Source organism: Paenibacillus sp. FSL H8-0280, from assembly GCF_045040665.1.
Taxonomy (GTDB): Bacteria; Bacillota; Bacilli; order Paenibacillales; family Paenibacillaceae; genus Paenibacillus; species Paenibacillus xylanexedens_A.
Genome location: NZ_CP150296.1, coordinates 3,402,613 through 3,517,955 on the forward strand (window position 1 = coordinate 3,402,613; position 115,343 = coordinate 3,517,955).

General features: G+C 43.3%; 97 protein-coding genes (2 of these 97 only partly in view). 68 read left to right on the top strand and 29 right to left on the bottom strand.

The genetic code is table 11. The annotated features are described in order from the left end of the window. Nucleotides 1–2,595 carry the 3' portion of an ABC transporter permease gene (locus tag MHI12_RS15110; RefSeq protein WP_405172848.1) on the top strand. Its footprint begins 63 nt before the window's first position, so only the last 2,595 of its 2,658 coding nucleotides appear in the window; the start codon falls outside the window, past its left edge; it ends in the stop codon at nucleotides 2,593–2,595. 93 nt (nucleotides 2,596–2,688) lie between these two features. On the opposite strand, the gene MHI12_RS15115 is transcribed toward MHI12_RS15110, so the two are convergent. Then, nucleotides 2,689–2,964 (bottom strand): hypothetical protein, encoded by a 276-nt coding sequence (locus MHI12_RS15115; protein WP_405172849.1) that lies wholly within the window; start codon nucleotides 2,962–2,964, stop codon nucleotides 2,689–2,691. Between the two features lie 187 nt (nucleotides 2,965–3,151). On the opposite strand from MHI12_RS15115, the gene MHI12_RS15120 reads away from it, so the two are divergent. After that, nucleotides 3,152–4,768: a helix-turn-helix domain-containing protein gene (locus MHI12_RS15120; protein WP_405172850.1), complete on the top strand. Its 1,617-nt coding sequence runs from the start codon at nucleotides 3,152–3,154 to the stop codon at nucleotides 4,766–4,768. 28 nt (nucleotides 4,769–4,796) lie between these two features. Continuing rightward, nucleotides 4,797–6,542 (top strand): sensor histidine kinase, encoded by a 1,746-nt coding sequence (locus tag MHI12_RS15125; protein WP_405172851.1) that lies wholly within the window; start codon nucleotides 4,797–4,799, stop codon nucleotides 6,540–6,542. Nucleotides 6,543–6,647: 105 nt separating this feature from the next. Here MHI12_RS15125 and MHI12_RS15130 read toward each other — a convergent pair whose 3' ends face one another. From MHI12_RS15130 to MHI12_RS15145, 4 genes are all read right to left on the bottom strand, one after another. After that, the gene (locus MHI12_RS15130; protein WP_124114740.1) at nucleotides 6,648–7,538 is read right to left on the bottom strand and encodes a carbohydrate ABC transporter permease; all 891 of its coding nucleotides are present in this window, start codon (nucleotides 7,536–7,538) and stop codon (nucleotides 6,648–6,650) included. An 18-nt stretch (nucleotides 7,539–7,556) separates the two neighbouring features. Next, a complete protein-coding gene (locus tag MHI12_RS15135) occupies nucleotides 7,557–8,447 on the bottom strand; it encodes an ABC transporter permease (RefSeq protein WP_405172852.1) in 891 nt (296 codons plus the stop codon). Nucleotides 8,448–8,537: 90 nt separating this feature from the next. Further along, a complete protein-coding gene (locus tag MHI12_RS15140) occupies nucleotides 8,538–10,142 on the bottom strand; it encodes a hypothetical protein (protein WP_341007489.1) in 1,605 nt (534 codons plus the stop codon). A 186-nt stretch (nucleotides 10,143–10,328) separates the two neighbouring features. After that, complete coding sequence (locus MHI12_RS15145) at nucleotides 10,329–11,339, bottom strand: alpha/beta fold hydrolase (protein ID WP_310335427.1); 1,011 nt, start codon at nucleotides 11,337–11,339, stop codon at nucleotides 10,329–10,331. Between the two features lie 124 nt (nucleotides 11,340–11,463). On the opposite strand from MHI12_RS15145, the gene MHI12_RS15150 reads away from it, so the two are divergent. Beyond that, nucleotides 11,464–12,348 (top strand): LysR family transcriptional regulator, encoded by an 885-nt coding sequence (locus MHI12_RS15150; protein WP_405172853.1) that lies wholly within the window; start codon nucleotides 11,464–11,466, stop codon nucleotides 12,346–12,348. Between the two features lie 111 nt (nucleotides 12,349–12,459). Continuing rightward, nucleotides 12,460–12,924 carry an NUDIX domain-containing protein gene (locus MHI12_RS15155; RefSeq protein ID WP_405172854.1) on the top strand — a complete coding sequence of 155 codons (465 nt, stop codon included), beginning with the start codon at nucleotides 12,460–12,462 and terminating at the stop codon, nucleotides 12,922–12,924. A 163-nt stretch (nucleotides 12,925–13,087) separates the two neighbouring features. On the opposite strand, the gene MHI12_RS15160 is transcribed toward MHI12_RS15155, so the two are convergent. After that, nucleotides 13,088–13,435 carry a winged helix-turn-helix transcriptional regulator gene (locus MHI12_RS15160; protein ID WP_405172855.1) on the bottom strand — a complete coding sequence of 116 codons (348 nt, stop codon included), beginning with the start codon at nucleotides 13,433–13,435 and terminating at the stop codon, nucleotides 13,088–13,090. Between the two features lie 133 nt (nucleotides 13,436–13,568). On the opposite strand from MHI12_RS15160, the gene MHI12_RS15165 reads away from it, so the two are divergent. After that, nucleotides 13,569–14,483 (top strand): DsbA family protein, encoded by a 915-nt coding sequence (locus MHI12_RS15165; protein ID WP_405172856.1) that lies wholly within the window; start codon nucleotides 13,569–13,571, stop codon nucleotides 14,481–14,483. A gap of 116 nt (nucleotides 14,484–14,599) precedes the next feature. Next, complete coding sequence (locus tag MHI12_RS15170) at nucleotides 14,600–15,172, top strand: hypothetical protein (RefSeq protein ID WP_405172857.1); 573 nt, start codon at nucleotides 14,600–14,602, stop codon at nucleotides 15,170–15,172. Between the two features lie 605 nt (nucleotides 15,173–15,777). On the opposite strand, the gene MHI12_RS15175 is transcribed toward MHI12_RS15170, so the two are convergent. Beyond that, on the bottom strand, nucleotides 15,778–17,286 hold the full coding sequence (locus MHI12_RS15175) for an alpha-N-arabinofuranosidase (protein WP_405172858.1): 1,509 nt from the start codon (nucleotides 17,284–17,286) through the stop codon (nucleotides 15,778–15,780). Between the two features lie 209 nt (nucleotides 17,287–17,495). Here MHI12_RS15175 and MHI12_RS15180 point away from each other — a divergent pair, with 209 nt between their 5' ends. From MHI12_RS15180 to MHI12_RS15200, 5 genes are all read left to right on the top strand, one after another. After that, nucleotides 17,496–18,428, top strand: a complete 933-nt coding sequence (locus MHI12_RS15180) for an ArsR family transcriptional regulator (protein WP_341007495.1) — start codon at nucleotides 17,496–17,498, stop codon at nucleotides 18,426–18,428. A 232-nt stretch (nucleotides 18,429–18,660) separates the two neighbouring features. After that, nucleotides 18,661–19,509, top strand: a complete 849-nt coding sequence (gene licT, locus MHI12_RS15185; RefSeq protein WP_341007496.1) for a BglG family transcription antiterminator LicT — start codon at nucleotides 18,661–18,663, stop codon at nucleotides 19,507–19,509. Between the two features lie 158 nt (nucleotides 19,510–19,667). Continuing rightward, entirely contained in the window at nucleotides 19,668–21,605 is a 1,938-nt protein-coding gene (locus MHI12_RS15190) for a beta-glucoside-specific PTS transporter subunit IIABC (protein WP_405172859.1), read from the top strand. 43 nt (nucleotides 21,606–21,648) lie between these two features. Continuing rightward, nucleotides 21,649–23,115, top strand: a complete 1,467-nt coding sequence (locus MHI12_RS15195) for a glycoside hydrolase family 1 protein (protein WP_405172860.1) — start codon at nucleotides 21,649–21,651, stop codon at nucleotides 23,113–23,115. Between the two features lie 173 nt (nucleotides 23,116–23,288). Beyond that, nucleotides 23,289–24,413: a phosphotransferase enzyme family protein gene (locus tag MHI12_RS15200; RefSeq protein WP_405172861.1), complete on the top strand. Its 1,125-nt coding sequence runs from the start codon at nucleotides 23,289–23,291 to the stop codon at nucleotides 24,411–24,413. 98 nt (nucleotides 24,414–24,511) lie between these two features. On the opposite strand, the gene MHI12_RS15205 is transcribed toward MHI12_RS15200, so the two are convergent. After that, a complete protein-coding gene (locus tag MHI12_RS15205; RefSeq protein ID WP_341007500.1) occupies nucleotides 24,512–25,363 on the bottom strand; it encodes an AraC family transcriptional regulator in 852 nt (283 codons plus the stop codon). Between the two features lie 176 nt (nucleotides 25,364–25,539). Between MHI12_RS15205 and MHI12_RS15210 the strand changes: the two genes are divergently transcribed. Beyond that, entirely contained in the window at nucleotides 25,540–26,946 is a 1,407-nt protein-coding gene (locus tag MHI12_RS15210) for a glycoside hydrolase family 4 (protein WP_341007501.1), read from the top strand. Nucleotides 26,947–27,034: 88 nt separating this feature from the next. Here the strand turns inward: MHI12_RS15210 and MHI12_RS15215 are convergent, their stop codons facing one another. Continuing rightward, entirely contained in the window at nucleotides 27,035–27,922 is an 888-nt protein-coding gene (locus tag MHI12_RS15215) for a LysR family transcriptional regulator (protein ID WP_341007502.1), read from the bottom strand. Between the two features lie 383 nt (nucleotides 27,923–28,305). Here MHI12_RS15215 and MHI12_RS15220 point away from each other — a divergent pair, with 383 nt between their 5' ends. From MHI12_RS15220 to MHI12_RS15230, 3 genes are all read left to right on the top strand, one after another. After that, nucleotides 28,306–29,052, top strand: a complete 747-nt coding sequence (locus MHI12_RS15220; protein ID WP_082704226.1) for an acetoacetate decarboxylase — start codon at nucleotides 28,306–28,308, stop codon at nucleotides 29,050–29,052. A gap of 14 nt (nucleotides 29,053–29,066) precedes the next feature. Further along, the gene (locus MHI12_RS15225) at nucleotides 29,067–30,098 is read left to right on the top strand and encodes a ketopantoate reductase family protein (RefSeq protein ID WP_405172862.1); all 1,032 of its coding nucleotides are present in this window, start codon (nucleotides 29,067–29,069) and stop codon (nucleotides 30,096–30,098) included. Between the two features lie 195 nt (nucleotides 30,099–30,293). Then, entirely contained in the window at nucleotides 30,294–30,944 is a 651-nt protein-coding gene (locus MHI12_RS15230) for a hypothetical protein (RefSeq protein ID WP_405172863.1), read from the top strand. 42 nt (nucleotides 30,945–30,986) lie between these two features. Here the strand turns inward: MHI12_RS15230 and MHI12_RS15235 are convergent, their stop codons facing one another. After that, nucleotides 30,987–32,705 carry a helix-turn-helix domain-containing protein gene (locus tag MHI12_RS15235; RefSeq protein WP_405172864.1) on the bottom strand — a complete coding sequence of 573 codons (1,719 nt, stop codon included), beginning with the start codon at nucleotides 32,703–32,705 and terminating at the stop codon, nucleotides 30,987–30,989. Nucleotides 32,706–32,879: 174 nt separating this feature from the next. Then, entirely contained in the window at nucleotides 32,880–33,704 is an 825-nt protein-coding gene (locus MHI12_RS15240; RefSeq protein WP_405172865.1) for an ABC transporter substrate-binding protein, read from the bottom strand. A 627-nt stretch (nucleotides 33,705–34,331) separates the two neighbouring features. Between MHI12_RS15240 and codB the strand changes: the two genes are divergently transcribed. Further along, nucleotides 34,332–35,609 carry a cytosine permease gene (gene codB / locus MHI12_RS15245; protein ID WP_405172866.1) on the top strand — a complete coding sequence of 426 codons (1,278 nt, stop codon included), beginning with the start codon at nucleotides 34,332–34,334 and terminating at the stop codon, nucleotides 35,607–35,609. Then, the gene (locus MHI12_RS15250; RefSeq protein WP_405172867.1) at nucleotides 35,578–36,846 is read left to right on the top strand and encodes a cytosine deaminase; all 1,269 of its coding nucleotides are present in this window, start codon (nucleotides 35,578–35,580) and stop codon (nucleotides 36,844–36,846) included. Before codB ends, MHI12_RS15250 begins: the two co-directional genes overlap by 32 nt. A gap of 141 nt (nucleotides 36,847–36,987) precedes the next feature. Here MHI12_RS15250 and MHI12_RS15255 read toward each other — a convergent pair whose 3' ends face one another. Then, nucleotides 36,988–38,112: a GerAB/ArcD/ProY family transporter gene (locus MHI12_RS15255; protein ID WP_341007510.1), complete on the bottom strand. Its 1,125-nt coding sequence runs from the start codon at nucleotides 38,110–38,112 to the stop codon at nucleotides 36,988–36,990. Between the two features lie 131 nt (nucleotides 38,113–38,243). Between MHI12_RS15255 and MHI12_RS15260 the strand changes: the two genes are divergently transcribed. Then, complete coding sequence (locus MHI12_RS15260) at nucleotides 38,244–39,206, top strand: YafY family protein (RefSeq protein WP_341007511.1); 963 nt, start codon at nucleotides 38,244–38,246, stop codon at nucleotides 39,204–39,206. Nucleotides 39,207–39,291: 85 nt separating this feature from the next. Then, nucleotides 39,292–39,813, top strand: a complete 522-nt coding sequence (locus tag MHI12_RS15265; protein WP_405172868.1) for a VOC family protein — start codon at nucleotides 39,292–39,294, stop codon at nucleotides 39,811–39,813. Between the two features lie 28 nt (nucleotides 39,814–39,841). Here the strand turns inward: MHI12_RS15265 and MHI12_RS15270 are convergent, their stop codons facing one another. Beyond that, nucleotides 39,842–39,991, bottom strand: coding sequence for a hypothetical protein (locus MHI12_RS15270; RefSeq protein WP_405173002.1), 150 nt, complete (start codon nucleotides 39,989–39,991; stop codon nucleotides 39,842–39,844). A 150-nt stretch (nucleotides 39,992–40,141) separates the two neighbouring features. On the opposite strand from MHI12_RS15270, the gene MHI12_RS15275 reads away from it, so the two are divergent. From MHI12_RS15275 to MHI12_RS15290, 4 genes are all read left to right on the top strand, one after another. Then, complete coding sequence (locus tag MHI12_RS15275) at nucleotides 40,142–40,498, top strand: DoxX family protein (RefSeq protein ID WP_405172869.1); 357 nt, start codon at nucleotides 40,142–40,144, stop codon at nucleotides 40,496–40,498. A gap of 29 nt (nucleotides 40,499–40,527) precedes the next feature. Beyond that, nucleotides 40,528–41,295: a pirin family protein gene (locus tag MHI12_RS15280; RefSeq protein WP_405172870.1), complete on the top strand. Its 768-nt coding sequence runs from the start codon at nucleotides 40,528–40,530 to the stop codon at nucleotides 41,293–41,295. Nucleotides 41,296–41,338: 43 nt separating this feature from the next. Next, nucleotides 41,339–41,791, top strand: a complete 453-nt coding sequence (locus MHI12_RS15285; RefSeq protein WP_076328947.1) for a MarR family winged helix-turn-helix transcriptional regulator — start codon at nucleotides 41,339–41,341, stop codon at nucleotides 41,789–41,791. Nucleotides 41,792–41,856: 65 nt separating this feature from the next. Further along, entirely contained in the window at nucleotides 41,857–42,918 is a 1,062-nt protein-coding gene (locus MHI12_RS15290) for an LLM class flavin-dependent oxidoreductase (RefSeq protein WP_405172871.1), read from the top strand. A gap of 398 nt (nucleotides 42,919–43,316) precedes the next feature. Here MHI12_RS15290 and MHI12_RS15295 read toward each other — a convergent pair whose 3' ends face one another. Beyond that, on the bottom strand, nucleotides 43,317–44,168 hold the full coding sequence (locus tag MHI12_RS15295; protein WP_405172872.1) for a helix-turn-helix domain-containing protein: 852 nt from the start codon (nucleotides 44,166–44,168) through the stop codon (nucleotides 43,317–43,319). A gap of 129 nt (nucleotides 44,169–44,297) precedes the next feature. On the opposite strand from MHI12_RS15295, the gene MHI12_RS15300 reads away from it, so the two are divergent. Continuing rightward, the gene (locus tag MHI12_RS15300) at nucleotides 44,298–46,238 is read left to right on the top strand and encodes a glycoside hydrolase family 127 protein (protein ID WP_405172873.1); all 1,941 of its coding nucleotides are present in this window, start codon (nucleotides 44,298–44,300) and stop codon (nucleotides 46,236–46,238) included. 101 nt (nucleotides 46,239–46,339) lie between these two features. On the opposite strand, the gene MHI12_RS15305 is transcribed toward MHI12_RS15300, so the two are convergent. Further along, complete coding sequence (locus MHI12_RS15305) at nucleotides 46,340–46,690, bottom strand: winged helix-turn-helix transcriptional regulator (protein WP_405172874.1); 351 nt, start codon at nucleotides 46,688–46,690, stop codon at nucleotides 46,340–46,342. A gap of 131 nt (nucleotides 46,691–46,821) precedes the next feature. Here MHI12_RS15305 and MHI12_RS15310 point away from each other — a divergent pair, with 131 nt between their 5' ends. The 15 genes from MHI12_RS15310 to MHI12_RS15380 all read left to right on the top strand — a co-directional run bounded on the left by MHI12_RS15310 (nucleotide 46,822) and on the right by MHI12_RS15380 (nucleotide 59,747). Beyond that, the gene (locus MHI12_RS15310; protein ID WP_405172875.1) at nucleotides 46,822–47,478 is read left to right on the top strand and encodes an ABC transporter permease; all 657 of its coding nucleotides are present in this window, start codon (nucleotides 46,822–46,824) and stop codon (nucleotides 47,476–47,478) included. Between the two features lie 9 nt (nucleotides 47,479–47,487). Then, entirely contained in the window at nucleotides 47,488–48,402 is a 915-nt protein-coding gene (locus tag MHI12_RS15315) for a glycine betaine ABC transporter substrate-binding protein (protein WP_405172876.1), read from the top strand. 13 nt (nucleotides 48,403–48,415) lie between these two features. After that, the gene (locus MHI12_RS15320; RefSeq protein ID WP_405173003.1) at nucleotides 48,416–49,186 is read left to right on the top strand and encodes an ABC transporter ATP-binding protein; all 771 of its coding nucleotides are present in this window, start codon (nucleotides 48,416–48,418) and stop codon (nucleotides 49,184–49,186) included. Beyond that, entirely contained in the window at nucleotides 49,183–49,809 is a 627-nt protein-coding gene (locus MHI12_RS15325; protein WP_405172877.1) for an ABC transporter permease, read from the top strand. The genes MHI12_RS15320 and MHI12_RS15325 overlap by 4 nt, the downstream gene beginning before the upstream one ends. A gap of 6 nt (nucleotides 49,810–49,815) precedes the next feature. Continuing rightward, nucleotides 49,816–50,781 (top strand): zinc-binding alcohol dehydrogenase family protein, encoded by a 966-nt coding sequence (locus tag MHI12_RS15330; RefSeq protein WP_405172878.1) that lies wholly within the window; start codon nucleotides 49,816–49,818, stop codon nucleotides 50,779–50,781. A 13-nt stretch (nucleotides 50,782–50,794) separates the two neighbouring features. After that, complete coding sequence (locus tag MHI12_RS15335; protein ID WP_405172879.1) at nucleotides 50,795–51,448, top strand: hypothetical protein; 654 nt, start codon at nucleotides 50,795–50,797, stop codon at nucleotides 51,446–51,448. Nucleotides 51,449–51,678: 230 nt separating this feature from the next. After that, the gene (gene map / locus MHI12_RS15340; protein WP_341007524.1) at nucleotides 51,679–52,419 is read left to right on the top strand and encodes a type I methionyl aminopeptidase; all 741 of its coding nucleotides are present in this window, start codon (nucleotides 51,679–51,681) and stop codon (nucleotides 52,417–52,419) included. A gap of 164 nt (nucleotides 52,420–52,583) precedes the next feature. Further along, complete coding sequence (locus MHI12_RS15345; protein WP_405172880.1) at nucleotides 52,584–53,822, top strand: DUF418 domain-containing protein; 1,239 nt, start codon at nucleotides 52,584–52,586, stop codon at nucleotides 53,820–53,822. A 559-nt stretch (nucleotides 53,823–54,381) separates the two neighbouring features. Further along, nucleotides 54,382–54,753, top strand: coding sequence for a hypothetical protein (locus MHI12_RS15350; protein ID WP_405172881.1), 372 nt, complete (start codon nucleotides 54,382–54,384; stop codon nucleotides 54,751–54,753). Between the two features lie 81 nt (nucleotides 54,754–54,834). Beyond that, nucleotides 54,835–55,716 (top strand): phosphotransferase family protein, encoded by an 882-nt coding sequence (locus tag MHI12_RS15355; protein WP_405172882.1) that lies wholly within the window; start codon nucleotides 54,835–54,837, stop codon nucleotides 55,714–55,716. 98 nt (nucleotides 55,717–55,814) lie between these two features. Continuing rightward, complete coding sequence (locus MHI12_RS15360) at nucleotides 55,815–56,576, top strand: class I SAM-dependent methyltransferase (protein WP_405172883.1); 762 nt, start codon at nucleotides 55,815–55,817, stop codon at nucleotides 56,574–56,576. Between the two features lie 231 nt (nucleotides 56,577–56,807). Beyond that, entirely contained in the window at nucleotides 56,808–57,044 is a 237-nt protein-coding gene (locus MHI12_RS15365; protein ID WP_405172884.1) for a ribbon-helix-helix protein, CopG family, read from the top strand. A 27-nt stretch (nucleotides 57,045–57,071) separates the two neighbouring features. Next, nucleotides 57,072–58,154, top strand: coding sequence for a DNA polymerase III subunit beta (gene dnaN / locus MHI12_RS15370; RefSeq protein ID WP_405172885.1), 1,083 nt, complete (start codon nucleotides 57,072–57,074; stop codon nucleotides 58,152–58,154). Nucleotides 58,155–58,260: 106 nt separating this feature from the next. Beyond that, the gene (locus tag MHI12_RS15375) at nucleotides 58,261–59,115 is read left to right on the top strand and encodes an effector binding domain-containing protein (RefSeq protein WP_405172886.1); all 855 of its coding nucleotides are present in this window, start codon (nucleotides 58,261–58,263) and stop codon (nucleotides 59,113–59,115) included. A gap of 185 nt (nucleotides 59,116–59,300) precedes the next feature. After that, nucleotides 59,301–59,747: a GNAT family N-acetyltransferase gene (locus MHI12_RS15380; RefSeq protein WP_405172887.1), complete on the top strand. Its 447-nt coding sequence runs from the start codon at nucleotides 59,301–59,303 to the stop codon at nucleotides 59,745–59,747. Nucleotides 59,748–59,851: 104 nt separating this feature from the next. Here MHI12_RS15380 and MHI12_RS15385 read toward each other — a convergent pair whose 3' ends face one another. Both MHI12_RS15385 and MHI12_RS15390 read right to left on the bottom strand, forming a co-directional pair. Beyond that, the gene (locus tag MHI12_RS15385; protein ID WP_405172888.1) at nucleotides 59,852–61,201 is read right to left on the bottom strand and encodes a response regulator; all 1,350 of its coding nucleotides are present in this window, start codon (nucleotides 61,199–61,201) and stop codon (nucleotides 59,852–59,854) included. Beyond that, nucleotides 61,201–62,910, bottom strand: a complete 1,710-nt coding sequence (locus MHI12_RS15390) for a histidine kinase (protein WP_341007530.1) — start codon at nucleotides 62,908–62,910, stop codon at nucleotides 61,201–61,203. Before MHI12_RS15390 ends, MHI12_RS15385 begins: the two co-directional genes overlap by 1 nt. A 317-nt stretch (nucleotides 62,911–63,227) precedes the next feature. On the opposite strand from MHI12_RS15390, the gene MHI12_RS15395 reads away from it, so the two are divergent. The 5 genes from MHI12_RS15395 (at nucleotide 63,228) to MHI12_RS15415 (ending at nucleotide 69,702) form a co-directional block, all read left to right on the top strand. Beyond that, the gene (locus MHI12_RS15395; RefSeq protein WP_341009851.1) at nucleotides 63,228–64,112 is read left to right on the top strand and encodes an ABC transporter permease subunit; all 885 of its coding nucleotides are present in this window, start codon (nucleotides 63,228–63,230) and stop codon (nucleotides 64,110–64,112) included. A gap of 18 nt (nucleotides 64,113–64,130) precedes the next feature. Continuing rightward, nucleotides 64,131–65,000, top strand: coding sequence for a carbohydrate ABC transporter permease (locus MHI12_RS15400; protein ID WP_017688372.1), 870 nt, complete (start codon nucleotides 64,131–64,133; stop codon nucleotides 64,998–65,000). A gap of 254 nt (nucleotides 65,001–65,254) precedes the next feature. Continuing rightward, nucleotides 65,255–66,940, top strand: a complete 1,686-nt coding sequence (locus MHI12_RS15405; protein ID WP_405172889.1) for a hypothetical protein — start codon at nucleotides 65,255–65,257, stop codon at nucleotides 66,938–66,940. A 71-nt stretch (nucleotides 66,941–67,011) separates the two neighbouring features. After that, nucleotides 67,012–68,730, top strand: a complete 1,719-nt coding sequence (locus MHI12_RS15410) for a discoidin domain-containing protein (protein WP_405172890.1) — start codon at nucleotides 67,012–67,014, stop codon at nucleotides 68,728–68,730. A gap of 30 nt (nucleotides 68,731–68,760) precedes the next feature. Continuing rightward, nucleotides 68,761–69,702 carry a family 43 glycosylhydrolase gene (locus tag MHI12_RS15415; protein WP_405172891.1) on the top strand — a complete coding sequence of 314 codons (942 nt, stop codon included), beginning with the start codon at nucleotides 68,761–68,763 and terminating at the stop codon, nucleotides 69,700–69,702. Between the two features lie 78 nt (nucleotides 69,703–69,780). On the opposite strand, the gene MHI12_RS15420 is transcribed toward MHI12_RS15415, so the two are convergent. From MHI12_RS15420 to MHI12_RS15430, 3 genes are all read right to left on the bottom strand, one after another. After that, complete coding sequence (locus MHI12_RS15420) at nucleotides 69,781–70,308, bottom strand: DinB family protein (protein ID WP_341007534.1); 528 nt, start codon at nucleotides 70,306–70,308, stop codon at nucleotides 69,781–69,783. A gap of 144 nt (nucleotides 70,309–70,452) precedes the next feature. Then, nucleotides 70,453–72,474, bottom strand: coding sequence for an ATP-dependent DNA helicase (locus tag MHI12_RS15425; RefSeq protein ID WP_405172892.1), 2,022 nt, complete (start codon nucleotides 72,472–72,474; stop codon nucleotides 70,453–70,455). A 59-nt stretch (nucleotides 72,475–72,533) separates the two neighbouring features. Next, entirely contained in the window at nucleotides 72,534–74,024 is a 1,491-nt protein-coding gene (locus MHI12_RS15430; protein ID WP_405172893.1) for a PLP-dependent aminotransferase family protein, read from the bottom strand. A 147-nt stretch (nucleotides 74,025–74,171) separates the two neighbouring features. Here MHI12_RS15430 and pdxS point away from each other — a divergent pair, with 147 nt between their 5' ends. The 7 genes from pdxS to MHI12_RS15465 all read left to right on the top strand — a co-directional run bounded on the left by pdxS (nucleotide 74,172) and on the right by MHI12_RS15465 (nucleotide 84,794). Then, nucleotides 74,172–75,056, top strand: a complete 885-nt coding sequence (gene pdxS, locus MHI12_RS15435) for a pyridoxal 5'-phosphate synthase lyase subunit PdxS (protein ID WP_200869424.1) — start codon at nucleotides 74,172–74,174, stop codon at nucleotides 75,054–75,056. 205 nt (nucleotides 75,057–75,261) lie between these two features. Next, nucleotides 75,262–77,721, top strand: a complete 2,460-nt coding sequence (locus MHI12_RS15440; protein WP_405172894.1) for a GH39 family glycosyl hydrolase — start codon at nucleotides 75,262–75,264, stop codon at nucleotides 77,719–77,721. Nucleotides 77,722–77,924: 203 nt separating this feature from the next. Next, a complete protein-coding gene (locus tag MHI12_RS15445; RefSeq protein WP_405172895.1) occupies nucleotides 77,925–79,157 on the top strand; it encodes a PTS sugar transporter subunit IIC in 1,233 nt (410 codons plus the stop codon). A 19-nt stretch (nucleotides 79,158–79,176) separates the two neighbouring features. Next, nucleotides 79,177–81,450: a glycoside hydrolase family 3 C-terminal domain-containing protein gene (locus tag MHI12_RS15450; RefSeq protein WP_405172896.1), complete on the top strand. Its 2,274-nt coding sequence runs from the start codon at nucleotides 79,177–79,179 to the stop codon at nucleotides 81,448–81,450. A 257-nt stretch (nucleotides 81,451–81,707) separates the two neighbouring features. Then, complete coding sequence (locus MHI12_RS15455; protein ID WP_405172897.1) at nucleotides 81,708–82,790, top strand: ABC transporter substrate-binding protein; 1,083 nt, start codon at nucleotides 81,708–81,710, stop codon at nucleotides 82,788–82,790. A gap of 211 nt (nucleotides 82,791–83,001) precedes the next feature. Next, entirely contained in the window at nucleotides 83,002–83,661 is a 660-nt protein-coding gene (locus tag MHI12_RS15460) for a TetR/AcrR family transcriptional regulator (RefSeq protein WP_405172898.1), read from the top strand. Further along, complete coding sequence (locus tag MHI12_RS15465; RefSeq protein WP_405172899.1) at nucleotides 83,658–84,794, top strand: choline esterase; 1,137 nt, start codon at nucleotides 83,658–83,660, stop codon at nucleotides 84,792–84,794. Before MHI12_RS15460 ends, MHI12_RS15465 begins: the two co-directional genes overlap by 4 nt. Nucleotides 84,795–84,925: 131 nt before the next feature. On the opposite strand, the gene MHI12_RS15470 is transcribed toward MHI12_RS15465, so the two are convergent. Both MHI12_RS15470 and MHI12_RS15475 read right to left on the bottom strand, forming a co-directional pair. Continuing rightward, complete coding sequence (locus MHI12_RS15470; protein ID WP_405172900.1) at nucleotides 84,926–85,264, bottom strand: cupin domain-containing protein; 339 nt, start codon at nucleotides 85,262–85,264, stop codon at nucleotides 84,926–84,928. A 79-nt stretch (nucleotides 85,265–85,343) separates the two neighbouring features. Beyond that, nucleotides 85,344–86,171, bottom strand: a complete 828-nt coding sequence (locus tag MHI12_RS15475; protein WP_405172901.1) for a helix-turn-helix transcriptional regulator — start codon at nucleotides 86,169–86,171, stop codon at nucleotides 85,344–85,346. Between the two features lie 203 nt (nucleotides 86,172–86,374). On the opposite strand from MHI12_RS15475, the gene MHI12_RS15480 reads away from it, so the two are divergent. The 6 genes from MHI12_RS15480 to MHI12_RS15505 all read left to right on the top strand — a co-directional run bounded on the left by MHI12_RS15480 (nucleotide 86,375) and on the right by MHI12_RS15505 (nucleotide 93,786). Further along, nucleotides 86,375–87,844: an ATP-binding protein gene (locus MHI12_RS15480; RefSeq protein WP_405172902.1), complete on the top strand. Its 1,470-nt coding sequence runs from the start codon at nucleotides 86,375–86,377 to the stop codon at nucleotides 87,842–87,844. 6 nt (nucleotides 87,845–87,850) lie between these two features. After that, complete coding sequence (locus MHI12_RS15485; RefSeq protein WP_047843050.1) at nucleotides 87,851–88,543, top strand: response regulator transcription factor; 693 nt, start codon at nucleotides 87,851–87,853, stop codon at nucleotides 88,541–88,543. 119 nt (nucleotides 88,544–88,662) lie between these two features. After that, nucleotides 88,663–90,171, top strand: a complete 1,509-nt coding sequence (locus MHI12_RS15490) for an S-layer homology domain-containing protein (protein WP_405172903.1) — start codon at nucleotides 88,663–88,665, stop codon at nucleotides 90,169–90,171. A gap of 10 nt (nucleotides 90,172–90,181) precedes the next feature. Beyond that, the gene (locus tag MHI12_RS15495) at nucleotides 90,182–90,886 is read left to right on the top strand and encodes an ankyrin repeat domain-containing protein (RefSeq protein WP_405172904.1); all 705 of its coding nucleotides are present in this window, start codon (nucleotides 90,182–90,184) and stop codon (nucleotides 90,884–90,886) included. 312 nt (nucleotides 90,887–91,198) lie between these two features. Continuing rightward, complete coding sequence (locus MHI12_RS15500; RefSeq protein ID WP_091030231.1) at nucleotides 91,199–91,912, top strand: glycoside hydrolase family 16 protein; 714 nt, start codon at nucleotides 91,199–91,201, stop codon at nucleotides 91,910–91,912. Nucleotides 91,913–92,139: 227 nt separating this feature from the next. After that, on the top strand, nucleotides 92,140–93,786 hold the full coding sequence (locus tag MHI12_RS15505) for an extracellular solute-binding protein (protein ID WP_371129065.1): 1,647 nt from the start codon (nucleotides 92,140–92,142) through the stop codon (nucleotides 93,784–93,786). Nucleotides 93,787–93,942: 156 nt separating this feature from the next. Here the strand turns inward: MHI12_RS15505 and MHI12_RS15510 are convergent, their stop codons facing one another. Next, nucleotides 93,943–95,583: a response regulator gene (locus MHI12_RS15510; RefSeq protein WP_405172905.1), complete on the bottom strand. Its 1,641-nt coding sequence runs from the start codon at nucleotides 95,581–95,583 to the stop codon at nucleotides 93,943–93,945. 11 nt (nucleotides 95,584–95,594) lie between these two features. Next, complete coding sequence (locus MHI12_RS15515) at nucleotides 95,595–97,304, bottom strand: sensor histidine kinase (RefSeq protein WP_405172906.1); 1,710 nt, start codon at nucleotides 97,302–97,304, stop codon at nucleotides 95,595–95,597. 146 nt (nucleotides 97,305–97,450) lie between these two features. On the opposite strand from MHI12_RS15515, the gene MHI12_RS15520 reads away from it, so the two are divergent. From MHI12_RS15520 to MHI12_RS15530, 3 genes are read left to right on the top strand one after another with little or no spacing between them, the layout of a single operon-like run. Next, nucleotides 97,451–98,401 (top strand): sugar ABC transporter permease, encoded by a 951-nt coding sequence (locus MHI12_RS15520; protein WP_017688355.1) that lies wholly within the window; start codon nucleotides 97,451–97,453, stop codon nucleotides 98,399–98,401. 15 nt (nucleotides 98,402–98,416) lie between these two features. Continuing rightward, nucleotides 98,417–99,295: a carbohydrate ABC transporter permease gene (locus MHI12_RS15525; RefSeq protein WP_076210648.1), complete on the top strand. Its 879-nt coding sequence runs from the start codon at nucleotides 98,417–98,419 to the stop codon at nucleotides 99,293–99,295. 43 nt (nucleotides 99,296–99,338) lie between these two features. Next, a complete protein-coding gene (locus MHI12_RS15530) occupies nucleotides 99,339–103,796 on the top strand; it encodes a carbohydrate binding domain-containing protein (protein ID WP_405172907.1) in 4,458 nt (1,485 codons plus the stop codon). Nucleotides 103,797–103,919: 123 nt separating this feature from the next. Here MHI12_RS15530 and MHI12_RS15535 read toward each other — a convergent pair whose 3' ends face one another. Then, on the bottom strand, nucleotides 103,920–104,771 hold the full coding sequence (locus tag MHI12_RS15535; protein ID WP_405169632.1) for an aldo/keto reductase: 852 nt from the start codon (nucleotides 104,769–104,771) through the stop codon (nucleotides 103,920–103,922). A gap of 569 nt (nucleotides 104,772–105,340) precedes the next feature. Here MHI12_RS15535 and MHI12_RS15540 point away from each other — a divergent pair. The 5 genes from MHI12_RS15540 to MHI12_RS15560 all read left to right on the top strand — a co-directional run bounded on the left by MHI12_RS15540 (nucleotide 105,341) and on the right by MHI12_RS15560 (nucleotide 110,355). Beyond that, nucleotides 105,341–106,639, top strand: a complete 1,299-nt coding sequence (locus MHI12_RS15540) for an NCS2 family permease (RefSeq protein ID WP_405169633.1) — start codon at nucleotides 105,341–105,343, stop codon at nucleotides 106,637–106,639. Between the two features lie 164 nt (nucleotides 106,640–106,803). Then, complete coding sequence (locus tag MHI12_RS15545) at nucleotides 106,804–107,781, top strand: alpha/beta fold hydrolase (RefSeq protein WP_405169634.1); 978 nt, start codon at nucleotides 106,804–106,806, stop codon at nucleotides 107,779–107,781. A 143-nt stretch (nucleotides 107,782–107,924) separates the two neighbouring features. After that, nucleotides 107,925–108,689, top strand: a complete 765-nt coding sequence (locus MHI12_RS15550; protein ID WP_340962512.1) for a MerR family transcriptional regulator — start codon at nucleotides 107,925–107,927, stop codon at nucleotides 108,687–108,689. A 12-nt stretch (nucleotides 108,690–108,701) separates the two neighbouring features. After that, nucleotides 108,702–109,346 (top strand): GNAT family N-acetyltransferase, encoded by a 645-nt coding sequence (locus tag MHI12_RS15555; RefSeq protein ID WP_405169635.1) that lies wholly within the window; start codon nucleotides 108,702–108,704, stop codon nucleotides 109,344–109,346. Continuing rightward, on the top strand, nucleotides 109,339–110,355 hold the full coding sequence (locus tag MHI12_RS15560) for an alpha/beta hydrolase family protein (protein WP_405169636.1): 1,017 nt from the start codon (nucleotides 109,339–109,341) through the stop codon (nucleotides 110,353–110,355). Before MHI12_RS15555 ends, MHI12_RS15560 begins: the two co-directional genes overlap by 8 nt. A 117-nt stretch (nucleotides 110,356–110,472) precedes the next feature. Here the strand turns inward: MHI12_RS15560 and MHI12_RS15565 are convergent, their stop codons facing one another. Further along, entirely contained in the window at nucleotides 110,473–111,825 is a 1,353-nt protein-coding gene (locus MHI12_RS15565) for an MATE family efflux transporter (RefSeq protein WP_405169637.1), read from the bottom strand. Between the two features lie 136 nt (nucleotides 111,826–111,961). On the opposite strand from MHI12_RS15565, the gene MHI12_RS15570 reads away from it, so the two are divergent. Next, nucleotides 111,962–112,642, top strand: coding sequence for a TetR/AcrR family transcriptional regulator C-terminal domain-containing protein (locus tag MHI12_RS15570; RefSeq protein ID WP_339783818.1), 681 nt, complete (start codon nucleotides 111,962–111,964; stop codon nucleotides 112,640–112,642). A gap of 127 nt (nucleotides 112,643–112,769) precedes the next feature. On the opposite strand, the gene csaA is transcribed toward MHI12_RS15570, so the two are convergent. Further along, the gene (csaA, locus tag MHI12_RS15575; protein ID WP_074095173.1) at nucleotides 112,770–113,102 is read right to left on the bottom strand and encodes a chaperone CsaA; all 333 of its coding nucleotides are present in this window, start codon (nucleotides 113,100–113,102) and stop codon (nucleotides 112,770–112,772) included. A 22-nt stretch (nucleotides 113,103–113,124) separates the two neighbouring features. Then, nucleotides 113,125–114,057, bottom strand: coding sequence for a DMT family transporter (locus MHI12_RS15580; RefSeq protein WP_339783817.1), 933 nt, complete (start codon nucleotides 114,055–114,057; stop codon nucleotides 113,125–113,127). A 154-nt stretch (nucleotides 114,058–114,211) separates the two neighbouring features. Here MHI12_RS15580 and MHI12_RS15585 point away from each other — a divergent pair, with 154 nt between their 5' ends. Further along, nucleotides 114,212–115,099: an AraC family transcriptional regulator gene (locus MHI12_RS15585; protein ID WP_339783816.1), complete on the top strand. Its 888-nt coding sequence runs from the start codon at nucleotides 114,212–114,214 to the stop codon at nucleotides 115,097–115,099. A gap of 3 nt (nucleotides 115,100–115,102) precedes the next feature. On the opposite strand, the gene MHI12_RS15590 is transcribed toward MHI12_RS15585, so the two are convergent. After that, nucleotides 115,103–115,343 carry the final stretch of a LysR family transcriptional regulator gene (locus MHI12_RS15590; protein ID WP_338586823.1) on the bottom strand. The gene runs 650 nt beyond the window's last position, so only the last 241 of its 891 coding nucleotides appear in the window; its start codon lies beyond the right edge, outside the window; the stop codon is at nucleotides 115,103–115,105.

Genomic DNA, 115,343 nt, shown 5'->3' on the forward strand with positions numbered 1-115,343 from the left:
ACGATCGTTGGCATTATTTTGTCCGTGACACTACTTACAGCCATCGGAACCATCGGCCTCAGCTTCAGAGACAAGGTGGTTCGGCAAACCGTTCAAGAGTACGGGGATTACCATGTTTCTTTTAACGGATTACCCGGAGAAGCCATCTCTAAAGTTGTCAATAATGCATCGGTGGAGAGTGCCGGAATTATTAGTAGGGAAGGATATTCAGTCCTTAGTAAAACGAGTGAGAAAGAGAAGCGAGAAAATCCATTTGCTGCGCCTTATCGGTATTTGAATCTCAAAAATTATAACACCGATGCAATGAGCAAACTCCAGATTCAATTGGATGCGGGCAGACTTCCCAAGAATTCTCACGAAATTATCCTACCTACGTTGAGTCTGGATAGCTTTCCAACGAAACCGAAACTGGGTGATTCGATTAAGTTAAATCTGGGAGATCGGATTGTTGCATCAACAGGGGAAATGAAAAAAATTAATGGTTTGGGAGATCTCGGCTGGGATCAGGATGAGGATTTTCGCCCCCAAACAGAGAGGGAATTTATCGTCGTCGGGTTTAGTAACCCAGGCACTAAGGGTTCCTGGTCGGCCAACTTCATATTACCGGCCATCACTTATGATGATAACCAAACGATCAAACCGGATAAAAAATACTTCATTTACGTCAAAATGAAATCGATGGATCAAATCGAGCCAAAGACAAAAGCTATCATATCATCATTAAATGTTGAGAAAGTGGATCAAGGTTCTGCCGTAAAACTAGATAGGGCTATCGACATTAAAAATGTTCGGATCGATTACAATAATGAACTGCTCAAGTTATATGGCGAAAGCACCTACGAAGGTGTAAACCACAGCCTACTATACGCATTCGCTGCAATCATCATCATTATTATGGGTTGTACGAGTGCGGTAATTTATAATACGTTTCATATTTCTGTTCTGGAGCGGACCTCCCAATTCGGAATGCTGCGTTGCATTGGGGCTACCCCATCTCAAATACGCAAATTAGTTCTCAAAGAGGCGACAATACTTAGTCTAATTGCCATTCCTATTGGGTTATTGACGGGAACTGTTTTTATGAAACTTCTGTTTTACAACATCAGCTTTTTGGCGTTGGGATTTCTGAATGATATGCAAATGGTCATCTCCCTGCCAATTTTGATCATAGCCGGGGTACTGGGATTATTGACTGTTTATCTGTCGGCAATCGGACCTGCGAGACTGGCTGCAAAGGTATCCCCACTTGAGGCGATTCATAGCTCGGGAAGCACAAAGGTGGAGGACATCACATCTGTCCGAAAATCAATGCTGCTAGGAAAACTGTTAGGTATCGAAGGGCAGTTTGCTAGTCGAAACATCAGGCGGAACAAAAAGCGTTTCGGCATCACTGCCTTTTCCATAGTGATCAGCATGATTCTATTTATTGTCTTTAGCGGCTTGGCCGGATTCTTAGGACAGACGTCTCAATCGGGGATCGAGTATTCCTATTCAGTTCAATATGAAGGGGATTCCAAGCGGATCGATGATTCCGTATATTCAGACATTGTCAAAATTGACGCAGTAGAACATGCTTATAAGTTATATATCCATCAAGTGATGGCAATTCTTCCGAAGGATAAAGTCAATCCCAAATACTATGAACTCAGGAAGGGAATGTATTCTGTTGAAGAGGGAGAGGGGTATCGAACAGACAACAATTTCCTCGAATCTTACGGAGATAACGGACTCGATGCTCTGAAATCCAAACTAACGGCTGGTACGATCGACAAAGATAAGATGAACCAGGAGAATGGCGTCATTCTCAATCAGAAGTTACGAATTATAACGACGGAGGAAGGCAAACAGATTATCATCGACCAAACCCAGTTTAAGGTTGGGGATCACATCCAAGTACGTACTTTAGATGGAGGGAATCAAAAATACAAGACACTGACGGTGACGGGGATCGTTGAACAAGGGGTGTTATCGAAAGATTATAATGAGAGCGCGATGCTTGAACTCATTACGACACCTGAAGTCATAGAGAAAGTTACAGGTAACGATGCGTATTCAAGGATCTTTATTCTTGCGAAAACCGATATTTCAAACAAGCCGATCACGGATTACCTCAAGTCCCTAACCGAAAAAGACGCTGGTTACAGCTATATGGATAATGTGATGGCGCGAGCAAAGGCCAAAAACGATGCCACCACAGCAAGCATCTTTTTGTATGGTTTTATCGGTGTAATTGTCCTTATTGCATTCCTGAATATACTGAACACCGTCAGCACCAATCTCATTCTACGCACCAAAGAATTTGCGGTGCTCAAAGCGATCGGCATGACACAGCGTAATGTTGGGAAAATGATCCTATTGGAAGGTGTTTTATACGGCCTGTACGCTGCAGTATACGGCAGTATACTCGGAACAATACTGAGCTATGGGATACATCATCTCTTCAAAGGTGCTCTCGATGTAGGTTGGGCCATTCCATGGTCTAGTATTGTTCTTGCTTGTGCAGGTGCCATAGCAACAACACTCGTTGCTACAGCTTGGCCGATGTATCGATTAAACCAAACGAGCATTGTTGAGGCATTGAGAAAGGAAACCTAAAGAAACTGGAGAACTATAAAATAGCATATCCCTTAAAAAAGTCGCATAAATAGATTGCGGCTTTTTTGGTATCAAGAACGTCTTGTAACACTTTTACATAACAGCAGATGATTCAGCCGATTTATTTTTCTTCGCCAGCGGCTTTTTCCTTAGTGTCCTATCATACAGATATGGCTTTCCGTGATATTCCCGTGCATGCTTTTGTTTCTGCTTTTTATGTATATCAACCTTGATCTCCAGATTGGCAACGTTATTCTGGAATTCAGAAGCAACTCGTTTGCACCATTTCAATCCACTTTCTTCAGATTCACTGAAATGAACACGTAATAGATATCCGTTCACCGTTAATTCAAACTTGTATAAATTCATGATATGTATCCTTTCCAGGTAGAGATTATAAACTGCACAAAATACGTTAATCTGATTATAACAGGAACATACGTTCTATAAAAGTGGTATTTGTGAAAACCTCAATCCAAGAAGGTTCGCGAGACTCCTTCGCAATGGTTCGTTTAATGGTAAAATATCTAAAAATGGTTCATGTTGGGGGATACGCATGTATAAACTGATGATCGTAGATGATGAATTGCTCATGCGGGTTGGAATTCGTTCCATGCTGAATTGGGAAGAGTATAATTTCTATGTTGTTGGAGAGGCGGGAAATGGAAAAGAGGCATTAAGCCTTGCGCTTGAAGTGATGCCTGATCTAATTATTACAGATATTAAGATGCCGATTATGAATGGGCTACAGCTTATACAAGAGGCCTCCTGCGTACTGAAAACCTGTAAGTATGTCATCCTGAGTAATTTTGACGAATTTCATTATGTGAAAGAGGCGCTAAAACTTGGCGCTTCAGATTACTTGATTAAAAGTGAGATCACCGAATCCTCCCTTATTGACCTCCTGAGCAATGTTGGACAGAAACTGCAAAGTGAACATGTTCACCCAACCAACACACCCTCTATAACACATGACTATTCCAAGAGCCTAAGATATCTAAAGGATAGTTTTTTCCAAGATATTGTAAGCGGATTCATTAGTGAGAAGGATATCGTCACCAAAGCGGAAGAACTGCATTTTCGTATACGTTCGGACCAGTTGGTTGTCATGAAGTTCATCGTGAATTATTACGAGGATGCAAAGCGGAAATATGTAGAGAAGGGGGAAAAGCTGCTCCGATTTTCAATTCTTAATATTATGGAAGAGATCATTCCCTCGAAGTGGGAGAAAGAGATTTTTGTTGAAAGTTCCTCAGAATATTGGGTGATCGTCAATGTACTTCCTGAGAGCCAATCTGTACACGCCGACTTAAATAAACTATGTAATAAATTGCTGTCTTCGATCAAGGATTTTATGAATCTATCGCTCACGGCCGGGGTAAGTAGAATGACTTCCGGTTTCCTTCACATCAGGAAGGCCTGCCAAGAGGCAGAAACGGCTCTGCAACAGGGTTTCTTCACAGGAAGCAACCAGGTGTTGTATTACGATGATATGGTTCAATCCCCAGATCGACATGAAGTTAAGGGGGCTTTAAGCCCGCAACAAGAACGAGATTTGTTGAAGTTGTGGGTAAGCAAAGACAACAAAAAGGCGGAAGAGTTCCTTGAAGGAATCCGATCCAATCTGGAACAGCTACGAGCGGATGAGAATAGCATTCGCAAGCAATATATCATGGTAATGGAAACGATACATTCCCATCTATCCCGAGCTACGGAAAGAGGTGCACCTTCTTTAACAGAAAAATCACCCTATGAAATCGTTCTAAAGGGGGAGTATTGGGAGGATATCCACCAAGATATGCTTGCTCATATTGCATATTACTTCCAAAGCGATTCCCAAATCAAACAGGAAAGTACTTACACCGATCTCGCCACTGAATTGATCGACAAGTATTATGCGGAAGATATCTCACTGCAAAGTATCGCTAGCCAAATCAGTGTGAATCCGTCGTATCTCAGCCGTGTGTTCAAACAGGAACGAGGAGAGAACTTTATTACGTATTTGACCCGAGTTCGAATTGAACATGCCAAGGCGTATCTATTGAGCAGAGGAATGAGAGTGTATGAAATCGCAGAAAAGGTGGGCTACCATAATTACACGTACTTCAGTAAGATTTTCAAAAAATCGGTAGGGGTCACTCCTGAGGAATATCGAGAATTACAGCAGGGATGAATGTAATCGGTGAATAGAGGTGCAGCATATGAAGCATGTTCGGCCCTTCCGAATCAAGTACAAAATTATGGTGATCTGTATGACGGTCATTATCCTTCCGGTATTGGTGATGACAATCAATTCGTATTACTCCTCAGAGCGGTTGTTGGCACAGAACTATACAACGTTGCTAAACGATCTGGCCAAACAGACGAATATTCGCATTGATGAGTTCCTCAAGGAGATTGAGAAAATTTCGCTTCTAGCCAGCAATGGGCTTAGTGACAATCTGTCTGCGACTCATGAAGGGAGTTTTCCGATCCAGGATTTCCTGCGAGAGGGTGATAAACAACATGAGATTGCCGCATACAATATTCTGATGAATTATATCATGATGAAAGATCGCGTATTCTCCATTTACCTCTACAATATGAACGGGGGACAGGACCTTTTTGTAAGTCCACATCAACCCATTGATCCAAACTTCAAAGTATCAAACGAATTGTGGTTTAAAAAGTTCATGCATGATAAGGATCGAACCATTACCCTCACAACACGAATCGACGAGCAATTGGAGAATAAAATACTGGCAGTGTCACACGCTCGCAAAATTCATGATGTGACTAGTGGAAAACTGCTTGGCGTGATTGTTGTCAGCATTGATATCAAATTCATTGAAATCGTCAACCGCAACTTGCAGGAAGGGCTGCGCTCCAGATTCATGATCGTTGATGAGGATGACAAGATCGTATATAACGTGAACGAACGATTAATCGGGACACTGTTCCGGGACAACGTTCGCCCGCCCGAAGCACTAAATGTCGTGGTGACCAGTCCCCTTAGTCAGCAAAAATGGACAACTTACTTATATATGCCTTTGGATGAGCTGACTGCTGATGGCAAAATATTGGGCCGTAATCTGGTGACGCTTGCCATCGTCATTGTTCTTTTTGCTGCCGTCATATCCATCTTTTTATCTCATGTGATCACAACTCCCATTAAAAAACTGCTACGGAATATTGCTCTGGTCGAAAAAGGTCAGTTTGAACAAGTTGAACCTATTGGCTCAAGAGACGAGATTGGTCATTTATCCATTCGATTTAACAGAATGTCGCACGAATTGAAGCGGATGGTCGAACGGATGCAGCAGGAAGAAATAGAGAAAGCCAAGGCCGAGATGCGTGCGCTCCATGACCAGATCAAGCCTCATTTTCTGTATAACACCCTTGGGTCGGTGAAATGGATTGCCTCAATGCAGCAGGCTGATAAAATCGTGGAAATGACCGATGCACTAATCTCCATGCTCCGCTATGCAACAAAATCCGATGGAACCCTCGTAACCATTCGTGAGGAACTTGATAATATAACGAATTACGTAACGATTCAAAATGTCAGGTACTATGATTGTATTCAAATGCGATATGAGGTTGAGGATAGACTGCTGGATTATCGCATGCCCAAAATGATCCTGCAGCCCATTGTGGAGAATGCGATATTTCATGGACTCGCTGAACTCGAAGAAGACGGAATCATTACCATTCGGATTCAATCACAGCTGGATGAAGTTGTGATCCAAGTCTGCGATAATGGCGTCGGTATGGATCATCATACGATGCAGAATCTATTGGAAGAGAAGTCCGGTGCAGGTACGGGAACGAATGGGATTGGATTGCATAATGTGCAGCGGCGGATTCAACTTCATTTTGGGAAACCCTATGGAATACAAGTGGAGAGTAAAATGGGTGAAGGTACCATTTTCTCCATTCTGCTGCCTGCCATCATAGAAGCCAAATAGTCATTCATGCTTTCATTTATACATCTCATAATGCGGTACAGCGATCATAAAAATAATTTTAGATATAAACAAAGGGCTCGCAGTATGAACTGCAAGCCCTTTTGTTCACCCTTTGACGCTACCTAACACCAAACCTTTGGTGAAATATTTCTGTAAGAACGGATACACGAGTAAAATCGGAATGGCGCCCAGGAACATTTGAGCGGCGCGCCCCGTTCTGGCGTTCATCATGGACAACAGCTGCGTATAATCTGACCCAGATTTCAGCATGATTTGCTCAAAACTTTGCAGGAGGGTCTGGAGGTAACTTTGTAACGGATAATTGGCTGGATTGTTCATATAGATAATGCCATCGAACCAGGAATTCCAGTGGGCAACGATACTGAACAAACCAACCGTAGCGAGAGCGGGCTTGAGAAGTGGGAGTAGAATACGAAGCAATACTTGTACAGGCCCAGCACCATCGATAATTGCTGATTCTTCAATCTCCTCGGGCAGCCCCCGAATGAAATTCATGAGGATAATCATACTGAATACGGGGAGAGCTCCAGGCAGGATCAGAGACCATATGGAATCTATCAGTCCCATTTTGACGACCACGAGATAGGTTGGAATTAATCCTCCACTGAATAACATGGTTATTATGAAAAATCCCATATAGATATTACGCCCCATCAATTTTTGTTTTGATTTGGAGAGGGGATAAGCCGTGAGTACGATCAGAACCAGATTCACCAACGTTCCGATAACGGTTCGTTGAATGGCTACCCAGAGAGAGGAGAAAAATGATCCTCCAGTTAATGCAAATTCATAGGCTTTTGTCGTAAATTCCACAGGCCAGAACGTAACACTCCCCGCAGATACAGCTGCGCTGCTGCTGAATGAAACAGCCAGCAAGTTGATAAACGGCAGGATACATAGGAGAGAGATTAGAAGCAGTATGGTGTAGTTTATGATAAGAAATACACGTCTGCTCATACTTTTATCATAGATCATAATGTGAGTTCCTCCTTCTTAGAAGATACGATAACCAGCCACTCTGTAAGCCAGGATGTACGATACAGCAACGAGAACACTGGAAATGATCGATTTGAATAACCCGACAGCGGTACCAATTGAATACTGTGCTTGTTGAATTCCTAAACGGTAGACATAGGTATCAATAATATCACCCGTCTGATAGACAACAGGGGAGTAGAGATTATAGATTTGGTCAAAGCCAGCATTGAGTACGTTTCCAAGTGAAAGTACGGTGATTAAAACAATGGTTGGCATGAGGAGAGGCAACGTAATGTAGATGGTTTGTTTCCACCGTTTCGCTCCGTCGATCACCGCGGCTTCGTAAAGTCCCGGATCAATACTGGTCAGGGCTGCCAAATAAACAACCGTGCCAAACCCGAAACCTTTCCATATGTCACTCACAATCATCGTCCAAGGAAAAATAGAGGGTGTGCCAAGAAAGGAGATCGGTGCAATACCAAATACACTTAGAAATGTATTGATAATGCCGTCGGAGCTAAGGATATCCAGCATGATGCCAGCCATAATGACCCAAGAGAGGAAGTTCGGAATGTAGACAAGGGTTTGAAATGTACGTTTAATTCCACTGTGTAGTACCTCGTTAAGCAGTAATGCAAAAATTACGGGCACGATTATACCACCGATAATCTTAAAGACAGACATGTACAATGTATTCCAGATCGTTCTTACGAAGTTCGGCTGATTAAATATGTGGGTAAAATTATCCCATCCTACCCATGGCGAGTTGAATCCGAGGCCCGGATTGTACTTCTGAAACGCAATAATAAGTCCGTAGAAAGGGATGTAACAAAAGATGAAGACCAAGACCAGGCTTGGAATCAACATGAGATGGTAAGGACTCTGCTGCTTCCATTTTCTCAACATACATATTCCTCCGTTCCTTGTACGCCAAATGTAATCGCTATCAAATAAAGGGGAGAGATGCCCCTCATCCCCTCTTTGTGACAAACGAGATTATTTCTTCCCGTAGGCTTCATTAACTGCCTGGGTTGCGTTATCGCCCCCGGCTGCACGCCAATTCTGGACAATAACATCGAAATAATCGATACTTTCGCTACCCATAATGATCTTGGTGAAACCTTCGGTCAGGATATCATCCAAGGTTGTGCCGTAGCTTGAAAGTATTTCTGGCGTAACACCCCATAAGGCCGTCTTTGTATAGTTCTCGCTGTCCAGTACTTTCTTGGCAAGCCCATACGCATTCTTTGGAGCCCCTTGTTGCAAATAATCACCAACTGCTCCTGGGGTTGCATTCTCCATGAATTCCACACTGTTGTTATATTTTTGCCACATACCCGACGTCGTGAGTCCACTGGTATCCTTGGATTGAAGGGCAGCGGAGACCGCCTCAAATTGCTCGTAATCGGAATTCGGATTAAGTACACGGAACGCTCCAACAACATGGGCAATATCGTTGTCCAGCAAGGCGGATAACGTTTCTGTGGATTCCTTGCCATTGCCTTCATCCACAATATAAGCATAGTCGTTCAAAATTTTGATCACTTCTTCAGGGCTCTTAAATCCCTTTTTCATAACGATATAATTGTTGTTGGCGAAGAAAATGGATTGTTTGGCTTCTTTCCCATCAACGGTAGGGATGATATAAGGGTAGAAGATGGCGTCCTTACCCAGATTGGATACCGTATCGACACCCGGATTATAACCCCACCACTGGTAATAAGGCTGCATTCCCACTTTGCCGGCTACGATATCCGCGTTCATCGCATTAAAGTCTTTGATTGCAAATTCCGGATCAATGATGCCTCGCTTGTACCATTCTGACCACTCAGCCAACGCATTTTTCATCTCAGGCTGCACGGAGCCGTACACGAGTTTTCCAGTGCTATCTTCCATCCACATATCCGGATGCGCATTCCATGCAATGGCCAGCAGGTTGAGGTAATCCAACGATTGGTCTACGGCTATACCATAACCACCGTGCTTTTCCATGAATTTTAGTGCGATATTTTTGATGTCTTCCACAGATTTCGGATCTTGGACTCCCAATTCTTCTTTCCAGTCGTTCCGGATCCAGATGAAGTCTGGCTGTTCAATTAATCCCCAGTGCATCTGTGGTATCCCGTATAGCTTACCGTCCTTCTTTCCAGATTCGTAACTGTCCGCATCTGCTTCCATGTAACCTTTGAGACGATCTGAAGCGTGTTGATCAAAGACCTCGGAAAGGTCCATGACCATATCTGCTTCGACTAACTGTCTCAGTTGTGATGGATTAACTCTGAATACGTCAGGAAGATCGTTCGATGCGATAGCCAAATTGAGTTTTGTATCGTACTCATCGCTAACCCAGTCTGTTTTGACATCAATATTAAATTTCTCTTTGTATCGCTTAATCCATACATTGTTGGTGATATCGTCGCCCTTTGGATATTTTGCAGAAGTGTATTCTGATGTTACGGTATGGATGGTGGTCGTTCCAGCCTCGTTGGAATCCTTGTCCGTCGTTGAACCTTTATCAGCACCGCTTCCATTGCTACAGGCTGCGAGTAATAAGGTTGACATGCACACAGACAAGACTAAGGCTTTTGTTTTCTTGTTCATTTCTTTTCCCCCTTATCAGTCGTAATTCAATATCGCTTACTTGAAAATATTCTAAACGAGAAAGGGGGAACGGGATATAAAGGTTATTGACGAGAACCGGTATCTTTTTTTACTTTTGAGTTGTAGCGGAGAAAAGATGAATGAGCTTTGTGCACTTTTTTTACTTTGTACTCCTTCTTTTTTTACTCATGTCTCCAAAAATTGCTTTAGATGATGATCGATAACGAGTGAATCCTCTTCGTTTGCTCCGATTCCAAAGCAGTGTCCCCACTTGGACTCTACAGGTTGATACACAGCGTTTGGCATATGCTGAGCATCATACGCACTGTCTTCTGGCGTGAAAAACAAGTCACTTGATCCTGGCATTACGAGTGCAGGAGCAGTGATCTTGCTTAACGCCTGTTCGAAGTTGCCGTCATCTACGGGATTATCGCTAATGTCTCCATAGATTCCTGTACGCAACATGGTAATCAAGTCGTTAGCATCGAAGGGAAGAAATACCTGATCCCAGTAATCTTCTACATAAGATTTCAAGGAGTTGTAACCCTCAGATTGATACAATTTTTCCAAATAGTACGCCTGCGAGAACCCCCATGGAGCATAAGCTCGTCCCATCGCTGCGAGACCGGCAACCGGAGGGCGCTCATATCTACCATTTTTATAATTCGAATCTGCCTGTAACGCCGCGATCATTGCTTCGAATACCAACTGTGTATGGGGTCTACTCTTTGCCGTTCCACCAAAGGGGGCAATACGCTCGACCATCTCAGGATAACTGGTTCCCCATTGATAAACCTGCATGGCTCCCAGAGACCAGCCCACAACCAGTTTGATTTTGGAGATACCGAATTTTTGAGTGATGAGTTGATGTTGGGCATGCACATTGTCATACATGGAGATGAGGGGGAAGTTGTTCTTATCATATGGGGCAGGGGTATTACTTGGAGAGGAAGATAAACCGTTACCCAACATATTGGGCACAACGATAAAATAGCGACTGGGGTCCAGTGCTTTGTCCGTTCCAATTAACCATTCATTATCTGTGTGAATTCCAGCAAACCATGTTGGGACAACAATAACATTGTCCTTTGCCGCGTTTAAGTTTCCATAGGTCTTGTAAGCGATAAAGGCTTGAGGGAGCTGTTGTCCCGATTGAAGTAATGTATCTCCAAGGTTATATGTTTCATAATCGTTCATAGATTGATTCTCCTTATAAAATAGTAATAACTTGATTTCACTCTACAATACGTCTATTATCAATTCAACGAAACGTTATCGAACATATCATTCATTTATTTTGAACTTAGGAGGTGTCTGACTCATGGAAATACGCCAGCTAAAAACCTTTTGGACACTTGCATCGACCTGCAGCTTTAGTCAAACTGCTGAATTATTGAGCTATGTACCGTCTACCATAACCATGCAAATCAAATCGCTGGAAGAAGAGCTCGGGGTGAAATTGCTGGATCGATTAGGCAAAAAGGTTGTGTTAACGGATGCTGGCCAACAGTTTCTGCCTTACGCCACTAAGATTTTAAACGATGTAGAGGAAGCGAAGTGCATATCCAGTCAGCACGGAGAATTGGCGGGAACGGTTGTGATCGGAGCAGATGAAGTGCTGTGTGCATATCTTCTTCCAGCCTTGTTCAAACGCTTCCGAGCGGACTATCCTGGTGTGCGGTTATTGTTCCGCCCCTTGTCTGGACAAGAGCTTAAATCGAGTCTGAGAGAAGGGCATGCCGATGTCGTCTTTGTATTGGATGAGCCTATGAATTCCAAAGACCTTCATTCAGAGTTTTTAAAGGATGAGACCTTTCAAATGGTGGTTTCTCCCGATCATATGTTAGCATCGCGTTCCGTGTTAGTTATCGATGACTTCCACAAACAGCATTTTTTGCTGACCGAAAAGAACTGTTCGTATCGCACTTATTTTGACCAATCCATAACAAAGAAAGGTGCAGATGCTCTGACAGAGCTGGAGTTTCATAGTGTAGAAGCCATTAAACAATGTGTTGCGGCTGGTCTAGGGATTGCTTTATTACCTGAAATGGCTTTGAAGAAAGAGTTGAGCGATGGGGAAGTGGTTGCTCTGCCGTGGGATTTATCAGATGTATCCTTTTCTGCGCAAATGCTCTGGCATCGGGAAAAATGGATCTCTCCGTCTATGGCTGCTTTCATGGAGGTCGCCAAGAGTGAGTTGATTTGATTGTTCAGAATTTGTTTAGATGTATGTGTTAAAATATTCTTCATGGAGATCGTGAGGTTAAATGGAATCAACCTTCAACAACATGATACAGATATATATGGGGGATTAGCAATGGAGAGAAAGATTAGAAATTCTGCAAAAGCATTGATCATTAAAGATGGGAGAATGCTTGCAATGAAGCAGGATGATAATGATGAAGTCATCTACATCCTGCCTGGTGGGAGCCAGAATGCAGGTGAAACCCTGACGGATGCTGTGAAGCGTGAAGTTGCGGAAGAAATCGGAATAGATGTAGAACCGTTATCACTGGAATTTGTCATTGAAGGGGTATACGGTGAAGCTCTTCATCGTGTAGATTTTGTTTTTTTATGCGAGTACATAGGTTTGATGGACCAAGATAGTTCTATTCTGCCAAGTGACGAAAACCAAGTGAAATATGAATGGCTCGAAATTAAAAATATAAACGAACTACCTTTATTTCCTGCAAAATTACGAAAGCAGATCATCAGATTGGTTGAGGGAGAAAAAACGGTTATGTATTTAGGAAATGAGGAAGATGACGACCTGAATAGTTAGATGTGTACACGTTGTAAACAAGCGGCCGTCTTGTATTTATAAAGGAAAGGCTATTTCAAAGGACATGATGATCCAGTGAAATAGCCTTTTTGTCGTTGAAACAAAGTGTACAGAGCGATTCAAAAATGAACATCTATGATAAGGGGTTACACTAGGCCAGGAGTTATAGTTCTTGTTGCTTCACGCCTGCTGTCATATTTTTCTGACCCCACATTACCATGGATTCAATTAAAGGAACCAATTCCTTGCCCGATTCTGTGAGCGAATACTCCACTCTCGGTGGCACCTCGTTATATTGCTCCCGATGCACGATGCCGGAATGAATCAAATCCTTCAAACAGTTCGTTAACATCGTTCCGGTAATGCCAGGCAGTCTTCTTTTTAATTCATTGTAACGTATACAGTCATTTTCACTGAGGATTGCCAGGATCGGAAGATTCCACTTGCCTCCAATGACCTGAAATGCATAAGTCGCAGGACATAACTGATCAAAATTAAACTCGTATTTCACTTGATACCCTCCAATAGTATACTTTTTGATACTAAGTCAGAAAAAGAATCGTACTTGTTCAGAAGATTGTAGACATTATAATCAAACTAACACAAGAAAATCAATTCATAAGACAATATAAAGGCGGGATAACGTGAGTAACGAATCTATGATGTGTGATCTGGAAACAGGCGTATGTGGTGTGAATGAGGAAGAGGCGATGCAAGAAATCAATCTGAATCACGTTGAGAAAAGGATAACTCTTTATTACGCAACAGATCCGATCTGCTCTCACTGCTGGGCGCTTGAGCCTGTGCTTCATCGGTTTATTGAGGAATACGGCCATTATTTTACGCTGCAAATCAAAATGGGTGGGCTACTGGCTAACTGGAATGGTTTCTCGGATGGCGCTAACGGGATTCAGAAGCCTTCGGACGTTGCAGCGCATTGGAAGGAAGTAGGTGAGCATTCACGCATGCCCATCGACGGTTCCTTATGGCACGATAATCCCATACTTTCTTCCTATCCGCCATCTCGTGTATTTAAGGTTATTCAGAGTACACGCCCTGGTAAAGAGCAGGACTTTTTAAGACGTGCGCGTGAAGCCGTGTTTGCATTTAATCGAAATATTGGAGAAGATGATGTGCTGACGGATATCGTCAATCAACTGGGCTTGAATGGAAAAGAAGTAGTTGAGGCGGCTGCACAGCAATCTGCACAAGAGTTATTAGAGGAAGACTTTGAGAATGTCGGTAGTTTGGGAGTTAGAGGTTTCCCATCCATTATCATTGTGAATGAAGAGAACCAGGGTATGAAAATTGTCGGAGCCCGTTCTCTTGAAACATATGTGCAAGCACTTCAGCAGGTGTTTGGTAGTGATCTGAAACCCAAACAGATAACCTCGTTGGAACAGAAAATCAATGAGGGACACCTTCTTTTTTCTAAAGAAATGGAGGTCTTGTACAATATCGAAAAGAATGATATTGAATCATATGTGAAATCTGAATTGGCAGAGCACACATATCGTATGGGTCATATTTTGAATGAGATGTATATTGAGCATATCTGAGACAGGAGCCATGTAAGAATCTTCCTGCTTTCGGCACACGGATGTGTTATTCGCACAGGCAAGTCGTCCACCCATTGCGTAGACTGAAGTAGATCAAGTCAAGTGAGGTGAATTCCATGGCTAAAACCAATGAAATACACGTCCGGGTGAAACGGCTCAAGGATCGCCCAGTCTGCGTGACTCTTCATAATGGCGAGACGTACGTCGGGTACATCTCTGGCGTTAACAGCGAAGGCGTAGTGCTTACCGGGGGCGGAAAGCTTACTCAGGCCGCAATCACAGCACCCTCATCTGAAGGCAGTGCTCGCAAAACCAAACCTAAAGCAGGGGCTACGAGAAAAACAGCATCCTCTCGAAACCGTAAACGGGTGAACAGCACACGTAAGTCGCAAGTACGATCCCGGTCGATGTCTCGTTCAACGTCTAGGCAAGCCCAGGTATCCTCTTTCATGCCTATGCTAGGCTCATTGTTAGGTGGCTTTGGCGGTGCCGGCTCGATTGGAGGTATGTTAGGCGGGGGTATGCGGTTGTTTGGCATGATCCAGCGGTTTACACCTGTGGTCAAAATGGGGTATGGCATGATTAAGCAGATTCAGCCATTTATGGGGGCAGTTCAAGGGCTGATGACTCCAGCGAGCCAGGCAGCTCAGGCTGAAACCGATGGTGAAGAGGAAGCACAACAAGGATAATACTTGAAATGAAAATCGTGAAAAAGAGCACAACCTTCGTTGCATTTGGGAAGGAAGGATTGCTAGTATGTTGGGTGATCTGATCTCTTTCTGATCTGTTCTGTTCCTTATCTTCTCCGCTAGATGCTTAACTGCAAGCTGCTCTCCGTACGGCAAACGGAGGGTGGCTTATTTGCTTATGCTGTATATGTGGTTTGAACCAGCTCGATTTAGCATGCTTGCTCAGCGCTAACGAACCTCAGAAACCTTATTCGGGTCAATATCAAGCCATTAAAATTCTAACGAACATGACAAACCCTATTCGCTGCAAAATGTGAGATATAGTGTGAAAAAGAGGCTGATTCTGCAGCATAACTTCTCCTGTGTTCGTTAGAATTAAAATCCGCCCGAATCGGGTTAAATAAGACTCCCTGTGTTCGTTAAATTCGTTCGTTGCGAGGAATAAAAACTGAGATTTCCAATACGCACCACACGTCTAACTTTGGAACTGTGTAGTTCGGCCGACCACTGTCATACAGCAAAAAGCACCGCGCGCAGGGAGCTGCACGCGGTGCGAAAAACAATGATGATGTTGCAGAGTGGAAACCGATTCTATCCCGCTCTTATTAAGCTTGTTTGGTTTTGAGGCGAATCACGTTCCATGATGCTTTGTTCAAGACTGCTTGCACTTTACCCTGGTCAACCGTTGTATATCCGCCGTTGTGAGGAACAACGTTACGTGGGTTTTCTTTGGTATTGGTGGCTTTCAAGTCGTTGTTCTCCAATACGATATGCTCCACAAATGTGGTTTCTCCGAAGGAACGCAGATCCACATTCAGTTCCAACTTCTCATCCAGATGTCTGTTCACCGCAAAGATTGTGATCGTGCCGTTCTCTTCATCATGCACACTGATCGCTTCGAGATAAGGCACATCTGTAAAGTCTTTGGAATCATATTTAGGTGAAGTTGTGATGGATCGCAACACCGTACCACGACCGAAGTTGGATGCGTGCATGAATGGGAAATACGTCGTCTGGAACCAGATTGCTCCGTTATTTTCCGTCATGATTGGTGCAATGGTGTTAATCAACTGAGCAAGGCAAGCCATTTTTACACGGTCGGCGTGCTTGAGTATGGTAATCAGATAACAGCCCACAGCCAGTGCATCTTCATGTGTATACACATCTTCAAACTCTGGAGGTGCAATCTGCCAACGTTCTTCCATACGGCTTGTGCCGATGGATTTCCAGACATTCCATTCATCCAGAGACAGCATTAATTTCTTTTTGCTGCGTTTCTTGGCTTGTACAAAATCACAGATTGAAGCCACACTATCAATAAATTGATCCAGATCCAGCGATGTCGCCAGGAAGTCATACGTGTTGTCTTTATTGTTGTTGTAATACTGATGCAGGGACAAGTAGTCCACATTTTCATAGGTGAGATCCAGCACGGTTGCTTCCCAATCTGCAAATGTACTCATGTCACGGCTGGAACTGCCGCAAGCCACAAGCTCAATTTCCGGATCAACCCATTTCATCGCTTTAGCGGTCTCATTGGCAACACGGCCATATTCGTATGCAGTCATTGCACCAATCTGCCAAGGGCCGTCCATTTCGTTGCCTAGACACCAGGTTTTGAATTTATGCGGGTCCTTGTAACCGTGAGAGATACGCAGATCACTCCAGTATGTGCCAGATGGGTGGTTGCAGTATTCGATCAGGTTTCTGGCCGGATCAATGCCGCGAGTACCCAGATTTACAGCCATCATCACTTCGGTTCCAACCAGTTTGGCCCAATCTGCAAATTCGTTTGTTCCTACCGCATTCGTTTCAATCGTCCACCAAGCGAGTTCAAGTCTGCGTTTACGCTCCGCTACCGGACCAACGCCGTCCTCCCAATTGTAACCGGATACGAAATTGCCGCCCGGATAACGAACAATTGGCACATTCAGAGCCTTGATCGCTTCAATAGCATCCTGACGGAAACCTTGAGCATCTGCCGTGGGATGACCTGGATCATAAATTCCGCCGTATACGGCCCGTCCCAGATGTTCTATAAATGAACCATAGACACGCGGATCTACTTCCGCAATCTGAAAGTCTTTATCGATAAGCATTTTGGATGTAAGCATGGTAAGTACCTCCATTGGATGAATTCATAATTTTGAAAGAATTAACAGTGGTATTGAATTCGCTTAAAAGCAAAATCAAATCATTGATTTGTTATCTAATATGTATCATAATGCTTATATATTGAGCAAGTTCATTTTTATGAGTTCGCAAAATAACGAATCCTGAAATTGAAATAGATCGATTTTACTCAAAAAAGGAAGTGAACATCATGATGCTTGGGACAGATGCAGCTTCATTGCTAATTTACGAGGCACTGGCAAGTGAAGCCCGTTTAAACATTGTGCGCCTGCTGCTACAAAACAGGGAAATGCATATCAATGCGCTTGCCCAAGAGCTTTTTCTGAGCAAAGCTATTGTAAGTACACATGTAAGCAAGCTGCAAAAAGCCGGAATTGTCGGTAGCCGAATGAAACGGGAGAACGGTGGAACCTATAAATACTGTTTTATCGTACGAGAGTTCATGACTATTAACCTGTCACCAGAGCCTGTTGATGCTCCCTACCATGAAATATCCATACCGGTAGGTCAGTATACAGATTATGAAGCGTGGCCGACCTGCGGGATTGCGACAACTACGCAGATGATTGGACAGTACGACACACCGGCCTGCTTTATGGACCCGGATCGGGTGAACGCGGGAATACTTTGGATGGCACGAGGTTTTCTTGAATATAAGATTCCCAATTATCTATACAATGATCAGCATCTTCGAGAGATTGAAATTTCCCTTGAATTAAGCTCGGAAGCACCAAAGGTGAACGAAAACTGGCCGTCAGATATTCGCTTTACCCTTAACGGCAATGACCTTGGTACTTGGACAAGCCCTGGCGATTTCGGAGATCGGAAAGGTAAACATACGCCACTATGGTGGAAGCTGGATGTCAACCAGTATGGTGTATTGAAAATGCTGCGTATTAACGGGGAGGGCACGTTTATTGATGGTCAGCGCATCTCGGACGTGTGCGTTCAAGACCTGAATCTGGGTGCATCCACCTATTGGACCTTTGGATTGAAACCGGAAGAGGGCGTAGCTGGCCGAGGCGGGCTTACCCTTTTTGGCAAAGGTTTTGGCAACTATGATCAGGATATTTTGATTCGATATTATTATGATGCTCAGAAAAATAAAACTCCAGACGAATAGGATTTTCGTTTTGATGTCAGTTTATAGAGGGAAAGTTCCACGATGAACCACCTGCAGAACAATTCCAGAGTAATGGTATTGACAACGATTACATAGCTGATATAAGATACAGCTATATAAGGAGTGTCACTGATTCGATCAGGCACCACCAAAGTCTGGATTTCACAAGTTTGTTTATTACTTGTGTATTGGACATTGGTGGTGCTTTTTGCATACTGGGGGTGATTGCATCATGAGGTTTAAAAAATCGTTAAATAACAACATCGCACTGGCGGAAGACGCCGAAGGCTGCGAAGTCATTGTCATCGGAACGGGTGTTGGCTTCAAAAAAGTAAAAGGACAGCCGATTGAGCAGAGCCAGATCCAGAAAATGTTCCGAATCGGCTCGAATGATAAATATCAGCGAGTTGAGCAATTTCTCAGTGATATCCCACTGCAAGTCATCGACATTACGGATCAGATTATTGAAGAAGGCAAGACAATGATCGGAAAAAAGCTGAATGACTCGATCCTGTTAACACTTGCGGACCATATTCATTTTGCGCTGGATCGTTTCAAAAAAGGCGTGGATGTGCAAAATCCGCTTCATTGGGACATTCGCCATCTATATCCTGCCGAATACCGTGCCGGAGAATGGGCAGTTCAAAAAATCAATGATGCTTTTCTAGTCTCACTGCCATCTGGTGAATCAAGCTCTATTGCCCTTCATTTCGTGAACTCACAATTCGACTCGGGCAGTATGAACCAAACGATTAAAATTACACAGATGATTAACGACATTTTAGGTATCATGACAGAACATTTTAGGATGACACTGAATCAGGAATCTGCTGATTTTTCCAGGTTCATCACCCATCTGAGATACTTCATTGTTCGTCAGTTGAACCGGGAAGTGCTCTCGTTCAAAGATCAGCAATTTTTATATGATGTATTGTCGGAGCGATATCCTGTCAGCTTCCAATGCGCACTCAAAATAAAGGAGGCGATGGAGCAGCAACGCGGATTCGTGATTACTCCCGATGAGATGGTATATCTAATGATCCACATCGAGAGAGTGACATCCCGTACCGATACGGATTGATCTCCATACAACCTGTTTGAAGTTATACCATCATCAATATGAATTGAATATGGAGTGTTACTGATTCGATCAGGCACCACCAAATGTTTCCGACTCCGCATCTGCGGCGGGCCGGTATTACATTTGGTTTTTTTTTCGCCAAAAAAGGAGGAAGCAGCATGAATCATCGGGAGTTGTCCAAAGAAATTATCCAGTTAACAGGAGGGCAAGAGAATATTAGCCAAGCCTGGCATTGCATCACACGGCTTCGTTTCAACGTTCGAGAGCAAAACAAAGTTCAACTGGAACAGATTAAAGCACTTGATGGCGTGCTCGGCGCACAGTTTCAGAACGATCAGTTTCAAGTGGTTATTGGCAACCAGGTTGCAGCCGTATATGAGCAGATCGAGGATCAGTTGAAGCAGAGCGGCATATCGCAGCCTGAAGCAGACGCGCCACGCTCTAAAGGGATTAATGCTGTTTTGGATACGATCTCCGGCATTTTCACTCCGATTCTGCCTGCCATCGTAGGTACCGGTATGTTAAAGGGGATTCTGGCACTGCTCGTTACACTTGGAGCGATACAGGAGAAAAGCGGGGAGTATCAAGTTCTGTCTTCCATCGCAAATGCGGCCTTTTATTTCTTGCCTTTCCTTCTGGCTGTATCGTCTGCGCGCAAGTTCAAAGTGAATGAATATATCGCCCTAACGCTTGCAGGTACTTTATTGTATCCAACGTTTCTGAATGCGTATCTGGCAAACCAGCTTGAACCGATTCGTTTTCTCTCGCTGCCCGTGTCGATTGTGAATTATACCCAGTCCGTTATTCCCATTATTCTGGGTGTGTGGCTTCTGAGTTATGTACATCGCTGGGTGGATCGTTTTATTCCCGGTCCGGTCAAAGTCATCTTTACTTCGATGATTGTGTTAGTCATCACGGTGCCGATTCTATTAATTGCGATTGGCCCCCTCGGGAATTACATGGGCATCTATCTGGAAATGGGTACTTCCTGGCTCTTTGCCCATTCGGGTCCTTTAACCGGCATTATTCTCGGGGGTCTCATGCCTCTGATTGTTATGACTGGAATGCATTATGCGTTCTTCCCAGGCACATTGCAGAATCTGAGCAAACTCGGATATGACGTGCTTTTGCTGCCGATCAACCTGATAACCAATATGAGTCAGGCTGGTGCAGTCACGGCTGTTTTCCTCAAGACCAAAGATAAAAGAATGAAATCCATTGCTTTATCCAGTGGCATATCTGCCTTGCTTGGCATTACTGAACCTGCACTGTACGGTGTCACCTTGAAGCTGAAAAAACCATTTTACGCTTCACTCATCGGTGGAGCAGCGGGGGGCGGCTTTATTACCGCAGTGGGTCTGAAATGCTTCGGTTTCGCTGTACCAGGATTGCTGTCACTTCCGTTATACATTGGCCCGAATGGTGGCATGTCTAATTTCTGGTTTGCATTAATCGGAATTGGCATCAGCTTTAGTGTTTCCTTCGTGGTGACTTTGCTGCTGAAATGGGATGAGCCAAATGCACACAATTCTGCAATGTCCGACTCAGCACAAACAGTAACCGAACAGGAACAGGATACAACCACTGCCTTTTCTCAAGAAACGGTGACACCTGTCACAGTACATTCCATTGAGGATAAGAAAGGGGAGGTGTTCAGCCCGCTCACTGGTGAATTGGTGCCGCTCGCACAGCTTCCGGATCAAACGTTTGCTGAGGAAATGACCGGGAAAGGTATTGCCATTCGTCCGCAGGATGGACGTGTTACCGCTCCTTTTGACGGAACCGTCACGTTGGTTGCCAAAAGTAAACATGCGATTATGCTGACCTCATCCAGTGGAATCGACATTCTCATTCATGTTGGTCTAAACAGTGTGTCGCTCAAAGGGAAATATTTTGACGTGAAGGTTGTTGCCGGACAAGAAGTGAAGAAGGGTGATTTGCTTCTGGAATTTGATATGGATGGCATCCAGGGTGCGGGTATTAATCTTGTGACACCAGTCATTGTAACCAATACGCCGGATTACCTCGATGTAGTACCTGTTCAGGTGAAGGGGGTGATTCCAATGAATGAATTGCTTCTGCTCACCGTTCGTTGACAGCTTCATGAATACCACATACAAAAAAAAGGAGAGAAACAACATGACAAAAACAATTAAACACTCATTTCCTAAAGGATTTTTATGGGGTGGAGCTACCGCTGCCAATCAGCTCGAAGGTGCATATGACGCAGACGGCAAAGGACTATCTACCTCAGACATGGCTCCATTCGTTCCACATGAGGAGCGCAATGGCAAGGATTTCACCTTCGACGTGGATTCAGTTCAATTGGAAGAATATCTGAGCGATAACACCAACGTATATTTTCCGAAACGGAACGGCGTGGATTTCTATCATCGCTACAAAGAAGACATTGCCTTGTTTGCAGAGATGGGTTTCAAAGTGTTTCGTCTTTCGATCGCGTGGACACGGATCTTCCCAACAGGAGAAGAAGCAGTTCCCAATGAAGCTGGTCTTGCCTTCTATGATAACGTGCTCGACGAACTCTTGAAATATGGCATTGAGCCGCTCGTAACGATCTCTCACTACGAGATGCCTGTAGAGTTAACCCGCAAATACAACGGCTGGGAAAGCCGCGAGATGATCGATCTGTATCTGAAATTTGCCAATACGCTGTTTGACCGTTACAAAGACAAAGTGAAATACTGGATCACCTTCAATGAAATGAACATGATGCTGACAAGTCTGTATACTGGCGGCGGCATTCTAGAAGATAAAATCAAGGGAAACCCGGAGCAAGTGGCTTATCAGGCAACGCATCATCAGTTTGTAGCTAGTGCGCTGGCTGTCAAAAGCGGAAAAGAGAAAATGCCGAATGCACAAATCGGCTGTATGATCTGCCGTCTGGAAACGTATGCTGCTTCTAGTAAACCGGAGGACGTTCTGCAGACGTTGAAGGAAGATCAGATGAACCTGTTCTACCCAGAGGTGCAGGCACGAGGCGAATACCCATCCTATATGCAAAGATATTTTGAGGAAAATGGCATTGAACTGGTTAAAGCTCCTGACGACGATGCCATTATCCGGGACAATACCGTGGACTTTATTGCTTTCAGTTATTACATGACGTATATCGGAAAATATGACCCGAATGACAACAGCAACTCTGGTATGCTGGTCAGTCAGATCAAAAACCCGCATCTGAAAGCTACCGAATGGGGATGGCCTATCGATCCAATTGGTCTTCGCGTCGCGCTGAACCGATTGTATGATCGTTACCGGATGCCGCTTTTCATCGTTGAGAACGGGCTGGGTGCTATCGACACACCGGAAGAGGACGGGGCAGTGCATGACCCTTATCGCATCAATTACTTGCGCAGCCACATTGAGCAGATGAAAGAAGCGGTTGCTGACGGCGTGGAACTGATGGGTTTCACTAGCTGGGGACCTATCGATATCATTAGCTGCTCGACTTCTGAAATGGGCAAACGTTATGGTTTCATTTATGTAGATCAAGACAATGCCGGCAATGGTTCATTGGAAAGAACCCGCAAGGATTCCTTCTACTGGTACAAACAAGTTATTGAAACGAACGGAGAAATCCTGTAATTATACAAAATTCTTACACGCCGCCCATATGGGCGGTTCTTTATTTTACACTGGTAAAATCAGGGGTAATTATGTAAAATTGTGATATTCAAACAAGAGGAGTGAATTCAATGTCTAACAAGGTGATTGTGCTTTAGGTTCACAGAAGGATATTTGCGTTACAGGGATTCCTTTTGTGGACATTGCAGTGCGGGAAACCGTCCAAACAATGTTTACTGGAGGAGATTATTATTAATTTTAACGAAGCTGTTAACATCAGCAATACACATGTACTGACGCAGGTACCCGAGCTGTTTCATCTGGAGGGTTACGATATTCAGCTTATTCCGCCTCATGAGGGTGGACGGAATGTCGTTTACACCTGTGAGCAAGAGGGACGTGAATCGCTAATTCTCCGAGTGTCTTTTTTGCCTGACAGAAAGCGTGAAGATTACATTGCCGAACTGGAGTATGTCCGGTATTTATTTGAGCATGGTGCAAGTGTCTCGAATGTAGTCAGCTCAAAAAAGGGGCATCTGCTGGAAGAGATCACTTATGATCATAATACCTTCTTTATCTGCCTGTTTAACAAGGCCAAGGGGAAGTTGCTGGTAGAGAACCATTATCAGTACCGTGAAGGCGTTCCACTTAGCGAATACTATTATAATAGCGGTAAAGTTCTGGGCAGAATGCATCAACTATCGAAAGGGTACACTCCCGTCCATCGCCGGTATCATTTGATTGACAATTACAGCGGTGAATATATCGATAACCTGGTACCTGAATCATTTCCTCTGCTTAAGGAGAAGATGGTTGAGCTTCTGAATACCTTACAAGGTTTGGATACAAACCAGGAAACATTCGGCATGATTCATTTCGATTATAATGACGGGAATTACTCAATCGATTTTGATACCGGACAGATCACCGTGTATGATTTTGATAATTCATGCTTCGGTTGGTATATGGTTGATCTGGCAGATCTATGGACACACGGCGTCGGCTGGATTCAATTTGAGCCGGATGCGGATAAACGCAAACAGTTCATGGATGACTATTTCCAAACCGCCCTCGCTGGATATACTTCCGAAACCAAGATCGAAGATTCGATGCTGGAGAAGCTGCCTTTATTTATTCAAATCACCCTTCTGGAAAATATTCTAGGTCAATTTGAGGAAATGCAGCGTGCTGGCGAAGAACCTGAAGCTGACGAAGCACTGTTGTATCTCATTAAATGTCTGGAAGAGGATATACCGTATAAAGGATTTTTCCATGAGATGTATTCCACTGAAGCTCCTTTTGAGTATGAGGGACGCTGAAGGGACCTGTACCTAAACTGAACCATGAATAACCAAGGATTCATCAAGTATGGAGGCAGCCGGATCGACCGGTTGCCTCTTTGTTTGTCTGCGGTATTTTATTCAAATTTGGAAGGGGGCACGTTGTAGAATTTTTTGAATGCTTTGGAGAACGTAAAGGGATCGGGATAACCCAGAAATCCGGCAATTTGCTGAATCGTATATTTTTTCTCGTACAGATAGTCTCTGGCCCGGTTCATTTTGATCTGATTGATGTACTGTCCAGGTGTTATACCGAGAATTTTTTTGAACAAAGAAATAAAATATTTCTCAGAGACGCCGGTAATATCTGCAAGTTCGTTAACTCGGATGGCACGATGCAGATTCTCATCCACGTATGAGAACACATTCTGTAGAACCTCCAGACTTCCTTCGATTTTCCTCAGTTTCCGGTCTTTCAGAAACTCACCGTGATATAAGCCTTGCCCGTGTAATTCCAAAATTTTAGCAATGACGAGAAGCAGAGAGGCTTTCAAGTAAAGTGGACTGGCGGAAGCGCCGCTGCTCTGCTTGAATCTTCGATAGGACGAGGTGAACAGCGTTGATTCCTCTTGAATCAGATTACCAGGTACAATGCCCGGGAGCTGAAACTCGCCGAGAATTCTTTTTTTCTCAGCGATGCTGAAATCAAAGTGAATGTAAACGAATCGGCAAAACTCTCCGGTCGTGGAAGCCATATAGGGCATATCCGGATAAAAAAACACGACGTCACCCGGGTTCGCCATATGCTCGATTCCATCGATGGTAATCTGGACGGAGCCTGCTGTAATGAACCACAGATCATAATCGGAATGAGACTTGTGCTCCGTCCAATTACTGTCGTGCGTTTGTTCCAAATAAGAGCTCATGCGAAGTGTGATATACTCCGAAAGTTCGTCGATTATACTCATATTTACAGTTCCTGTGTGCATCTAATCCAACCTAATCCTCTCGACTTTATGACATCCTTCATTTTTGATTATCGTAACAAAGGTTTTATATCTTATTAGCTATCGTACCATATGACATGTATTGAAAACTATCACACATTCCGATTCCAGCCCACTCCCCTATAATGAACTTATATCGTTACGAGGAGGGGTTATTGATGAATGCTACAAGTACACAGCATCCAAAGGTAGTTGTTATTGGGGCGGGCAGCCTGTTTTTCGGTCGTCAGTCCATCTGGCAGATGGTTCACTCCCCATACTTGAATCAGGGAACGCTGGCTTTGGTGGATACGGACGAGGAACGACTTTCAAAAATGGTAACACTGGCGGAAAGGGTCGCTCGGGAGAATAACGTATCCTTAAAGATTGAAGGCTCGGTGGACCGAAGACAGGTGCTTCCGGGAGCAGACTTCGTTGTACTCAGCTTTGCGGAGCAATCGGTGAAGTATCGAGGCATCGACTGCCAGGTTTCTCTAAAGTATGGAATTCGTATGTGTTCTGGCGATACGATTGGCCCGGGCGGAATCTTTCGTGCGATGCGGGAACTGCCGGTTATCATGGAGTGTGCCAAAGACATCGAGGAGCTGTGTCCAAATGCGTGGGTGATCAATTATATTAACCCGTCTACCGTTCACGGCATCGCTTTACATCGTTATGCACCCAATCTCAAATCATTTGCGCTGTGCGATAGTCATCATATGCCGCATAAAAAAGCCTATTACGCTGTAAGAGCCGGAATCATAGGAAACAATAGCCAGTTCACTGAGGAGATCAATCAGAAATTCGATTTTCGTATCGCGGGTGTCAATCATTTCACTTGGCTGCTCAAAGCCGAGTATGAAGGAAAAAATGTGATGCCCACAATTGCAGAAGCCATGCGCAAGCTGGCAGGTGATGAGAATAACGGCGGTGATCGCGGCGCAAAAGCTCTTTTTAACGATGCGATTACCTATGAACTGTATGATATTTTCGGAATCATTCCTACTTGTACGGCGCATACAAAGGAATACGTTCGGTATTGGCAAGGTCTTGGAAAAACTGCAGATACCATTCCTCCATTATCGATCTGGGAGACAGAGGACAGATATGAGCGTCATGACGAAATGTGGCGTCAGGTGGATGACTTTCTTGCAGGGAACATCCCGATTGCCGATTATATGAGCACCTTCGGACCAGATCATGCGACTGATATCATCGAGAATATGGTGGCGAACTTGGGCAAAAAGTTCTTCATCAATACGCTCAATCAAGGCGCGGTAACCAATATGAATGCGGATTCGTTCCTGGAACTACTGTGCGATGTAGATATGGATGGAGTGAAGCCACTCCATGTAGGCGAGATGCCACGTGGAATCAGAGGGATGCAAGAACTTGTACTTGATACGCATGAGCTTACGGTTGAAGCTGTGCTGGAACAGAGCTATGAGAAACTGAGAAGGGCGATGCTCACTGATCCGCTCGTGAATTCCATCAGTGACGCAGACAAGATCATCCATGAATTGTTGGAACTGGAGCGCAAGATGATTCCGGACGTTTGGTACAAGGATAGACTGCAGTATAGCTAAGAGTAGATAACGATCAAAGACCACGTCGGTTCCTTCCAAGGGACTAACGTGGTCTTTGTTTTTATCGTTTGTCATGTATCAAGAAATCCTACTCCACTTTAAACAATCCAGCATGGTCTTCATAGTACGAAGTAATAAAATCACGAAATTCTCTTACAGCAGGAGATAACCATTTTTGTTTGACCCAGGAGAGGCTAATTGGATATATAGCGGAATCATCAGCAATTTTTACATAACGTAATCCTAGTGTTCTACATACGGAGATCGGAAGCAATGCAACACCCTGGTTAAGTCTAATAATTTCGAGCAGGGTATGAGAATCGACCTCAAATGCATGATTGGGGATGAAGCCTGATTTTTCACAGAGCATGGTGGTAAACCGGCTGTACTCCTTATTATCGGCAAGGGAAATAAAGGGCTCATTTGCAACAACATTTAATGAAATTCTTGTCTCTCCGCCGTATGCATGATTCGTGGGCACAACTAGAACAATGTCCTCATCTACAAGTACAACACTCTCAATCTCCTCATCCTGAATCGGATGCCCGGTAATGCCCAGATGCATGTCACCTTTCTTCAAACCTGTAATAATTTCACTGCGGGTCCCAATACCCTGATGAAGCTTGGTTTCGGGGGAACCGTTGATATAGTCACTAATGAGACCTGTGAGGAACCGAGTATTCGTAATTGAGATCCTGATTGTATTGGATATTTGCTGTTCCTCCGCTTTAATCTCCATCTCTGCATTTTCAATTTCAATAAAAATCCGGTTTACGTGCTTGAGCAAAATCTCACCTGAGGAATTCAATTGAATGTTTCTTCCTCTCCTATGAAATAGGGGAGTACCCAGTTCATCCTCAAGTCTTTTGATCGTCAAGCTTAGGGAAGGTTGAGCAATATTCAATTGTGCAGCTGCCTTAGAGATATGTTCAGTATAGGCAACGGTCTGAAAATATTTGAGCTGAAGCAATTCCATACACATGCACTCCTTATTTATTTTGATAAATATATATAGTACTTATTATGTATTATATTAAATTTAAATATTGATGTAGAATTTTTTTATGAGATACAGATCAAATTTTTAATACCAAAAACCTGGCTATATAAGTTGAACTAATATTTACACAATAAGGGAGAGGACAGAAAAAACCTGAAAAAGCGAAGCGTTCGCCTAAAAGCTTTCTGAAAGAAAGCTGCATCGGAAGCATAAGCTATCACCGGATTTTCCCCTTTAGAAGGGGAATCGAAAAATCTGGGGATAACAGCGATTGGAAGGTTGTTCTGTCATCGTAGTGTCAGTGTAAATAATCTTTAGTTCAACTTATATAGAACCAAAACATAAGGTAGGTGTCTTTGATGAAAATCGATGTGAATAACATAGCCAAAAATCTGAATACACCCCTAACGGCTCCGGCATACCCGATGCCACCGTACAAATTCGTGAATCGTGAATACTTGAATATTATTTATCGAACCGATGAAAAAGCGTTGCGGGCAGCCGTACCAGAGCCTCTGGAAATTACGGAACCCTTGGTAAAATTCGAAGTGATGTGGATGCCGGATGTTTCTGGACTGGGTGCTTATACCGAAGCTGGACAAGTTATCCCTGTGCAATTCAATGGGGAGGAAGGCGATTATGTGCATTCAATGTACGTAGACAATTTCCCCGCGATTGCGAGTGGTCGAGAGCTCACCGCCTATCCGAAAAAGCTGGGTGCACCCAAGTTGTATACCGATTCGGATACACTTGTCGGCACACTTGATTATGGGACGCTGCGTGTAGCCACGGCAACGATGGGCTATAAACATGTGGAGATGGATAAAGAGTTCGCCAAACGTGAAATATGCCGACCTAATTTTATGATTAAGATTGCTACCGACTATACCGGGAATTTAAGAATATGTGATCTGATTCGTACTCAAATTACGGACATCGAAGTGAAGGAAGCTTGGACAGGACCTGCCCGGCTTCAATTGTTCGAACATGCGTTGGCACCTCTTGCAGATCTGCCTGTGTTGGAAGTGGTGTCCGCTTCTCATATCCTTACCAACCTAACCTTAAATGCTGCACAACCTGTATATAACTACCTGGAAGAGAAATAAGGAGGAAAAATAAAATGAGAATTGCAATTGTAGGAGCAGGATCTTTGGGAACCATCGTAGGTGCATACCTTGCGGATGGTGGACTGGAGGTTGAGTTAATTGATGCATATCAGGAACATGTAGATGCTTTAAATCAGACGGGTGCTAAAGTGACGGGTACCACAGAGTTTCAGGCCAAAGTAAAAGCAATTACTCCTGATCAAAAATCAGGACAGTATGACCTCGTGTTACTTCTAACCAAACAACTCTACAACGATTCCATCCTTCAGGAACTACTTCCATTCTTGAAAGAAGACAGTATGGTGTGTTCCTTGCAGAACGGGATTCCGGAAGAGAAAGTCGCGTCTATTGTTGGTGAAAAACGTGTTATTGCTGGCTCCGTTGAATTTGGCGCTACGTTCATTGAGCCAGGTGTATCAAGTCTGACAACCGAGTACACTCAATTTAAGCAGTATGCTTTTCAGATTGGCGAATTAAATGGTGAAATCACCGAACGAATTCAACGTGTGAAGTCGGTGTTGGATCTTGTGGGTGGAACACATATTTCCGATAACCTGGTTGGAACCAAATGGTCCAAATTGCTGATCAACAATGCATTTAGTGGTTTGTCCGCTGCATTGAATGGGGAATACGGAGACATTATTGATCACGAAGCCGGCATTGTGAGTGCAGCTCATATTGCGGACGAGACGATTAAAGTTGCTCGCGCCAATGGGGTTACCTTGGTTAAAATGAATGGATTCGACATCGCTTCACTCGAAATGAACAGCAAAGAAGATATCCCTGAACGGGTGAAAACATTACGTTACGTGATGGAGCCCTCCAGACTGCTCAAAGCAAGCATGCTTCAAGATCTGGAAAAGAACCGCAAAACGGAAATTGATTATATTAATGGCGTTGTTTCAAGCAGAGCAGAAGGTACCGGAATTGCGACACCTTATAATGATTTAGTTGTAAAACTGGTCAAATCTGCTGAAGAAACTCAAACCGTTCCTGATTTTGACACGAACATAAAAGCTTTTGAAGAACTATTAAGTGTTCAATAATAAATTTAATTATTTCAACTGAAAGTCGCTAATATAGCGGCTTTTTTATTGTATCCGAAAATCTAGTCAGGCTTGATTTTGCGAAAGATAGAATAATCTTCGTGATTTTTGTTTCCTAAGATTATACAAAAAGGGGAATTAAATTTGATATAATATAGACTGGCTGTTTATTTTTCTATTCGAAGGAGATTCATTATGAGGTACTCTTGGTGGGAATTCGGGTTTTATTTGGTTGTATTGATGTTTGTCATGTTTATGCAAATAAATGAATATCCTCTATTTCTGATTGTAGGGGTTGTAGTCGTTACCATTCTTATCGCATTTATTAAGCATGTTTTTTATCCTTTAGTATTTGATAAGCGTATAGATCGTTTAGAGTCCTTTTTATCCAAGCAGCAAAATACACCTGGGACATACATTATTTATGTTTTTGCGAACAGACTTGATGATGAGTCAGAACTTGTTATGGAGCAGATTATGCAGAAATATAAGCGAAGAACAACACAAGCACAGTTCAAGGCAGCTTACGGGTTATATCGTAAGGATATGTTTGCCATTCGGCAAGCTGTACCTCATATCGGCTTATCGGATTACCGTACATATTACGAAACCATTCTACTCTTGGAAGACGGGAAAAGTGAAGATGCGCGGGAAAGACTTCAATCCATTAAAAAACAATGGATGAGATCAACACTGCTCGCGGGTCTTGAACTCAAAGCAGAAAACCGCGATACCGCTATTCAGCACGCGCATGAAGCACTTAACTCTTCCAGAGGTGTTAATCGTTATGTTTTATATAAGGAATACGAAAGAGTATTACCAGAGGTTGTTGGACACATATCGTAAGATGGTTAAAATGTTTTGAAAAAATAAACCGTGAAGCACGGTTTATTTTTTTTCATTTACTGGCACAAGGGCCAGTCCATCCTTAGCAAAAATAGAGGGTAGAATCGTCAATAACCTCTCACGGGTAAGGGGATCATCGTAGTTCCAGCCAGCTTCTACTATATGTACTTTACTGGGTGCCAACATGCTAACCAAACTTTGGAGCGGAGAAGGTATATTTACATTCATCTCCTCCTGAGGTACCATCACGAAGTTTCGGTCTCCACCGTATTGCGTGATTTTATTGTGATCAATTTGTATCCAAGGTCTGCCATCAACGATCAGTTGATTTACGGATACAGTGGGTCGAAAGCCAAGTGATTCATACACGGTAGCGGCAAATCCCGTCTGTCCCATAACATATATGTTCTTGCCCAGCACCAGATAGACAGTTGCTCGCTCTCCTGCAATATAATCATCCGCCAATTGTCGCCGTATCCTCCTGACACTTTCCTCATAGCGGTCGATCCACTGTTCAGCCGTTCTGCTCCGACCGAAAAGATCCGCAATATAACGAAGACGCTCAAAAGTGCTGGTTGATTCGTGATAAACGATGGTAGGGGCAATGGCATCCAGTCGATGTAACTGCTGCTCACTATAGTTGCCTAGCAGGATAAGATCAGGCTTCAGTAGGAAGACTTGTTCTGGTGCGCCTTGCAGTCCAATGTCCGGGATCTGATGCAGTTTGTTACGATATATGACTTGTGATTTCATTGTAGTCATACCCGCGCCGACTGGACGGATACCGATAGCAAGCAACTCGCCAAGGGTATTGGTGCCTGTGGCTACGATACGCAAAACCGCATCAGGAAGAGAAATCTGCCTGCCGAGGGAATCGGTTATCGTTCTTTGCCTGGTACGTCTTTGTATATTCGCGTATTCCCGTGGAGGGTGTCCTGTGAGCTGATGAAAACGCCGACTGAAATAATACTCATCCTTAAAACCGACTTGTCTGGATATTTCACGCAAGGTATCGGTAGAACTGGACAGTAGCTTTTTAGCATGCTTGACTCTAAGCTCTGCCAGGTAATCCGTTGGTTTCTTGCCAGTCATCACCTTAAACAATTTGCTATATTGCCATCGAACCATGCCAGCCATTTCGGCCAAGAACTCTACGGTCAGATCTTCGTTGTAGTGCTGCTCCATATAGCTGAGTGTACGTTGAACCGCTTGATCATTTTGCACTGGCGGAGCAGCGCTTTCTAGCTGAGCCATCAGACCAAGAATCAGTTGCAGCCGGGCCTGAGTAACTGCTAATTTTGAATGATGTGTAGAGGTGTATTTCTTCTCCTGCAACCGATTTTTCTTGTTGGATTGCAAAGGCGACGGAGAAATCCAGTCCTCACTTGCAAACGCCAGTTTTATAGTAGAAAGAGACAGCCTGTAAGGCAAGCCCAGAATAAGAGGAGGGCAAGCCGGGAGCAGATCCAACTGATCCACTTGAAAAGCAAGAAAGGTCAACCGGGCTACATGCGCTTGCTCTTTTATCGTTTGGAGAATGTAGGATTGCTGAGTAGGGAGCAGAATACAACTGCCTTGGCTCAGATCTTGGGGAATATTGTTCGTTAACAGCCGAATTCCATGATCCAAAGCAATAAGCAGTGTGTATTCATTGGCAGCCTTGCTCTTGGTTGATGGATTATGATGATTGGTTTCCTGCAGTGGTGTGAGCTGAAGCAGATCATACTGCTGCAGTTGGATGTATAGGGAAGCCATTTGCATTCTGGAGCACTCCGATCTAGTGATAATAATTCTCAATTGCTAGTTTACCACATTTTACACGTTAGAGAATGTTTCGTTGCAGACCCTATTACACGCAGTACAAATTTACAAAATCAAAAAATCCTCCATAGCCCAAAGGGTTTGGAGGATTTTGACGCCATCATCAATGCGCTATTATTGATTCATCCATTTCGGTAATTCATCAAGCAATTGCTCCAGTGCCAGCAGGTTGTCGGTATTCCATTCGGCTGAAGCTGTATAGACGTGTCCTTGCTGAACGGCAGGCAACGTTTTCCACAAGGTGCTCTGTAACAAGCGTTCAGATTCAGCTCGGCTTTCGTCATTATCGAGCGTTAGGACAAAGAGATGATCACCTGCATAGTCCGGCATTAGTTCTTCCGAAAGTTGGATAAATGTTTGGTCCTTGTCGATAATGTTTTGCTGAATTGCTGGTGGAATTGAAAATCCATGCTCTTGATACAAGACTACACCCAAGGAGCGATTACCCATCACATAGAGCTGTTTACCCAACTGCAAGAAGATGGTCGCTGTCTCGCCCTCTGCCACATTCAGCTTGTCCCACATCGCTTCCGCTTTTGTATCAAATCTGCTGATCCATTGCTCTGCCTCATCCTGTTTGCCAAAAATGTTGCCAAGCTCACGTACGCGTTCCGTAAATGGCAACGCCGAGTTGAACGGAATGGTAGGCGCAATCTTCGAAAAAGCAGCGTTCCGGTCAGCATCTTGGTTATAACCATTCAAAATCAAGTCAGGCTGCAAGGCCGTAATTGCCTCCAAATCACCAGGGTTCCCGACATCCTCAATACCTTCCAATCGGTCTACAATATAGCTTTCGGAAGCATGAATCAGATTGGCTCCAACGACGGGAATATCCATGGCCAGGAGATCTCCAAGTGTTGAACCAAGATAGATCACCCGTTGTGGCTGAGTAGGTATTTCAATCACTTCGTCTGTTTGGGTGGTATAGCTTTTTGTCATTTGTTCGTTGGTCTTCACAGGTTCTTGTGAAGGGGCGCTTTCTGAACGGCTGCATGCTGCAAGGACGGATAGAAGAAGGAAGCATGCTCCCCATATGAATAGGTGTTTCCTAATTGTACTGTTCATCATTGTTTCCCCCTGAGTTCTCTTTTTCTCATTGATAACCATTATCAATTACAATGTAATTATAGGTGCCAATTCCGGGGCTTACAATGAAAAAAACGCAGTGAATTTATTTGTACAAATGTCAATGCGTGCATCTATTTGTTCGTTGCGTTGTTTTCGACCCGCAGGTGCGCTGTCATCGGAGTATGCGTGATCAAAAACAACTTGCTATATAAGGAATTAATAACCGTTGGATAATAATGACATTGACAACTTCAGGTTTTTCCAAAATAATAGTATGTAATTGAATACTGGTACCTTTAATTCAGTCCAGAGAGGCTGGCAAGGGCAGCGGATTTCATAATCACGCGAGAATCAGGGCATATTCCGTAATAGGATGCTCTGTGTCTTCGCGCGGATTATGATGCAAAAAGAGGCTACTTGTCAGTGTATAACTTGACGAGTAGCCTCTTTTTTCTGCTTTTTTTGGTATCAGATACACTTTATGTTGGGGGTATTCTGATGAGCAAACAAGATCAAGAGTTTTCATGGCAAGCCGTGCCGAAAACGCAAAGAAACCACTTTTGGAAGACGTTATCCGTCATGCTCGGTTTCACATTTTTCTCAGCAAGTATGCTGGCAGGAGGGACGTTGGGCGTAAGCTTGACGTTCATGGAGTTCATTGGCATCGTACTTGCAGGCAATCTGGTGCTCGGTATCTATACAGGGGCACTGGCACATATCGCCGCCAAAACGGGCCTGTCCACACATTTGCTGGCTAAATATGCGTTCGGTGCAAAAGGATCGTATCTGCCTTCGTTCCTATTAGGCTTCACACAAGTCGGATGGTTCGGAGTCGGGGTAGCCATGTTCGCGATTCCAGTTGCCAAAGCCATGGACTGGAACGTGTACCTGTTAATTATCGTGTTCGGACTTGCCATGACGGCATCAGCCATCTTCGGCATGAAGTCACTCGTCATTCTCGGATATATCGCGGTTCCTGCGATTGCCATTCTCGGTGGTTACTCCATGTTCGAAGGTGCAGGTTCGCTGGGTGGTTTGCAAGGGTTGCTTGATTACACGCCGACTCAGTCGCTTACCGCGGCGGCAGCATTAACGATCTGTATCGGATCATTCATAAGCGGCGGAACGCTGACACCCGATTTTGCCCGATTTTCCCAAACATCGAAACAGGCAGTTACCGCAACAGTGATTGCATTCTTCCTGGGTAACTCACTTATGTTTCTGTTCGGAGCAGTTGGCGCAATGGCCTATAACCTGGCTGATATCTCGGAGGTCATGTTCCTGCAAGGATTGATCATCCCGGCGATCATCGTTTTAGGCTTGAATATCTGGACGACCAACGATAATGCACTGTACGCTTCAGGTCTTGGTTTTGCCAACATCACCAAAATCTCAAAGAAATTCTTCGTCATCGTAAATGGCATCGTTGGTACCGTATTCGCCATGTGGATGTACAACAACTTCGTCAGTTTCCTGAACGTACTGGGCGCGGCGGTACCATCCATCGGGGCTATTATTATCGCAGATTACTTCATTGTGAAACGTAGAAACTATAAGCCATTTGCTGACATGTCATTCAAAAATGTAAACTGGGTAGCGATGGTGGCCTGGGCCATCGGCGTTGCATTCGCTCAACTGGCTCCTGGCGTAACACCATTGAACGCACTGCTTGGTACAGCAGTGGCCTATATCGTCTTGATGCTGATTGTTCCTGCGAAAGAATCCAAAGAAATGGGGAAAATAAATGATTATACAGAACGCAAAATTGCGGGGTAAAGAAGGACTATGGAATATCGTTGTGAAAGACGGGAAGTTCGAACGAATTACACAGTCGCTGGAAACGACTGAAAATGAGGAGATCCTGGATGTCAACGGATCGCTTGTGCTGCCACCGTTCATTGAGCCGCATATTCATCTCGATACAACGCTCACAGCAGGTGAGCCGGAATGGAATCTAAGCGGAACGCTGTTCGAAGGCATCCAACGCTGGTCAGAGCGCAAGGCTTTCTTGACACATGAAGATGTCAAAACACGGTCCAAAACGGCACTGAAATGGCAATTGGCACAAGGTATCCAGCATGTACGGACCCATGTGGACGTTACCGATCCAAGCTTGATCGCCGTTAAAGCAATGCTTGAAGTAAAAGAAGAAATGACTCCATATATGGATATCCAGCTTGTTGCTTTTCCACAGGAAGGCATTCACTCTTATCCAAACGGGGCAGAATTGCTGGAAGAGTCACTGAAAATGGGCGTTGACGTGGTCGGCGGCATTCCACACTTTGAATTCACACGGGAATATGGCGTTGATTCAATGAAAGTTGCGTTTGATCTGGCCGAAAAATACGACCGTCTGATCGACATCCATTGTGATGAGATCGATGACGAGCAATCCCGTTTTGTTGAAGTTGTTGCCAAGGAAGCTTACGAACGTGGACTGGGTTCACGAACAACGGCAAGCCACACGACAGCAATGGGGTCATATAATGACGCTTATACGTACAAATTGTTCCGTTTGCTGAAGATGGCCGATTTGAACTTTGTCTCCAATCCGCTGGTTAACATTCACCTGCAAGGACGCTTCGACACGTATCCAAAAAGAAGAGGGCTGACGCGTGTCAAAGAGTTGCAGGAAGCAGGTCTAAATGTGTGCTTTGGTCACGATGACATCTTCGATCCATGGTATCCGCTCGGTACAGGCAACATGCTGCAAGTACTGCACATGGGGATTCATGCTTCGCAGCTGCTTGGTTACGACCAGATCGTGAATTCGATCGACCTCATTACGAAAAATAGCGCAAGAACGTTACAGATTGAGGATGTATACGGTATTGAAGAAGGTAAACCTGCTAACTTCATCGTACTTGAAGCAGAGAACGAATATGAGGCTGTTCGCAAACAAGCCGGCGTACTTTATTCCTACAGAGGCGGCCGTAAAATTTCGGAATCAAAGCCGCGGGACACATCCATCATTTTTGAAGGCGGTACAGAAAAGGTTACTTTTAATAAATAATGAAGAAAATATACTCACATTAAAGTCGCTATTTTAGCGGCTTTTTTTGCTTTTTTGTACTGTCTACAGAATGCATTATGCTACTGGAGAGCCCGGAGAACGAAAAGGTTCTCCTGAGCACCTATAAGAAAAACTCACTATTTAGCCTACCTTTATGGCTTCACTAGAAGCCTGCTTCCCGCCTTTTTTGCGAATGAAACTAATGATGAGCAGCAGCAGTGGTAACAAGCCAAATAAGAAAATGGACATGTTTCCGAGAAAATCACCCAAAGCTAACGTTTCCTCCAGGTTTTTAGGCAAGTAAGCAATTACATACAAGACTGGCAACATCGCGAATTGTATGCTCGTAATATTTTTGAGACGAAACAAATCTCGGACCCCGATTGCCGCAAAATAGTGTTTAAAAGCATAGGTTGCAAAGATCTGCATCAGCCAAAACACAATGAACAGTGATTCATAACGCTCAAAAAGAAATCCCTCAATTTCAAAACTTCGAACCATGTCGAACGTTGGCCACATTCGTGTTTGAATTCCTGGCAAAGATAAATTTCCTACAACGGTGACAATCGTGACCAAATATATGATCGTACAACTAAGTATGCTGTATATAGCAGCCTTATTGCTCGCTTTCACGTCCACCATGTAGGCTGTGATGATGAGTAAAACTTCATATCCAGAATAGGAGAGACACGAAGGTTTAAGACCCTTCAACACAGGCATGAATCCATCGCCCAGGAGTGGTCTGAGGTTATTAAGTTCAAACATTTTGCTGCTTAAAAGGAAAACCAGCGCTAGTAACGCGAGCGTAACGGGCAACACGATTGAAAAGACCCGGATGATGACCTTAAGACCACCCGTTAACATATAAATACCAATCCACAAACTGACCATAATGGTGACCCAAGTAGGCGTGCGCTCAAGGATGTACATACTTGTAATTTCGGCCATGACTCTAACTTCGAATGAACAAAGAACAACAAAATATACGATAATTAAAAGTCCCAATAGATAAGCAATCCACTGACCTGTGATTTCGGGTATAAATTCGAATACCGTTTTACCGGGGAATCTACGACACAAGGTTACAAGCAGGATGCTGATTGTGGTTACAATTAATCCTGATAAAATGACAGAAATCCATACATCTGGTGTCCCTACTGCTTTACTAATTGTGCGAGGGAGTGTTAGAATTCCAGCTCCGAGTATTGAATTGATAACTACAATAATTACCTCGGAGGTATTAATATTAGATGTGGATTGCTTCATTTGGCCTTCGCTCCAAACCGGAGAATATATTTCTAGGTAGTATCGCCCAACGCAGATGTTTTATGTAAAATAAGCTGTACTGATATAATGTAGAGATATCCAATAATGAATTGAAGATGAGGATGCAGGTTATGCCTAAGAACGATAATATGTTAGCCATTCTATGGATGCTGAATTCAGGCACCAAAGTAACTGCAAAACAGATGTCTGAAAAGTTAGAAATCAATATAAGGACCGTATATCGATATATTGATGCATTATGTGCCAGTGGAGTACCGATCGTTTCCGATACAGGTCACAACGGCGGGTATAGCTTGCTGAATCAGCATATCAAAGCACCTCTGTTATTTGAGATTGATGAAAAAAAGGCACTTCTCCAAGCTGCTGTGTTTGCAAAAGAAGCTGGATACCCTTTGAGTGAGGCATTGGACAATGCAACATCCAAATTGAAAATGTATACAAATCAGGATCAGGAAAACACACTTCGCCGTCATTTAGCCGGGTTTAACGTTATCAATCGCATGGGAGATCCATCCGTTCAGCCGATCTTGGCGGAATTGGAGCAAGCCGTGGCTAATGACTGCTCTGTCGAAATTGATTATCGCAGAAGCCGAGATGAACAACCCAAGAATAGAGTAATAGACCCGTATGGAATGGTTTACTGGAATAATAAATGGTATACCATTGCGTTTTGCCACTTGAGAAAAGAATTCCGCAGCTTTCGGGCAGATCGTATTCTGCGAATCAAGCTTACTCCGCTCCGTTTTAATCGTTCGGAAGCTTTTTCTGCTCGTGAATTTTTTCTGCAAAATTTGTTACCTGATGTAGGGGGGGAAGAGGGGTTAATTTCCTTGGTTATCAAAGGCCGATTCGAGGCATTGGATGACTTGGGGCTGCATTGGTTTATGGGACATTATCTGAAAGAGCGGACTTCTAATCAAGCCATCTTTTTATTTGATGAAAAATCAATTGATACATACGTCCCCTATTTTCTCCTCTCCTATGGGAAATCCATTCAAGTCATCGAACCACAGCGTGTGAAGGACAGACTTGTTGCTGTTGTATCCGAGTTAATGGAATACTATCAACTTTAACAACTTCACTGACAGTAGATGTCAGTGAAGTTGTTTTATAATGATGACAATCTCGGATTACTGAGAAGGAAGGCGGAGTAGACATATGAGTGAACAGACAAAACACAAGGCAGTATCAGGAAAATATACAAAGAAGGGTACACCTAACGGCGTTACATCGATTACCCCATTTATAACAGTGAAGGATCCTTCTGAAGCAATCCATTTCTATAAAGTTGTTTTCAATGCAAGGGTGAAGGATATCACTGAGCATCCAGATGGAAATGGTAATACGATTATTGTTCATGCCGAATTAGATTTTGGAAATGGTTTTTTGCAGCTGGGGGCTGCGAACCCGGCATATCAATTGGCTTTGCCCCCAGATCAAGATCATGCATGTTATTCTTTAGGGGTTTATGTCATTAATGTGGATGAAACCATTGCAACCGCCGTATCCAGAGGGGCGAAAGTAAGAGAAGAGATTATTAACTTTGCGTCTGCTGATCGATTCGGAAGTATACTAGACCCTTTTGGCGTACGGTGGTCTATTCTGACTCGGATTGAAGATCTATCGGAAGAAGAAAGTAGTCGAAGAGTCGCTGATTGGGTCAAAAATGTTAGCGGATGAATAGGCCTGCACCTTCAAGAATATCTCCTTAAGGAACACCGGGAGAGAGTCGAATTGCTGTACGACTTGCTCCAATTTCCTCAGCTACAGCTTTTGCTACCTCAATAGCAAATCTAGCTCGATTTTCAATCGAACCGCCATCAGAGTCGGTACGTACATTCCTACTGATTGAATTAATTTATATTAACAAAAATAAAACCTTCTTTCCTTCGGAGAGAAGGTTTTTAGTTTCGATAGAATTTTGTTGACACACATATAGCCTAATGTTAGGATACATTTATTCTAACATTAGGATTAATAATAATAGGGTAAAGAGGAGATTGAATTTATGAGTGTACTATCCATTGTTTTGCAAGTGATTTTAGGGTTAGGTTTTCTTATGTTTGGGTTTATGAAGTTTGGGTCCAAGCAGATGGTAGAAGGATTTAAGCACTATGGATATCCTGGAGCGTTTCGAGTGTTTACAGGGTTGATCGAAGTCATTGCAGCAGGTTTAGTTATTGCAGGTATTTGGAATGAGGGTTTAGCTGCATGGGGTGGTTTGCTCATCGTGGTAACGATGAGCGGTGCGATCATGACCCACATTAAAATAAAGGATCAATTGAAACAAATGCTTATGCCGATCATTTTATTAATTCTAGGGTTGGTCGTATTTCTAATCAATTACGGATCTTTGTTTGTGTGAATGGTCCGTTAAACTAAGGAGTGAGTATAATGGGAATCCGAATTATTAAACCCAAAGATCAAGCAAGTGGTCAGTTCGATGGTGGTAAAATCAAAGAACAAAAACCAATCGGTTTTCCTGGAGAAGGCTCCATCATTACTCGAGTAGGCCCCCTATTTTACTGGGCTTGGGCTCATTCTCAGGAACCAGCAGAAATCGGATTCCATCCACATCAAGGCTTCGAAATCATCACTTATGTGATCCATGGTAAGGGATATCATCGGGATACACTGGGTACGGAAAGTGTTGTACAAGAAGGAGGAGCTCAGCTCATGCAAACAGGCTCTGGTGTGCAACATGCTGAGGCGTTAAAGGAACCAACTGAAGCCTTTCAAATTTGGTTTGAACCACATCTAAGCCAAGCCGTTAAACGTACACCTATTTATTCGCAATTCGATTCTAATCAGTTTTCGTTAGTGGATATAGATGATGTCAAAATTAAAACACTCTTAGGAAACAATTCTCCTATGCAAACCGTGACTGATGCTAAAATGTGGGATGTACTTATTCCTAAGGGAACAGTATATACTCATAGCCTTTCCTTTGGTCGTACATTGGCTAGTTTAGCCATTAGAGGAGATGGAACTCTTTTGTCAGACACAATTAAAGCAACTCATTTCTCACATAAGGATTTTATTATCGTTCAATCAGAGGAAGAGGAGAAAGTAGCCATACGAGCTAATAATCAAGACCTTAGAATCTTGCTTATTGAAGTTCCGACTGAAGTTGATTATCCTTTATACAGCAAACTAAGATAACCATTACGAATTTTTTGAAGGTATCTAATAGGAGGTCCTGTACATGTTTCAAGGAGATGAACAAAGTCAGATCGATTTACGGCTTTTTCGTGTGTGGGTAAAGGCTAGTAAAACTGTTTTTGATGACGTTGTAAAAGATATAGAACGATACGGCATTAGTAATGAGAACTTTATGGTGCTGGAACTCCTCTACAATAAAGGACCACACACGGTCCAAAGTATAAGTGAGAAATTTTCGATCCCTAGCGGGAGCATCACATATGTAGTTGATAAGCTTGAAAAGAAAGAATTAGTAAAGCGAGAACCAAGTCCAACAGACCGTCGATCTTCAATTGTAGTCATTACGGATCAAGGCCAAAATGTATTTAAAGAGATCTTTCCTCAACACGTTGAGGTGATATCCAAAAATCTATCTTCTATTACCAATGAAGAAAAAATACAGTTAACCGATCTTCTCAAGAAACTTGGACTAGGCGCCAGTAAGATCAACGAATGAATTGAGATGAAACCAACTTTTGGTTTCTAGGCCTCCATGGAACTCATATGGAAGGACAGACTAAGATGGAACAATATCGTATTCAACAAGAAAAAGGTATGGAGATCGGTCTCTATTCCATAGGAGATCATTTAAGCAATCCTCTCACAGGCCATCGCATCTCTGCACAGCAACGGATTAACGAATTAATCGAAACTGCCAAACTGGCTGAAGAAGCAAGACTTGATGTATTCGCAGTAGGGGAGAGTCATCAGCCGTTATTTGCAACCCAGGCACATACCGTGATCCTTGGAGCAATTGCTCAAGCAACCAAAACCATTAAAATCGCGAGCTCCGCAACAGTCCTGAGTACATCTGACCCGGTTCGAGTATATGAAGACTTTGCAACGTTGGATCTGATTTCAAATGGACGTGCGGAGATTGTAGCAGGACGTGGTTCACGTCTAGGTGCTTATGAATTATTAGGTTTTGATGTGAGTAACTATGAAGAATTGTTTGAAGAGAAATTGGCATTACTGCTGAAGATTAACGAAGAAGAGCGTGTTACATGGCAAGGGGAATTCCGGGCACCACTACATCATGCCGAAATTATCCCCCGACCATTACATGGGAAAATGCCGATATGGCGTGCAGTAGGAGGACCACCGGCAAGTGCGATTAAAGCAGGTTTAGCAGGGGTACCCATGATGCTAACGACACTTGGTGGACCGTCAACAGCATTCAAAACTGCTGTAGATCGTTACCGTGAAGCTGCACAAAGTGCAGGCTTTGATCCTGCAGGATTACCCATCTCCACAACGAGTCTCATGTACGTAGCTGAAGATAGCCAAACAGCCTTACGCGAATACTACCCACATATTAATAACGCTACGGTTCAATTAAGAGGTAGTGGTTACCCTGAGCAACAATTCTTGGCTGCTACCGATTATCGAGATGCACTCATGGTGGGCTCTCCTCAGCAAATTATTGAAAAAATGTTGTATCAATACGAGATGTATGGTCAACAACGATTCTTAGCCGAGATCGATGCAGGTGGCATCAGTATGGATCAGATTAAAAAGAACATTGAACTACTAGCAACAATCATTATGCCTGCTGTTAAGAAACATACACAATCTAATAAATAAAGTGATGCTACTAATTTATTGTCTGATATTATGATCCGCTAAACGTTTACATCGATAACGAATTGAATATTAGCAGTGTTTGGCTGTTACTGGTAAAGCAGGCATGACCAAAATGATTTTGCATTTTCCTTATGTGAGTAGGGGAAGGCATACCGTTTTGGTCTTTTTTATATCCAAATTCAGAAATGGGGTAATGGTATGGATTATCGAAAGTTGGGAGAAGAGATTACGGAATTGGTTGGTAAAAAGGAGAATATCGCTCGGCTGTAGGATAAAAGACAGGGAACATGGACTAGACAGTACAAAAAAGAAAAGAAATAAAATTGCGACCATTTCCCGGTGTTCTTCCGGGGTACGGTCGTTTAGTTTTTCAATGTACAACTTCCCTCTGAGTTCAACTAATGCAGATATTTCTTGCGAAACTGGAGGGGAGATATTCCAACACTTCGCTTGAAGCAGGTAGAAAAGTAAGGGGAATATTGAAAACCCACTTCAGCAGCAATACGATCTATCGACCATTCCGTCGAAACCAGAAGCTGCTTGGCCCGTTCAATCCTGAATTGTAATAAGTAATGAACCGGTGTGACACCGTATTTCATTTTCATACAGCGAACGATGTAGCTAGGGTGGAAGTGTAGCGCTGATGAGAGTGTTTCATTGGTGATCTCTTCTTGGTAGTGTTGCTGGATGAAAACAGCTACGTTCTCGGCAAGCCGTGAAGCAGGTGTTTTGGCCATATCTGAGATGCCATTTTCAAGTGTAGCCAGAAAGCGGAATAACAGTTGCTGCTTCTCCCAGAAGGAATCACCTACCGGCAGTTCCAACAGCTTCTGCATTAGATCAAATGCGAGTTGGGGACTTAGCACCGTAGTTTTCTTAGGAATCCGTATTGATTTTGGCTTATCGAATGGCGATAACGGAATTACCGCTTCCGATTCTTCTATTAAGGGACTCTGATGCCAGTTCACATGCTCAAAATGAACCCAGTAAAACGTTGTTTCCTGTTCGCAGGGCCTAAACGAGTAATGCTCACCTTCAGGTAGTAATACCAGTGCATCACCTGTACCAAGTGTCCATTCCGTCCCGTTCTCACCGATATGTAGTTCCCCATCAACCACGAGCAATACATCAAACAGACCGAAATTTCTTCGATTAGGATGACGGTCGCCTACACGGAACGTTGAACGACCAGATTCCCAGTAATATGGAAGAGGTGGGGTTTGTAAGGCAACAATTAATTCTTCATTCAATGAATCAACCTCATTTTTTAGTGTCATTTTGTATAGAAAAAAGCTCATTCCATTCCTATTCTCACACTAAGAAAAAGCATATACTCGACTTTGGAAAGAGTCAAATTTTATACTTTTGAGGTGTGTTTAATGGGACAAAACCAGATCCAAATTCAAGACCAATTTTGGAATGCGTATACCAATCTTGTACGAGAAACGGTTATTCCCTATCAATGGGAAGCTCTGAACGATAGGGTAGAGGACGCTGAGCCTAGTCATGCAATTCGAAATTTCCGTATTGCTGCTGGCTTGGAGCAAGGAGAGTTTGGCGGATGGGTATTTCAGGACAGTGATCTCTACAAGTGGTTGGAGGCCGTTGCTTATTCGCTCCGTCATCATCCAGATCAGAGGTTAGAGAAGATCGCCGATGAATCTATCGAATTGATCGGCCAAGCCCAACAGGACGATGGTTATCTGAATACCTACTTCACGATCCAGGAACCTGGGAAGCAATGGACCAATCTTTACGAAGCTCATGAGCTGTATTGTGCAGGCCATTTAATTGAAGCAGCGGTTGCTTATTATCAGGCGACAGGCAAGCGGAAATTGCTAGACATCTCTTGCCGATTCGCTGATCTGATTGATCGTATGTTCGGAACGAAACCGGGACAGATAAGGGCTTACTGCGGTCATCAGGAGATTGAATTGGCTCTGGTTAAGCTATATGGTGTTACGGGAGAAGAGCGTTATTTAAACCTTAGCCGCTACTTTATAGATGAACGGGGGAAGCAGCCCAATTATTTCATCGAGGAATGGGAACGCGGAAGCCGGACAAACATCTGGTCCCAGGGAGCGCCTAATCTTGAAGTCTATCAATCTCATCTGCCTGTTCGTGAGCAAAAGGTAGCTGTTGGACACTCTGTTCGGGCAGTTTACATGTACACGGCGATGGCTGATCTTGCGAGACTAACAGGTGACGAGGGACTGAAGGCGGCGTGTGAACGACTTTGGTCGAACACAACAGGCAAACAAATGTATATTACCGGGGGCATTGGTTCAACACATCTCGGGGAAGCCTTTACGTTTGACTACGATCTTCCCAATGATTCCGTTTATGCGGAGACCTGTGCTTCAATTGGTTTGATTTTCTGGGCACGTCGCATGCTTCAATTGGAAGTTAAGAGCGAATATGCGGATGTGTTGGAGAGAGCGCTATACAACAATGTGCTGGGCAGCATGTCTATGGATGGGAAACACTTCTTTTATGTCAATCCACTTGAAGTTTGGCCAGAAGCAAGTCTTAAAAATCCAAATAAACATCACGTAAAGCCCATCCGACAAAGATGGTTTGGTTGCTCCTGTTGTCCTCCAAATGTTGCACGGTTGCTAGGTTCGATAGACGATTATATTTACGACGTGTCTGAGGATGGCAGAACGATCTATACCCATTTGTATATTGGAAGCAAAGCCTCGTTCGAGCTTGCCGACACCACAATAACTTTGCATCAACGCTCCGAGTTACCTTGGAACGGTCATGTTGAATTCTCGGTTCATCTTCCCAAAGACAGCGAATGTGCCGAGTTCGAGCTTGCGCTGCGTATACCAGATTGGTTTCAGGACGGAGAACCAACGTTGAAAGTAAATGGTAAACGGCAAGATGTGCATGTTGAGAATGGTTACGCCAAAATAAATCGCAGCTGGTCAGATGGTAATACAGTGGAGTGGCTGCTTCCGATCGAGCCGAAGTTAGTTGCCGCACATCCTTTGATTCGGGCAGATGCAGGCAAGGTGGCTATTCAACGCGGCCCGCTCGTTTATTGCGTCGAAGAAGCAGACAACGAAGCACCGCTCACTTCACTCGCGTTGGCTGCGGAGCCGCAGTTGACAGCGTATGCTGATCCAGATTTGCTAGGTGGTTGTGTCGTGGTAGAAGGGGAAGGTCTCGTGGCTAACGACAGCGATTCATGGTTGGATGGGAAGCCATACCGCTCTTATATTAAGCAGACAAAGGCTGTACGTTTCAAGGCCATTCCCTATTATCTGTGGGGCAATCGCCTGGCTGGTGAGATGAGCGTGTGGCTACGCTATTAAAGAGGAAGTAAGGACACACTTTTACTAATCCACAAAAGTGATCACCAAAAAAACGAGCGCACCGTGAACATGGATGCACTCGTTTTCTACTGTCCGTAATCCTATACGTCTGTATCGGTCGAAGTATCCTCATTGAACTTCTTATAATCCATTCCCCATGTTTCCATCACACTTATGATGGGCCTCAGCGTATTACCTAAATCACTCAAGCTGTATTCGACTCTGGGCGGTACCTCCGCATATACGGTGCGAATGACGATACCGTCTCCTTCCATGGAACGCAAATTTTCGGTTAATACCTTTTGACTGATTTCCGGAATACTTTTGCGAAGCTCACCGAACCGTTGGGTTCCTTTCAGAAGATCTCTCATGATAAGTAATTTCCACTTGTTCCCTATTAAGCCAACAGTTGTTGCTACAGGGCATTCAGGCAACTCTTTTTTGGTAAACATTTAAGCTAATCCTCCAATAGTTACTTTTTGGTTCCTATCTAATAAAAAGGTGCCTACTTTCAAAACGATTATAATGCTTATATTATAAAGCTGTCGAGGGAAAAGCAAATTGAATGAAGGGAGGGAACATATTGCAAGAAAGCTTGTGGATGCAATTGGTAAACTATTTCTCAGATCATGGGCGTGCTTTCTTCGCTCTGGGACGAGAGCATATACAGGTCAGTTTACTGGCATTGCTTTGTTCTGCATGGATCGGAATAACACTGGGATATCTAACCATCACATACAAACGCTCGGAAAAGTGGATTGTATCGCTCATTCAGATTTTGCGGATTGTACCTAGCCTGGCTGTGTTACTTCTATTATTACCGTTAATGGGCACTGGCACGAAGCCAGCGTTGATTGCTTTAATCTTATTGGGGGTACCTCCCATACTGATGAATACCATTTCCGGTTTGAACCATATTCCTCTATCCATTCTTGAATCTGCTCATGGGGCGGGCATGTCAGATCGTCAAATGATGTGGAAGATCAAGTTCCCTCTTGCTGCACCACTCATTCTGACAGGCATCAAAACAGCTGCCATTGAAATTATCGCCAGTGCCACCTTGGCGGCCAAGATCGGAGCTGGGGGATTCGGTGAAATCATTTTTACCGGTCTGGGACTCAATCGAATGGATTTACTTCTAATCGGCGGGGGAGCTGTGGCAATCTTAGCCATCTTCATCGGAGTTTTGCTTGATATATCCGAACGAATTTTATTTCGATATCAATTTTTGCAAAGGTAGGAAAAAGACATGAAAAATAAAAAGAAAAAAATCTATATCACAACTTCACTTATCATCGTATTATCGCTTCTTTTGAGTGCCTGTAGTGAGCAAAAAAATCAGTCTTCGGAAAATAAAGCAACATCAATTCGAATCGGCACCAAAGATTTCACCGAAAATCTGATTGTGGGAGAACTTTACGCTTTGGCCTTGGAGGATGCCGGTTACCAAGTAGAGCGTGTACCTAACATTGCGGGTTCTGTAATCCATTCTTCCATTGTAAATCAAGATATCGATATGTACCCAGAGTATACAGGCACCGGGTTGTTAGCCATCCTGAAGCTGGACTTGTTGACTGATCCGAATGAAGTATATGCCACAGTGAAGGAAGAATATAAAAAACAATTCAACTTAACCTGGCTGGAATATTCCAAAGCCAATGATGGAGCAGGGCTCGTCATTCGTGCAGAAGCCTCGGAAAAATTGGGGATCAAGACGATTACTGATTTGCAAAAGCATGCAACCGAGCTTCGATTTGCCTCCCAAGGAGAAGTGGATCAGCGTGCAGACGGTATTCCGGCATTGGAAAAAATATATGGCAAGCTAAACTGGAAGTCCTCCAAAGTCTACGACAATAGTCTGAAATATGAAATACTTAAAAATAATGAGGCAGATGTTGCACCTGCATATACGACAGAAGGACAACTCGTAAATAAAGATCAGTACATTCTATTGGAAGATGACAAACAAGTATGGCCCCCTTACAACTTGGCTCCTGTCATCCGTGATGAAGTATTGTCTGCGCATCCAGATATTGCTGAAGTCATCAACAAAATCAGTTCGGCACTGGACACAGACACGATCACAGCACTTAACGCCAAAGTGGACGTCGAACAAGAAGAATATGAAGACGTGGCAAAAGCCTTTTATGAATCCATCCAATAAACGTAATGGTAATATGGGGCCACCAGCCATCGAATTTCATCATGTGTGTAAAACTTATTCAAACTCCAATGAATACGCAGTGAATCATGTGAATTTGTCTATTGAAGAAGGGGAGTTTATTACGATACTAGGCTCCTCTGGATCTGGAAAAACAACACTTTTGAAAATGGTAAACAGATTGTATGAACCTTCTCAGGGAAACATTCAGCTGTTTGGAGAAGACATTGCGGATATAGATCCCGTGATGCTGAGAAGGAAGATTGGTTACGTCATCCAGCAGGTTGGATTGTTCCCGCATATGACCATCGCGAAAAATATTGCTACCGTACCTCGTCTATTGAAATGGAATAAAGAGAAAACGGAGCAGAGGGTCTCCGAACTACTGCATCTGGTGGGACTGGACCCTCGGACGTATGAACATCGTTATCCTTCCCAATTATCGGGAGGACAACAACAGCGAATTGGACTCGCTCGAGCTTTAGCAACCAATCCTGCGATCATGCTTCTGGACGAGCCTTTTGGAGCTTTGGACGCGATTACCCGTCTCCATTTACAGGATGAATTATTGAAAATTCATGGAGGGTCGAATAAAACATTCCTGTTCGTCACACATGACATTAATGAAGCGTTCAAGTTGGGGACCCGGGTCATTATTATGAATCAAGGGAAAGTGTGCCAGTTTGATACGCCAAAAGAAATCGTTAATCATCCTGCAGATGAATTCGTAGCGTCACTTATTCAATCTTCAAGGGAGCAAGAACGTTTCTGGGAGGACTTAGAATGATCGACTATGCCATCAAACATCCAGATAAGTGGGGAAATGCCCTGTTAGAGCATGTGGAAATCCTGGGCATTACCATGTTGATCTCCATTGTTGTTGCCGTGTTTCTTACCATCGTAGTGCTGACTTCGGACTGGGTGTCACGCGTTTTCATTTATGTTTTTTCCATTCTGTATTCCATCCCCAGCTTGGCTTTGTTCACCATCATGATTCCTGTGACGGGGTTGGGTACAACGACGGCAATCATCGTGCTGATTCTATATAATCAATACATTCTTCTGCGCCACTTTATCGCCGGTTTGAATCATGTGGACCAACCTATTATTGAGGCAGCTACCGGGTTGGGCATGAGTCGTTTGCAAATATTGACTCAGATTCGGGCACCCTTGGCAATTCAAACCCTTTTTACAGGAGTACGACTTGCATCTGTATCTACGATTGGCATGGCGACCATTGCTGCATTTATCAACGCAGGCGGGTTAGGAACAATCTTATATGATGGTTTACGCACCATGAATATCGATAAAATTCTATGGGGAAGCATCCTGTCGGCAGGACTTGCCCTAGCGACAAATGCATTATTCATTCAGTTGGAAAAACGAATCTATATCGGAGCGGGGAGATAAATTGTGATGAAGGCAGTTGTACTGGAAGGTGCCTGCGCACCCGAAGAACTGAACGTACAGGAGGTTCCCATTCCCGAAGTTAAACCAGGCTGGGTGTTAATCAAGATCAGAGCATTTGGTATTAACCGTTCGGAAATGTATACAAGGCAGGGGCACTCACCATCCGTTCAATTTCCGCGGATCATAGGTATTGAGTGTGTGGGGGAGATCGAGGACGCATCGGACAGCACATTCCAAAAAGGACAGCATGTTGCTTCTCTGATGGGAGGATTAGGGCGAGAATTTGATGGAAGCTATGCGGAGTATGCTTTGATTCCTTCAGAGCAAGTGTATCTCATTCCTGGTAGGATGCAGTGGACTACGCTCGCTGCCATTCCGGAAATGTATTACACGGCATATGCATCTTTGTTTGAAAGTCTTCAATTAACTATGGGAGAAGTACTTCTCATTCGAGGAGGGACCAGTTCTGTCGGCCTGGCTGCCCTCCAGCTTGCCAAAAGCGTAGGAGCCACGGTCATATCGACCACTCGTGACAGCGGAAAGCTAGCGTATCTTCAACAGGCGGGTGCGGACTTCGCAATACTGGATGATGAACATTTTACGAATAAAGTAGTTGAAATTGCTCCAAATGGCGTAGACAAGGTGCTGGAATTGATCGGAACGCTTACCTTGAAGGAGTCTTTACAATTAGTTTCGGAGCGAGGAGTCTTATGCATGTCAGGCATCTTGGGCAATGAATGGGCCTTTAATTCGTTTGAACCATTAATTGATATTCCGACGGGGGTTTTCTTTACGGCTTTTACCAGTGAAGTTATTAAAGAAACGGTGTTGGTCAATCTGTTTAATCATATCAAGGACCATGCGCTTATCCCGCCCATTGCGAAAGTGTTCAAGCTTGAAGAAATAGCAGCGGCTCATCTGTTCATGGAGAGTAATACCGCAAATGGTAAAATCGTAATCACGAATGAATGAGGAGGATCAAGCTATGAGCAATCGGATCATGCATTACAATCTGGAGACGATTCCAGAAGGAGCACGACCTCACTCGGTAACTGCCACCCCAGTTCAAATGGGCGGTCGTCAGACATTACGAGTTACGTTAACGGATGAGGTATCCCATGGTGAACCAAACGTTGATTTCATCGACATGCCGACATTCTTGAAAATTCCTGTCGAATTCAAGAATGGAACTTTATCAGTGGACATATTAAGCAGGTTACGAGATGATGCTCCGGCATATGCACGCGGATTTGCAGGACTGGCATATCGCATATGTGACCATGAGGATGCCTTTGAAGCCGTTTATATTCGTCCGCTTAATGGCTTAAAGACACAACCGGAGGCGCCTCGTGACAAACGTGCCCTCCAATATTTCGCATATCCGGATTGGAAGTTCGACCGACTGAGACAGGAATACCCGGATGGTCGTTTCGAAGCGGGAGCAGACATTGGTCCTGGGGAGTGGGTTAATCTTACGCTAGACATTGACGATACTAAACTGAAAGCATATGTCGATGGGACCGAATGTATTTCTTTAGATAAGACTAAAGGAACTGTAATTACAGGAGATATCGGACTATTCGTAGACATCGGCACAGAGGCTTTCTTTTCTGACCTTAAGATTACGATCTCCAATTGATCAACGTCATGTTCTCTTCGCGAATAAGTATAAAAGAAAAAAACGAAGGCGATTGCCTTCGTTTTTTCTGTTTCAATTGACATTGCCTATTTTGAACCCATCGGATTTTGATCTGTGAGCTTGATAAAAAAAGTTGCGAAGCTTTGCTGCTTTGGATATGATTATCTAATGTTCAATCAAAAAAATACTTATGTAATCAATTAATGATAAAAGATAGTGAGGTAGAAAAAATGATCGCAAGAACAGAAGAAGACTTTAATGGCTTGAAGGAAATTGGCAAAATTGTTGCTTCTATTAGAGATGAATTGGTTAAAAGAACTATCCCAGGCATAACCACTAAAGAACTTGATGATTTGGCAGGAGAGCTTTTTGAGAAAGCTGGCGCAGTTTCTGCTCCAAAAAGTGAATATAATTTCCCAGGATTTACTTGTATTAGTGTTAATGAAGAAGTGGCACATGGTATTCCGGGAGATCGGGTTATTCAAGAAGGGGACATCGTCAATATTGATGTGTCTGGCTCCAAGAACAGTTATTTTGCAGATACGGGACTCTCATTTGTCGTAGGCGAAGGTGCAGAAGTGTTAACGAAAATATGCGACGTTGTTAAACTGGCATTTGAAGCAGGTCTTAAAAAAGCAAAACCGGGCTCCAAAAAAAGCGGAATCGGAAAAGCCGTATTCCAAACTGCCAGACAACATGAATTAACGGTTATCAAAAACCTTACAGGACATGGTGTTGGACGTGGAATACACGAAGCACCTGACCACATCTATAATTATAATGATCCATCAGATGATGAATTGTTAAAAGAAGGAATGGTTATCGCATTCGAGCCATTTATCTCAACTTCAGAAGAAGAAGTAGACCAAACAGGAGACGGCTGGACCTTTGTTACTAAAAACAGCTATGTAGCTCAAATAGAACATACCATTATTCTTACTAAAAATGGTCCGATTATTGTCACTCTTTAAGGTGTTCAAACTGAAAGTCGCTAAATTTAGCGACTTTTTTTGTTTTGTTGGTACGTTAAAATAAATCAAAATATAAACGTTCGCTTATTAATTTATGTTGAAATTATGGAAGGATTTAACGTATATTTAGATCTGATCTTTATGTTATAGACAGAGGTGATTGATTGAGCACATCAAAAAAGCGCGTTCAAGTCATTGATGGACTGCGCGGATTCAGTCTGGCCGGCATTGTGCTGGCGAATATGCTGGCTTTTCAATATGGAATCTATGGCCAGAGCAAACCCCAACTGTTCGGGATCGGCGGAGCAGATCAGGCTTTCCTCTCGTTCCTGCTGATCACTGTGGTGGGCAGTTTTATGCCGATTTTTGCATTTATGTTTGGCTTTGGAATGGTTAAGCTCTCGGAAAGCCTAAAATCACGAGATTTACGACCAAAGTGTCATCTGGCACGCCGTTTTCTACTACTATTTGGAATCGGATTACTGCACATCATCTATCTGTGGGAAGGGGACATCCTGACATTTTATGGTGTACTCGGTTTCTTCTTGCTCATGTTTCTTAATCGGAAGCCCAAAACGCTGCTCATATGGGCGGTACTGCTACTCATGGGAGCGGGCATACTTGGTCTCCCGGCATCTAATCCGATGAACCCGCTGGCGATTGAGTCCATTCATATGGAGAACTACATCATTCAAAGTCAGGATGTATACGGCAACGGCACATACGCGGAAATCAGGAATTTCAGTAATAATGGCGATCCATTCGGCGGGGATTTGGAGCTGTCATTTGCCCTGATAGCCCTGATGTTAGCACCACTCATGACGGTGCCGATGTTCCTGCTCGGCATGCGCGCTGCCAGAATCGGCACGTTTAGCGATCCGCAAGCGATGAGGCGTATTTTTCTTCGCCGTGCCTCGTTTTTGATTCCAGTTGGTTTGATACTCAAAGCATACGGTGTATTGGCGCCACAATTGGGTGCGGAAGGTTGGCTCGGTATCGGAATCGGGGGGACGCTTGGAGGATCGTTGCTTGCACTGGGATACATATACGCATTTGCGCTATTGTATGCTGGAAACCGCCGTTCCAGTCTGATGAGCAGGTTCGAGGCGGTTGGCCGTCTCTCGTTGACGAATTACCTGATGCAGAGCGTAATTTGTACGACAATTTTCTATGGATATGGCCTGGGGCTGTTTGGAAGTGCCGGCGTGTTCATAGGAGCAATTATTGCGCTTGCTGTCTACGGCACTCAATTGTGGCTCAGTCCGCTATATCTTAAGAAATTTAGCAATGGGCCTGTCGAGTACCTGCTACGGATTTGGACATATCTGTCCTGGAAAGGGCAGCCAAGAAAGAAGAAAAGATCGAACTTAACTACGAATGAAAACGCACCTGGTGTCCAGTAAGCATAAAGTGTTATCGTGAAACGCAAAAAGAAGCTCGTTCCACCAAAAGAAAGGGCTTCTTTATGCCGTAACGATCATCTTCCTAAACTTAAAGCAAGACACGAATTATACTCTTAACGTTAACTTTGGACTGAAGAATAAGATATCTCCCTAGTGTTTCCTGTTATAATTAGTAATTATTTATAGATTCAACATATCAACTCTAATACATAAGCTAACTAATATAGTGCGGGCAGTGGAAAGGTAATGCGAAATGAAAGATGAAGCATATACATTCAACTGTTTCCACTCAAGCTTGAAAGGATCATTATTGTGCTAAAAATAATTAATTTTCTTCTTTTCTTGCTGATCATTTGGGTAGTCATCTTTTATCCTTTTCGTTTAGCTTGGTTTGAAGGTTTGAAACAGATTCCTGCAGATCTTCATGGTGTTTATTTACTTTTCTTGTTCTTTGGATATCTGATCTGTTCATCTGCTATGGGACTTATGGTTGGCAAGATGTTTTTTAAACGAAAAGAACAGTGATTATGTGTAGGTAGGAAGGTAGGGAGCTTGGAGAATGGACAAAGGTATTTTAATCAATCAATTCTTAGAACTTTTTCCTGAATTCCACGATTGTTATATAGAACATTTGGATTTATATCAAGAGTTTCTAGGACATGTGTTTTTTGGTGATGAAGTGGCTACTTATGTTGAAGGATTGCTTCGTGAAAATGATTATACAGAACAAATTGAGAAGTTTTTCAATTTTTTTGAATGGATGGCAACTCAAACGAGCCTTTATATTGTACAAGTGTTATCTACTACAATCTTGTATGATTTAGGTGGGCATACAGATATTTTGCAAAAAGCTCAATCTTATATGAAGTTACATACTAAAAGACTTTCTCAAGAAATAGAAGATTTACACTCAGGAAAATATTTTTCATAGAATAATCTGCCTTGATCCATGTATTCTTTTCGCGACCTCGTAATAAAATCGGAAGAAATCTTCCAAAACAGGAGGCGACATATGAATACCATTTTAAAAGTTATAGAAAAGCTAAAGTTGAATGTCTTAAATATCGAAGATGTTCCAGAGTCATTTAGTTCTGATGTATACAAACTTACTCTCGTCAGTGGAGAAAACGTGTTTGTGAAAATCCCTTTTAATAAGGATAAACTATTCCGTGAATTTCAGATGCTTGAACAATTAAAGGGTGTAATACCGGTTCCTAAGGTATTGGACATATGGTACGGGGATGAAAGTGCTGCTGGAGCTTTGCTCCTTTCAGCAATTCAAGGTATGCCTTGTACAGGAGAGATTGATGAGAAACTTTCTTTTCAGATTGGCGTATATCATGCTATGCTCCATGAGGTTAATACTCCTGGGTATGGTTACCATGTAACAGATGGTTTTAAGTTACTTGACCAAAATAATTGGAGATTACATATCAAAAGTAATTTTGAAAAGTGGAAAGAGCCATGTAAAGAAATTCTCGACTCTGAATTGTATGAGAGATGTATTCATCACTTTGATGGAGTTTTCTCTGCTTTACCGCATCCTGACGGACCATGCATTGTTCACATGGATTTTAGACCAGGTAATATATTGGTGAATGGTAACGAGGTTGCTGGCATTATTGATTTCGAGAGTGCTCGTAGTGGTTCCTCGGAAATAGATTTCACAAAAGTTAATCGATATATTTGGAAAGCCAATCCGAGAACAAAGATACCGTTCATTAAAGGTTATCAATCGATTCGACCTATGTTGGCTTTGGAAAGAGTGCTGCCATTTTACGATTTTTACGATGCTTTCAGCGCAGTTGTTTGGTGTAAAAAAAGAGGAATTGAAAAAAATCATATGTTCCTTCAAGAGAATATTCTTATTTTAAGGAATTCGGTGGAGTGTTGAGTATTGTTGTTTATATAGGATAGGGCGTCAGCCCGTATTCTACTATAGAATTGTATGCGCTCTCATAACAGGGTGATAGAAGGGAGATTTGACTTAGTATGAATGAACAAAGTGCTAAAAATAAGGTAGCTTGGGAACATCGGGCATATGAGTTTTGGAACAAACGAGATGGTTCACCTAAGGAAAAAGCACAACAAATATTAGCTAATCCCCTAGCACAGCTTAAAAAACATAAGCAGTATTTTGAACAGATTGCAGGAAAAAGGATTGCTAACCTATGTGGTTCAAACGGAAGAAAAGCAGTCCCAATAGCTCTGTTAGACGCAGATGTAACCGTATTTGATATATCTGAAGAAAACAAAAAATATGCTCTAGAACTGGCAGATTCCGCTAATGTCTCTATACAATATGTTGTTACTGATATTTATGATATAGATTTAGAAAAGTATAGTGGTCATTTTGACATGTTATATTTGGAAGGCGGAATTTTACACTATTTCAATGACATTGAAAAATTCATGTCTCTACTGTTCTCATTACTTAAAGATGATGGTGTAATGATTTTGAGTGACTTTCATCCTTTAAGAAGATGTTTCGTTTCCTCTAATTCTCAAATCGAATACCCAATCCAACAAAACTACTTTGACGAAGAATTACATAGTGGGGATGTAGCATATAAACATTATTTCGATGAGGATGAACAACAAGACTTTCCAGATGTTTCGATTAGGCTGTATACCCTTAGCGAAATAATAAATTCCGTTATTACATCTGGCTTTAATATAAAGAAATTTGATGAGCATCGTGGTTGGGAAAATGAGAACATTCCATGGGAATTTACAATTGTCGCTAATAAATAAATTGAAAGTTCTATCCCTAAAAAGAACCACTCCTTTGACTGTCAGAGTGGATTCTTTTTTATCATAGGGAATAAGGGAATCAGTACAAAGTTAGAACGGATATCTTTTTAGATGAGATCCACGTCAGTGATCGGTTTGAAAATATTGTAAATCTATATTCAGCTATGATATGATGAGAAGAGGTTATTTTGAATAAGGTTACCTAAATCAAAATGAAGGAGCGTCATTATATTGAACAATAATAAGGTTAAAGTTGGTGTCGCTAATAAAGAAGGGCAGTTAGGTTTTGTCTTTTCGAGAGGTGGTCTGCGAGAAGGTTCCGGGAGAAAGAGTTTAGGTGTGACCAAAAAAATATCTTTAACTCTAACAGAGGACATGTGGGGGGAAATCGAAAACCATTGCACAGAGCATAAACTTTCTCGTTCGGAGGCTATACGTAACATCATTGAGTCCTTCTATACAAAATAATTTTTTTATTCGAGGTAGTTGAGGTCTTTGCTGGTAGAGATAACAAAAAATTCTCTTATGAATGCCATACAATATGTGATAAAGGCAGTAGCAGCAAATAGTTCAATACCTATTCTTCAAGGAATACATATTCAAGCAGGTGCAGATGGCGTTACTTTTACGGCAAGTAATACAAGTATGACGATACAGTCTATGATTGCTCAAGATGGTGTTTCTCTGACTGTAAAAAGAACAGGGGCTATCGTTATACCATCGCGTTATTTTCACGATATTATTCGTAAATTTAATGGTGACAAAGTTATACTTGAAATTAAAGTGCCAATGATTCTTTCGATTGTATCCGGTCATTCTCAATTACGTTTATGCGGCATGGACCCTACAGAATTCCCTTCCATTGATGATGGAGAGGCGTTCCCTTCTACTAAACTACGCATTAGTACTTCCTTACTTCGTTCGACTATTAAACAGCTAGCAATCGTAGCATCAACGTCCGAGACCAGCCCCATATTAACAGGAGTTTCTTTGGAATGCAGTAATGATTGTCTTAACTTAATTGCTACAGATGGAGTGCGGCTTGCATACCGCGCTTTGCATTTAGAAGATGCTACCCACAACAGTTTGAACGCTGTTATTCCAGCAAAAAATCTCTATGAATTATCGAAAATATTAAACAAAACAGATGACACAACTGGACTGAAAGTGGAGTCTGCTCTTATTGAAGGAACGTTTCCATCCATAAAGAATGTAATCCCTCAATCTTATTTGTGTGAAATCGCAGTTGATACAGCATGTTTGTTGAAAGCAGTTGAATGTGTAACTGTGATGGCCAGTGAACAAGTGATCAGATTAGTAGCTAATGCAGACACATTAAAACTATTGTCCAAAACAGCCGATGTTGGAGATATTCAGAATGAAATTCCACTATTAGAGATGTGTGGGGAAGAATTTGTGGTATCACTAAATGGAAAGTTTTTTATCGATATACTTCGCAACATAGATTGTGAGATCATCCGATTAAGATACTCCGGGAAAACAAGTCCCATCGTCGTACTTCCAGATGATTCGCTCATGTCTACTCTGTTCTTGATTACTCCAGTGATGACCCGGTGAACCGTATCATCCAGAAGAGCAAGTTTTTTACTGACTTTTTCGTGCAGAAATTGCAAGGTATTCATTATTTATTTCCCATAAAATTACCTTGAAGGGAGGGAATACGATGGATTGGTTGGTCAGGATGAATAGTGCCATGGAATATATCGAAACAAATCTAGCGGACACTATTTCATATGATGAAATAGCACAGAGAGCCTGTTGCTCTACCTATCATTTTCAAAGAATGTTTCCATTTATTACTGGCGTAACGTTATCGGAGTACATTCGACGTCGACGGTTGACATTGGCTGCATTCGAACTGCAGACAACAGGCTCAAAGGTTATTGATGTAGCTATGAAATATGGATATGATTCGCCAGAGGCGTTTGCACGCGCCTTTAAGAATCTTCATGGTATTATGCCTATATCCGCGCGTGATACAGGCGTTTCTCTAAAAGCCTATCCTCGAATGTCCTTTCATATTTCAATAAAAGGGGATGTCGAAATGAATTACCGTATTGAGCAAAGAGATTCTTTTGAGATGTTTGGAGTATATGGAATTATAAATGCAGACCAGAAAACAGCCTTCTCTGAAGTTCCTCAATTCCGTATAAAATGTGATGATGATGGCAGCGTTGATCATATGAATGACTTACTGGGACGTTTTGATGATACCATGTTACATGCTGCCCTTTATGATCACACGAAAGAATCTTTCAAATACTTGATCTGTTATCATGTACCTAAAGGGCTTGAGATTCCAGAGAGATTCACAAAACTTGCTGTCCCAGCATTAACGTGGGCGGTTTTCCCGGAGCCGCAAAGTGATATGCAAAAACTATGGGTACGAATCTATTCTGAGTGGTTTCCGACATCTGAATACGAACAGATTGAAGGCCCTACTTTCGAAATGTATTATGGAATGGCACGGCATGGAAATGTTTCAGGAGAAATCTGGATACCGGTGAAGAAAAAATAACGTTGTTATACGAGCGAAGTGCAGGCGTTTTTTGAAGAAGACAACCAAACCAATTTAGATTAATAAAGGGTCATCCCGACAAAGGATGGCCCTATAACTTGCCATTACAGACAGCGCGGAGAATCTTATCACTAATAGCGTATAGGGCATGATTGTTCGATTATTTTATCTTGAGGGGGTTAGGTATGGATATTAAAATACGAGAAATTATATCCGATGATTATGCTGAAGTTGTTTTTTTATGGAATGATGTACTTGAAATTCGTAATGTTAATGATGCAGACTTCAGAGTGACTATGGAAGAGATGAATAAGGCCGGGAATTACAAAACATTTGTTGCACTAATAGATAATGATGTCGTCGGTTTTGTAACTATTGTACAGTCATTATCTGTAGGAGTTCCAATAGGTTATCTACATATTCAAGCTCTTGCTGTTAAAAGAGAGCTGCAAAATAGAGGGATAGGCACAAAACTACTAAGACAGACTGAAAATTATGCTAAAGAACGGGGAATATCAAGTATTATTTTATGTAGCGGAATGAAGCGAACCGACGCCCATGCTTTTTATGAGCATAACGGCTATGACAAAGATTCATATTGCTTTGATAAGGTGATCGACCTAACCCATTAATTGTACTAAAAAGACCCAACTCACTCTGTAAACACAAGAGTAGGAAGTTGGGCTTTTTCGGTACTGCATTGGACATATCATTTATGTAACATATACAACCGAATTCATTGATGGATCATATTTCTGCGGTACTGGTAGGGCGTAACTCCGTATTCCACTTTGAACAACTGGATAAAATATTGATTTTTTCGGTAACCAACCATCTGCGCTATATCGGCTACACGGAGTTCCGAATCTTGAAGCAATTGAGAGGCCTTCTCCAACCTCTTCCTGGAAATGTAGTTTGACACATTTTCGCCCGTCTCCTGTTTAAACAGTTTGGAAAAGTAGACGGGATGAAGATGGGCAACTTTCCCCAGTTCATCCAGGCTAAGGCCATGTGACAGATGGTCTTCGATATACGTTTGTACTTTGTCAACGATAGTTTGAATCGACATCTGTTTGTTGTTTCTGATCCGACTGACCCGATCCATGAGAATTGACGATAGTTCATCAGGATGCCGTAACTGGTGAAATATCCAATCCACGGTTTCAGAGTCATCCTGATCCTTGTCCGCCAGATATACATATAGAATGGTCTCCATGAGAAAGATTATTTTTTGCTTTTGGAGATGGATTTGATCATATTTTTTAATGATATTTCCCGCCGACTCCCAATCACTGCATGACGGAGAATGGTTGAATATGCCATTGAAGTCTTCTGAGTGTACGTCCTCATTGAGAAAGAACCTGTAGAACATCTGTCGGGTCACGTTTCGATCAGCCAACAAAAATGGAGGAGACGCGACCGATTGCTCCAGTTTGATGGTCAGTTCTGCAGCAACTTCTTCCGGAACAAGACCAAACAGTCGTGTTCCGGAAGCCCACACGAGACGATCCAATTTGTCTCCGACAGCATGTTTTATAACATCTTCATGTTCCTGTGTGAAAACCTCCAGCTTGAAGCAGCAAAAACGGCGTTTCCCTAAAAATTCAGTATAAGTATCATATTGCTTCTTTAATGTCTCGTTATGACCAAGAAGCGAAAGCAGATACCCCAATCCATCGAAGTTCTCCCATGCAACAGATTGAGCGGGCCGTGTCTTTGTAATATTGTTGATGGCTTTGGACATGGCTTTCTCCACATCATCTTTGTCGACAGGTTTGAGCAAGTAATCCAGCGCACCTAAACGGATTCCTTGTTGCGCATATTCGAATTCGGAGTAGCCCGAAAGGATAATCACTTTGGTTGGCAAGTTATGTTGGTGGATATGTTGAAGCAGATCAATACCGGAAACCTCGGGCATTCGTATGTCAGTGATCAGAATATCGATATGGTTTTGAGTCAACATGTCACGGGCTTCAATCGAATTGGTCATCGTCTCGATCTGATGAATGCCGAAGTTTTTCCAATCGAGCAAGTGCTTCATATACTCAACGACATAATGTCCGTCATCCACAATTAATAATCGCATTAGTTATCTCCTTTCACCTCGGGAATGCTGATGAGCAGCAGGACGGACAAGCCGCCCCAATCATTAGTAGTAAAATGTAACCCGCTAAGTTCACCGTACGTATTTTTCAGACGTTGATTTACATTCCAGAGCCCTACGCCTTTAATTCCTTCAGGCGGGGTATCACTCTCAAGCCGAGCCTCCAGGCTGCGGATATCATCGAGCGAAAGACCTTTTCCGTCATCGGATACCTTGATCGTTATCGCAGATTCCGTCTTTTTGACATCGATCGTCACCCGATGGGCACCTTGTTGTCCTTCAATGCCATGTTGAATCGCATTTTCAACCACTGGCTGGATGATCAGCGGCATGAGGGGAAGGGAAGACAGTTCTGGCGGCAGATCAATGCTGTACTCCATCTTTTTGCTGAGAGCCATAATGATCAGGAAATGTTCCGCAAACTGAAGCTCACTTTCCAGCGTGACTTCATGCCGGTCCAACTTGGTTAAATAACGATAATATTCAGCCAGATGTTTGCTCATGCGCATGACAGAATCAGGTGAGAACTGAGCCACCGACATGATGAAAAACAAACTGTTGTACAAAAAATGAGGATTGATTTGAGCTTGGAGTTGTTGAAGTTCCGCACTTCGTCTTAGTTCCGTTTCAGTCTTCAAGGATACAAACAGATCCTGGATCTCGGTAACCATATGATTAAAACTTCTGAACAGGCTGTAAAACTCTCTATCCGTATTTTCGGTAATACGTGTATTATGATTGCCTTGTTCGACCTGTGAAAACTTCCGCTCCAACAAACGAATATTACGGTAATAGTTCCGGTAAAACGTAAAGATCACAACCAGACCAAGCGTGAAAACGGCTAAAATGCTGGCAAAAAAAACTTTGCGGTTTCGGTCAATCGGTTGCAGAAAATCATTCGTCTGTGTATATGTAATCAGGTAGGCGTCGATTGATTCAATATATCGGGAAAGAACATAATAGTCGTCTGAATTGGTGTGATAATCATATTTCAAAGTGATCTCTGGCTGGGGCGTAAGCATTTCAGTAACCGCTTTCAAAAGATCATTATCGACTTCTTTCTCACTCCATATTTGTTGGGGGTTAAAGAGAAAAAAAGCGTTTGAGCTGTCGTTGTTCACAGCCTTTTTCAGCAGATTTTTCAAATAATCGGTATTCAGCTTTACACCAACCACGTACTGAGTAGGTTCATTTTGTCCGGATTTTTGGATGTAAGGGTAGAGGGCAAAGTAATATAAGCTATTGCCGACGATTTGCCATCCCCGTTGATGAACATCCTTGAACGGAAGTCTCGCCTCCGGCGTACTGTTGGTGGACAGAAACGTTTCTTCAGACTTCCAGTAAATGCCGATCGATTCAATCGATCGACTGGATAGGAGCGTTTGCCGCAAGCGATCAACGATATCGTTTTTTTTCATTTGGGAATCGTAATTGCTCAGCTCGATAACATGCCTCTGATAGAACCGCACATCACTGTCAGCTGCATACTGAACCCCGTACATATTAGCCTCGTATATAATCCCGTCCAGAATGCCTTTCACATAATCAAGCTGGTTTTTGGAAGCGCTGATCAGATTTTCTTCAAGTGTTTTGGAGCTCAATCGGTTCATCACGAAAAACAAACTCAACGTCAGCAGCAGAAAAAAAACAAAGAAATAGATAAATCGCTTCATATACATTTTTCTGATCATATGCGTTTCCTTTCATATCGCCAAACGTAGAAGTTTAAAATCCAGATCGGATTAACTTTAATATAAGCCAAACCTTCGAAAAGCGGAAGGGCAGCATCCGCGATAAATGAAAGCGGTTTTAAATTGGTTCAGGGCGGGGTGATGATCTTGAAATTTTGGCATTTTGGAGTGAAAGCGCTTTTGTTAAGCTTATCTTCAAGGATCGCTTTCGAAGAACCATCATAGAGGAGGTATGCAACATTAACGAGATTGTGCCCGCCAGATCCGCAAAAAAAACAAAAACAAAGCTTTCCCAGCGGACTTCATTCAAAAAGGAAATCAAGAAAAGCTGGCCTTTGTACGTACTGTGTATTCCCGCATTTGTGTTTGTCTGCATCTTTTCTTATGGCCCGATGGTAGGTTTGCTCATGGCATTTCAGGACTACAAACCATGGCTGGGTATCACAGGTTCACGGTGGATCGGGTTAGATAATTTCGAACGAATTTTCCAGTACAAAGAAGCCACACAAGCGATCATTAATACGCTGATTATTGCCGTTTCCAAAATTATTGTCGGTATTATCGTTCCGATCGTCATGGCTATTCTGCTGAGCGAGATCCGAAATATGGGCATTAAGAAAAGTGTTCAGACACTGGTGTATCTGCCACATTTCTTGTCCTGGGTAACGGTCGCGGGGTTGATGATCGACATTCTCGGATTAGACGGAGGAATCAATCACATCTTGACACGTATTTTCGGGAACGATCCCATTTACTTCTTGGGAGATCCTGATCTGTTTCGATTCACGGTTGTGATCAGCGATGTGTGGAAGAGTTTTGGCTTTGGCATGATTGTTTATCTGGCGACCATTGCGGGAATTAATCCATCTTATTACGAAGCGGCCGAGATCGATGGCGCCACACGCCGACAGCAAATTCGATACGTTACCTTGCCTAGCATGTTGCCCATGATTATCGTCATTTCTACGCTGAGTCTGGGCAATATTCTGGATGCGGGCTTTGATCAGGTTTTCAATCTGTACAATCCGCTTGTCTACAGTACGGGAGATATCATTGACACCTATGTCTACCGTTCATCCTTGTTAAACGGGCAATACGGCTTCGGGACCGCTGTAGGACTGTTCAAATCGGGGATTAGCTTGATCTTGATCGTTGTCTCTTACAGGCTGGCCTATAAGTATGCCAATTACAAAATATTCTAACAAGGAGGGAGAGGGATCATGTACCATAAAACGACAGGCTATAGAGTATTCTCCTATTTTAATTACGCATTCATGATACTGGCGGGTCTGGCGTGTTTTCTTCCACTGCTTCATCTGCTCGCGCAATCGCTCAGCAGCAAAGCGGCCATTAGCGGTAATATGGTTTCATTTTGGCCGGTGGGGTTCAACGTGGATGCCTATGTAAAAACGTTCAACAATTCTAATTTTAACGGTGCCATGCTGACATCCATCACTCGAACCGTATTGGGTACAACCATCAGCATGTTTATCCTTACCTGTGCAGGATATGCCTTGTCCAAGGAATTCCGAGGACGCAATGTGCTCATGTGGTTTTTTATCTTTACCATGCTCTTCTCGGGGGGATTGATACCTTCTTACATATTGATCACAGCCCTTGGATTAAAGGATACCATCTGGGCTCTTGTGTTACCGGGCGCTTTTGGTGCCTATAATTTGATTCTTCTCGTCAATTTTTTCAAAACGATTCCAAAAGCCTTGGAAGAAGCAGCTTTCATTGACGGAGCGTCCTTTTTCGTAATTCTCAGCAAAATATATTTACCATTATCTCTGCCTGGCATAGCGACCGTATCCTTGTTCATTATGGTGGGGCACTGGAACTCCTGGTTTGACGGGATATTGTACATGTCGGATGCAAGTAAGTATCCGCTGGCTTCGTTCTTACAGACCGTTGTCGTGCAGAGCAATATGCAAAATATGGCGATGAGCCAGTCCGAAGTTGCCGCAATGTCGGAGCAAAGCATCAAAGCAGCCCAAATTTTTGTAAGCACGCTCCCGATCATTTTGGTCTATCCATTTTTACAACGATATTTCGTGAAGGGGATTGTACTAGGAGCCGTCAAAGAATAGTTGATGTGACGAAAAATTGGATCACTATATGTTCAACTAAACATTTACACGATAACGGAGAGGACAGAAAAAGCCTGAAGAAGCGGAGCGTTCGCCTTTATTACCAGAATTTCACCTTTGTAAAAGTGAATCAAAAATTCTGGGAATAACAGCGATCGGAAGGTTGTTCTGTCATCGGAGTGCCAGTGTAAATATGCAATTAGTTGAACTTATATAGAAAACAAATTAAGTATGAGTGAAGGGGGCATGTTTCCATGAAGAAAAGAACTGATTTATGGAAAATGGTAAGTATGGTTATGCTGTCGGCTATTCTTGTGGCTGGCTGTAGCAAAGGGGAGAGTGTTTCCGAGACCGCACCGGCATCGGTGCTTAAGGACGGTAAATATGATCCGCCATTTACAATCACCATCGCCAAACAACAGGATGAGAATGCTGGAAAGTACATCAATGGTGAAACGTTGAATGACAATGTGTTGACCCGTTGGGGCGAACAGAACCTGGGTATCAAAATCCAAACCACCTTGCTGGGAGGTGATGCTTCACAATATAATACCAAGCTGCGGCTGGCGTTAACGGGTTCCGAGAAACTACCCGACGTTCTGCCCGTCTATGACACCATGCTGGTCAATGATCTGATCGAGTCGGGGCAGGTCAAGGAGATTACGGAAGACATCTCAACCTACATGCCTGACCGGATAAAAGAAATATACAAACAATACCCGACCACTTTCAATCCAGTGGTTAGGGAGGGCAAGGTCTACGGGATGGCGATTGCGCCGAATCTGACGGAAGGCGAAGTTATGTTGATCCGCCAGGACTGGTTGGACAGATTAAATTTGGAAGCGCCAACAACGATTGATGAGTTTGAACAAGTCATCGCGGCGTTCACTAATGAGGACCCAGATGGGAACGGGAAGAAAGACACATACGGCTTTACTTTTTCAGGTAAAGATTCCTACAATACGGGCTGGGTCAGCGATCCGGTCATGATATTCAGCGCATACACGGGCAAACATCTTCCAAGACAATGGCATAACGACAACGGCAAACTCACCTATGGATCTGTGGCTCCTGGCAACAAAGAGGCACTGGCCAAGTTACGTGATTGGTATGCAAAAGGGTACTTGAACAAAGAACTGGCCACCCAAGGGGCCTGGGATGCACTGTCTGATTTTACGGAGGGGAAAGCTGGTATCATCATTGGTCGTCCTTGGCTGTACGACAGTGTGAAGGACGTAGAGAAAAATGTGGATGGTGCAAAAATTAGTGCTTATCCGACCATTCAAGGTGTGAACGGTGATAAGACCTACCAATCCGCCCAGTTGAACGATGGTGTGTTCATGTTTAACAAGGATTTTCAGAACATGGAAGCCTTCTTCCTGTACTATGATAAAATGTACGACGCAGCGTTCAGCACGGGAGAGTTCAAATACGGCTACGCTCAAGGATACGATTACGATATCGTTAACGATGAAGTCACTTTTGATCCAACGAAATTTAATACGCCATTAGAGGCTGTGCAGGGCGTTGGGAAAATGGCATTCACCAAAAATACACCGAGTGTTGATGGTCCCGGCCAATCCTACTACGATCTGGCGAATGGAGTTAAAGCCGACACGGGTGTCCTCATTCAGAGCGCCTCGAAGGATCAAACGACGCAGGACGGATACCGGATTTCGTATGAAAACAGAGATGTTTTACTGCCAAATGAGTTTAACGGTCCACCAACGCCAACGATGCAAAATGTGTGGGAACAGTTGACCACTATGGAACAGGAGACGTTCACCAAAATCATATATGGCAATGAGCCGCTTGAAGCATTTGATACCTTTGTGAAACAGTGGCATGAAAAAGGCGGAGACACCGTGATCGAAGAAGTTAACGAATGGTACAACCAAGCCAGTGAGACGGATGTAATGACACTGATGAATTTGAAATAAAGTCAAGTTTCACCTGGATCAGCCTTCCTACAACAGGAAGGTTGGTCTTCTAAAAAAGGAGATGATGAGACATGATCAAAGGTAAATCGTGGATGGCTATCGTCATTGCATTGATGTTGTTAACAGTGCATTTAACGTCCTCAGCTCAAACCGTTCACGCTGCTGCTGGTGAAGAGACCAAGATCGCCGCAACACTGTTTGTCCTGAAGAATGAATCCGAAGTATCCAATGCGAAAATTCATTGGGCACCTGTCCAGGGAGCGACTGGATACGAGTTATACAGATCCGAGAACAATGCGCCTTATACGTTATTACAGACCTTAACCGGTACAACGACGGATGATTATGACCTCAACATAGGTAACACGTACAAGTATCAAGTGAAGGCATATGGCGGAACTTCCTTGTTAACCTCCGCTGTCTCGACAGAATATACCCCTTACAGCCTTCCAGAAGACCTCACAACTTTTGATAACACAACGCAATCAACGCTTATGCTCCCGAATGAACTTAAAGTTGGGGACACCTACTACAGATTCAATTTCGTGCAAAAGTCATCAGGCGGTTTTGGCGAAATGATTCAACAGACATCAACGGATGACATCACATACGGTAACGATAAAGTGGTCCTTTCCTACACGGATCATCCTGATCTGGCGAATTCTAAATTTGAGGGCATCAATATCCTCTACCATGCACCCACGAACAAGTTTGTTTTTTGGGCTCACTATGAAAACAGTACAGACTACACACTTGCCAGAGTATCGGTGGCTTCGGCCACGCCTGGAGAAGACTTTACATTTCACAAAAGCTTTCGGCCGGAAGGGAACCAATCTCGGGATATCTCCATTTTCAAAGATGATGATGATTCGGCGTATCTGATCTCTACGGCCAATAATAATTCGGACACGATTTTGTATAAGTTAACCTCCGATTGGTTGGATGTGGATCATCAAGTTTCTGTTATTTATCAAAATCAACACAGGGAACTGCCCAAGATGATCAAAAAAGATGGCATTTATTATTTGTTCTCTTCCCAAGCGGCAGGTTGGTACCCCAGTATCCCCCTGTATTCATCAGCAACAAGCATAGACGGAGATTGGTCTGAATTACGGACGATTGGTAACACGTCTACCTTCTCGGCGCAGTCGGGTTCCGTCATGCGGGTGAAGCCAGATACGGGCAACAACGTCGTTATGGTTGCGTATCGCTGGATGTTCGGCTGGGCAGGTACGCAAAATGGGACAACGGAGGAACGACTGCTTCCCGTTTGGTTCTCCGATGGTTACGCATTTTATGATTATTTTGATCAAGTGCTGTACAACACGAGCAATGATGTCGTTGTTCCCGTTCAGAATGGAAAACTGCTGTCACAAGGTAAACCTGCAACAGCACAAACGGCCTCCGGAACGAACCCGGCAAGTTATGCTAATGATGGTAACTATCAAACCGAATGGATCGGCACAGGCAGCTCCTGGCCACATTGGTGGAAGGTCGACCTCGGCTCTGTTCAACAATTAAATAATGTGCAAATCTCCTGGTGGATGCAAAAAGGCTCTGAGGGATTCTACAAATACAAAATTGAGACCAGTACGGATAATGTAAACTGGACCGTGGCATTGGATCGAACCAATAATACATCTTACGGTTTCACATCAGATACGCTATCGAGCACTGCTGCTAGGTATGTACGAATTAATATGCAAAATGCGGCACTTCATAACAATCCCAACAATTGGTACACGCCAAGACTTTGGGAAGTGAAGGTATTTGGATCGGGCACCAATTAACGATTTTCCTAAAAGAAGAGAGGTAACGATGTGAATATTCAAATTACCAATGGTGGCATCTGGAATGATTCAAGTGGTAATCCGATCCATGCCCATGGTGGACATATGTTATTCCATGACGACTATTATTACTGGTATGGCGAAGATCGGAGGGACGATATATATGTGAGTTGTTACCGTTCCAAAGATCTATTCAACTGGGAGTTTCGAAACCATATCTTGACCACCTCTACGCCAGCAGCACCCATTCGAGTTCGGACAAATCTGGCATTAGTGAACGATAAAGGTGGAAAAGTAAATCTCGAACGGCCTAAAGTGCTTTTCAACGCGGTGACCAAAAAGTATGTACTCTGGGCTCACTATGAGAATGGTAACCATTACAACGATGCCGCATGCGCCATTGCCACATCGGATTCTCCGGATAGTCATTTCGTGTATCATGGCAGCTTTAATCCGTACGGGTATATGTCGCGTGACTGCACGCTCTTTCAGGACGATGACGGGACGACTTATTTTATTTCGGCTGCCAGAGACAATGCGGACCTGCACATCTATCGTCTGCAAGAGGATTATCTCAATGTGGAAAGTCTTATCGGAAAGCTGTGGCAGGGGGAGTATCGGGAGGCACCAGCTGTCTTCAAGCGGAACGGGAAGTATTATATGCTGACCTCATTTTGCACGGGTTGGGCTCCCAATCAAGGGAAATACGCGATGGCTGATACGATGGATGGACCATGGGGGACGCTAAGTGATTTTGGCGATGAAACGACGTACCGAACGCAACCAGCGTTTGTACTGAAGCGATCAGCGGAGGAGTACCTGTATTTTGCAGATCGCTGGAACGGATTTGATTACTTTCAATCCAGCTATGTGGTCCTGCCCATTGAATTCAATGGGGACGTTCCGATTCTGAATGAGTATTCCACGTTATCTTTGGGAGAGGATACACTTCTGATTCATTTTGAACGATAATTTGAACGATAAAACGACTGATGAGAAAAGACTTTGACCCTACAGAGATTGAAGGTTCAAAGTCTTTTCGAATGAATTTTATAATTTCAAATCTAACGAATAGCGATCGCGAAGTACTGATAAATGGTGGAGCTCATGTCCAGCCATAACAAATGCAATCGATCGAGCTGAAGCAGGATTATCACTGACGATTCCTCTACAGAGCCAAGCTTCCGGCGTAAGGCGACGAAGCATAAGAATGGTTGAGCGGCGTGTGACGGCATATTCTTCATTCAAATCAGCTACGGTATACGTATTGAAAGGGTGGGTCTGCATAAGCACGTCCTGATCGTAGCCGGGATGATTCGCTTGATCACCTCTGGCGATGCGAAGCAATCGGCTGCTCATGATTCGTTCGTTATCCAAAAGGTGGCCGATGACCTCTTTCACGCTCCATTTGCCTTCGGCGTAACGATAATTTGCTTGCTCCTCTGTCAATGAAGAAAGCAAAGTTGGTATGATGTTGGCTTGCAGCTCTAAGCGTTCGATGATGTTCCCTTCAGGAACAAGCTGCATGTACCCTTCATAATAAGCTGCATATTCCTCTTTAGTTGGTCTTTCAACCATGTAAATGCCTCCTTTGGGATTCGTAGATCTGGAATATATTGTAGCATATATCCTACAGTATGAAATTAGCCCCTCCGCTTTATGAGTGGAAGGGCCGTTTCATGTAATTTAGGCAGTTTTTCAAGGTTAGGTGTTATACCACTTCTAATCCGTACGTCGTATCCTTTTATTTTGGACAAACTTCTCTAAAACCTCAAAATCCTCCGTCACTTTTTTGAACGGCAACGTGTCCAGCACCTGTTCCCGATAACTCTTTTTAGCCGCTGCGCTGAGACGGGAGTCAAGTATGCTGAGTATGCCGAGGTCCGTTTCACTACGAATCAAACGACCCGTTCCTTGCCGTAACCGAAGAAGCATGTCCGGTACAAACACCTCCATGAAGGGATTCTCCGTTACAGATGCCTTATATTCATAAACAGGGTCCGACGGGACAGGAAAGGGCAGGCGGAAAATAATGACCTGTGACAGGTCAGACCCCTCGATATTCACACCTTCCCAGAATACACCGGTACCCAGGAGTACACCTTTGCTTTTCCTGAAATCGGCAATGACACTGTCCTGTGATGATCCCTCTTTTTGAACATGGACTGCCCATGTGTATTCATTAGCCCTTGAGATCAACTTTTTGTGAATATACTTCATGTCCTCTTTTGCTGAAAAAAGGACGATTGTTCTTCCCTGAGTTAGATTACAGAGTTGAACCACTTCATTGTAGGCTGCTTCAAGATAGTTTTCGCGCTGATCGTGGTGGTAATAGGGAACTTTGTTCGAAATATACATCATGGCATGGTTGGTGTAGTCAAAAGGGGAGGGTTGGCGCTCTAGGAAATCTCCCTTATAACCGAGGGAGTGCGTCATATAAGAATATTGTTCCTCCAGCGTATCCCCGCCTTGGCACAGCGTTGCCGACGTCAGGATTACAGGCACCTTGCCATTAAATAAAGCGTATTTCAGAAATTGGCTTATATCTTTGGGACAGATGCTGATCGTAGCTACTCCCAAGGGGCTACTAGCCCATAAGAGATAGTTGTCCTCTGTTTCAGATAAGACATGGATGAGGGTAATGAGCCCGTTGATGGCTTCAAAAGCGTCATCTATTTCCCGCTCGTGACGGGAGGTCAAAATGGAAAGGCGCAGACTGAGATCTTTTAAATTATTCGATACCTGGTTCAACGGTATTCCTTTAATCTCCGGCACTTTGATTCGGTCGTTATCCTGCTTGGCATGGTGGAGCAAATCCGCGTTTACCTGTTTGAAGATGCGCTCAGCGCAGTTTTTTATGAACTTGGATTGTGAGAAGAGACTTTTATCGCCGGATTGCTTAGTGAGAAGCTGCACCGTGGTATCCAGAATGCGGCAAATTCCTCGATAAGTGAACTCAAGTGTTCTGGCATCCCGAACTTTTGCTTCCAGATTATGCGCTTCATCAATGACGATCAGAGCAGGCTGTTCTGAGATGATACTCTTGGTTCCTTCTTTTTTCTTCATCAAATCCCGTATGAGCAAGTCCTGGTTCACGATAATAAAATCAATCTCGTGAGCCTTTGCATTTAATTTCGCTCTCATATCGTAAAACAAACATGCATTTTTATGATGACAACGTTCAAATTTGCAATCATTCACGGAAACGTGGGACCATTCGGCATCACTAATTCCAGCTTTAATATCGGCTCTTTCATCAATTTCATAATCTAATATGCGCTGCGCAAGGGTAGATACGGAGGAGTTTGCATCATCAAGACTGATCAATTCCGCTGCTCTACTTCGGCAGGCATACTGACCCATGCCTTTTCCCACCACGGAGCGAACCGTTGAGAATCCCAACCGACTACCAATGATCCTTAAATCTTTATGTATCTGTTCCGAGAGCTGAATGGAGGAGGTAGCTATAATGACTGGTTTCTGAGACATTTGATTCGTGAGCAGGCTTGGGATCAGGTACGCAAAAGACTTACCAATTCCGACACCAGCTTCAATCATGGCATTATGCCCATGGATATAAGCATCGGCGATATCGAGGGACATTTCTTGCTGTCCGATCCGCTCTCTAAGGCCGATACGTGGGAACCGGTCATAAATTCGGAAGATGGCGTTAACCAAAGAACGTTCGATTTCCTTGTCCGGTTCCTGTTTATTCATTTTGTAGAGTTCATTTAACCAATTCATAACGATCGCCCCTCTTCCGAATGATGATCTTCTTGTACTCACTTTGGAGACGATTTACCTCACAATGCAGTTGTAACGGCATTTTTTAATCTTGATACGCCTTCCTGTAATTGTTCATCTGACAAATGTGCAAAAGACAAATAGATACCATACTTCATACCAACAACCGTTGAACTGCTGACTTCTGAGTATACCACACCTTGTGACCGAGCTGATTCCCGAAAGGCCTCATAAGTGGTCACATTACCTCGCCACCAACCAAACACGTGTAGACCCGCTTCATTCTCCACCCAATCAAACCATGTAGAGAGTTGCTTGTTCAAAAGTTTGAGTAACAGATGGAATTTCCGACTGTATAATCGATTCATTCTGCGCAGATGACGCTCATATTGACCGCTTGTCATGAATGCAGCTAATGCCCGTTGTTCGATCAGGTTGACGGGTCTTGGCTCGTATAATGCCTGTGCCTTTCTAAAGGTATCTGCCAATGTAGGGGGAAGAACCACATAACCAAGTCGTACCTCTAAAGGTAAGGTTTTTGTAAAACTACCCAGGTAGATTACACGTCCTGCTTTATCGAGTGTTTTCAGTGGTTCAACATGCATTCCTCGATATCGGAATTCACTATCATAATCATCCTCAACAATCATGGCATCATTTCGCTGTGCCCAGTCCAGCAAGGTTTGTCTGCGTTCCAGGCTGAGCATTTCACCAGTAGGAAATTGTCGTGACGGCGTGACAAACAACATACGTGCTTCCCAGTCCTGGGGCACAACTCCCTGACCATCGAGATTAGCTTCAATCAACTTTGCACCCGCAGCCAATATGGCTTTAGAAATCCCGACATAACAAGGACTCTCTGTCACTACATAATCCCCAGGATCTGCAAGTAATTGAGTGAGTAGAGCTATAGCTTGCATGGAGCCTGCAGTTACTGCAATATGATCCGGATCAACTTGAATGCCCCGCATCCTCCGCAGATAGGCAGCAATGGCTTCTCTCAATTTTGGATCCCCGGTTGAACTAACCATGGCAGAGGTTGTTTTCAGGTGATGCTCACGCTGCCTTATCTCTGCATACAATCGATTATTCCATTCATCGTAAGGAAACTTGGAGAAATCAGGTTGATATTTGCTAAAGTCGATCACTTCGTCGCTATTCATTCTGGAATCATGTGTATGAGCATTGGCTGGTGCATTTCTTTGAGTCGTCTGCTGTTCAAACTGCTGAATACGATTTCCCCAGGCGGATAAGTGATGCGTACAAGCTTTGACGGTGGACGCATCATTGCTTAAGTCCAACTGATAAGCAACAAAGGTTCCTCTTCCATGCTCTGAATGAATGTAACCTTGAGCAGTCAACGTATCATAGACCTGATTCACGGTTCCTCTGGAAATGTGATACGTTGCAGCTAACTCTCGAGTAGAGGGTAACTTCTCGCCATGTATAAGATTACCTTCATGAATTGCATCACGAATGGCATGATAGAGAGCCTTCATCTTCGTATATTTTCGGTTCAAATATGAACTGTAAGCTACATGAAATTGCATAGGACCTCCAGAGTTATCATTAAAGTGGTACAATAAAAACCGAAAATATTGGATCTTTTTATATGACCATTCTCATTCTATACTAAATCATAGATTAGAGCGATGCCTTTATTGAAAATCACCCAAAAGTTACTTAGGAGGACTACAATCATGCAAACAGGTACAGATCGTGTAAAAAGAGGAATGGCTGAGATGCAAAAAGGTGGCGTCATCATGGACGTTATGAATGCAGAGCAAGCTAAAATCGCTGAGGCGGCAGGGGCAACAGCTGTTATGGCTCTTGAACGGGTACCTTCTGATATTCGCGCAGCCGGCGGTGTAGCTCGTATGGCAGATCCAACGATCGTTGAAGAGGTTATGAAGGTTGTTTCTATTCCAGTTATGGCTAAAGCACGTATCGGTCATTACATAGAAGCCAAAGTGCTTGAATCCCTAGGTGTGGACTATCTTGATGAAAGTGAAGTTCTTACTCCTGCAGACGAAGTGTTCCATATCGATAAACATGAGTTTACTGTACCATTTGTATGTGGAGCCAAAGATTTGGGAGAAGCTCTTCGCCGTATTGGTGAGGGGGCATCGATGATTCGTACAAAAGGCGAGCCTGGAACGGGCAACATTGTTGAGGCAGTTCGTCATATGCGTCTAATTAACAGCCAACTCCGCAAAGTGCAAAACATGTCCAAGGACGAGCTGTACGCTGAAGCCAAAAATCTGGGTGTAGCTTATGAGTTGCTGCGCGAAGTTCATGAAAATGGTAAACTTCCTGTCGTTAACTTTGCAGCAGGCGGTGTAGCTACTCCGGCAGACGCAGCATTAATGATGCACCTGGGAGCAGACGGTGTGTTTGTAGGATCAGGTATTTTCAAATCCGATAGCCCTGAGAAATTTGCTCGTGCAATCGTTGAAGCTACAACACATTACACAGACTACAAACTGATTGCCGAAGTATCCAAAAACTTGGGCGCCCCTATGAAAGGGATCGAAATTTCTAAATTGGCTCCAGAAGAGCGCATGTCCAACCGCGGTTGGTAAGATAGCATTGCATCTAGTTGAATAGGTAGTTTGAACATTTATATAGAAGAGCCGATCAATTGAACTTAAATTGATCGGCTCTTTTGTTATTACTGTTTAGTTTGTTGATATCTTCAAAATGCTGTGCTTATAATAATCGGTATGAAGGAAGGTGCAGACAATTCGCTATCTATATGAGTTTATTCAACATCAGGACGATCTGCCTATGAAACTCTTCGTGAACTCGGTAAAACATATTGATTTTCATTGGCACAAGGAAGTGGAAGTTGTATATGTTCTCCACGGTTCAATCATCATGTATCTGGACCAGCAGCAATATACACTGCATGAAGATGATATGATCGTGGTTAACAGTATGTCCGTCCACAAGATCGAACGAACCAATCAGGACAATGTGTTATTAACATTGCAGTTCGGTCCCGAGTTGATGAACAATAATGTGTTTATCTCCTGTAACTCTGCTATGAACGTGGAACAAAACGCTCCTCGCCTGCAAAGTATTAAACAATATCTTGCACAAATGGTATGGGAGATCAACAAAAAAACGCCGGGTTATCAAAATTTCACAATGGGCAGATTACAGATGTTATGCGGATGCCTGCAGAGGTATTTTTCCAGTGGAACTAATTCCGCATTGGAAGATGGTAGCAGGGATTATGACTATAAAAGACTGAACAGGGTCCTCACATATATTGATTTACACTACAATGAGAAGATTACACTGCAGGATATGGCGCATTCTGAACATTTAAGTTTGCATTATTTCTCCCACTTCTTCACCGACAAAATCGGGATACCTTTCCAAAAGTATTTGACGCTCATTCGCTTGGAGAAGGCTCAGGCTCAGCTGGCAGCAAACGATAAAAATATTTCGGAGATCGCGCTGGATTGCGGATTTGCCAATGTAAAGCTGTTTAACAAATACTTCAAGGAAAAGTACGGCTGCACGCCCGGTTCCTATCGGGAAGCTTCTCGTACACCGGAACTCCATCAGTTGAATGTGAACCGCAAACCCAAAACGTATGAGGAGTCTTCAAGCGGAGATTATTACGAAATGGAAACGATGAATGCGATTGGCTCGCTGTATCGATATCTGGATGCTAAGGTAGACGCCGATCAGGACATGCTTCCTGTACCGTCTGTACATCTGTCAGACCAAACTTATATTGAAATTCGTGGGGATCAGACGTCGTCTGTCTACGAAAAGCACTGGAATATGACCATGACGGCAGGGAGAGCCATTGAAGGTTTGCGTGAAGATTGGCGGAAGCAGCTCTCCGCGCTGAAAGGAAAAGTACCTTTTGAATATATTCGATTTCACGGCATCTTCAATGACGAGATGATGGTGTACAGCGAGAACGAGCAGGGCATCCCTCTCTATAACTGGTCATATGTGGACAAGTTGTATGATTTCCTGCTGGATCAGGGCGTTCGGCCATTTGTGGAATTAAGTTTTATGCCGAGCCAGCTCTCAAGATCCAAAGAAACGCTGTTTTGGTGGAGGGGGAATATTAGCCCGCCATCCGACCCTGCCAAGTGGCAGGCGCTTGTTGGTGAATTTGTTCGCCATTGTTTGAATCGTTATGGAGCGGAAGAAGTGAGGCAGTGGTATTTCGAAGTATGGAACGAGCCTGACCTGGCGGGTGTTTGTTGGGCAGGAAGTAAGGAAGAATACTTTGCGTTTTACGAATCAACCGTTCATGCAATCAAATCAATTTTGCCGGAACTGAAGGTGGGGGGGCCAGCTATGGGTTACGGATCTCTCTGGAACGATACCTGGGCTGAGGAATTTTTGTCCTATTGCCGCAAGCGGGAAGTGGCTCTCGACTTTTATTCGTTTCACATCTATTCGGAGTATCCCAAGCTAAAAGTTGAAGACGATCGTTTAACGCAAATCATGCCGCCTGCTTTTTATAAAGAAAGTATTGAACTTATGCGGCAAAAAATGAATGCGTCATCGTACGGTCATGTTGAACTTCATGTCACTGAGTGGAACTTTTCGCTGTATGACCGGAACTTGCTGCATGATACCATGTTTATGGCTCCGTTTGTCATTTACCACACCATGAACACACTTGGTGACGTGAAAGCGATGGCTTTCTGGTCCTTTACCGATGTATTCGAAGAAAGTATCGTTCCCGCTTCTCCTTTCTACGGAGGTTTTGGCCTGATTAACCGAGATGGGCTGAAGAAACCCAGCTATTATGCATTTGAGCTCATGCAAAAGCTTGGGGATGAGCTGATGGTCAAGGGAGACGGTTATGTCGGAACCCGAAAAAGAGATGGAAGCATGCAGTTTTTGTTCTATCACTATGTTCATGTAGACCAGCTGTTTGCAAGTGGAGATTGGTCGGAATTATCCAGCTCAACCCGCTATGACGTATTTGAGGAAAAAGGCAGCAAAGCTTATGAACTTACCCTGAGCAATCTCGAGGGACCTTATAAATGCACCAGTTATCAACTGGATCGGGAGCACGGATCGGTATTTGATGAGTGGACCCGCATGGGATCGCCCTATTCCTTGACGGAAGAAGAAATCGCCTATTTAAACGGCAGGAGTGGACCCGTGATGGGTGCAGAGATGGTAAGAGATGAAAGTTGGCGCAGAGAGATTTTGCTTCCACCACATGGGGTAATGCTGCTCATTTTGGACAGGCAATATTAAAAAAAAGTGCTTTTAAGACATCCTTTCAGTATTGAAGGGATGTTTTTTGTTGTTTATTTCTTGTTCGGGCTGGCAAGCTAGAACTATAGCGATGGATTGGGCAAAAAACGAACCATGATGCGGCAAGTTCCAACAAGAAAGCGTTAACACAAATCGATATACTATGGTTGTGGCAGCTCAGAGGAAGACAGGGGGAGTTTTGGATGAAGCGTTTCATGAAATGGATGACAGATTCGTTTGCGCCAAGATTGGAGGCGTTTACGAACAATATTTGGGTTTCTTCGATTCAAGAAGCCATCATGGTCGCCATTCCGATGATTTTCATCGGTTCGATTATTACATTGATTTCGATTTTGCAGGATTTCATTCCGGGAATGCCGGACCTGACACCCATCACGACATTCAGTTTTGGTTTGCTCGGGTTGTTTATTGCTTTTCTGACGCCTTATGTCGTGATGGAAAAAAGAGAACGACACAAAATCAAGTTGCTGGCGGGAATGACGGGGATATCTCTGTTCGTTATGCTGCTTAACCCGACGGTAAACGAAGACGGTACCATTCAGTTTATCCTTGAACGATTTGGACCCTCGGGGATGATTACAGCACTCCTGGTAGGTGTATTTGTCGCTCTTGTCATGATCATGTGTAACAAATTTTCGTTCTTCAAAAAGGGATCTTCACTTCCCGAATTCATTATGGACTGGTTCGATTTTCTCGTCCCGATCGCCCTGGTATTAACAACAGGATGGGTGCTTGTTTATCAGCTTCATTTTGATATTTTTGGACTGATCGTGAACGTATTTGAGCCGATCAATGCCGTAGGGCAAAGTTTAACCGGATTTTTATTGTTCAACTTTATTGGCGTAGTGCTTTATTCCTTCGGCGTAAGCCCGTGGGTCATGACACCGATCTGGTACGCAATCTGGATACCTGCCATCGAAGAAAATGCAGCTCTTGTGGCAGCGGGACAGGATCCGGTCAATATCAACACATTTGAAACCTTTTTCTCCGGTTGGCTGGGTATTGGAGGAATGGGAGCGACCTTGCCCTTAGTTGTTTGGTTCCTGATGGCACGTTCGAAAAAACTGAAATCTGTCGGCAAGGCGACGATTATCCCATCCTTGTTTAACATCAATGAACCCGTCGTGTACGGAGCACCGATTGCCTTTAATCCATTACTCATGGTGCCGATGTGGATTAACTCACTTATCACGCCAGTGATTGTGTACTTGGCTCTCGACTGGGGTTGGGTGCGGATCCCGAGCCAGATCTTCCAGCTATGGTACACGCCGATCGGCCTGTCCACCTACCTTATGTCCGGACTTAATGGGCTTATATTGCTGGCAGTCGTCCTGGTGATTGTATTTATTGTCTGGTTTCCGTTTTTCAAACTGTATGATGCACAGGAACTGAAGAAAGAACAAGAACAAAATTGATATCAGAAGGGTGAGTATTATGGATAAATCAATCAATGAATTGTTAACGGCATTGACACTGGCCGAGAAAGCTTCACTCTGCGCAGGATTGAATATGTGGATGACAAAAGGAATCGAGCGGTTAAACATTCCGCCAGTTCATATGTACGATGGGACAAACGGCATCCGTAAAACGAACAGCGATGAAGAAATGGGGATTACAACGGAAAATGTACCCGCAACCTGTTACCCTACGGGTTCAGCCATCGGTTCTTCGTGGAATACGGAATTGTTGTATGAAGTTGGTGTGGCACTGGGACGTGAATCAAAAACGATGGACGTTGAGCTGCTGCTTGGACCTGGTGTCAATATGAAAAGAACGCCGCTTGGTGGAAGAAACTTCGAATACTACTCGGAAGACCCATACTTGACGGGAGAACTTGGTGCCGCGTTTATAAACGGAATCCAAAGCGAAGGCGTGGGCGCTTCTGTCAAACACTTTGCTGGCAACAACCAAGAGTTTGAAAAGATGGTAACCAGTTCGGAAATCGACGAGCGAACGCTTCGCGAGATTTACCTGAGCGCCTTTGAACGTATTATTAAGAAATCCGACCCTTGGACGGTTATGTGTTCTTATAATTTATTGAATGGAACGTATACGAGTGAGAACGAACATTTGCTGCATGACATTTTGAGAGAAGAGTGGGGTTATGAAGGTGTTGTTCTATCCGACTGGACCGCTGTCAATGATCGCATACGCGGTCTGAAGGCTGGGCTTGATCTGGAGATGCCGGGGCCCGCCAATTACAATGCCAAAGCGATCATTGAAGCGGTTCAGAACGGAAGCCTTTCCGAAGAACAGTTGGATCGAAGCGTGGGACGGATTTTGAAGCTGGTTGAGCGGGTAACGGGCAAAAAAGACATGGATTCTTCTCCAGATTCGGACTATCATGCACTGGCACGTAAAGCGGCGGCCGAAAGTATTGTGCTTCTGAAAAATGAGAACGCGATTCTTCCCTTGCAGCAGGAATCGGTGGCGTCGATTGCCGTGATCGGACGGTTTGCCAAAAAACCGAGAATTCAGGGAGCGGGCAGTGCGAAGGTAACGCCTACAAAAATCGATATTCCATGGGATGAGATAAAAAATCTGGCTGGCGATGCCATGACCCTGAATTATGCAGAAGGTTACCCGGAGAATGACTCCATCAATGATGAGCTAATCAAGGAAAGCGTGTCATTAGCCATGAATTCCGATGTTGCTGTATTGTTTGTTGGCCAACCGGAATATGCGGAATCGGAGATGCATGATTTGCAAGGCATTGATCTTCCCGAGCATCAAGTGAAATTGATTCTTGCGGTAGCCGCAGTTCAACCCAAGTGTATTGTCGTAACGAGCAGCGGCTCCGCACTGGCGATGCGCCCATGGGTACAGCATGTACCTGGTGTGATTCATTCTTGGTTGTCGGGTCAAGGCATGGGTAAAGTGATTGCAGATGTATTATTCGGACAGACGAATCCTTCGGGTAAACTGTCTGAGACATTCCCTGTCAAACTGTCGGACAACCCTTCACATATGCGAATTCGCGGAGAGAACGGCAAGCTGTATTATCGCGAAGGCCTATTCGTGGGTTATCGATATTATGACCGGAAAGAACTGGCACCTCAATTCCCGTTTGGACACGGATTGTCTTATACATCGTTTTTCTATACGGATCTGGAAGTGGCTCAGACCCATACCGGTGTTACGGTGTCCCTCCAATTGAAAAATACCGGAAAGCGCAAGGGGAAAGAAGTTGTTCAATTGTATGTTCACGATGAAGAGTGCACATGGACCCGTCCAGAGAAAGAATTAAAAGCTTTTGCTAAAGTTGAACTAGAGCCGGGTGAAAAACGCAAGGTTACTTTTGAACTGGAAGAGAGAGATTTCTCATATTACAACACCAAGTATAACCGTTGGGTGGCTGAGACCGGGTTTTTCCAAATTTCACTTGGCAGCTCGTCCAAAGATCTCCGAATTACGGAACGTCTGCACTGTGACTTTGGTAAGGAAGAAATCACGTTCCACAAATTCAGTCTACTCAGTGAATGGATGAGTGATCCTGTAGCGAAAAAGGAATTGGAGCATTGCTTGAATGAAATGAACGAGCACGTTACGGACAAGGTCTATCTTAACGAGGAGTTTGTGGGATTCTGGGCAGATTTCCCGATGATCAAAGTATTCCAAATGTTCGGTCAACAATGGATGAATGAACGTTCACCTGATGAAATTATTAATAAACTTATCGCCAAGGTTAATCAGGCAAGAAATGAATAGATAAATAAAAGAGAAACCAAGTTCAATCCTAAACAAAGGACATGGACTTGGTTTTTCTGTGAGCCACCAGGCTCCATGAACTAAAATTTATGGCCAAGGCAAAAAGGCACCCATAGGGGCTCTTTTTATCCATCAGATGAATGATATTGATTATTGTTCTCATTTACATGCTTCGATATTTACTGTATACTGACAATAGTTATTTTACATATTGGTCTAAAAGACAAGAGAGAATTGAAAAGGGAGAGATTATTTACATGTTAGTATCCGTTAAAAAAGGGATGTTTCTTTGTTTGATTACTGCAATGATTCTGGTGCTCGCAGCGTGTTCAAGCAACAATGGTGGCAGCAAAGATGCAAATGACAGTTCACAGCAAGCTGCGGAGAGCAACGCCACGAATGAAGTAACAAATGGGGAACAAACCGACGCAGATGCTTCAGCACCTGCTGAAACAACTTACCCGGTAACCGTTTCAAACTATACGACAGAGAACGGCACATGGGTGAAGAAGGATCAAACGTTTGACAAAGCACCTGAACGAGTAGTTGCCAATACCCAGGGTGCAGCCGAGCTGATGATTCGCCTTGGTTTGACAGACAAGCTTGTAGGGGTAGCTGCGTTGTTTGGTAGTGTACCTGAAGATATTGCTGACGAGTTTAAACAAATTCCAGTGCTTGCTGAAGGCTATGTAGGCAAGGAAGTGACGATAGGGGCTACGCCTGACCTGGTTGTAGGGCGTGGTGGATTGTTTGAGGATGCGGACTGGGGTGTTGGTACAGTAAGCAGCTTGAATGATATGGGGATTAAAACGTATGTACAAAGCACCAGTGTTCCTGATGCATCGTTAGATAGTCTGTATCAGGATATTACTGAATTAGGTGAGATATTCAACGTACAAGCCAATGCAGCGGCATACATTGAGAAGCTTAAAGCACGCGAGAATGCCTTGTCGGCCCGAGCTAGCGCTGAAACGATCAACTATGCATCATTTTCGGATAATGGTGATGGAACTATTGGCATTTACAACGGAAATGGTGATACGTTTATTGAAAGTGCAATGTCATTAATCAATATGCATAATATGCTGATTAATGAAACTGGCACACTCAGTCTGGAGAAGTTAATCGAGATTAATCCGGATGCAATGATTATTTCGAGGTATGCAGGTGGTATTGATCCTGAGCAGACGATTGAAAAGTTGCTTGCCAACAAACAGGTACAAAACATTAACGCAGTTAAAAACAAAAAAATCTACATTATTGATTTCAACAACTTCTGGGGTTACGGGGATTCCATCTTCACAGGTGTTGAAGGACTCGCTGATCATCTCGGGTTGTAATGAAGCCAAGAACAAAACGTAGTACCATTAAAAGTCGCTATTTTAGCGGCTTTTTTTGTTTTCAGGGACCAAATTCCTGTCTAAAGCTGTTCCCGGTCAGCCTGAATGATAGGGAGAATGGAGTGAACACTCTATTTCAATACGACTTGACTTGTGAATATATTATCAGTATAGTGTGAATCAGTTCACACTTTATATTAAGGAGTAGCCTATGCCAAAAAATACTTTCTTTCGTTTAGACGAAACAAGGCGCGAGGAAATATCGAATAGCGCTATGCATCTTTTTGTTGATAATCTTTACGAGGATATAACTATGAAGATGGTTTTGGATAGTTTGTCCATGCACCCCGGAACATTTTATCGGTATTTTGAAGACAAAGATGACCTTTATTGCCACTTAATACGTAATGTGACCCAGAAAAGAGCTGCATATTTTAGTAACAGTGATGAAGATTCCCTTTACAGCTATTTCCTTACTGGCTTATTTGGTAACGTTAATGGCATGGTGACCGAGCCACTGAATGAGTTGGAAATCAAACTGACTAAAACATTTTCATATATTCCTGAGGACATTTTGCTGAAAGTATATGTGAATGTGTTAAAGGGCGAGTCATTCCCCATGATCAAGGACATTTTACGCCGAATGAGGGTTGATGGATATCTAAGGCCTGATGTTGACGACGACCTGATTTCTTTTATGTTTGAGTCAATGCAGCTTAATTTAATCTTGTTTTTTAGGGAATTCGATATTAAGGACTCTAAGCTGCAACATAAGATCAGCAAGTACTTTGCTAAATTTATGGGCCATGGGCTGCTTGAAGATCATAAATATTCTGAAATGGTTAGCGATCTCAAGGGGGAAAGAAAATGAAAACCTATGACGTATTTCCAGAACCAATTGGCGGCTATACTGTCGGTCGAACCCAGATGGATTTTGATTACATGGCATCGGATTACTCCAAAAGAGAACTGACCGCTTTTGTGTACTATCCGTCTGACAGTAGCGAAGGTAAGACTACATCAACGTACATGTTTCCTGAAGTCTACGAGATGTTTAATGAGCAGCCACTAGTCACCGCGTTGAAGGATGTTTTCTCTATAGATATCAAGACCCAGTGTTACGATGACCTTGCTCTCTCCGGAAAGGAAAAGCGCTATCCAGTGTTATTCTATGTGTGCGGTGGAGGCGGTTCTCCAGAATGGGGTACAGTGCTCTGTACAGACTTGGCAAGCATGGGGTATGTTGTGGTAAGCATCGGCCATCAGAATAGCACGATGTATAAGCGTAAAGATGGGCGCCTGTTTAATGTATCAAAGGGTTTTTCGGATGTCATTACAGCCTTTGGTGAAGATCCGGAGATGCTGGCGTTGGCTGGTAAGATGGAGATGCGTCCTGACGATGAAACTGCCATTGAGATGTGCCGTAACGTGCTTGCACTACCGATACTTTCCAAGATAACAGAGTATAGTGAATCACAGGCAGAAGATGTAAGGTATGTAGCCGATTATCTTTACAAACTGGACTCTGGAGAGCTGAATTCCATCTTTAAGGGCAGATTGTTGCTTGACATCGGCATGGGTATAGTCGGACATTCATATGGAGGGCCTACGACGGCGATGGTTTGCCGGGATGACGACCGGTTCGCCTGCGGGATTGGCTTGGATAGCGGTGCGTTTGGCCTTCTTGACAGCGATCTTAAGAAACCCTTCTTGTTACTGTTTTGTGAACCTAACTATAATATGAATGCAATTATTGGCGCTAACAATAGCATGGAAACCTATTATTTCTCAGTTGATCGTGTTGCACATTTAGATTACTGTGACATCGTGTTTACTAGTGTTAATGAGGAACTCAGAGGCGAACGGGATGCCATGGAGATGCGAAATATTGTTACAGACTATGCGAAGAACTTTTTTGATCATTACATACTGCAGAAGGCAGCAAGTGTGGAAAGTCTGGCATACGATGGTGTGGAATTGATCAGGAAGACCAGCAACAAGTGACATAACTGAGAGACTACTGATTAATGCATGTCAAAGAGCTAGCCGTACAGACGCAGAGCCGATAACCCCTATTACGCGGTTATCGGCTCTCTGATATTGCAAATTGACATCCTGGTTCTAATAACTGACGCTTATTCGGCCTTAGTCCTGCCAGTGTTTACTTCGCTTCCAGGCTCCATCAACATGATATGACATTCCTTTTCGGCGGAAGGTTTGATCTCGACTCCCTTAGGGACAATATACATCTCGCCCTTGGAAATCTTCACTTGCCCATCACGAAAATCAATAATCATTTCTCCTTCGAGCACAAAAAATAACTTATCGGTCTCCTCATGAACATGCCACTCAAAATCTCCAGCAATCTTAACGATCTTAAATTGATAGTCATTCATTTCACCAATGAGTTTTGGAGACCAAAGATCGTTTAATTTCGAAAATTCCTCATTCAATTGAATAGCTTGATAGTGCATAGTCATTCCTCCTATGTATTAATCCTATATGTTCAGTATACTGATTTAAGCTTTTGTATAACATGGATGCCTATTGAAATCAGGATGGATTATTGATGAACTTCAGACGATACTCCGTAGGAGAAATACCACATTGTTTCTTGAACACTCTGCTAAAATAAAAGGGGTCAGCAATGCCAACGGTCTCAGCTATCTGTTGTACAGACGCATCACTTGCCAATAACATTTGCTGTGCCATGTTTATACGATATTTCAATACATATTCTGCTGGACCCATACCTGCATGTCTTCTAAACACGTAGGAAAGTCGATTTCGATTAACGTTATTTTGTTCTGCCAGCGATGCGACAGTCAGACTTTGGTCATAGTATTCTTGGATATAGGTAGAGACCCGTTCGAATAAAACATCTGATTCACAACTATTTTGCCTATGATCAACACATATTAAAGTCTCATTCAGTACATCGCGAAACAGCATCTCGGTCTGAAACTTTGAAATACCTCCGTGCTGATTATACACATGCCAAAGACGCGTGATTAATTCGATCAGACGTGGGGACTGACCCGTTGATAATTCAAAGTGCTGATGGGAAAAGCTTGTCTCTTCGAGGTCCGAACTACATATCCGGTATAAAACGAGGATGTATTCCCAGTCCGTTCTATGAAACACGGTTTGATCCAGTTTCATTTTCGCACCCCCATGTACAACTTTTCCTGGTGAAAAGATATAGGGCGTACCATCAAATTGAAATTGTATTTTTCCTGTAAGAGGAAATACAAATCCAGGAAAAGAATCGGTATAGTCAGCCTGGGGAACCCCTGGATTTCTAGCATATCGATATACTCCTTCTACTTGAAAAGGAATGTGTGCAAAATGCGCTGCTAACTGATTAACGTCTACTTTCACATTACGTACCTCATTTCAAAAGTGTTTGCCGGTCATTCTAAGATAAATCGTTGTGTACCTTACTCCAACATTATTGATAACGATTATCACTGTCAACATATATAATGAAAAAGAAAGCTCTTTTTTACATATGGGCAATAGAATCCATCTTGTGTTAACATGTGCACTAACTAATCCAATTGTTTGCTTGAGAAGGGGAACCCATGTCAATTCGAATAAAAATGCTGCTGTCCTTCACGGGCATGCTTGTTATAAGTCTACTGTTCATCCTTCTTACGGCAAGTCTGTATACGATTGCGGCTACAGGGGATCTACAGAGTTTCCGTGATATATACAAGGTACATTATCAGATCAACCCCCTGACTGAACAGGGAGAATCGATCTTTCAAGAGATGAAGTTTCTGGCCAAAAATGACCCGGACGACCTGCAGAACAAGGTTTTGCTGCGTGAATATGACATGAAGCTTCGAGCTGAGAAGTCAGGGCTCTACATCAGACGAGAGAATAGTCAGATCTTCGAATCGCTGACCTTCAACCAGCCAGAACTGAAGCAAGCACTGCCTGCCTATGATCTTAACAATTATCAGATTCGGAGCACCTTCAATATTGGTGAGCGATTTTACGCGTATGCAAAATTTGATTTTCAATATTCAGATGGGGAACGGGGGAGTATTTTTGTCATTCGCGAGAGAAGCCCCTTTGCGGAGCTTACTCGCAAGTTGCTGCCTGTGATGTCATTTCTGCTTATTGGCGTCCTAATCATTGCAAATCTGCTCTTGTTCCGCTGGATCACGCGCAGCTTCATTAAACCATTGAATCAACTACGAAGTTCAGCTGAACATATTAAAGATGGCAATCTATCCTTTAAACTTCAGCTAAACTCCAATGACGAGGTTGGTCAACTCAGCGAAGCGTTTGAGAGCATGCGGAATCAATTACAGCGCTCTTATGCGTTACGTCAGCAGGACGAAGTGAACCGCAAAGAGCTCATCTCCAACATTTCGCATGATCTCCGTACACCGATTACCAATATCAAAGGGTATATAGAGGGTATTCGTGACGGAGTGGCTAATACTCCAGAGAAAATGGAGAGTTATGTTAATATCATTCACTCCAAAGCAGTTAGCATGGATAAGCTGGTGGATGAACTGTTTTTGTATTCAAAGCTCGACTTGAACCAAGAGCCTTTCCTGTTCAAAACAGTTGATCTCGCTGATTTCCTTGAAGATAGCATCGAAGAGCTGAGATATGATTTGGAGGATAAAGGTGTTGCCCTGGATTGGAATAACCAGGTGTCTGGTCCCGCTATGGCTGCTGTGGATCCGGAGAAGTTAAAACGTACTGTTGTTAATGTGGTGGATAATGCACTCAAATATATGGAGAATGAACATAAACGATTCGAGATTACACTTCAAGCGGATGAGAACTGGATTACGATGGCGTTTAAAGATAATGGCAGGGGAATACCTGAAGAGGCACTGCCTTATATATTTGAACGCTTCTATCGTGCAGAACAATCTCGGAATTCCTCAACGGGCGGAAGTGGGCTCGGGCTAGCAATTGCCCGCCAAATCATTGATGGACATGGGGGCTTTATCTGGGCAGAAAGCCAGCCCAATGATGGCACGAGCATATATATCAAACTGAAACGGCTGAATGAAGAGAGGGAATAATGAGTAATGGCAAACATTTTGATCATTGAAGACGAAACAACGATTGCGGAACTGGAACGGGATTATTTTGAGCTCAACGGATTTTCCGTGGATCTCTGCCATACTGGAGATGAAGGCCTGAAGCAGGCACTGGAGGGAGACTATAATCTGATCATTGTTGATCTGATGCTTCCGGGACTGGACGGCTTCGAATGTTGCAGGCGTATTCGCGAGGTAAAGGAAGTGCCCATCCTTGTCGTTTCCGCGAAAAAGGAAGAAATCGATAAGATCAGGACATTTAATCTGGGAGTGGATGATTTTATTACAAAACCGTTCAGCCCAAGTGAGTTGGTTGCACGAGCAAAGGCTCATTTGACCCGATACGAGAGACTACTTGGCAAAAACAAACCAGCTGAGCAGGATGAAATCCACATTCGCGGGCTTCACATTGATAAAGGATCACGCCGCGTTTTTGTTAATGGAGAAGAGGTGGCGATTACAACCAAGGAATTCGAGTTACTTGTATTTCTTGCGAGTCATCCCAATCGTGTATTCAGCAAATCAGATCTGTTCGAGCGGATCTGGGGCATGGATTCTACCGGAGACATTGCAACGGTTACTGTCCATATTCGCAAACTGCGCGGCAAGCTGGAGACAGACCCCAAAAATCCGGAGTATATTGAAACCGTCTGGGGTGCAGGCTATCGATTTACTGCATAAGTTTCGTGAAAATTTAGACCCAGTTTATATTTTGTTAATAACTTTGACCTTGGGAGTTTCTTTTTGTCCTCTATTCTATAGATACAGACAACTACAACCTATAGAGGAGGAATTCAACCATGAATTCTACAACCCGCAAAATCGCTACATTTCTAACCATAACTGCATTAGGTACAGCAGTGTTCCCGTTAACTGCGAATCAAGTACATGCAGCTACATACGTTACTAACATTGCGGCAACAACCACACAGCTTACGCAACAACAGATTGAAGCTGCTATCAAGGATCTGAATAGCTTGGGGATCATGAACGGGTATGCAGATCAATCCATGGGTGAACATCGAGCAATTACCCGTGCGGAGTTAGCTTCATTGGTTTTCAAAACGTTTAATTTGGAGAGCAAAACGGGAGAAACCGTAGAATTAACGGATGTTAATTCCAATGCATGGTATGCGCCATATGCGTCAAAGCTTGTTGAACTTGGCATCATGCAGACGAATGATGGACAATTCAATCCGCAAACTCAAGTGTCGGATGCTGAACTCGAACAGGTCGTATCCAAAGCGATGCAACGTGATGTAAAGTCCGTTCACCATTGGATGAGCGAGTTCTACTCCGAGAACGGTTCAGCAACGCGCGGCGAAACAGCAGTATTGTTGCAAACTGCACACCAAGCTATTCCTTCGGAGCAAGCTCAAATCAAGAGCGTTAAATCTCTGAATGCCATTACGTTAATCGTCACATTCAACAAGCCGTTGACAGCAGCGGATGAGGTTTTTGCCAAGGCACAAACGGACTTTGTGTTTAGTGGCGGGCTGACGTTAACTAATATGCCCCGTTTAAAAACAGGGTCAATTGCGACTTACATCGTTCCAACGTCCGTACAAGATGCTGGTGAAGTGTACAACCTGACTTACAAAGGCCAAGACGCTGGTTCCTTTGAAGGCAGTGCCACGAAAATAAACATGACAACGGCTAGTCAAGTAACGAATGATACATTCGAGATTGAAGCACTACAATTGAACGGTGTAGTGGATTACGGTTACATTATTTCGGCATACAGCGGTGGTCGAGGAGCTAATGCATTCGTGCTGAATGATCAAGAGCAAGCAGGAGGCAAAACGTATCAGATCATCTCTTCCATGCAGGCAAGACAAGTTGTAATTACGCCAGAAGGTGGCGAGCCTATCGTTGCCAGATATGTTCCGTTCACGCAGTCCACAGATGGTAAACAAGAACCGAAGTTCCGTTTGCCTGAGGGTCAAACGCTGAAATCAGGTGTCACATATACGGTTACTTCGGATTGGGCGAACCTAGAAAATGCTTCATTTACAGCGAAATCGTTTGATGCACTAGTGGTTGCAAGTGCTCAAGCCGTGAGCGAAACCTCCATTGAAGTTACGCTTGACCAGGATCCTGGAGATGAATTGTTCTCTGGTCGAAGTGTAACGTTAACTTCACCTAGCGGGGATGTTCTGACGGCCACTTATAAATATTCAAGTCGAAAAGGTGCGACGGGTGTATTTGACCTAACGAATGATGGAAAGTTAACTCCGGGTACTACGTATACAATAAACCCAGTTGGGGATTGGAGTATCGCTTCTTCGGTCACCTTGACACTGGAGTAAAGGAGGCAGTATGAGTAAATCGCTGATCATCGTTGTCCTGATAAGCAGTATGTTGATCGTTCAAGGTTGCGTGCCTGAAATGAGAAACGACTCTAATGTGGAGGAAAAGGCCATGACTTCAGCAGATGAACAGCTGTTCAAAGCAGTAGAGGACAGCGATACTGAACGCATCGAACAAATGATTCAAGCAGGTGCCAATATCAATGCTCAAGATCAGAGTGGACGAACCGCTACAATGATTGCAACCTACAATAATGATCCAACATCGGCTAAAGTGTTAATTGAAGCGGGGGCAGATGTGAATATACAGGACGATATGAAAAATACTCCGTTTCTGTATGCTGGCGCTGAAGGATACTTGGATATTTTGAAGCTGACAATCGAGGCGGGAGCGGACCCAGCGATAACGAATCGATATGGAGGGACAGCGCTTATTCCAGCTTCGGAGCATGGATATGTAGATGTAGTGCAAGAACTCCTGACTCAAACTTCGGTGGATGTGGACCATGTGAATCAATTGGGATGGACAGCGCTACTCGAAGCGATCATTCTTAACGATGGCAATGCTCAGCAGCAGGAGACGATACAATTACTCATTGATCACGGAGCAGACGTGAACATACCGGATCGTGATGGCGTATCACCACTCAGTCATGCGAAGAATAAAAGCTTTAAGGAAATTGAAGACATTTTGGTACATGCTGGTGCGAAATAAAACTCTTTTAGGGTGAATAAATTAACAAACATGTTGAGATATATGTAAAAATGGTTTTCATGGAGCGCCTGATTCCTTCTATGCTGAAGGGCAGGCGCTTCATTCAATTAATCTTACGTGTATGAAACTGGCGTACTCTTAACATGACATGATTAGATACAAGAACGAAGATCTTAAAAATTGAATATCTCTGCTTTAAAGTTTACTATAGTGTACCACTATGCTTCCAGATAAAATGGAAATACCAACCATGTAAGCGCTATCTATTATTATACTGCTTTTACATGTTGGAATCATTCATGGAGGTGTATGATGAAGAGGAAGTCTTGGTATACTTTGGCGGTAACTGGTATCATCTCTTTGTTTTTTTCGGTAAGCGCTTTCGCGGGTTATGTTTTCTGGGAACCTCTAACCTATTTTAACGCAAGTACGTGGCAAAAAGCGGATGGGTATTCCAATGGGAGCATGTTTAACTGTACGTGGAGGGCTAACAATGTTAATTTCACAAGTGATGGTAAGCTTAAGCTTGGTTTGACCAGCTCTGCGAATAACAAGTATGATTGTGGAGAGTACCGTTCCACGAATACGTATGGGTACGGCTTGTATGAAGTCAGTATGAAACCTGCCAAGAACACAGGTATAGTTTCGTCTTTTTTCACATACACAGGGCCCGCACATGGCACCCAATGGGATGAGATTGATATCGAATTTTTAGGAAAAGACACAACCAAAGTGCAGTTTAATTATTACACCAATGGGGTTGGTAATCATGAGAAGATTATCAATCTAGGTTTTGATGCATCCCAAGGTTTCCATACGTACGCATTTGACTGGCAGCCGGGACATATCAAATGGTATGTTGATGGGGTATTGAAGCATACGGCAACCAGCAATATTCCTAAAACACCCGGAAAAATCATGATGAACCTCTGGAATGGAACAGGAGTAGATAGCTGGCTCGGTCCTTATAACGGTGCCAATCCGCTCTATGCAGAGTACGATTGGGTCAAATATACGAGTAATTAAGCAGACTGAAGCAGCCGTTAGTGGCTGCTTTTTTCTATATTCTGGAATTGTATTTATTCAATATATGTATTCAATATCCAATATCCTAAATTAATGCAATAAATGTTGCAATATTAGTATGGGCATAAATATCAAACATTCATTATGATTAACCTGTAAGCAACATTACATAGACTGGGGGAACGAAGTTGGACACAAGTAAAAAGAGACGAGTAGGCAGTTTGGTCATGATCGGTGTATTGGCCCTATCTGCAGCCTTGAGTGGGTGTAGTAACGGGAGCGACAAGAAAACAGAATCGAGTACACCAGCGACAACGTTGGAGCTCAAAAATGGGAAGTATGATCCACCAGTATCCATTACGTATTTACGACCATGGGGTCCAGACGTGAAGTTTAAGCCAGGCGAGGATCAGGATAACAACGTCCATACCAAATGGGCTAAGGAGAAACTCGGGATTGAGTTGAAAAACCAGTGGATATCTCCTTCTACCAATAATGCATTTGAGACGAAACTGCGCCTGTCACTGGCTTCTAATGCAGACATGCCAGACATTATTTCGTATCGCGGCGAATTCAATCTGGTGCGTGAATTGATTGAGTCCGGAAAATTTGTCGATGCGGGCGAGTTGTTTGACAAATATGCCAGCGACACATGGAAAGCAGCCGTAAACGAAGATCCTTCCGTATGGTATCCATACATGCAAGATGGCAAAAAGATCGGTATTCCGATTCTGGACTATTCCTATAATGGTGATCCTGTCATGTGGATCCGCGAAGACTGGATGAAGAAATTCAATCTGGAAGCACCTAAAACGATAGATGATCTTGAAGTCATTATGGAAACGTTTACGAATCAAGATCCGGATGGCAATGGGAAGCAGGATACCTACGGACTCACCGTTGGCTTCAAGAACTGGCTGAACACATGGATGTCAGAAGCTGGTTGGGTATTTGGTGCTTATGGTACAATGCCAAACCAATGGAATCTGACGGCAGACGGAAAACTTGAATACGGTTCCGTTACACCTGGTGCAAAACAGGCTTTGGCCAAATTACAGAGTTGGATGAGCAAAGGTTATATCCCGGAAGAAGCCGGTGTGTATGACGAGACGAAAGCAGCTGAAGAATTTACTGCTGGAAAAGCAGGTATTGTGGTAGGTCCTCACTGGATGCCATCCTGGCCGTTGGAGGATGTGAAGAAGAACAACCCTGAGGCTGAATACAAAGCCTATCCGATTCCTTCCGGTCCAAACGGTCAAGCAGGAAGACATGGTACGTCGAATGGAAATGGCGTAATTCTGATTAACAAAGACATGAAAAATCCGGAAGCCTTTTTCACCTATCAGAACTATCTCTTTGATCACTATGCAAATCCTAAAGAGGGCGATGAGTTCGAACATGGATTTGCCGAAGGGTACGATTGGGTCATGGTCGATGGGAAACCATCAACTGATGCAAGTCTTACGGGTGGTTATGCTCCAGAGAAGTACACCTTAACGTTTGATGGAGCGCGTATTCCAAATCTAAGCATGACAACACTTGCCAAGCTCGCGAGCGGTGAAGAAGCAACTACACCGTTTGAGAAGAAAATCAAATCAGGTGTACCAGTACCTATGCTTGATGCAGCCAAGATTGTTTTGGATCAAAAAGATATCGTGTTCAATCAGATGTTTACTGGAGCACCTTCAATGACAATGCAGATGAACAATGATATTTTGACAAAGATGGAGAAAGATACATTCTCTCAAATTGTATATGGCAAAACCTCTGTTGATGCGTTCGACTCATTTGTTGAGAAATGGAAATCTTCAGGCGGAGATCAGATTACAAAAGAAGTTAACGAGTGGTATGATTCCGTGAAAAGCGGAAAATAGTATGACGCAGGGCTGGCTGAATTGATTCATCGCGGCCCCATAAGCACCAAAAAGGCATTGCAGGAGAAGATCTCCGGCAATGCCTTTTTGTATTCGATATAGAGTAGGGGAACCAGGAGAGATTACCAGAACGTCAAGTCTGGCCTGAGTACTCTCTTAAACCGGCAGATTTTCCCGATATTCCTGCGGTGTAAGATCATAAAATTTCTTGAAAACTCGAATGAAATACGCGGTATTGTTGTAACCGACAAGTTCTGCAATCTCAAACACTTTAGCGGTTGATGTTCGCAAATGATAGGCTGCTTTCTCCATTCTTAACCGGTACACATAGGCAGTAAGTGCTTCACCTGTCTCCGCCTTGTATACCTTGGACAAGTACACTGGATGCAGATGCACATGGTCAGCAATTGCAGGCAGTGATACATCACCAGCCAGATGAAGGTCAACAAAACTTTTGACGCTGCGCACAATGGTGCTGTGATTGTCTCTAAGCTCTTGTTCAGCATCATCTCGTATGTAATGAAGTGTACGCACGGACCAGTCCTGTAGCTGCTGCGCAGTGGAATAGCTGGGAGCTTGAAAGTAACGATAGGACTCTGCTGGAATCAAAGAAGAGATTTGTTTGCCATTTTTATGAATGATGTACGCAAACGCACCCGCAATAGCAAAATACACCTCAAAGGTTGACTCCGCAATATCATGATGTTCATTGGAATGCAATAGTTCCTCAAAAATGTGCTCAATTTTCTGTTCCACATCCTCAAAGCGACCAGCTTCGAGCAAGCTAATCAACGTTGGTGGCTGATACAGCGACCTGATCGTATGTAGAGGGTTGGCATCCGTTTCATCGGAAGCGGTGACAAACAAACCTTGCACCTGACCCATCCGTTTACGCATGGACATAACCGTTCGCTCATAGAGTTCTCCAATTTCGTGGGGAAACTTGCCCCAACTGGAGACGGAAATGGAGATTGCACCTTTCAGGTATAACTGAACATTGGTTTGAATCTGGGCAGCATATTGCTCAAGCAATGTCTGAGGCGTCTCACTCCTGTTATAACTCATCGTTGTGGAATGTTTCATGCTTACGAGAACAACTATGTAATCATGCACGTCTCGTGTGTGCCAGATATGAAAATGATTATGCATCACTTCACTTATGATATTACATATCGCATATTCCATTAGGGCCAGGTCGCCGTGTGCCATATCGGATAGATGTTTCTCCATACGAATAATTAGCATGCCGAGATCCTCTCCTACGGAGTAGGGAAGCTCCAGCAGATCAAGCTTGTCTGCCAGTGTCTTCTGATCATAGACTTTTCCAGTCAGCAACTCATGCAGCATCGTGGATTGAAGCAATGGCAGATGATCCTGAAAGGCGTGTAAGGCTCTTTGATGAGATGCTGCTGTTTCCCACTTTTCTTTAATTCGATGAACAAGACGTTGCACGGATTCGATCAGATCTTCATCGCTTACAGGTTTCAGCAAGTAATCAAAGCTTTCCTGCGCAATAGCCTGTTTGGCATATTCAAAGTCGGCGTGACCTGATAACAGAATCGTCTGCACATGAGGCCACTTTTCGTGAATCGCTGTAATAAGTGCAATGCCTGACATTTCGGGCATACGTATATCCGTAATTACAATGTCAATGTCGTGATTGTCCATAATTTCCAGCGCCACTGCACCGGATAAGGCTTCATGAACTGTACCGATCCCGCAGCTTTCCCACGGAATGGTCTCTGCCAGCGTTTCCACGACGGAACGTTCATCGTCCACTAGTAATATTTGCAGCATGGGTCTTTCACCTACTTGTCTGTATTGTCGTGCCATGTGATGTTAACTTTAATCCCACCCATTGAAGAATGGTCATAGAATAGTCCAGATCCTTCACCGTACAGAAAAGACAAACGCTGATGGACATTCCATGTACCACATCCCATATTCTCATCCAGCGGTTTAAGAAGATTATCTCTTAGATGATCAAGCTGTTTCTCAGACATGCCAAGCCCGCTGTCCTCCACGATAATCGTGTACACATCATCCTCGCAGTCCGCATAGATTTTAATCTCACCATCTACCGATTTGGGCTCCAGACCATGAATAATAGCGTTCTCAATAATAGGCTGAAGGGTTAGTCTGGGAACTGTTTTATCTAAAATATCATGGGGCACGTCGATTGTAAAATGCATTCGTTCCAGACGAAGTGACTGGATTTCCAAATAATTTTTGACCATCGTCAGCTCTTCACGAAGCGTGGCTTGATCCTTTTCGGACCTGGTTATGTATCGGTAATACTCTCCCAGATTCAGTGCCATGGCTACCACGGCCTTTTCATTTTTCATTCGGGCCATGTTCTTGATATAGAAAAGGCAGTTATATAGAAAATGCGGATTAATCTGCGATTGCAACTGTTTGAGCGTGGCTTCCCGACTTCGTAATTTCTCTTCATATACATTCTCGATTAATTCCTGAATTCGTTGAGCCATGATGTTGAAACGTGCAAATAACAGGCTGAACTCATTGCGTGCAGAATGATGAAGCCGAACGGAAAAGTCCCCGGTGGACAAGCGATTCGTCCCTTTCACCAACTGTAAGAGTGGAAGCTGCACACTTCGGTAGAGTGTATATAATACAACAACGCTCATCACGATCAGAACGGCAATTGAAGCGTAGAAGAGATTCCGGCTGCTCGTAATCGGTTTCAAAATTTGCTGCATAGGCACATAGTCAACATAATACCAGCCGAGGCTCTTGGATTGAATGTAGGAGACATAATATTCCGTTTTGTTCAACGTTGTACTGAATCCACCGCTGGCCTGCAGTTTTGCTTCTTTCAGGGAAGGCAGGATTGCGTTCAAGGTTTCCTTTCCAGAACTATTGCTGATTAGTCCATAATCGGGATGGAACATAAACGGGTCACCTTTATTATTTAACTTGTTTTGATTAAGGAGTGCAGTCAAGTGATGAACTGGGAAACTGATTTTGGTAATCAATCTGGCTTTGCCAGGTCTCGCCATCGCTGTCGTTGGATCAGTAGTGTACCAGATAAACTGATTATCAGCATAGGTCCAGGACTGCGAGAGAGGCTCCTTAAATTCATCATCCCTGTACGGAATGTAAGCATAATAATCCGTTGATATCACTTTTTGCATCCTTGGGAAGTATAGTGTGATGGTCGAATGCCATTTGCTTGCTGCGTTGTACAGATTCATCTTTTCCAGAATGGCGCTTCCAACTTTCACACGTTCATAGGGAATGTCCTTGTAGTCGGGGCGTTGATATTCCTGAATACTCGAATCTTGTCCAATAGACATCCCATACAATGACAATTGGTAAATGTTGGATTCTACTGAATCAGCAAATGTTGAGAGATGATTCATCGTATTGTTCTGAATCTCGTGTTCGATAACACGCACGCTTTCCCGGTTCGAGTATGTATAGAGAAATAGCACCAGAATAAGCAGCATCACAAACAACAGTGTAATTTTGGTAAAGACATTCAAGCGTGTAAACAAAGTCCAACCTCCTTAATCTTATTAAAATATTGATATCGTTGTTGCAATATTAGGATATAGATCACAAATTTCCATTGCTATAATTTTAATATACAAGTTCACGATGACTTGTAAAATACAAAATTTAGAACATGGGGGATGCAGGAGTGAAGGAACATACGTTAGAAACGCCGCATAAACGGCGCTCCACCAGGGTTAAACAGCGCTGGAATATGCAACGGAACTGGACTTTGCATATGATGCTCATTCCAGCTGTATTGCTGGCACTGGTGTTTCAGTACATACCGATGGGCGGCATTGTAATTGCTTTTCAGGATTTCAAGCCATACTTGGGATTTTCTGAATCCAAATGGGTGGGTTGGGACAATTTCCGATATTTATTTTTATATCCGGACGTAGGTCAGGTGATCTGGAATACGCTGGTCATTGCATTTTTCAAAATCATAGCAGGTCTATTCGCTCCATTCCTGTTTGCCATTTTGCTCAATGAAGTGCGCTTGACGGCATTCAAGAGAGTGAGTCAAACGCTTGTGTATCTACCGCATTTCCTATCATGGGTTATTCTCGGTGGTATTCTGCTCGATATCCTGTCTCCTCAGGGCGGCATGGTCAACCAGCTTGTCGTAGCCTTTGGAGGAGAACCGATCTTCTTCCTGGGAGACGGTACATGGTTCCGAATAACGCTGATCCTCAGTGATGTGTGGAAAGAATTTGGTTTTGGTACGATCGTATTTCTGGCTTCTCTCTCAGGAATTAATCCTGCACTCTACGAGGCTGCCGAGGTGGATGGGGCCAACCGATTTAAACAGACGCTGCACATTACGATTCCGGCATTAATGCCGATTACAATCGTACTGATGACACTCTCTATCGGCAATATCCTGAACGCCGGTTTTGATCAGGTATTCAACTTGTACAATCCGCTTGTGTATGACAAAGGCGACATCATTGATACCTTTGTATATCGACTCGGGATTCTGAACGGGAAGATGAGCTTCGCCACAGCAGTAGGGTTGTTCAAATCTGTGGTTGCTACCATTTTGATTGTTATATCTTACAGAATGGCTTACAAACTAGCTAATTATCGAGTTTTCTAGAGAGGAGAAAAGGGCTTGTATTATAAAACAAAAGGATACCGCATATTCAGCATCGCTAACTATACTTTTCTTGGGATATTATCGATACTCTGCATTTTACCAATTATTCATATATTGGCTGTTTCATTCAGTAGTATGGCGCCAGCATCATCAAACCTGGTTACCTTCTGGCCCATCGGGTTCACAACCGACGCATATGTGAAAACATTCGGGAATTCAAACTTCATCAACTCCTTGATCGTATCACTTAAACGGACTGTAATTGCGACGATCATTGGTATGGTCATCATGCTCATAACCGCATTTCCGTTGTCGAAGGAAGATATCAGTTTTAAAGGTCGCTCCTTATATACGTGGTTTTTCGTATTTACCATTTTGTTCAGCGGCGGTTTGATTCCAAGTTACATTCTGATCCAGAAGCTTGGCTTGATGAATACAATCTGGGCACTTATTCTGCCTGGCGCACTGTCCGTGTGGAACGTTATTCTCATGATGAACTTCTTCCGCGGTCTGCCCAAAGAACTTGAGGAAGCAGCTTATTTGGATGGAGCAGGTCATATCAAAACGTTGATTCTGGTCTACGTACCACTATCGCTTCCAGCGATCGCAACCTTGTCCTTATTTACGATGGTGTATCAGTGGAACTCCTGGTTCGACGGCATGATCTATATGTCTGATATTAAAAATTATCCGCTTGCTTCTCTATTACAGACCATTATCGTTCAGCAAGATCTCAGCAAAATCAACGTCGATCCCTCGATGTTGGAGAATATCTCGCAGCGAACCGTACGCGCAGCACAGATCTTTATCGGCGCGCTTCCGATCCTGATGGTATACCCGTTTTTACAACGTTTCTTCGTTAAGGGGATCGTTATTGGAGCAGTTAAGGAATAGGCTATGCAAATGCAAGGATAACTGAGCTGAGGGAGGAAGAAGGATGAGAAAAGGACTGGCATGTATGGTGGCATGGAGTTTAATGGCTTCTCTCGTTTATCCAGCAACTGCTGGAGCAGAAAGTGTACAGGGTCAAGCGGAGGTGGGAAATGTGCAGGCGAAAAGCCTGCACTTCTCTGTTCCCTATACAGACCTGACCGGGCATTGGTCACAATCTGCAGTTACACGCATGCAAGACTTGAATTTATTGAAAGGTTATACGGACGGTACATTCAAGCCCAGTCAAGTCATTAGCCGAGCTGAATTCGTGATGATTCTGGATCGAGCCTTTGGTTTCACCGGTAATGCGGCGACTGGCTCATATGCAGATGTGACTTCAGACGATTGGTACTATGACGTCATGGTACGAGCGAATGGTTCTGGCATCATCGAAGGGACAGACCGTGAACATCTGTCACCGCAACAACCGATTACACGCCAAGATGCAGCGGTTATGGTGGATCGAGCTTTTCAACTATCCATGGGTACGAACGAAAATGGGAGACTACTGGAGTTTAAAGATGCAGACGATATTTCCAGTTATTCCGAGAAAGCGCTTACCTATCTAGTGGACGAAAATATCATTAAAGGTTTCCAGGGGAAATTAAATCCCAAAGCCCCGATTACACGAGCGGAGACGGCAGCGTTACTGTCGGCGATGATTGCCGATGTGAAAAGTGCTCCTGGTATATATGAATCCCGGGTGGATGGCAACTTCATTGTTAAATCGACAGATGTCACGCTGAAAAATACCGTTATCAACGGAAATCTGCTGCTGGCAGAAGGCATTGGCGAGGGGACTGTTGTTCTTCAGGGCGTAACGGTTACAGGAAGTGTCATTATTAAAGGCGGAGGCAGTCATTCCATCGACATTAGCAACTCCAAGCTGAATCGAGTAGTCGTTGACAAACGTGGGGAACCCGTCAGAGTTGCCATCACGGAAGAAAGTACTATTCAGGAGATGCATGTAATGCAGAAGTCCATTCTGGAAGTCTCTGCGAACAGCCTGATTGATTCCATGAATATTCATGCAGAAGCGAGTCAGACTCGAATGGATACCAAAGGTAAGATCCAAAAATTAAGTGTAGACGCCACTGATGTTGTTATCAACGGAGAGAAAGTAAAACAGGGATTGCGCACATCCATGGTGGGTGAAGCCCAAACACCTGCTTCATCACAGCCGGGTGGTTCAACAAATGTGACAAACACACCAACGCCATCTTCTCCAGACGGACAATCACCGTCTACACCATCTACCCCAAGCAATCCGTCGGGCGAAAAACCGGTCCCAGCAACAACGATTCCGCATGATCAATGGGAGCTGGTCTGGAATGATGAGTTTAACGGGCCTGGGATTGATTCTTCCAAATGGACCGTACAGGATACAGGACTCGTTTATAACAATGAAATGCAATATTACAGTCCGGATAACACTCGCATTACGAAAGATCAGAATCGAAGCGTGTTGCAGATTGAAGCAAAAAAGGGGCCGAAAAACGGCAAAGATTACAGCTCTGGCAAACTGATATCCATGGGAAAAGGCGACTGGACCTACGGTAAAGTAGTTGTACGTGCAAAGCTTCCGATTGAAAAAGGCATGTGGCCTGCCATATGGATGATGCCAACAGATGAAGCACATTATGGTGGATGGCCTGCCTCTGGAGAAATCGATATTATGGAGTTAATTGGTGGCAAAGAGAGTAATAACAAGGTATATAGCACATTGCATTATGACAGTGTGAAGCCTGACGGCTCCCATGGACATGATCAGGGAAGCCTTACTCTTCCGAAGGGAGAAACTTTTGCTGACGATTATCATGATTTCCAGGTGGAATGGTTGCCGGGTATGATTCGTTTCTATGTGGATGGAAAGCTGCATCATGAAGTGACTAACTGGCAAACGAAGGCCGTGGGCCAACCCGAGTATTATACGTTCCCTGCACCATTTGATCGTCCATTCTATCTGATTCTGAATCTGGCAGTTGGAGGAGACTGGCCGGGGGCACCTGAAAGCAACTTCACTTCCGAAAAGATGAATGTTGATTTTGTGCGTGTATATTCTTACAAAAATCTAGACACATGGCCTGATGTAACAACAAATCCCATCGAGCCTGCGCAACAGCGTGACCCGCAAGCCGATGGCAATCAAATCTACAATGATCGTTTTGCGGAAGGGTCTGAAGACAATGGAGTGCCTCTTCAGTGGAAATTCATCACAAATGCTGATGGAGCTGGCAGTGTCAAAGTTGTAACGGATGAGCAGAAAGGGAAAGCAGCAGAAGTTACCATTGATGCATCGGGTACTGAAAACTACTCGGTTCAACTCACTCAGATGCCGATGTACATCAAGAAAAACAAAAAGTACAAGATACAATTTGATGCGAAAGCATCTGCTAACCGTACAATCATGTCCAAACTGAACCAATTTGAAAAAAGCTGGACCAATTATTCGGGTGATAACACCTTTGAACTCACGACAGATTGGCAATCCTATGACTATACCTTCAATATGCGGGATGGCACGGATAACAATGCCAGATTCGAATTTAATCTGGGGCTGGATGATACAACCGTTTGGTTTGCCAATGTCAGACTGATCGAGGTGGGTGAAGCTGATCCGTTAACTGTCGAACGAAACGCGCTACCTGATGGCAACTTTATTTACAATGGCACATTCGATCAGGGCAAGGAGCGTCTGGGATTCTGGTCAAGCCGCATTCAGGACAGTGCGGCAGCCAATATAAGTGTAAATAACTTTTCGAAATTCCCGATTATGGAGCGTCAGCTGGTTGTTGATGTTACTCAAACGAATGGTGACCCACAGCAAGTTTCGGTGAACCAACCGGAGCTGAAGCTTGAGGCGAATACAACGTATGGCTTCTCCTTAGATGCCAAGGCAGATACACTGCGAAGCATCGATATTGATGTTGTCAGCAGTAATGGGCATACGGTACAGGTTCATCAAGGACAAAACCTCTCCTTGAACCAAGAAATGAAAACATTCACCGGAGAAATCATCATTGGAGATGGAGCATCAATCGCACAATCCGAGCTAAGACTGTTATTTGGTAGTTCTAAAGGTAAGGTATATGTGGACAATGTTCGTCTGACGAAACGCGGAAAACCTCTGTCAGTGAATGGCTACGCACATGTACCTGCAACCGAAGCCTGGATGATGCAGGGCTTACAACTGGAGGACTCCGTAGAAGGAGGAAAACATGTCAGTTACATGGATCAGGGAGATCTGCTGCAATATAAAATCGATGTAGCTCACGACGGAGTATATGTTCTGTCTGCCCGAATGGCCAGTGGAAAAAGTGATTCCAAGGTTCAGTTCAGCATCCAGGATGAACAAGGTACAACCGTTGCACAATCAGACCTGAGTCTCGGAGACACGGGTGGATGGCAAGCTTATAAAACGGTGTATTTTCCAGGGGTCAACTTGACAGCAGGCAAATCCTATTATGTGAATTTTGAAGGAGCAGATTATAATACACGTTGGGTGGATATTTCACAAAACAAAATTCAGAACAGTGAGCTAACAGCTGACCTGAATCATTGGGAGCTAATTCCTAATCATCTGACAGCCTCACATGAAGAGGGCGAAGGATTAACGATTAATTTGCCTGGTACAAGTGAACAGTGGTGGGATGCTTTGTTGCAACAAGATGAGATCAAACTTGATGCAAACAAAACGTATCGACTTACCTTCGAGGCATCTGCTTCAAGTCCTAAATCCATGCAAGCGGTTCTTTCTCAGAATGCAGGGGATTTTGTGAAGTATTTTGAAGAAGAAGTGGAATTAACCGCGGATCAAAAGTCGTATAGTTATATCTTTACCATGGGAGATACCTCCGATTCGGCAGCTATGCTTGCATTCGGATTAGGATATCCGCTATCTACAGGTGAACACTCGATTCACATCAATAACGTCCAGTTATATGAAGTTAATCCGAATGCAGATCAAGGAGGTCAGCCAGCTCATGTAAACCTTATTCCCAATGGAGACTTCTCCAAAGGTAAGGACGGCTGGTTTACCCATGCGGACGGTAATGCAGCGGACCTTGAGATGCAAGTTAACAATCAACAGCTTCAAGCCAAGATTGGTCATGCAGGGCAGCATCCATGGGATCGTCAAGTCATCAATGAAGGATTTGGCATACAGCAAGGTTTTAAATATAAATTGACGTTTAAAGCCAAAGCGGAGACGTCCAGGAAATTGGGTTTGGGGATTGGATGGGTTGATGCAGCTGCCAACTATGAATGGCATGGTTTCTTTGGGGCACGAGTTGATTTGACCCCAGAAGAACAGGAGTTCACGTTTACATTTGATGCAACAGAAGACAGCTATGCGAATACTCGAATTTCATTTGATCTGGGTAACATTGATGGTGTACAAGATGGCAACACAACCGTCTCATTATCCGAGGTCAGCTTGATTAATCTGGGTCCTGCCAATTAGCTTCTGAATTCACTATATTATTGAGGCACAACAAGTGAAAAATCCGATTCCGTGATGCCGGAATCGGATTTTTTGACCTCTCCGTGAAGAGAAGGAATAGATAGTTAAATTGGATAGATAGGCTTAAATATCTAGTTTGCGATTACTGATCCATTTCACCATTTCAGGATCGTTGTGTGAGAAGAATAGGCTCTGTTTGGTATCTAACGCAGTAATCGACTCAATATCTGCTTGGCTTAATTCAAAATCAAAAATATTGAAATTCTCAATAATTCTTTCTTTACGCACCGATTTTGGAATGACAACGACTTCACGTTGTGTTAACCAACGCAAAACCACTTGAGCAACCGATTTGTTGTACTTTTCACCTATAGATACCAATACCTCATTTTGGAACAAGTCATTTTTTCCTTCAGCAAATGGTGCCCAAGATTCGATCTGAACATTATTTTCTTTCATGAATTGTCCAGTTAAAATCTGCTGGTTGAAGGGATGAGTTTCGACCTGGTTTACAGCAGGGGTTACTTCGTTTTGTAGAATCAAATCGATTAGACGATCCGGCTGGAAGTTACTCACTCCGATTGCACGTACTTTACCTTCACGATACAACTCCTCCATTGCACGCCAAGAGCCATGTACGTCTCCAAAAGGTTGATGAATTAAATATAAATCCAAATAGTCCAATTGCAATCGTTCCAAAGATTTTTCAAATGCGCGTTTGGTACGTTCATAACCCGTGTCCTGAACCCAAAGTTTTGTCGTGACAAATAATTCTTCTCTGGCCACGCCACTACGTTTGATTGCTCTGCCCACAGCTTCCTCGTTTAGATAAGAGGCAGCAGTATCAATGAGACGATACCCAGCCGATATGGCATCCATAACACTTTGTTCACATTCGTTTGCATCTGCAATCTGAAACACACCAAAGCCGAGAATAGGCATCTCAACACCATTATTTAAAATTACTTTGTTCATATATTAACCTCCAGTTGTGGCATGTCTATATTATTGCATTCCTGCTCTAAAAACCGATATCTAATTTGTCTTATATGCTTGCCTAATTCTCTTATTACCTATACATGCAGAATAAAGTTGTCCAGGAATGACAGTATTCCCATGGCAAAATCAAATCGCTAAAAGAATTATCCAGCGAATATGAAGAGAAACCTACTACGAATTAAGCAAGAGACTGTCAGTAAACATTGCTGGCAGTCTTTCTTCATATATTGCAGACATTGAGCGATACGTACTTACTCTATTCTAAAAACGAATGAATACAAGATATAATGTCTGAATAGTTCGTAAATAACTGTGAACAAATCGTTAATTCATTGACATTGCATGTGATTTTAATTAGAATACGAAATGGACTTCAGGTTGAAAACAGATATGAGTATCTTTATGTTTAGTTTAGAGCTTAGCTGTTGAATCTTTAAATCCTAACAACGAATATAGGAGCGACAATATTACAATCCTATATGAAGATTAGGATTTTTTGTTTTTAGCTTTGGAGTATAATTTGAAAGTTGGAGGCTGGCTTTACCATGGACAAATGGTTCAAACTTAAAGAACGAGGCACGACCATCCCCACAGAAATTATCGCAGGGGTTACAACATTTTTCACAATGGTATACATAGTTATCGTAAACCCAGGAATACTCAGCAGCACAGGCATGGACTTTAACGGAGTATTCATAGCAACGGTACTGGCAAGTATTGTGGGAACTCTGATTATGGGGCTATGGTCCAATTATCCAATCGTCATCGCACCGGGTATGGGTCTGAATGCATTCTTTGCCTATAGTGTAGTTGCCGGATATGGCGTGACTTGGCAGGTTGCACTGGGAGCTGTATTTATAGCAGGGATTCTGTTTATTATTTTATCACTGACTTCATTCCGTTACATGTTGCTTGATGCAATTCCTGCTAGCTTAAAACATGCAATAACAGCAGGGATCGGATTGTTTATTACAACGGTAGGTTTGCAAAATGCCGGAATTATTGCCGATTCAGAATCGAATTTGATTACGATCGGGAACTTGGCTGAGCCAATGGCTTATCTGACCATTATCGGATTGATTATTACCGTTGTGCTGATGGCTTATAATGTGAAAGGTTACCTGTTCATCGGAATGGTGGTAACAGCGATACTTGCCTGGATCATGGGACTATTCCAAATGCCGGAATCGATTGTATCCATGCCACAAGGCCTCGCTTCAACGGCTTTGCAACTGGATCTGGCAGGGGTATTCTCGAATGGTTTATATACAATCATATTTACCTTCTTGTTGATCACGCTGTTTGATACGACGGGCACGATGCTCGGCGTTGCTGAACAAGCAGGATTGCTGAAGGAAGGTAAATTTCCACGCTCGCGTGGCGCATTATTGGCAGATGCCGTAGGAACAACCAGCGGTGCTTTGCTCGGAACAAGTCCAACATCGGCTTACATCGAATCCAGCACAGGGGTAGCTGCAGGGGGAAGAACGGGACTGACAGCTGTAACGGTAAGTGTGCTGCTTGCGCTGACCTTGTTCTTCACACCGATCGTAAGTGTAATATCAAGCATTCCAGCGATTACTTCTCCGGCACTGATTATTGTTGGATACTTTATGATTAACGTTATCAGCAAAATCAAATGGGATGATCTCGAAGAAGCATTTCCTGCTTTCCTGATTATCATCCTTACTCCATTGACGCATAGTATTGCGACAGGCATCGGCGTAGGTTTCATCTTCTATCCGGTACTTAAGCTGCTTCGCGGAAAAGGTAAAGATGTTCATCCAATCTTCTACATTTTTGCGGTATTGTTCTTCATTCAGCTTGTGTTCCTGGACCACTAAAACTGTCTTATCCTATGGAGAACTGCTTTCAACAAGCAGCTCTCTTTTTTTTGTAGTTCATACTCCGTTCATATTCCCGTCACGAAGGGGACATCTTCCATGGTTACACTATACCTATGTCGCAAGAGCGGCTCTACAGATATAAAGGACAGGAGAAGATGGATATGGCAGAAGCAGTGGATGTAACAACAACGGGGACTAAGGGCCGTAAAAAACGGTACTTATGGTTGAAAATAATAGGTGGTATTGTCGGCGCGCTGGTGCTGTTCATGGGCATCACGTTTGTCGTTCATACGATAAGTAATGGGGCAGAGAAAAAGAAAATCGAATCGTACGGCCAATATGTCAATGTTGATGGGAAAAATATGAATGTGTCCATTCAAGGTAGCGGCGAACAAACCATCGTGTTACTTCCCGGACAAGGAACACCGTCACCAGTACTCGATTTCAAATTGTTAATCGATGAATTAACTTCTGATTACAAAGTTGTGGCGATTGAGCCTTTCGGTTATGGATTAAGCGACCAAACCGAAACGGAGAGAACAACGGAGAATATTGTTAGTGAAATTCATGAAGCTGTACAGCAGCTCGGTATAGATCGTTATATTCTGATGGGGCATTCCATCACGGGACTGTACGCAGCAACTTATGTGAACACGTATCCGGATGAAGTCTCTGCTTTTGTCGGGATCGATAGCAGTGTTCCGAATCAACCTGGCATGGATGTTAAATTACCTTTGAACTTAATGAAATTCCTTCAAAAATCGGGCTTAATGAGAGTCCTCCAAGCAGTAAGTGGTGATTCATATGCTTCACTTGCATACGATGAACATACCAAAGAACAGATGAAGTTGATTTCGAATCAAGTCTCGACAAATCCGACATTAGTAGATGAGCTTAAACATCTGGGTTCCAATTTCAAAAATGGAGAAAAACTCACGTATCCTCGTGATCTGCCGATGCTGCTCTTCGTTCAATCCAATAACGAGCAAAATCCTCAGTGGATTCCGTTACATGAGGAGCAAGTGAAACAATCCGCACAGGGAAAAATGATTCCGATGGAAGGTTCACATTACCTGCATCATACGAAATACAAAGAAATCGCCGAGGAATTCAAATCTTACATGAAACAAATTCAATAGCATGATTGATTAATAAACTGCGGTACCGAATCTGGTGCCGTGGTTTTTTTTGTTATCAGGAGAGACTAAAATAAAGACTTGACCTTAGGTCAGACCTAAGGTTTATGCTAGTAATATGAAAAACAGCAAAGGTGGTGAATTGGTTGAGTGATGAAATTACGATTAGCGAGCTGGCAAAGCTGATGAAAGTCTCTGTACATCAAATTCGATACTTCGAAGAAAAAGGGGTGTTGAACCCTGCTTATATAGCAGAAAACCAATACAGGATGTATGGGGTAGATGAAATTTACCGTCTATCTCATATACTGTTGCTTCGCAAAATGGGACTGTCTGTTCAAATGATCAAGGAATGTTTGAGTAATCTGACATCCGATCAAATTACAGCATTATTTCGCCAAGCGTTGGCAGACACGGAAGCAGCTATAACTCAGCTTCAGCACACAAAGCACCTTATCAGCAAGTTGTTGCATGAGAAAAAGCATATCCCACTTGAGGATCAAGTGACTTATTATATTGTTACTCGTGAGGAGATTCACTTATCCCTGTGGTTTCATATGGAAGCGCAAGGGTACTTGCAAGCAAGGAAACTGACCCAACATAAAGAAAACATTCCCAATTTATTTGAAGTCGACATCCATTATGCGTACGATGAGACGGAAACCGTAGGAATTTATACACAAAAGGAGGGAGCGAACGATTTGGTTTTGCCTAGAGGAAAATACCTTTCTCGTCATGTATATGTACAAATTGAAGCTGAACTCAAAGAACATATCAACGAATTCTATGCTTATGCAGAACACCAGGGCTATCCGTATCACGGTCCACTTATTATGGTAGAGAAATCTTATTTATCTTTATTCACACCAGAAAAGCTTCATTATGAGCTATTGTTACAACTGAACGAGTAGGGGAGGCACACAGTGACAACTTCCATTCAGATAGAACCCGTTTGTCCACAGTTTCATCAAGCTGTTGCTGAACTCATGGCTTATGGTTTTGGACACAAATTTCAAAAGATCACTTCATTGTCCACTTATCATCTGGCTTACGTATTCGAACAGTTGCTCAATCATCCGCCCATGGAACAAAGCACTCTTCGAGTCATAGCTCGTGAAAATGAGGAGATTGTTGGTACCATGTGCTTGAAATGGAAGGAAGCAGATAACAGAGCAGTAATAACAAGCGTTCGTGCCAATTCTCATTGGTGGGGCCAGTGCAATAGGATTGGTAACTGGAATCTGCTTCAGTTAATCACTGGTCTACATCTGCTGAAGCATACTCCTAAATTAGGCGAATGTTATGTGGAAGATCTGGTTGTACATCCACAACACCAAGGCAAGGGAATTGGTACACAGTTACTTCAATGGGCACAGAAATATATGTTGCAATCCAAATCAATGTCATTTCTTAGCTTGCATGTGGCAAGTCAGAATCATCAAGCGATACAGTTATATGAACGCTATCAATTTCGCAAGCAGTATAGTACGAATAGCTTTCTTACCGGCCTGCTCTTAGGCGAAAAGCAATGGCATTACATGATTTACAAAGGAGATACTTATGTTTAAATGGAAAAAACGATACATCTCATTTATTGTGGCAATTTTATTGATGGTTGGTGCAGGACTGTACATAGTCGATCAAAATCATTTTGACATGGTGGAACAATCCATTGAAATTCAATCTCCACAGGGCAAGTTAACAGGTACACTGACTGTACCCAAACACCATTCAGGCAAGCTAGGTTTAGTACTGTTTATTCACGGTGACGGTCCAATAGACTCTACTCATGGTGAGGGATACAAACCGTTGTGGGAGAGACTGGCATCAATCGGGTATGCATCCTTGTCGCTAGATAAACGGGGAATCGGGGGTTCAGAGGGAAACTGGCTAGATCAAAGCATGGATGATCGTGTTGTGGAGGCACAGCAAGCTATTGCATGGGCGAAAGAACAATCCATCATTGATGATTCCAAAATAGGCGTATGGGGTGCCAGCCAAGCAGGCTGGGTCATTCCTAAGCTTGCTGGCAAAGAACAACTTGCCTTCAGTATCTTGGTATCACCCGCGATAAACTGGTTGGAACAGGGAGAATACAACACACGCAGCCAAATGGCGAAGGATGGTCATTCCACCGAGGAGATTCAAAATCAGGTCGATTATGAAAACCAGATTAAAGAGATTTTAAAGAATCAGGGTACTTATGAAGAGTACACCAAGATTGCTCGAGAGGATGATCTGATTTCCAAAGAACGCTGGAACTTCATAAGAAAAAATTATACTTCTGATGCCACGGCGGATTTGCATCATTTCAAAACCCCGGTACTACTTCTGCTTGGAGAAGATGATGTGAATGTGGACATTGTTGATACAGAGCAAGCATACCGTAAAGGAATTCAGCCTTCTTCCTTGCTTCATGTGAAAATCTTCTCTAATACAGAACATTTGATGTTACCAACCTCTATTGCAGGCTCGGAATGGAAACAATCACTACGATTTCTGTTTGCTCCGAGAAGTATTACAGTGGAAGGGTATATGGATGAAATAGAACATATGTTGACCAAGCTCTCCTTATAACAGTTACAGTTATAGTTTCCAAGTATCGTTAGATAAATAATTGTCATTTGGAGATGAAAGAGCAGGGTCAGGGAGCGGGAGCGCCCTTATCCTGCCTTCTTGCGTGTTATATGTTATCTACTGTGCTAAATGTTCCAGATCCGGCTGCAATTTGGTCCGCAAAACATATAACATGATGGCCCCAACTAGGAACGCCACGGCATCCGCAATAACGAGCGACCAGATCACTCCATGAAAGCCGTTCATTTGATTAGCAATATACAATACAGGAATTAGTGTAATTCCTTGAATAATGGACATAACAAACGCGGCGGTTCCTTGGGCTGTTGCTTGGAAGATCCCCATAAACAAAGAAGTCATTCCTGTAATGAACAAGGATAAAAAGGTTACATGAAGAATGTAGCTACCCATTTCAATTAATTGCGGGTCAGTCGTAAATAAACCAATCAAGTGGTCGGAAATCAGATAGACGACAACCCCAAACAGGATGGCTAACCCCAAAATAGATTTGATCGTGAATCCAATCGTTTGTTTCATGCGTAATTTGTTCGCTGTGAATGAGAAGGCAATCAACGGCACAACTCCCTCGCACAAACCCATCAGAATAAACTCAGGAAATTGCAATAAACGTGATGAGATTCCATACCCAGCAACGGCCTGATCCCCATATTCAACAAGAAAGAGGTTAAGAATAAGCGACATTGCACCCAAGAAAACACTCATCACAAAGACGGGAACACCGATTTTGAACACATTGCTCAGGATGTCCTTCGTCACCTTGAACCATTTCAGGGAGACGGTTAAGAATTGACTCTTATAACTCATATGGAATGCGTAAAATGCACTCGCAACCAAGTTGGAGATGACGGTAGCAGATGCAACGCCAATCACGCCCCAATGGAAGACAAAAATGAATAGTGCATCGAGGATAATATTTATAACAACACTGAGAATCATACCGGTCATAGAAGTCATTGCTGAACCTTCTGAGCGCACGATATTCTCCAGGGTGAAGAATAAGATGACGAAGGGTGAACCCATAAGCATAATCGTGACATACTCTTTCGTAAATCCGAAGGACTCTGGCGTTGCCCCCAGCCCATGAACGATTGGTTCAATCAGCGGGAGCCCAACGGCCATCACGATAATTCCAAGAACTAAACTACTGTAAAAGGCGAATGAAGATACATGCTTCAATTCATCGACTTTTTTCTCTCCCAGCAAACGGGAGATGAATGTACCGCTGCCTATACCAATTAAATTACCAAGGGCCATGATAACCGCGAATAAAGGTAAAGTTAATGCGAGTGCAGTTAACATTGCCGTATTACCCAGTGTGCCAAGGAAATAGGCATTCAAGATGGAGTAAATAACACTCATTGACGTGCCTAGCATCATCGGGACAGCAAAGTGAGCTACAGCTTTGGCGATTGGTGCTTTTTCAAAGTAATGGAGGTTTTCTGCATCCATGTGGATCACTACTTTCTTCGTTAATATTGATCTAATCTAACACCGTTAGATTGAACCTTACAGTGTTAGATGTTATCATGAACTTATGAACCTGTAAAGCATAAACTTACACTGTTAGATAAAAGGGCGGATACCGATGAAAAAACAACAGCCTCAGATTTCGGAAGATAAGATTTTGGAAACTTCGTGGGAGCTTTTGGCGGAAGAGGGCATCGAGAAATTCAGTATGAGACGATTGGCAGACAAACTGGGGATTCAGGCTCCATCTCTATACTGGTACTTCAAGAGCAAGCAGACACTCTACCAGCGTCTGGCCAACCAGATATCGAAAATTATTCTGGACGAGTTTTACACTGAAGGGGACTGGAAGGAGCAGATGGAGGGGCTTGCGGTGACGGTACGGAGTGTGCTCAGTAGTTACCCGTGCTCCACACAGCTCATGATGATGACGTTGCCCCATGAACCGGACATGATCCGCTTCACCAACCGCATGTTGCTCTGCATAGAATCAACACCACTAGAGCAAGAGCAGAAATTACAGGCCGTTCTCACACTTGTGAACTATGTATTCTATTTCGTTCTGGACGATTATCAGCATCAGCGCAATATCTCTGCTGTTCTTAAGGATCAGGAAGCACTTCAGGGTGAAGAGATGATCCAACTTCTGGATTCTATGAGTGAGAAGGAAGCTGGACTTTTCAGCAGGATGTATAAGAATGGTCTGTTTGAGGTGATGGGAACCGACGGAGCTTTCGAGTTTGGCTTGAAGCTTATTTTGCTCGGGATCGAACAAGTGATAAAGGAACATGAGAAGTAGAAAAGTAGAACGCCGCGATCTGAGTAGATTAAACTCAACCATGTAGGAGAAATATTAGTTCTATATAGAACTAATGTTTTAAAACAAGAAACCCACCGAGTATAAAACTCCAGTGGGTTTCTTCTTATCATCCGATCGAAGTACCATTTGGTAGCTCGAAATCAGGTTTCAACAAAACAACATCTCCCTGTTCGGGCAGCCCGCCAAGCACCAACACTTCTGAATTGAATCCGGCTATACGACGGGGAGGGAAATTAACTACACCTATAATCTGCCTTCCGATAATAGATTCGGATGAATACCTTTTCGTGATTTGTGCACTGGATGTTTTTAATCCAATTTCTGGTCCAAAATCAATTTCAAGTTTGATAGCAGGGATTTTAGCTTTTGCAAAAAAATCAGCTTTGGTGACCGTGCCGACACGCAGATCTAATTTTAAGAAATCATCAAAAGTTGCCATTTTAAATTCACTCCTTTCATTATTATCCTAGTTTCCTGAATCGATTTAAGCGCAGGAACTTGGGCAGTTGGATATCGTGGGATTTCAGCGCAAAGTACATCAGCATGCCTGACAACGTAATTAATCCGCCTATGAATTGAAAAGGAGAGATGGTTTCTCCCAACAATAGATAAGCAAGCATAATGGCCAAAACGGGTTCACCGATAATACCTACAGAAACTGTTGTTGCACCAATGGATTTGAGCAGCAGATTGAAAATGTACTGACCAAAAATAGTGGGTATGATCGCAAGTAGGAGGAAATACAGCCAATCGGATGATTCGTAATGGGTCAAGGAAAAGTTATTCAATAAACTGTAGACCAGCAGGACACTTCCGCCAATAATAAAGACAACAACACTGTATATATTCGCGTCGATTTTCCGACTCACTTTCTGTCCAACCAGCATATATGTCGACACCAGTATGGTTCCTACCAGGGACAGACCATCTCCAATCAGAGCCTCTCTTGATACGCCTATATCACCCCAGGCGATAATCACCGAACCGAACAGGGCGGTAATCAAACATAGAATGGTACGTATACTCGCTCTTTCCTTAAACATAAAGTATGACCCGATCATCACAAACAAAGGTTGCAGCGCCAGAATGACCATGGAACTAGCCACGGAGGTATACACCAGCGATTCCATCCAAAATAAGAAATATAAACCAAGAAGCAGGCCAGCCAGAAAAACTGTGATCCAATCCCTTGAATCCATTTTTAATAAGTGGATCGTTTTCCAGGGGATAAAAGGAAGCATAATAATGGCTGATATATAAAGCCTGTACATACCGGCTATGGCGGTGGGAGTATCCGAAGATTTGATCATGATTGAAGAGACGGATACCGACAAAATGGCGATAAAAAGCAATACATACGGATGAAAAAGCAGCGATGATTTATTTTCTTTCACATATAAGCCTCCAAAGTTCTTATCCGGTCGTCTGTGCACAGGCTATTGTGATAAGTTAAAGATTTGATATAATAATATCATTATTTTTGTGAATTTCGTGCAGTTAAATCACTGTATAATATAGATATATCGTCAAAGAAAGGAACGTCATAGAATGGTGAAGCAACTTTATGAGGATATTTTGTATTCCGATCTTTCGTTTCCCTATATCATGTACACACATACACGTCATACAAGCATCCCCGAAGGCAGAGGGTTCAACGATTTGCATTGGCACGAAGATCTACAGATCACTTTAGTCACAAAAGGCAAACTGGTTATTCAAATTAACGGAATTGATCTTACATTGGAAACGGGTCAGGCGATCCTGATCAACAAGAGAATTCTTCATATCACAACAGAGCTGACACATGATGGTGAATATGTTAGTTTCAATTTTCCCGAAAAGCTATTAGCCTTTCATGTAGACAGTGCAATGGAAAAAAATTATGTACTTCCTTATACGAATTCTTCTTTGGTGTCGCTCGTGATTAGAAGAGAGTTGGAGTGGGAAAAGCAGATATTGGATATGCTCTGGGAAATGAGAGAGACGTTTAATACACGGAAAAACTGGGGATGGGAATATGAAATCTCAATTAAAACGGTACAACTATGGTTTGTATTGATATCCAACATTTTGATCCCTTCCGAGGAAACCCCAAGAAGCGAGAAGCGTCAGCAGGAAAGACTTCAGTTAATGCTCAGTTTTATCCATCAAAATTATGCTCATCCGGTTACGCTTCGTGAGATTGCTGATGTCGCGCATTTGAGCATTTCAGAGTGCACCAGATGTTTTAAGAAAACGGCTCATATGACGCCATACGAGTATCTAATCAAATACCGGATTAAGAAGAGTAAAGATCTCTTAGTATCGACGAATGATACAATAACCGAGATCGCTCAGAAAGTGGGCTTTAATCACGTTAATCACTTTATCCAGTCTTTTAAAAAACACGAAGAAAGAACACCAAAAGAGTTTCGGTGCTCTCCATACCCTGTATAAATGCTAAACAAATTTAGCCTGAATTTCTTTTAAAAACAAATCCGCAGCAGTCGAAAAGACCTGATGTTTTTTCCAAACGATATTTAACCCAGATTCAAGTCTTGGCTCTAGCGGTCTAAAACAAAGGTTGCTTTCACTAGACGTATTCACTATTTTATCAAGTATTAATGCATAACCAATGCCTTCTTCAACCATAATGGCAGCATTATATGCAAGATTGTATGTAGTAACGACGTTTAATTTG

Coding starts and splice junctions, on each gene's coding strand:
- MHI12_RS15385 (WP_405172888.1), bottom strand. CDS start 61,201: ATGCGATTATTAATTGTGGATGACGGACATTATGTCGTTGAGTATATG.
- MHI12_RS15350 (WP_405172881.1), top strand. CDS start 54,382: ATGGACAAAGGTATTTTAATCAATCAATTCTTAGAACTTTTTCCTGAA.
- MHI12_RS15215 (WP_341007502.1), bottom strand. CDS start 27,922: ATGGAATTGCTTCAGCTCAAATATTTTCAGACCGTTGCCTATACTGAA.
- MHI12_RS15455 (WP_405172897.1), top strand. CDS start 81,708: ATGTTAGTATCCGTTAAAAAAGGGATGTTTCTTTGTTTGATTACTGCA.
- MHI12_RS15210 (WP_341007501.1), top strand. CDS start 25,540: ATGAATGCTACAAGTACACAGCATCCAAAGGTAGTTGTTATTGGGGCG.
- MHI12_RS15545 (WP_405169634.1), top strand. CDS start 106,804: ATGGCAGAAGCAGTGGATGTAACAACAACGGGGACTAAGGGCCGTAAA.
- MHI12_RS15325 (WP_405172877.1), top strand. CDS start 49,183: ATGATCGACTATGCCATCAAACATCCAGATAAGTGGGGAAATGCCCTG.
- MHI12_RS15540 (WP_405169633.1), top strand. CDS start 105,341: ATGGACAAATGGTTCAAACTTAAAGAACGAGGCACGACCATCCCCACA.
- MHI12_RS15305 (WP_405172874.1), bottom strand. CDS start 46,690: ATGTTTACCAAAAAAGAGTTGCCTGAATGCCCTGTAGCAACAACTGTT.
- MHI12_RS15570 (WP_339783818.1), top strand. CDS start 111,962: ATGAAAAAACAACAGCCTCAGATTTCGGAAGATAAGATTTTGGAAACT.
- MHI12_RS15140 (WP_341007489.1), bottom strand. CDS start 10,142: ATGAACAAGAAAACAAAAGCCTTAGTCTTGTCTGTGTGCATGTCAACC.
- MHI12_RS15375 (WP_405172886.1), top strand. CDS start 58,261: ATGGATTGGTTGGTCAGGATGAATAGTGCCATGGAATATATCGAAACA.
- MHI12_RS15135 (WP_405172852.1), bottom strand. CDS start 8,447: ATGTTGAGAAAATGGAAGCAGCAGAGTCCTTACCATCTCATGTTGATT.
- MHI12_RS15125 (WP_405172851.1), top strand. CDS start 4,797: ATGAAGCATGTTCGGCCCTTCCGAATCAAGTACAAAATTATGGTGATC.
- MHI12_RS15505 (WP_371129065.1), top strand. CDS start 92,140: ATGATCGGTGTATTGGCCCTATCTGCAGCCTTGAGTGGGTGTAGTAAC.
- MHI12_RS15290 (WP_405172871.1), top strand. CDS start 41,857: ATGGAACAATATCGTATTCAACAAGAAAAAGGTATGGAGATCGGTCTC.
- MHI12_RS15490 (WP_405172903.1), top strand. CDS start 88,663: ATGAATTCTACAACCCGCAAAATCGCTACATTTCTAACCATAACTGCA.
- MHI12_RS15380 (WP_405172887.1), top strand. CDS start 59,301: ATGGATATTAAAATACGAGAAATTATATCCGATGATTATGCTGAAGTT.
- MHI12_RS15205 (WP_341007500.1), bottom strand. CDS start 25,363: ATGCACACAGGAACTGTAAATATGAGTATAATCGACGAACTTTCGGAG.
- MHI12_RS15260 (WP_341007511.1), top strand. CDS start 38,244: ATGCCTAAGAACGATAATATGTTAGCCATTCTATGGATGCTGAATTCA.
- MHI12_RS15565 (WP_405169637.1), bottom strand. CDS start 111,825: ATGGATGCAGAAAACCTCCATTACTTTGAAAAAGCACCAATCGCCAAA.
- MHI12_RS15250 (WP_405172867.1), top strand. CDS start 35,578: ATGATTATACAGAACGCAAAATTGCGGGGTAAAGAAGGACTATGGAAT.
- MHI12_RS15450 (WP_405172896.1), top strand. CDS start 79,177: ATGGATAAATCAATCAATGAATTGTTAACGGCATTGACACTGGCCGAG.
- MHI12_RS15430 (WP_405172893.1), bottom strand. CDS start 74,024: ATGCAATTTCATGTAGCTTACAGTTCATATTTGAACCGAAAATATACG.
- MHI12_RS15535 (WP_405169632.1), bottom strand. CDS start 104,771: ATGAACAAAGTAATTTTAAATAATGGTGTTGAGATGCCTATTCTCGGC.
- MHI12_RS15195 (WP_405172860.1), top strand. CDS start 21,649: ATGACAAAAACAATTAAACACTCATTTCCTAAAGGATTTTTATGGGGT.
- MHI12_RS15235 (WP_405172864.1), bottom strand. CDS start 32,705: ATGCAAATGGCTTCCCTATACATCCAACTGCAGCAGTATGATCTGCTT.
- MHI12_RS15240 (WP_405172865.1), bottom strand. CDS start 33,704: ATGACAAAAAGCTATACCACCCAAACAGACGAAGTGATTGAAATACCT.
- MHI12_RS15285 (WP_076328947.1), top strand. CDS start 41,339: ATGTTTCAAGGAGATGAACAAAGTCAGATCGATTTACGGCTTTTTCGT.
- MHI12_RS15225 (WP_405172862.1), top strand. CDS start 29,067: ATGAGAATTGCAATTGTAGGAGCAGGATCTTTGGGAACCATCGTAGGT.
- MHI12_RS15465 (WP_405172899.1), top strand. CDS start 83,658: ATGAAAACCTATGACGTATTTCCAGAACCAATTGGCGGCTATACTGTC.
- MHI12_RS15485 (WP_047843050.1), top strand. CDS start 87,851: ATGGCAAACATTTTGATCATTGAAGACGAAACAACGATTGCGGAACTG.
- MHI12_RS15265 (WP_405172868.1), top strand. CDS start 39,292: ATGAGTGAACAGACAAAACACAAGGCAGTATCAGGAAAATATACAAAG.
- MHI12_RS15300 (WP_405172873.1), top strand. CDS start 44,298: ATGGGACAAAACCAGATCCAAATTCAAGACCAATTTTGGAATGCGTAT.
- MHI12_RS15175 (WP_405172858.1), bottom strand. CDS start 17,286: ATGCTTACATCCAAAATGCTTATCGATAAAGACTTTCAGATTGCGGAA.
- MHI12_RS15390 (WP_341007530.1), bottom strand. CDS start 62,910: ATGATCAGAAAAATGTATATGAAGCGATTTATCTATTTCTTTGTTTTT.
- MHI12_RS15500 (WP_091030231.1), top strand. CDS start 91,199: ATGAAGAGGAAGTCTTGGTATACTTTGGCGGTAACTGGTATCATCTCT.
- MHI12_RS15130 (WP_124114740.1), bottom strand. CDS start 7,538: ATGATCTATGATAAAAGTATGAGCAGACGTGTATTTCTTATCATAAAC.
- MHI12_RS15330 (WP_405172878.1), top strand. CDS start 49,816: ATGAAGGCAGTTGTACTGGAAGGTGCCTGCGCACCCGAAGAACTGAAC.
- MHI12_RS15400 (WP_017688372.1), top strand. CDS start 64,131: ATGTACCATAAAACGACAGGCTATAGAGTATTCTCCTATTTTAATTAC.
- MHI12_RS15275 (WP_405172869.1), top strand. CDS start 40,142: ATGAGTGTACTATCCATTGTTTTGCAAGTGATTTTAGGGTTAGGTTTT.
- MHI12_RS15510 (WP_405172905.1), bottom strand. CDS start 95,583: ATGCTGCAAATATTACTAGTGGACGATGAACGTTCCGTCGTGGAAACG.
- MHI12_RS15315 (WP_405172876.1), top strand. CDS start 47,488: ATGAAAAATAAAAAGAAAAAAATCTATATCACAACTTCACTTATCATC.
- MHI12_RS15585 (WP_339783816.1), top strand. CDS start 114,212: ATGGTGAAGCAACTTTATGAGGATATTTTGTATTCCGATCTTTCGTTT.
- MHI12_RS15410 (WP_405172890.1), top strand. CDS start 67,012: ATGATCAAAGGTAAATCGTGGATGGCTATCGTCATTGCATTGATGTTG.
- MHI12_RS15255 (WP_341007510.1), bottom strand. CDS start 38,112: ATGAAGCAATCCACATCTAATATTAATACCTCCGAGGTAATTATTGTA.
- MHI12_RS15150 (WP_405172853.1), top strand. CDS start 11,464: ATGGAAATACGCCAGCTAAAAACCTTTTGGACACTTGCATCGACCTGC.
- MHI12_RS15230 (WP_405172863.1), top strand. CDS start 30,294: ATGAGGTACTCTTGGTGGGAATTCGGGTTTTATTTGGTTGTATTGATG.
- MHI12_RS15560 (WP_405169636.1), top strand. CDS start 109,339: ATGTTTAAATGGAAAAAACGATACATCTCATTTATTGTGGCAATTTTA.
- MHI12_RS15335 (WP_405172879.1), top strand. CDS start 50,795: ATGAGCAATCGGATCATGCATTACAATCTGGAGACGATTCCAGAAGGA.
- MHI12_RS15425 (WP_405172892.1), bottom strand. CDS start 72,474: ATGAATTGGTTAAATGAACTCTACAAAATGAATAAACAGGAACCGGAC.
- MHI12_RS15155 (WP_405172854.1), top strand. CDS start 12,460: ATGGAGAGAAAGATTAGAAATTCTGCAAAAGCATTGATCATTAAAGAT.
- MHI12_RS15190 (WP_405172859.1), top strand. CDS start 19,668: ATGAATCATCGGGAGTTGTCCAAAGAAATTATCCAGTTAACAGGAGGG.
- MHI12_RS15420 (WP_341007534.1), bottom strand. CDS start 70,308: ATGGTTGAAAGACCAACTAAAGAGGAATATGCAGCTTATTATGAAGGG.
- MHI12_RS15480 (WP_405172902.1), top strand. CDS start 86,375: ATGTCAATTCGAATAAAAATGCTGCTGTCCTTCACGGGCATGCTTGTT.
- MHI12_RS15360 (WP_405172883.1), top strand. CDS start 55,815: ATGAATGAACAAAGTGCTAAAAATAAGGTAGCTTGGGAACATCGGGCA.
- MHI12_RS15460 (WP_405172898.1), top strand. CDS start 83,002: ATGCCAAAAAATACTTTCTTTCGTTTAGACGAAACAAGGCGCGAGGAA.
- MHI12_RS15170 (WP_405172857.1), top strand. CDS start 14,600: ATGGCTAAAACCAATGAAATACACGTCCGGGTGAAACGGCTCAAGGAT.
- MHI12_RS15440 (WP_405172894.1), top strand. CDS start 75,262: ATGAAACTCTTCGTGAACTCGGTAAAACATATTGATTTTCATTGGCAC.
- csaA (WP_074095173.1), bottom strand. CDS start 113,102: ATGGCAACTTTTGATGATTTCTTAAAATTAGATCTGCGTGTCGGCACG.
- licT (WP_341007496.1), top strand. CDS start 18,661: ATGAGGTTTAAAAAATCGTTAAATAACAACATCGCACTGGCGGAAGAC.
- MHI12_RS15405 (WP_405172889.1), top strand. CDS start 65,255: ATGAAGAAAAGAACTGATTTATGGAAAATGGTAAGTATGGTTATGCTG.
- MHI12_RS15220 (WP_082704226.1), top strand. CDS start 28,306: ATGAAAATCGATGTGAATAACATAGCCAAAAATCTGAATACACCCCTA.
- MHI12_RS15280 (WP_405172870.1), top strand. CDS start 40,528: ATGGGAATCCGAATTATTAAACCCAAAGATCAAGCAAGTGGTCAGTTC.
- codB (WP_405172866.1), top strand. CDS start 34,332: ATGAGCAAACAAGATCAAGAGTTTTCATGGCAAGCCGTGCCGAAAACG.
- MHI12_RS15145 (WP_310335427.1), bottom strand. CDS start 11,339: ATGAACGATTATGAAACATATAACCTTGGAGATACATTACTTCAATCG.
- MHI12_RS15115 (WP_405172849.1), bottom strand. CDS start 2,964: ATGAATTTATACAAGTTTGAATTAACGGTGAACGGATATCTATTACGT.
- MHI12_RS15445 (WP_405172895.1), top strand. CDS start 77,925: ATGAAGCGTTTCATGAAATGGATGACAGATTCGTTTGCGCCAAGATTG.
- MHI12_RS15530 (WP_405172907.1), top strand. CDS start 99,339: ATGAGAAAAGGACTGGCATGTATGGTGGCATGGAGTTTAATGGCTTCT.
- MHI12_RS15495 (WP_405172904.1), top strand. CDS start 90,182: ATGAGTAAATCGCTGATCATCGTTGTCCTGATAAGCAGTATGTTGATC.
- MHI12_RS15355 (WP_405172882.1), top strand. CDS start 54,835: ATGAATACCATTTTAAAAGTTATAGAAAAGCTAAAGTTGAATGTCTTA.
- map (WP_341007524.1), top strand. CDS start 51,679: ATGATCGCAAGAACAGAAGAAGACTTTAATGGCTTGAAGGAAATTGGC.
- MHI12_RS15180 (WP_341007495.1), top strand. CDS start 17,496: ATGATGCTTGGGACAGATGCAGCTTCATTGCTAATTTACGAGGCACTG.
- MHI12_RS15120 (WP_405172850.1), top strand. CDS start 3,152: ATGTATAAACTGATGATCGTAGATGATGAATTGCTCATGCGGGTTGGA.
- MHI12_RS15320 (WP_405173003.1), top strand. CDS start 48,416: ATGGGGCCACCAGCCATCGAATTTCATCATGTGTGTAAAACTTATTCA.
- MHI12_RS15470 (WP_405172900.1), bottom strand. CDS start 85,264: ATGCACTATCAAGCTATTCAATTGAATGAGGAATTTTCGAAATTAAAC.